The 115,343-nt window shown below is 69.3% G+C and carries 99 protein-coding genes, 3 rRNA genes and 1 pseudogene (2 of these 103 cut by a window edge); 35 read left to right on the top strand and 68 right to left on the bottom strand.

Annotation, left to right across the window (positions count from 1 at the left end):
• Window positions 1-426 carry the 3' portion of an SDR family NAD(P)-dependent oxidoreductase gene (locus ACQP2E_RS28310; RefSeq protein ID WP_433825994.1) on the top strand. Its footprint begins 249 nt before the window's first position, so the window shows 426 of its 675 coding nt (coding positions 250-675); the start codon falls outside the window, past its left edge; it ends in the stop codon at window positions 424-426.
• Window positions 427-477: 51 nt separating this feature from the next.
• Here ACQP2E_RS28310 and ACQP2E_RS28315 read toward each other — a convergent pair whose 3' ends face one another.
• Window positions 478-1,293, bottom strand: a complete 816-nt coding sequence (locus ACQP2E_RS28315) for a hypothetical protein (protein ID WP_433825995.1) — start codon at window positions 1,291-1,293, stop codon at window positions 478-480.
• Between the two features lie 259 nt (window positions 1,294-1,552).
• Between ACQP2E_RS28315 and ACQP2E_RS28320 the strand changes: the two genes are divergently transcribed.
• Window positions 1,553-1,966 (top strand): hypothetical protein, encoded by a 414-nt coding sequence (locus ACQP2E_RS28320; RefSeq protein WP_433825996.1) that lies wholly within the window; start codon window positions 1,553-1,555, stop codon window positions 1,964-1,966.
• A 45-nt stretch (window positions 1,967-2,011) separates the two neighbouring features.
• Here ACQP2E_RS28320 and ACQP2E_RS28325 read toward each other — a convergent pair whose 3' ends face one another.
• Window positions 2,012-2,194: a hypothetical protein gene (locus ACQP2E_RS28325; RefSeq protein ID WP_433825997.1), complete on the bottom strand. Its 183-nt coding sequence runs from the start codon at window positions 2,192-2,194 to the stop codon at window positions 2,012-2,014.
• A 109-nt stretch (window positions 2,195-2,303) separates the two neighbouring features.
• Between ACQP2E_RS28325 and ACQP2E_RS28330 the strand changes: the two genes are divergently transcribed.
• Window positions 2,304-3,488, top strand: coding sequence for a calcium-binding protein (locus ACQP2E_RS28330; RefSeq protein WP_433825998.1), 1,185 nt, complete (start codon window positions 2,304-2,306; stop codon window positions 3,486-3,488).
• A 5-nt stretch (window positions 3,489-3,493) separates the two neighbouring features.
• Window positions 3,494-4,633 carry a calcium-binding protein gene (locus tag ACQP2E_RS28335; protein WP_433825999.1) on the top strand — a complete coding sequence of 380 codons (1,140 nt, stop codon included), beginning with the start codon at window positions 3,494-3,496 and terminating at the stop codon, window positions 4,631-4,633.
• A gap of 39 nt (window positions 4,634-4,672) precedes the next feature.
• Here the strand turns inward: ACQP2E_RS28335 and ACQP2E_RS28340 are convergent, their stop codons facing one another.
• Window positions 4,673-5,509, bottom strand: coding sequence for an alpha/beta hydrolase (locus tag ACQP2E_RS28340; protein ID WP_433826000.1), 837 nt, complete (start codon window positions 5,507-5,509; stop codon window positions 4,673-4,675).
• 113 nt (window positions 5,510-5,622) lie between these two features.
• On the opposite strand from ACQP2E_RS28340, the gene ACQP2E_RS28345 reads away from it, so the two are divergent.
• Window positions 5,623-6,570: a helix-turn-helix domain-containing protein gene (locus tag ACQP2E_RS28345; protein WP_433826001.1), complete on the top strand. Its 948-nt coding sequence runs from the start codon at window positions 5,623-5,625 to the stop codon at window positions 6,568-6,570.
• A gap of 139 nt (window positions 6,571-6,709) precedes the next feature.
• Here the strand turns inward: ACQP2E_RS28345 and ACQP2E_RS28350 are convergent, their stop codons facing one another.
• Together ACQP2E_RS28350 and ACQP2E_RS28355 are read right to left on the bottom strand one after the other, a co-directional pair.
• A complete protein-coding gene (locus ACQP2E_RS28350; protein ID WP_433826002.1) occupies window positions 6,710-8,515 on the bottom strand; it encodes an AMP-dependent synthetase/ligase in 1,806 nt (601 codons plus the stop codon).
• Between the two features lie 100 nt (window positions 8,516-8,615).
• Entirely contained in the window at window positions 8,616-9,797 is a 1,182-nt protein-coding gene (locus ACQP2E_RS28355) for a TetR/AcrR family transcriptional regulator (RefSeq protein ID WP_433826003.1), read from the bottom strand.
• A gap of 113 nt (window positions 9,798-9,910) precedes the next feature.
• Here ACQP2E_RS28355 and ACQP2E_RS28360 point away from each other — a divergent pair, with 113 nt between their 5' ends.
• Both ACQP2E_RS28360 and ACQP2E_RS28365 read left to right on the top strand, forming a co-directional pair.
• A complete protein-coding gene (locus tag ACQP2E_RS28360; protein ID WP_433826004.1) occupies window positions 9,911-11,125 on the top strand; it encodes an acetyl-CoA C-acetyltransferase in 1,215 nt (404 codons plus the stop codon).
• 15 nt (window positions 11,126-11,140) lie between these two features.
• The gene (locus ACQP2E_RS28365; RefSeq protein ID WP_433826005.1) at window positions 11,141-13,285 is read left to right on the top strand and encodes a 3-hydroxyacyl-CoA dehydrogenase NAD-binding domain-containing protein; all 2,145 of its coding nucleotides are present in this window, start codon (window positions 11,141-11,143) and stop codon (window positions 13,283-13,285) included.
• Window positions 13,286-13,594: 309 nt separating this feature from the next.
• Here the strand turns inward: ACQP2E_RS28365 and ACQP2E_RS28370 are convergent, their stop codons facing one another.
• From ACQP2E_RS28370 to ACQP2E_RS28380, 3 genes are all read right to left on the bottom strand, one after another.
• Window positions 13,595-14,404, bottom strand: coding sequence for a PIG-L deacetylase family protein (locus ACQP2E_RS28370; protein WP_433826006.1), 810 nt, complete (start codon window positions 14,402-14,404; stop codon window positions 13,595-13,597).
• Between the two features lie 177 nt (window positions 14,405-14,581).
• On the bottom strand, window positions 14,582-15,244 hold the full coding sequence (locus ACQP2E_RS28375) for an aminoglycoside phosphotransferase family protein (protein ID WP_433826007.1): 663 nt from the start codon (window positions 15,242-15,244) through the stop codon (window positions 14,582-14,584).
• A 1,938-nt stretch (window positions 15,245-17,182) separates the two neighbouring features.
• The gene (locus ACQP2E_RS28380) at window positions 17,183-19,174 is read right to left on the bottom strand and encodes an ABC transporter ATP-binding protein (RefSeq protein ID WP_433826008.1); all 1,992 of its coding nucleotides are present in this window, start codon (window positions 19,172-19,174) and stop codon (window positions 17,183-17,185) included.
• A gap of 472 nt (window positions 19,175-19,646) precedes the next feature.
• On the opposite strand from ACQP2E_RS28380, the gene ACQP2E_RS28385 reads away from it, so the two are divergent.
• Both ACQP2E_RS28385 and ACQP2E_RS28390 read left to right on the top strand, forming a co-directional pair.
• Window positions 19,647-21,068 carry an AMP-binding protein gene (locus ACQP2E_RS28385; protein WP_433826009.1) on the top strand — a complete coding sequence of 474 codons (1,422 nt, stop codon included), beginning with the start codon at window positions 19,647-19,649 and terminating at the stop codon, window positions 21,066-21,068.
• Between the two features lie 36 nt (window positions 21,069-21,104).
• Window positions 21,105-23,333, top strand: a complete 2,229-nt coding sequence (locus tag ACQP2E_RS28390; protein WP_433826010.1) for a putative bifunctional diguanylate cyclase/phosphodiesterase — start codon at window positions 21,105-21,107, stop codon at window positions 23,331-23,333.
• A gap of 8 nt (window positions 23,334-23,341) precedes the next feature.
• Here ACQP2E_RS28390 and ACQP2E_RS28395 read toward each other — a convergent pair whose 3' ends face one another.
• On the bottom strand, window positions 23,342-24,505 hold the full coding sequence (locus ACQP2E_RS28395; protein ID WP_433826011.1) for a hypothetical protein: 1,164 nt from the start codon (window positions 24,503-24,505) through the stop codon (window positions 23,342-23,344).
• Between the two features lie 4 nt (window positions 24,506-24,509).
• Window positions 24,510-25,217: an endonuclease/exonuclease/phosphatase family protein gene (locus ACQP2E_RS28400; RefSeq protein ID WP_433826012.1), complete on the bottom strand. Its 708-nt coding sequence runs from the start codon at window positions 25,215-25,217 to the stop codon at window positions 24,510-24,512.
• Window positions 25,218-25,308: 91 nt separating this feature from the next.
• Here ACQP2E_RS28400 and ACQP2E_RS28405 point away from each other — a divergent pair, with 91 nt between their 5' ends.
• A complete protein-coding gene (locus ACQP2E_RS28405) occupies window positions 25,309-25,551 on the top strand; it encodes a hypothetical protein (RefSeq protein ID WP_433826013.1) in 243 nt (80 codons plus the stop codon).
• On the opposite strand, the gene ACQP2E_RS28410 is transcribed toward ACQP2E_RS28405, so the two are convergent.
• On the bottom strand, window positions 25,533-26,753 hold the full coding sequence (locus ACQP2E_RS28410; protein WP_433826014.1) for an MFS transporter: 1,221 nt from the start codon (window positions 26,751-26,753) through the stop codon (window positions 25,533-25,535). The genes ACQP2E_RS28405 and ACQP2E_RS28410 overlap by 19 nt on opposite strands.
• Before the next feature lie 82 nt (window positions 26,754-26,835).
• Between ACQP2E_RS28410 and ACQP2E_RS28415 the strand changes: the two genes are divergently transcribed.
• Both ACQP2E_RS28415 and ACQP2E_RS28420 read left to right on the top strand, forming a co-directional pair.
• Window positions 26,836-27,720, top strand: a complete 885-nt coding sequence (locus tag ACQP2E_RS28415) for a LysR family transcriptional regulator (RefSeq protein WP_433826015.1) — start codon at window positions 26,836-26,838, stop codon at window positions 27,718-27,720.
• Window positions 27,717-28,199 (top strand): flavoprotein, encoded by a 483-nt coding sequence (locus ACQP2E_RS28420; RefSeq protein WP_433826016.1) that lies wholly within the window; start codon window positions 27,717-27,719, stop codon window positions 28,197-28,199. Before ACQP2E_RS28415 ends, ACQP2E_RS28420 begins: the two co-directional genes overlap by 4 nt.
• Here ACQP2E_RS28420 and ACQP2E_RS28425 read toward each other — a convergent pair whose 3' ends face one another.
• The 3 genes from ACQP2E_RS28425 to ACQP2E_RS28435 are packed head-to-tail and all read right to left on the bottom strand — an operon-like array spanning window position 28,200 to window position 30,929.
• Window positions 28,200-28,955, bottom strand: a complete 756-nt coding sequence (locus tag ACQP2E_RS28425; protein WP_433826017.1) for a pseudouridine synthase — start codon at window positions 28,953-28,955, stop codon at window positions 28,200-28,202.
• Window positions 28,924-29,874 carry an SMC-Scp complex subunit ScpB gene (gene scpB, locus ACQP2E_RS28430; RefSeq protein ID WP_433826018.1) on the bottom strand — a complete coding sequence of 317 codons (951 nt, stop codon included), beginning with the start codon at window positions 29,872-29,874 and terminating at the stop codon, window positions 28,924-28,926. Before scpB ends, ACQP2E_RS28425 begins: the two co-directional genes overlap by 32 nt.
• Window positions 29,871-30,929 (bottom strand): segregation and condensation protein A, encoded by a 1,059-nt coding sequence (locus tag ACQP2E_RS28435; protein WP_433834072.1) that lies wholly within the window; start codon window positions 30,927-30,929, stop codon window positions 29,871-29,873. The genes scpB and ACQP2E_RS28435 overlap by 4 nt, the downstream gene beginning before the upstream one ends.
• Window positions 30,930-31,051: 122 nt before the next feature.
• Between ACQP2E_RS28435 and ACQP2E_RS28440 the strand changes: the two genes are divergently transcribed.
• Window positions 31,052-31,570 carry a GNAT family N-acetyltransferase gene (locus ACQP2E_RS28440; RefSeq protein ID WP_433826019.1) on the top strand — a complete coding sequence of 173 codons (519 nt, stop codon included), beginning with the start codon at window positions 31,052-31,054 and terminating at the stop codon, window positions 31,568-31,570.
• A 51-nt stretch (window positions 31,571-31,621) separates the two neighbouring features.
• Here the strand turns inward: ACQP2E_RS28440 and ACQP2E_RS28445 are convergent, their stop codons facing one another.
• The gene (locus ACQP2E_RS28445; protein ID WP_433826020.1) at window positions 31,622-31,921 is read right to left on the bottom strand and encodes a hypothetical protein; all 300 of its coding nucleotides are present in this window, start codon (window positions 31,919-31,921) and stop codon (window positions 31,622-31,624) included.
• A gap of 452 nt (window positions 31,922-32,373) precedes the next feature.
• Between ACQP2E_RS28445 and ACQP2E_RS28450 the strand changes: the two genes are divergently transcribed.
• Window positions 32,374-33,111: a class I SAM-dependent methyltransferase gene (locus ACQP2E_RS28450; RefSeq protein WP_433826021.1), complete on the top strand. Its 738-nt coding sequence runs from the start codon at window positions 32,374-32,376 to the stop codon at window positions 33,109-33,111.
• On the opposite strand, the gene ACQP2E_RS28455 is transcribed toward ACQP2E_RS28450, so the two are convergent.
• The 4 genes from ACQP2E_RS28455 to ald form a co-directional block, all read right to left on the bottom strand.
• Complete coding sequence (locus tag ACQP2E_RS28455; RefSeq protein ID WP_433826022.1) at window positions 33,108-33,785, bottom strand: hypothetical protein; 678 nt, start codon at window positions 33,783-33,785, stop codon at window positions 33,108-33,110. The two genes, ACQP2E_RS28450 and ACQP2E_RS28455, sit on opposite strands and share 4 nt — an antisense overlap.
• Window positions 33,786-33,796: 11 nt before the next feature.
• Window positions 33,797-34,729 (bottom strand): ParA family protein, encoded by a 933-nt coding sequence (locus ACQP2E_RS28460; RefSeq protein WP_014446189.1) that lies wholly within the window; start codon window positions 34,727-34,729, stop codon window positions 33,797-33,799.
• A gap of 102 nt (window positions 34,730-34,831) precedes the next feature.
• Entirely contained in the window at window positions 34,832-35,746 is a 915-nt protein-coding gene (gene xerD / locus ACQP2E_RS28465; RefSeq protein ID WP_433834074.1) for a site-specific tyrosine recombinase XerD, read from the bottom strand.
• Window positions 35,743-36,858 (bottom strand): alanine dehydrogenase, encoded by a 1,116-nt coding sequence (gene ald / locus ACQP2E_RS28470; protein ID WP_433826023.1) that lies wholly within the window; start codon window positions 36,856-36,858, stop codon window positions 35,743-35,745. The genes xerD and ald overlap by 4 nt, the downstream gene beginning before the upstream one ends.
• Window positions 36,859-36,986: 128 nt before the next feature.
• On the opposite strand from ald, the gene ACQP2E_RS28475 reads away from it, so the two are divergent.
• The gene (locus tag ACQP2E_RS28475) at window positions 36,987-38,135 is read left to right on the top strand and encodes a barstar family protein (RefSeq protein WP_433826024.1); all 1,149 of its coding nucleotides are present in this window, start codon (window positions 36,987-36,989) and stop codon (window positions 38,133-38,135) included.
• A 74-nt stretch (window positions 38,136-38,209) separates the two neighbouring features.
• On the opposite strand, the gene ACQP2E_RS28480 is transcribed toward ACQP2E_RS28475, so the two are convergent.
• Window positions 38,210-39,067 carry a hypothetical protein gene (locus ACQP2E_RS28480; RefSeq protein ID WP_433826025.1) on the bottom strand — a complete coding sequence of 286 codons (858 nt, stop codon included), beginning with the start codon at window positions 39,065-39,067 and terminating at the stop codon, window positions 38,210-38,212.
• A complete protein-coding gene (locus ACQP2E_RS28485) occupies window positions 39,060-40,313 on the bottom strand; it encodes an acyltransferase family protein (RefSeq protein WP_433826026.1) in 1,254 nt (417 codons plus the stop codon). Before ACQP2E_RS28485 ends, ACQP2E_RS28480 begins: the two co-directional genes overlap by 8 nt.
• A gap of 177 nt (window positions 40,314-40,490) precedes the next feature.
• Here ACQP2E_RS28485 and ACQP2E_RS28490 point away from each other — a divergent pair, with 177 nt between their 5' ends.
• A complete protein-coding gene (locus tag ACQP2E_RS28490) occupies window positions 40,491-43,949 on the top strand; it encodes an NB-ARC domain-containing protein (protein WP_433826027.1) in 3,459 nt (1,152 codons plus the stop codon).
• A 21-nt stretch (window positions 43,950-43,970) separates the two neighbouring features.
• Here the strand turns inward: ACQP2E_RS28490 and ACQP2E_RS28495 are convergent, their stop codons facing one another.
• From ACQP2E_RS28495 to ACQP2E_RS28565, 15 genes and pseudogenes are all read right to left on the bottom strand, one after another.
• Window positions 43,971-44,387, bottom strand: a complete 417-nt coding sequence (locus tag ACQP2E_RS28495) for a VOC family protein (RefSeq protein WP_433826028.1) — start codon at window positions 44,385-44,387, stop codon at window positions 43,971-43,973.
• Between the two features lie 11 nt (window positions 44,388-44,398).
• Window positions 44,399-46,735: a hypothetical protein gene (locus ACQP2E_RS28500; protein ID WP_433826029.1), complete on the bottom strand. Its 2,337-nt coding sequence runs from the start codon at window positions 46,733-46,735 to the stop codon at window positions 44,399-44,401.
• A 1,332-nt stretch (window positions 46,736-48,067) separates the two neighbouring features.
• Window positions 48,068-48,640, bottom strand: coding sequence for an NUDIX domain-containing protein (locus tag ACQP2E_RS28505; protein WP_433826030.1), 573 nt, complete (start codon window positions 48,638-48,640; stop codon window positions 48,068-48,070).
• Window positions 48,637-50,316, bottom strand: a complete 1,680-nt coding sequence (locus ACQP2E_RS28510; RefSeq protein ID WP_433826031.1) for a CTP synthase — start codon at window positions 50,314-50,316, stop codon at window positions 48,637-48,639. The genes ACQP2E_RS28505 and ACQP2E_RS28510 overlap by 4 nt, the downstream gene beginning before the upstream one ends.
• A gap of 146 nt (window positions 50,317-50,462) precedes the next feature.
• Window positions 50,463-52,643, bottom strand: coding sequence for a hypothetical protein (locus ACQP2E_RS28515; protein ID WP_433826032.1), 2,181 nt, complete (start codon window positions 52,641-52,643; stop codon window positions 50,463-50,465).
• On the bottom strand, window positions 52,640-53,752 hold the full coding sequence (locus ACQP2E_RS28520; protein ID WP_433826033.1) for a glycosyltransferase family 4 protein: 1,113 nt from the start codon (window positions 53,750-53,752) through the stop codon (window positions 52,640-52,642). The genes ACQP2E_RS28515 and ACQP2E_RS28520 overlap by 4 nt, the downstream gene beginning before the upstream one ends.
• Window positions 53,749-55,350 carry a murein biosynthesis integral membrane protein MurJ gene (murJ, locus tag ACQP2E_RS28525; protein ID WP_433826034.1) on the bottom strand — a complete coding sequence of 534 codons (1,602 nt, stop codon included), beginning with the start codon at window positions 55,348-55,350 and terminating at the stop codon, window positions 53,749-53,751. Before murJ ends, ACQP2E_RS28520 begins: the two co-directional genes overlap by 4 nt.
• On the bottom strand, window positions 55,347-56,180 hold the full coding sequence (locus ACQP2E_RS28530) for a hypothetical protein (RefSeq protein WP_433826035.1): 834 nt from the start codon (window positions 56,178-56,180) through the stop codon (window positions 55,347-55,349). The genes murJ and ACQP2E_RS28530 overlap by 4 nt, the downstream gene beginning before the upstream one ends.
• 24 nt (window positions 56,181-56,204) lie before the next feature.
• Entirely contained in the window at window positions 56,205-57,134 is a 930-nt protein-coding gene (locus tag ACQP2E_RS28535; protein WP_433826036.1) for a copper transporter, read from the bottom strand.
• Between the two features lie 7 nt (window positions 57,135-57,141).
• Window positions 57,142-58,320 (bottom strand): putative cytokinetic ring protein SteA, encoded by a 1,179-nt coding sequence (gene steA, locus ACQP2E_RS28540; RefSeq protein ID WP_433826037.1) that lies wholly within the window; start codon window positions 58,318-58,320, stop codon window positions 57,142-57,144.
• A gap of 73 nt (window positions 58,321-58,393) precedes the next feature.
• Entirely contained in the window at window positions 58,394-60,151 is a 1,758-nt protein-coding gene (recN, locus tag ACQP2E_RS28545) for a DNA repair protein RecN (protein WP_433826038.1), read from the bottom strand.
• Between the two features lie 51 nt (window positions 60,152-60,202).
• Window positions 60,203-61,090 (bottom strand): NAD kinase, encoded by an 888-nt coding sequence (locus ACQP2E_RS28550; protein WP_111655107.1) that lies wholly within the window; start codon window positions 61,088-61,090, stop codon window positions 60,203-60,205.
• Window positions 61,087-61,902, bottom strand: coding sequence for a TlyA family RNA methyltransferase (locus ACQP2E_RS28555; protein ID WP_433826039.1), 816 nt, complete (start codon window positions 61,900-61,902; stop codon window positions 61,087-61,089). The genes ACQP2E_RS28550 and ACQP2E_RS28555 overlap by 4 nt, the downstream gene beginning before the upstream one ends.
• A 31-nt stretch (window positions 61,903-61,933) precedes the next feature.
• Window positions 61,934-62,200, bottom strand: coding sequence for a hypothetical protein (locus tag ACQP2E_RS28560; protein WP_433826040.1), 267 nt, complete (start codon window positions 62,198-62,200; stop codon window positions 61,934-61,936).
• 271 nt (window positions 62,201-62,471) lie between these two features.
• Window positions 62,472-63,224: pseudogene (locus tag ACQP2E_RS28565) on the bottom strand (phasin family protein); the annotation flags it as partial.
• A 95-nt stretch (window positions 63,225-63,319) separates the two neighbouring features.
• Here ACQP2E_RS28565 and ACQP2E_RS28570 point away from each other — a divergent pair.
• Complete coding sequence (locus ACQP2E_RS28570) at window positions 63,320-63,655, top strand: SCP2 sterol-binding domain-containing protein (protein ID WP_433826041.1); 336 nt, start codon at window positions 63,320-63,322, stop codon at window positions 63,653-63,655.
• 73 nt (window positions 63,656-63,728) lie between these two features.
• Here the strand turns inward: ACQP2E_RS28570 and ACQP2E_RS28575 are convergent, their stop codons facing one another.
• The 6 genes from ACQP2E_RS28575 to tyrS form a co-directional block, all read right to left on the bottom strand.
• Window positions 63,729-64,802 carry an HAD-IIA family hydrolase gene (locus ACQP2E_RS28575; protein ID WP_433826042.1) on the bottom strand — a complete coding sequence of 358 codons (1,074 nt, stop codon included), beginning with the start codon at window positions 64,800-64,802 and terminating at the stop codon, window positions 63,729-63,731.
• Window positions 64,803-64,820: 18 nt separating this feature from the next.
• The gene (locus tag ACQP2E_RS28580; RefSeq protein WP_433826043.1) at window positions 64,821-67,553 is read right to left on the bottom strand and encodes a tetratricopeptide repeat protein; all 2,733 of its coding nucleotides are present in this window, start codon (window positions 67,551-67,553) and stop codon (window positions 64,821-64,823) included.
• A gap of 140 nt (window positions 67,554-67,693) precedes the next feature.
• Window positions 67,694-67,810, bottom strand: a 5S ribosomal RNA gene (rrf, locus tag ACQP2E_RS28585).
• A gap of 119 nt (window positions 67,811-67,929) precedes the next feature.
• A 23S ribosomal RNA gene (locus ACQP2E_RS28590) occupies window positions 67,930-71,044 on the bottom strand.
• Between the two features lie 351 nt (window positions 71,045-71,395).
• Window positions 71,396-72,910 (bottom strand): 16S ribosomal RNA (locus ACQP2E_RS28595).
• Together the 16S, 23S and 5S rRNA genes form the textbook arrangement of a ribosomal RNA operon.
• Before the next feature lie 398 nt (window positions 72,911-73,308).
• Window positions 73,309-74,565, bottom strand: coding sequence for a tyrosine--tRNA ligase (tyrS, locus tag ACQP2E_RS28600; protein ID WP_433826044.1), 1,257 nt, complete (start codon window positions 74,563-74,565; stop codon window positions 73,309-73,311).
• Between the two features lie 60 nt (window positions 74,566-74,625).
• On the opposite strand from tyrS, the gene ACQP2E_RS28605 reads away from it, so the two are divergent.
• Both ACQP2E_RS28605 and ACQP2E_RS28610 read left to right on the top strand, forming a co-directional pair.
• Window positions 74,626-75,408 (top strand): polyphosphate kinase 2 family protein, encoded by a 783-nt coding sequence (locus ACQP2E_RS28605; protein WP_433826045.1) that lies wholly within the window; start codon window positions 74,626-74,628, stop codon window positions 75,406-75,408.
• A gap of 52 nt (window positions 75,409-75,460) precedes the next feature.
• Window positions 75,461-76,051, top strand: a complete 591-nt coding sequence (locus tag ACQP2E_RS28610; protein WP_433826046.1) for a hypothetical protein — start codon at window positions 75,461-75,463, stop codon at window positions 76,049-76,051.
• 66 nt (window positions 76,052-76,117) lie between these two features.
• Here the strand turns inward: ACQP2E_RS28610 and ptsP are convergent, their stop codons facing one another.
• The 12 genes from ptsP to ACQP2E_RS28670 form a co-directional block, all read right to left on the bottom strand.
• Window positions 76,118-77,767, bottom strand: a complete 1,650-nt coding sequence (gene ptsP / locus ACQP2E_RS28615; RefSeq protein ID WP_433826047.1) for a phosphoenolpyruvate--protein phosphotransferase — start codon at window positions 77,765-77,767, stop codon at window positions 76,118-76,120.
• The gene (locus ACQP2E_RS28620; protein ID WP_433826048.1) at window positions 77,760-78,035 is read right to left on the bottom strand and encodes an HPr family phosphocarrier protein; all 276 of its coding nucleotides are present in this window, start codon (window positions 78,033-78,035) and stop codon (window positions 77,760-77,762) included. Before ACQP2E_RS28620 ends, ptsP begins: the two co-directional genes overlap by 8 nt.
• Window positions 78,036-78,044: 9 nt before the next feature.
• Window positions 78,045-79,085: a zinc-dependent dehydrogenase gene (locus ACQP2E_RS28625; protein ID WP_433826049.1), complete on the bottom strand. Its 1,041-nt coding sequence runs from the start codon at window positions 79,083-79,085 to the stop codon at window positions 78,045-78,047.
• Window positions 79,082-79,525 (bottom strand): PTS sugar transporter subunit IIA, encoded by a 444-nt coding sequence (locus ACQP2E_RS28630; protein WP_433826050.1) that lies wholly within the window; start codon window positions 79,523-79,525, stop codon window positions 79,082-79,084. The genes ACQP2E_RS28625 and ACQP2E_RS28630 overlap by 4 nt, the downstream gene beginning before the upstream one ends.
• Complete coding sequence (locus tag ACQP2E_RS28635; protein WP_181558222.1) at window positions 79,518-79,826, bottom strand: PTS lactose transporter subunit IIB; 309 nt, start codon at window positions 79,824-79,826, stop codon at window positions 79,518-79,520. Before ACQP2E_RS28635 ends, ACQP2E_RS28630 begins: the two co-directional genes overlap by 8 nt.
• Window positions 79,827-79,843: 17 nt before the next feature.
• A complete protein-coding gene (mtlA, locus tag ACQP2E_RS28640) occupies window positions 79,844-81,007 on the bottom strand; it encodes a mannitol-specific PTS transporter subunit IIC (RefSeq protein WP_433826051.1) in 1,164 nt (387 codons plus the stop codon).
• Between the two features lie 188 nt (window positions 81,008-81,195).
• Window positions 81,196-82,137, bottom strand: a complete 942-nt coding sequence (gene pfkB, locus ACQP2E_RS28645; RefSeq protein ID WP_433826052.1) for a 1-phosphofructokinase — start codon at window positions 82,135-82,137, stop codon at window positions 81,196-81,198.
• The gene (locus ACQP2E_RS28650; RefSeq protein ID WP_111654389.1) at window positions 82,134-82,895 is read right to left on the bottom strand and encodes a DeoR/GlpR family DNA-binding transcription regulator; all 762 of its coding nucleotides are present in this window, start codon (window positions 82,893-82,895) and stop codon (window positions 82,134-82,136) included. The genes pfkB and ACQP2E_RS28650 overlap by 4 nt, the downstream gene beginning before the upstream one ends.
• Window positions 82,896-83,814: 919 nt before the next feature.
• Window positions 83,815-84,393 (bottom strand): hypothetical protein, encoded by a 579-nt coding sequence (locus ACQP2E_RS28655; RefSeq protein ID WP_433826053.1) that lies wholly within the window; start codon window positions 84,391-84,393, stop codon window positions 83,815-83,817.
• Window positions 84,394-84,402: 9 nt separating this feature from the next.
• Window positions 84,403-85,050, bottom strand: coding sequence for an adenylate kinase family protein (locus tag ACQP2E_RS28660; protein ID WP_433826054.1), 648 nt, complete (start codon window positions 85,048-85,050; stop codon window positions 84,403-84,405).
• Window positions 85,043-85,618 carry a hypothetical protein gene (locus tag ACQP2E_RS28665; RefSeq protein WP_433826055.1) on the bottom strand — a complete coding sequence of 192 codons (576 nt, stop codon included), beginning with the start codon at window positions 85,616-85,618 and terminating at the stop codon, window positions 85,043-85,045. The genes ACQP2E_RS28660 and ACQP2E_RS28665 overlap by 8 nt, the downstream gene beginning before the upstream one ends.
• A 58-nt stretch (window positions 85,619-85,676) precedes the next feature.
• Window positions 85,677-86,201: a type II toxin-antitoxin system PemK/MazF family toxin gene (locus tag ACQP2E_RS28670; RefSeq protein ID WP_433834076.1), complete on the bottom strand. Its 525-nt coding sequence runs from the start codon at window positions 86,199-86,201 to the stop codon at window positions 85,677-85,679.
• Window positions 86,202-86,311: 110 nt separating this feature from the next.
• Here ACQP2E_RS28670 and speB point away from each other — a divergent pair, with 110 nt between their 5' ends.
• Window positions 86,312-87,361 (top strand): agmatinase, encoded by a 1,050-nt coding sequence (gene speB, locus ACQP2E_RS28675; protein WP_433826056.1) that lies wholly within the window; start codon window positions 86,312-86,314, stop codon window positions 87,359-87,361.
• On the opposite strand, the gene ACQP2E_RS28680 is transcribed toward speB, so the two are convergent.
• From ACQP2E_RS28680 to ACQP2E_RS28695, 4 genes are all read right to left on the bottom strand, one after another.
• Window positions 87,311-87,895, bottom strand: a complete 585-nt coding sequence (locus ACQP2E_RS28680; protein ID WP_433826057.1) for a TetR/AcrR family transcriptional regulator — start codon at window positions 87,893-87,895, stop codon at window positions 87,311-87,313. The genes speB and ACQP2E_RS28680 overlap by 51 nt on opposite strands.
• A gap of 25 nt (window positions 87,896-87,920) precedes the next feature.
• Window positions 87,921-88,697 carry a CAP domain-containing protein gene (locus tag ACQP2E_RS28685; RefSeq protein ID WP_433826058.1) on the bottom strand — a complete coding sequence of 259 codons (777 nt, stop codon included), beginning with the start codon at window positions 88,695-88,697 and terminating at the stop codon, window positions 87,921-87,923.
• 129 nt (window positions 88,698-88,826) lie between these two features.
• Window positions 88,827-89,036: a DUF397 domain-containing protein gene (locus tag ACQP2E_RS28690; RefSeq protein ID WP_433826059.1), complete on the bottom strand. Its 210-nt coding sequence runs from the start codon at window positions 89,034-89,036 to the stop codon at window positions 88,827-88,829.
• Window positions 89,037-89,050: 14 nt separating this feature from the next.
• Window positions 89,051-89,932 carry a helix-turn-helix domain-containing protein gene (locus ACQP2E_RS28695; RefSeq protein ID WP_433826060.1) on the bottom strand — a complete coding sequence of 294 codons (882 nt, stop codon included), beginning with the start codon at window positions 89,930-89,932 and terminating at the stop codon, window positions 89,051-89,053.
• A 280-nt stretch (window positions 89,933-90,212) separates the two neighbouring features.
• On the opposite strand from ACQP2E_RS28695, the gene ACQP2E_RS28700 reads away from it, so the two are divergent.
• Window positions 90,213-90,464 (top strand): hypothetical protein, encoded by a 252-nt coding sequence (locus ACQP2E_RS28700; RefSeq protein WP_433826061.1) that lies wholly within the window; start codon window positions 90,213-90,215, stop codon window positions 90,462-90,464.
• A gap of 45 nt (window positions 90,465-90,509) precedes the next feature.
• Here the strand turns inward: ACQP2E_RS28700 and ACQP2E_RS28705 are convergent, their stop codons facing one another.
• Window positions 90,510-90,884 (bottom strand): DoxX family protein, encoded by a 375-nt coding sequence (locus ACQP2E_RS28705; protein ID WP_433826062.1) that lies wholly within the window; start codon window positions 90,882-90,884, stop codon window positions 90,510-90,512.
• Window positions 90,885-90,968: 84 nt separating this feature from the next.
• Here ACQP2E_RS28705 and ACQP2E_RS28710 point away from each other — a divergent pair, with 84 nt between their 5' ends.
• The 3 genes from ACQP2E_RS28710 (at window position 90,969) to ACQP2E_RS28720 (ending at window position 93,340) form a co-directional block, all read left to right on the top strand.
• Window positions 90,969-91,448, top strand: a complete 480-nt coding sequence (locus tag ACQP2E_RS28710; protein WP_433826063.1) for a MarR family winged helix-turn-helix transcriptional regulator — start codon at window positions 90,969-90,971, stop codon at window positions 91,446-91,448.
• On the top strand, window positions 91,445-92,308 hold the full coding sequence (locus tag ACQP2E_RS28715; protein ID WP_433826064.1) for a dioxygenase family protein: 864 nt from the start codon (window positions 91,445-91,447) through the stop codon (window positions 92,306-92,308). Before ACQP2E_RS28710 ends, ACQP2E_RS28715 begins: the two co-directional genes overlap by 4 nt.
• 411 nt (window positions 92,309-92,719) lie before the next feature.
• A complete protein-coding gene (locus ACQP2E_RS28720) occupies window positions 92,720-93,340 on the top strand; it encodes a DNA-3-methyladenine glycosylase (protein WP_433826065.1) in 621 nt (206 codons plus the stop codon).
• Between the two features lie 193 nt (window positions 93,341-93,533).
• Here ACQP2E_RS28720 and ACQP2E_RS28725 read toward each other — a convergent pair whose 3' ends face one another.
• The 3 genes from ACQP2E_RS28725 to ACQP2E_RS28735 all read right to left on the bottom strand — a co-directional run bounded on the left by ACQP2E_RS28725 (window position 93,534) and on the right by ACQP2E_RS28735 (window position 97,081).
• Complete coding sequence (locus tag ACQP2E_RS28725) at window positions 93,534-94,763, bottom strand: vanadium-dependent haloperoxidase (protein ID WP_433826066.1); 1,230 nt, start codon at window positions 94,761-94,763, stop codon at window positions 93,534-93,536.
• Window positions 94,764-94,886: 123 nt separating this feature from the next.
• Window positions 94,887-95,837: an SIS domain-containing protein gene (locus ACQP2E_RS28730; protein ID WP_433826067.1), complete on the bottom strand. Its 951-nt coding sequence runs from the start codon at window positions 95,835-95,837 to the stop codon at window positions 94,887-94,889.
• Window positions 95,837-97,081: a hypothetical protein gene (locus ACQP2E_RS28735; RefSeq protein ID WP_433826068.1), complete on the bottom strand. Its 1,245-nt coding sequence runs from the start codon at window positions 97,079-97,081 to the stop codon at window positions 95,837-95,839. The genes ACQP2E_RS28730 and ACQP2E_RS28735 overlap by 1 nt, the downstream gene beginning before the upstream one ends.
• A gap of 206 nt (window positions 97,082-97,287) precedes the next feature.
• On the opposite strand from ACQP2E_RS28735, the gene ACQP2E_RS28740 reads away from it, so the two are divergent.
• The 4 genes from ACQP2E_RS28740 to ACQP2E_RS28755 are packed head-to-tail and all read left to right on the top strand — an operon-like array spanning window position 97,288 to window position 101,135.
• Window positions 97,288-98,409 (top strand): polyamine ABC transporter substrate-binding protein, encoded by a 1,122-nt coding sequence (locus ACQP2E_RS28740; protein ID WP_433826069.1) that lies wholly within the window; start codon window positions 97,288-97,290, stop codon window positions 98,407-98,409.
• A gap of 2 nt (window positions 98,410-98,411) precedes the next feature.
• Window positions 98,412-99,263: an ABC transporter permease gene (locus ACQP2E_RS28745; RefSeq protein WP_433826070.1), complete on the top strand. Its 852-nt coding sequence runs from the start codon at window positions 98,412-98,414 to the stop codon at window positions 99,261-99,263.
• Complete coding sequence (locus ACQP2E_RS28750; protein ID WP_433826071.1) at window positions 99,256-100,014, top strand: ABC transporter permease; 759 nt, start codon at window positions 99,256-99,258, stop codon at window positions 100,012-100,014. Before ACQP2E_RS28745 ends, ACQP2E_RS28750 begins: the two co-directional genes overlap by 8 nt.
• Window positions 100,011-101,135 carry an ABC transporter ATP-binding protein gene (locus ACQP2E_RS28755; RefSeq protein ID WP_433826072.1) on the top strand — a complete coding sequence of 375 codons (1,125 nt, stop codon included), beginning with the start codon at window positions 100,011-100,013 and terminating at the stop codon, window positions 101,133-101,135. Before ACQP2E_RS28750 ends, ACQP2E_RS28755 begins: the two co-directional genes overlap by 4 nt.
• Here ACQP2E_RS28755 and ACQP2E_RS28760 read toward each other — a convergent pair.
• Window positions 101,101-101,739, bottom strand: a complete 639-nt coding sequence (locus ACQP2E_RS28760) for a TetR/AcrR family transcriptional regulator (RefSeq protein WP_433826073.1) — start codon at window positions 101,737-101,739, stop codon at window positions 101,101-101,103. The two genes, ACQP2E_RS28755 and ACQP2E_RS28760, sit on opposite strands and share 35 nt — an antisense overlap.
• Before the next feature lie 145 nt (window positions 101,740-101,884).
• Between ACQP2E_RS28760 and ACQP2E_RS28765 the strand changes: the two genes are divergently transcribed.
• The 4 genes from ACQP2E_RS28765 to ACQP2E_RS28780 all read left to right on the top strand — a co-directional run bounded on the left by ACQP2E_RS28765 (window position 101,885) and on the right by ACQP2E_RS28780 (window position 106,648).
• Entirely contained in the window at window positions 101,885-103,138 is a 1,254-nt protein-coding gene (locus tag ACQP2E_RS28765) for a glycosyltransferase (protein ID WP_433826074.1), read from the top strand.
• Window positions 103,135-104,529, top strand: coding sequence for an NAD(P)/FAD-dependent oxidoreductase (locus ACQP2E_RS28770; protein ID WP_433826075.1), 1,395 nt, complete (start codon window positions 103,135-103,137; stop codon window positions 104,527-104,529). Before ACQP2E_RS28765 ends, ACQP2E_RS28770 begins: the two co-directional genes overlap by 4 nt.
• Window positions 104,530-104,573: 44 nt before the next feature.
• Window positions 104,574-105,995 (top strand): aldehyde dehydrogenase family protein, encoded by a 1,422-nt coding sequence (locus tag ACQP2E_RS28775; protein ID WP_433826076.1) that lies wholly within the window; start codon window positions 104,574-104,576, stop codon window positions 105,993-105,995.
• A gap of 137 nt (window positions 105,996-106,132) precedes the next feature.
• Window positions 106,133-106,648, top strand: a complete 516-nt coding sequence (locus ACQP2E_RS28780; protein ID WP_433826077.1) for a hypothetical protein — start codon at window positions 106,133-106,135, stop codon at window positions 106,646-106,648.
• An 828-nt stretch (window positions 106,649-107,476) separates the two neighbouring features.
• On the opposite strand, the gene ACQP2E_RS28785 is transcribed toward ACQP2E_RS28780, so the two are convergent.
• Genes ACQP2E_RS28785 through ACQP2E_RS28800 form a run of 4 tightly spaced genes read right to left on the bottom strand, consistent with a single transcriptional unit; the run spans window position 107,477 to window position 111,359 of the window.
• Window positions 107,477-108,292 carry an ABC transporter permease gene (locus ACQP2E_RS28785; protein ID WP_433826078.1) on the bottom strand — a complete coding sequence of 272 codons (816 nt, stop codon included), beginning with the start codon at window positions 108,290-108,292 and terminating at the stop codon, window positions 107,477-107,479.
• The gene (locus ACQP2E_RS28790; RefSeq protein WP_433826079.1) at window positions 108,289-109,134 is read right to left on the bottom strand and encodes an ABC transporter permease; all 846 of its coding nucleotides are present in this window, start codon (window positions 109,132-109,134) and stop codon (window positions 108,289-108,291) included. Before ACQP2E_RS28790 ends, ACQP2E_RS28785 begins: the two co-directional genes overlap by 4 nt.
• A 1-nt stretch (window position 109,135) precedes the next feature.
• Complete coding sequence (locus ACQP2E_RS28795; protein ID WP_433826080.1) at window positions 109,136-110,332, bottom strand: ABC transporter substrate-binding protein; 1,197 nt, start codon at window positions 110,330-110,332, stop codon at window positions 109,136-109,138.
• Window positions 110,322-111,359 (bottom strand): ABC transporter ATP-binding protein, encoded by a 1,038-nt coding sequence (locus ACQP2E_RS28800; protein ID WP_433826081.1) that lies wholly within the window; start codon window positions 111,357-111,359, stop codon window positions 110,322-110,324. Before ACQP2E_RS28800 ends, ACQP2E_RS28795 begins: the two co-directional genes overlap by 11 nt.
• Window positions 111,360-111,487: 128 nt before the next feature.
• Between ACQP2E_RS28800 and ACQP2E_RS28805 the strand changes: the two genes are divergently transcribed.
• Together ACQP2E_RS28805 and ACQP2E_RS28810 are read left to right on the top strand one after the other, a co-directional pair.
• Window positions 111,488-112,201: a FadR/GntR family transcriptional regulator gene (locus tag ACQP2E_RS28805; protein WP_433826082.1), complete on the top strand. Its 714-nt coding sequence runs from the start codon at window positions 111,488-111,490 to the stop codon at window positions 112,199-112,201.
• Between the two features lie 25 nt (window positions 112,202-112,226).
• A complete protein-coding gene (locus ACQP2E_RS28810; RefSeq protein ID WP_433826083.1) occupies window positions 112,227-112,949 on the top strand; it encodes a cache domain-containing protein in 723 nt (240 codons plus the stop codon).
• A 1,312-nt stretch (window positions 112,950-114,261) separates the two neighbouring features.
• Here the strand turns inward: ACQP2E_RS28810 and ACQP2E_RS28815 are convergent.
• Complete coding sequence (locus ACQP2E_RS28815; protein WP_433826084.1) at window positions 114,262-114,480, bottom strand: hypothetical protein; 219 nt, start codon at window positions 114,478-114,480, stop codon at window positions 114,262-114,264.
• Window positions 114,481-114,629: 149 nt separating this feature from the next.
• Between ACQP2E_RS28815 and ACQP2E_RS28820 the strand changes: the two genes are divergently transcribed.
• Window positions 114,630-115,343, top strand: partial view of a hypothetical protein gene (locus ACQP2E_RS28820; RefSeq protein ID WP_433826085.1) — the 5' portion only. It continues 327 nt past the right edge of the window; the window shows 714 of its 1,041 coding nt (coding positions 1-714); the start codon lies at window positions 114,630-114,632; its stop codon lies beyond the right edge, outside the window.

Consider the following 115,343-nt stretch of genomic DNA (forward strand, 5'->3'; position numbering starts at 1 on the left):
CCGCACGAATGGCGCACGGCCCTGGAGCTCAACCTCGGCGCTCCGATGGCGCTGACCCAGCTGTGCCTGCCGATCATGGCCGGGCTCGGCGGCGGCGCGGTGGTCAACATCGCGTCCGAGGCCGCTCTCGGCGGCGAGCCTTACGGCTCACCCGAATACGCCGCGGCGAAAGCTGGGTTGATCCGCTTCAGCACGTCGGTCGGCCAGACCCAGGGGGTACGCGTGAACTGCCTCGTCCCGGGCTGGATCGGCCTGGACCGGGCGCGCACCCGGGTCGCCGCTCTGACGCCGGCGGAACAAGCCGCGCTGCCGCCGCTGATCCCCCCGGAGGAGGTGGCTGACGCGGTGGTCGAGATGATCACCAACGATGCGCTGGCCGGACGGGTCACGGTTCTGGAGGGTGGCCGGCCGCGTCGCCTGCTGTGAAGCGAGATGCGGGGACCTCTGTGGTGTCCCCGCATCTCCCGCTCGCGTTACTTACTCCGTGGCCTCGGGGGCCGCGGACTCCTCGGCGGCACCTTCCTCGGCAGCGCCCTCTTCAGCAGCGCCCTCGTCGGCAGCGCCCTCGTCAGCAGCGCCCTCGTCAGCGGCGCCCTCGTCGGCAGCGCCGGCGCCGGCGACTACCTTGGCGTCGGCCAGGGCGAGGCAGGCCTGCAGCAGGGTGCGCTGGGCGGAGGCGACAGCGGCCGCAGCGGCGGCGACGTCCTCGGCAGCGCCGGCTTCCTCAGCGGCACCGGCTTCCTCGGCAGCGCCCTCTTCAGCAGCGCCCTCTTCAGCAGCACCTTCCTCGGCGGCGGCCTCTTCCTTCTCCTTGGCGGCGGCCTTCTTCAGGACCTTGGCCCACTTCTTCGCCTGAGCCTTGTTCTCGGCCTTCGCCGCGCCGGCTTCCTCAGCAGCGCCGGCTTCCTCAGCAGCGCCCGCTTCCTCGGCAGCGCCGGCTTCCTCGGCAGCGCCGGCCTCCGCTGCCGCCACGTCCGCGGCGAACGTGTCGCAGGCCGCCTCGAGCGCCACCGCCGAGTCGGCTGCCGCTTCCTCCGGCGCCTGCGCCTCGACCGGCGCCAGCTCCTCGCCGTCACAGATCACCGAACCGGCGTTGACCTGCAGTTCGGTGCACTGCGACACGTCGAACTGCTGGCCGTCGACACTCACCAGATCGGCGGCTTTCGTCTCGGTTCCGGCCGAGGCCAGCTGGACTCCGCCGATACCGGTGGCGCCCAGTACTCCGGCGACGATCACCGCTCCGATCGTCTTCCGCCGGTTACCGTCATTGCGTCGGTAAGCGCGAGACCTCATGATCACTCCTCGTCGTGGACGTCGATGTCACCCCGGTCGGGGGCACATACGGGCCACAACGGGCAAGCGGTTCAACCCAAAATCGCAGCCGTCTCTGAAGGCCGCACAAACGCCCAGGTCAGCGCCCTGCTTGGGAAACCCTGTGAATCTCACACGGCGGGTGGTTCCGGCAAGACCTCGTCAGTCCGGGGGGTCGAGGTTGCCCCCGTCTTGGTGAGATCGGCATTCGTCGCCCCGCGAATAAGGGCACACTGACCGCATGACGCAAACCCTCGCTCCGGCAGCTGCCGAGGTGGTCTGGAGCCGGGCTTACGCCGACCTCGGCGACGGCCCCGGCGATCGGCACCTCCGGGCGCTGCTGCTGGTCCACGGCATCGTCACCAACTGCGGCCCGGCGCACGCCGCCACCAGTTGCGAACCCGACGAGCTGACCGCCGCCGCGCTGGCCTGCCGATACTTCGGGCTGGACGGCCTCGACCTGATCGTCGGGGATCTGCAGGCCGCGACCGCGAGCGAGGACGCGGAGCGGCGCGTCGACGCCGCGTACTACGAGCTGGTGCCCGGCGATACCACGATCCGTCAGGCGTTCGAGGCCCGGTACGCGAGGTCGCCCGAGGACTTCGAGGTGATCACCGCACGGCGATTCCCGAGGTACCGGACCGCCGAGATCTGAGGTTTCAGCACCACTCCTTCGCCTGCGTCAGCCAGGGCGCCACGTTCACGGCGACCGGGACACTGCGGGCGTCACCGGCTTCGTCGGTGAGCCGTACCACGGCCTCCCCAGCCCGCCGAGTGCGGCGCCGGCACTCAGCAGAGCCACGGCGGCGAAGATCGTCCGGACACGCCCGGCCGGTGGTGTCCTCTCGGCGACAGGTTCCTCGTCCAGGTCGATCAGCGTCACCGGAACATCATGGACAGCCGTCGCAAGGGCTAGGAAGTGATTCCGCCGAATAGACGGGCTGATCTATGCTGCGCTCACCATTTCGACGCGTGTAACACGGGGGACTTTCATGGCGCGTTCATCGCATGCTGCCCGCATCGGCATCATTCTGCTCACCACGATCGGCGCTGGCGTTCTCGCCAGCCCGGCGCAGGCCGCCACGACCGGCGTGGTTTCGGTCGCCAAGACCACCCAGGTCAAGTACGTGGCCGGCTCCGGCAAGGCCAACAAGGTCGTCATCACCCGGTCCGGCAAGACCGTCACGATCGACGACAAATACAAGATCAAGGCCGGCAAGGGCTGCAAGGCCGTCAAGGGCGACAAGACCAAGGTCCGCTGCAAGCTGACCAAGAACCCGACCAAGGTCCTGGTCTACGCCGGCAGCAAGAACGACAAGGTCACCAACAAGACCGGCATCCCGTCCCTGGTCGAGGGCAGCACCGGCAACGACATCCTGGTCGGTGGCTCCGGCGCCGACATCCTCGGCGGCGGCTCGGGCGCCGACAAGATCTACGGTGGCAAGGGCAACGACTACCTGCCCGGCGGCACCGGCAACGACAAGATCTACGGCCAGGCCGGCAACGACGACCTGGACGGCAACGCGGGCGCCGACACGCTGTACGCCGGCAGCGGCAACGACCACCTCTACGGCGACTACGAGGTTCAGGGCACGCCGGGCAACGACAAGCTGTACGGCGAGTCCGGCAACGACTGGCTCGAGGGTGGGCTCGGCAACGACTACCTCTCTGGCGGCACCGGCAACGACCGCCTCGACGGTGACGTCAACCCGGAGGACTCGCACGGCGGGTTCGGCGCGGACGTGTTCTCCGGCGGCGCCGGCACCGACACGGTCAGCTACGGCGGCCGCAGCCGTGTGGTCGCCGACCTGAGCGGGTCGAAGGGCAACGACGGCCAGACCGGCGAAGGCGACACGATCGGCTCCGACGTGGAGAACCTGTCCGGCGGCGACAGTGACAACATCTTCACCGGCAACAACGCGGCGAACGTCCTCTCCGGCGGCGAGGGCGACGACGTCTTCCGTGGTGGTGGCGGCAACGACACCCTGTACGGCAGCTACGGCGCGAACGCCCTCTACGGCGACGCCGGAGACGACAAGATCTACAGCCGTTCCGCTGTCGACGTGCCGCACACGTCCAACGGCGACAAGGTCGACGGCGGCGCCAACACCGCGGCCGGCGACCTCTGCTATGTCAGCCCGGTCGACACCGTCACCGGCTGCGAGCGGCTTGGCTGACCATGATGACCTCGCGCATCGGCGTCATCCTGCTCACCACAGTCGGCGTCGGGGTGCTTGCCGCCCCGGCGCAGGCCGCGTCCACCGGCGTCGTATCGGTCACCACGTCGACCTGGGTCACGTACGTCGCCGGCTCCGGCAAGGCCAACAAGGTTGTCATCACCCGCTCCGGCAAGACCGTCACGATCGACGACAAGGTCAAGATCAAGGCCGGTAAGGGCTGCAAGGCCGTCAAGGGTGACAAGACCAAGGTCCGCTGCAAGCTCGCGAAGAACCCGACCCGGGTCCACGTCCAGGCCGGGAGCAAGAACGACTCGGTCGTGAACAAGACCGGGATCCGGGTGATGCTCGAGGGCGGCTCCGGCAACGACATCCTGGTCGGCGGGGCCAACCTGGACCGGTTGTCCGGTGGATCCGGCGCCGACCGGCTCTACGGCGGTGGCAACAACGACGTCCTGTACGGCGGCGCCGGCAACGACAAGCTGTACGGCCAGGACGGCGGCGGTGACTACCTGTACGGCGACGAGAACGACGACACCCTGTACGGCGGTGAGGGCGACGACAAGATCTTCGGCGGCGCCGGCAACGACAAGCTGTACGGCGAGCGGCATTACGACAAGCTCGAAGGCGGCGCCGGCAACGACTACCTCAACGGTGGCGCCGCTGAGGACATCCTCTGGGGCGACGTCAGGAACGCGCCCGGCGTGATCGGCGCCGACGTGATCCTCGGTGGCCCGGGCAGCGACTGGGTCCAATACCACCGCCCCCAGGCGACAGTCGACCTCGACGGCGCGAAAGGTGACGACGGCGCACCCGGCGAGCGCGACACCGTCGGCACCGACGTGGAGAACCTCGGCGGTGAGGGCGCCGGCGACTACGCCTTCACCGGCAACAACGCCGTCAACCTGCTGTGGGGCGCCGCGGGCGACGACGTCATCCGTGGTGGTGGTGGCGACGACGACATCCGCGGCAACGCCGGCGCGAACAAGCTCTACGGCGACGCCGGCGACGACAAGATCCACGGCAGCGACTTCTACCAGGACGCTGCCGACACGGTCGACGGCGGCGGCAACACCGAGCTGATCGGTGACCTGTGCTGGGTCAGCAAGCTCGACCTGGCCACCGCCTGCGAGCGGCTGCCGTAAATGAAGGAGAGGGCCGGGTCACCGGCCCTCTCCCAGAAATCAAGAGAACCGCTTCACGAACTCCAGCGCCGTGCCGGCGACCGCGTGCCATCCACTGTCGATGGTCAGCGAGTGCCCCCGCCCCGGGATCTCGACGATCTCGGTGACGCCCGGGTTGTCCTTCTGCTGCTTGTAGGACGCGTTCGCGATCGACCACGGCACGGTGTGGTCCTTCTCCCCCGAGATGATCAGCAGCGGGCCCCGCGACGGGTTGCCGGTGTCGACCTTCGCCTCGGTCCACGGGTTGAAGTTCGCGGTCGCCGCCTGGAACAGCGGCTCGCCCGAGGCCGGCACCGCGAACGTCGCGTACAGCTCACGGGCCTCCTCCTCGCTCACCGCGTTCGCGAACCCGTACCGGAACTGGTCGTAGGTCAGCGGAACCGCGCGGTGGTAGTTCGCCGGGTTGCCGATGACCGCGCTCGCCACCCGCAGCGCCGAGATCGGCAGCGGCAGCACGCCGCGAAACGGCGCCGGGTCGATCGCGACCGAGACGGCGGAGAGCCCCCGCCCGGCCGTGATCTGGGTGATCAGGCCGCCGAACGAGTGCCCGATCACCGCGGGCTTGCGGTCCAGCTTGGCGACGAGCGAGGCGAAGTGATCGGCCACCTGGCCGACGCTCTTTCCGGCGAACACCTCGGGGTGCGCGTTCGCCTCCTCGACGGTGTCCGGGTCGTCGGGCCAGCCGGGCAGCACCGGGGCGTACCCGGCGGCCGCGAACACCTCGGCCCAGCGCTGCCAGCTCGACGGCAGCAGCCACAGTCCGTGCACGAAGACGACCGGCGGTTTCCCGCTGGCGTTGGCCGCTTCGATCTGTTCCAGGTCGGATGCGATGGTCATGCCGGGAGCGTAGGCAGCACCGGGACCTGCGAAGTTGGCCCTGAGCGCACACGTGTCGTGCCTCCGCGAACGGTCACTGTCATAAAGCCAGCGTCCATGCGACCGTAACAGGCGTGCACCCGACGTTGACCACCACCGCGCTGGCTCCGCGGGACCGAGAGGAAGCCGTGCGCTCCCTCGTCTGGGACAGCGTCGTCCGCGTCGAGATCGAACACCACGTGTCCGAAACTGACATGTCGGTGTCGCTCGGTCTCGGTCAGTGCGGCGACCTCGGCGTCTGCCACACCAGGGCCACCCCCACGACGGTACGGCGTACGCCGCGCCTGGCCCGCGAGGACACCGAGCCGGCCGTCTTCCTCGGCCTGCAACGCTCCGGGAGCAGCATCGTCGTGCAGCATGGCCGGGAAGCGGTGCTGCAGCCCGGCGACTTCGCGATCTACGACACCGCCTCGCCGTACTCGCTGCTCTTCGCCGGCGGCATCGACGCGACGTTCTTCCGGATCCCGCGGGCCGCGCTGGCCCTGCCGGAGGCGCGGCTGCGGGAGGCGAGCGCGGTCCGGTTCGGCCGCGCCAACCGGGTCGCGGCGCTGACCTCGGACTATCTGACCCGGCTCGCCGACGAACCGGACCTGCTGGACTCGGCCGCCGTCCTCGCGACGCCGACCATCGAGCTGATCCGCGCCGCGGTCACCGTGCAGCTCGGTGACGACCGGCTGAGCCGGGCGCCGCTCGGCAACACCCTGGCGACCCGGATCCTCGCCGACATCCGCCAGCATCTGTCCGATCCTGATCTGTCACCGGTGGCGGTGGCGGCCCGTCAGCACATCTCCGTGCGCTACCTGCACCGCGTCCTGCAGGGCGAGGGCGTGCGGTTCGGCGACTGGGTCCGGCACCGGCGTCTGGAAGGCACGCGGCGCGATCTCGCCGACCCCGCGCTGCGCGCGGCGACTGTCGCTTCGATCGCCCGCCGGTGGGGGTTGCGCGACGCCGCCCACTTCAGCAAGGCCTTTCGTACGCGGTACGGCCTCACCCCTCGTGACTGGCGCGCCCTGCATCGGTGAAGCGCGCCTGCGCGTCTGGAGCGAGCCACCGATGAGCTGACGGCAGCGAAGCTGACGGCGCTCCGCAAGGGCCAGCCGGTGAGCGTGACCACCGACCCGGCCGCTGCGGAGCGCCTTTACGCGCTGCTGGACGGCCTGGTCACGAGGCATACATCTGGCTGATCTCACCGTCGTAGCGGTCGGTGATGATGCGGCGGCGCAACTTCAGCGTCGGGGTCAGCTCGCCGGTTTCCGGGGTCCAGCCGGCCGGGAGGATGCGGAACGTCTTGATCTGTTCGGGGCGGGCCAGTTTCGTGTTGGCGGCCTCGACCGCCGCGGTGATCTCGGCGAGCACGGCCGGGTCGGCGGCGAAATCGGCAAGGGAGCCGCCGGGCAGGCCGCGGGCTCTCGCCCAGATCGGCACCGATTCCTCGTCGAGGACGATCAGCGCGGTGACGTAGGGGCGGCGGTCACCGATCGCGACAGCCTGGGCGATCAGCGGGTGGGCGCGCAGCAGGTTCTCGATCTGGGCCGGCGAGATGTTCTTCCCGCTGGAGTTTATGATCAACTCCTTCTTGCGGTCGGTGATCGTGAGGTAGCCCTCGGCATCGAGGGTGCCGACGTCACCGGTGGCGAGCCAGCCGTCGGCGTCGGTGATCGGGTCGATGCCGCCGTCGGCGCGCAGGTACCCGGCGGCGACGAGCGGGCCGCGGACCAGGATCTCGCCGTCCTCGGCGAGCTTGAGTTCCATGCCGGCGTTGATCCGGCCGACCGTCCCGGTACGGAAGTGGTCCGGGGTGTTGATCGTGGCGGTGCCGGTGGTCTCGGTCATCCCCCAGACCTCGAGGACGTCGACGCCGAGGCTGGCCAGGTAGAGCAGCACCTCGACCGGGATCGGCGCGGCTCCGCTGCCGGCCCAGAGCATGTTGTCCAGGCCGAGTCTGGCGCGCAGCGGCTTGAGCACCTTCGCGTCGAGGGCCGCGTGCGTGGCGGCCAGCCCCGGCGGGATCTCCTGCTCGGCGCCACGCAGCTTGTAGACATCGAGTGCGACCTCGCGTGCCATGTCGACGGCTGCTTTCACCTGCGGCTCGGCGGCGGCCAGCTGTGCCTGCACGCCGGCCACCATCTTTTCCCAGATGCGCGGCACCCCGAAGAACGAGACCGGCCGGATCGCGACCAGGCCGGCGAGCAGCTGCGTGGGATCGGGGCAGATGGTGACGTGCCCGGTCCGGTAGATCGGGTTGTAAACGCCGAGCACGCGCTCGGCGATGTGCGCCAGTGGCAGATAGGCCAGCGAGGCGGCGTGGTTCGGCACGTCCGGCACCACCGCCTCCAGGACCACCGACTGGTAGATCACGTTGCTGTGGGTGAGCACCACACCTTTCGGGTCGCCGGTGGTGCCGGAGGTGTAGAGCAGGGTGACGCCCTGGTCGGGGCGGACCTCGCGCCACGCCTTCTCGAAGGCGCCCGGATCGGCCTGGTGGAGGGCCTCTCCGTTGCTGATGACGTCGCGCAGCGCGATGCCGCCCTCCCCGTCGACGACCACGACGTGCCGGAACGCGGGCAGGTGCGGCGCCCAGCGGGCGAGTTCCGCGGCGCCCTCGACCACGAGGATCTCGGCGCCGCTGTGCCGGGCCAGGTATCCCAGCTGGTCCGGCGACAGCGTGGAGTAGACAGTGGACGGAACCGCGCCGAGGTGCACGGCGGCCAGGTCGACCAGCCAGTGCTCGGGCCGGCTGGACACGGTGATCAGCAGACGGTCGCCAGATCTCAGGCCCAGGTCGGCGAGGCCCCGGGAGAGCACCGCGATCTCGTCGCGCAGCTCCCGCCAGGTGCGGGTGCGGCCGGAGCCGAGGAGGCTGAGCGCCGGCAGGTCGGCGAACTCGGTGGCGTTGCGGTGCAGCAGAGCAGGAATAGTCAGGCCGCGGGCGGTGTCGGCACAGTGCTGGACTAGGGAGGAATCCATGGCGGCACTGTAAAACTCGATTAACTTGTTGTGAAGAGGACGCAGGTAAAGCCATCACCAGTTGGCGAATTCCGGTTAACTTCAGGCTTTTAGAACGGTTTCACGCTTGGAGAATCGCGATTGCCAGCCGCACGAGGTGCTTGTCCATCCCGGTCCGCCGGTCGAACCGCACCCATCGGCTCAGATCGGTCACCACGTTCAGCGCGGCGTGCACCACGACCCGCGCCTCGGCGACGGGCAGCTCGGGCCGTAAGCGAACGAGAAGGCGTACCCACTCCTCCACGTGCAACCGCTGCACCTTGCGCAGCTCGTGCCGGTCGGCGTCCGGCAGATTGTTGTTCTCCGCGAGGTAGACCGAGACCAGGGCGCTGCGCTCGAACGTGAGGTCGACATAGGACTGAGCCATCCGGCGCAGCGCGTCCTCGTCGTTCTCCGCACCGGTCAGCGCCACCGCCGTGGCCTCGGCGACCCGCTCGGAGGCGCGATAGAACGCCGCGGCCAGCAGGTCCGACTTGCCGGGGAAGTATCGGTAGACGCTCGACGCGTTGATCCCCGCGGCCCGGCCGATCTCCTCGACACCGACAGCGTGGTACCCGTACCGATGGAAGAGCTTGATCGCCTCGGCCAGGAGGATCTCGCGGCGCGCGCCCACCCGCAGAGCCTGCTCCTCGATTTCCCCCGCAGGGACCGGAGCCGGCGTCGGCGGCTCCTCACGCAGCACCGCCCACGCCATCCGGTGCAGCGCGGCCTCACCGCGCCCTTTCGCGATCACCGCGCGATGCGTGCCGAGACTCCCGAACACACTGAGCACGGCCCGGACCAGCGCTTCCGCATCGTCTTTGGTCATCGACGGACGAAGATCAAGCAACGGTACGCCCAAACGGCGCACCAGAATCTCGAGATCGCCCCGGAACTCGTCGCGGTGCTCGGCATCGAGGTAACGCCACTCCCACTGATAGAGGCCGGCCACCCGCCTCCCTTGCACGGCCAGCCTCGACATTGTTGCGAGCAGGTCGTCGAGATCGGTCAGCTCGGTCGCGGCCAGGACGTTGTCGGTGAGCTGGCGGGTGGCGAAGACGAGCAAGGCGTACTTGTTCGGGAAGTGGCGGTAGATCGCCGGCCCGCTGATGCCGACAGCGGTGGCGATCTCGTCGAGGCTGACACCGTGGTAACCGCGGTCGCAGAACATCTCGGCGGCGGCCAGCGCGAGCTGCGCCTTACGATCCTTGGGGCGTTTGCGCACCTCGGGCGCAGGCTCCCCGGGTACCGCCGCGATCTGCACGCAATCAGCCTAGCCGTGATTTCCAGTTCGCGGCAGGTTCAGTCTCGTAGCCTTGACATCAAGCGGAAACATCGGCAAAAGTTAGCCGCAATTCGCATCCGAGGGAGCAGGCGATGACTACCGAGGCCTTCATCTACGACGCCGTGCGCACACCGCGCGGGCGCGGCAAGAAGACCGGTTCGCTGCACGGGGTGAAGCCCATCTCGCTGGTCGTCGGTCTCATCGACGAACTGCGCCGGCGCTTCCCCGACGTGGACCCGGCCGAGATCGACGACGTCGTGCTCGGCGTCGTTTCACCACTCGGCGACCAGGGTTCCGACATCGCCAAGACGGCGGCGATCGCGGCCGGCCTGCCGTTCACGACGGCCGGCGTCCAGCTCAACCGCTTCTGTGGTTCGGGGCTCGAAGCGGTGAACATCGCCGCACAGAAGATCCGCTCCGGCTGGGAGGACCTGGTCCTCGCCGGCGGCGTCGAGTCCATGTCACGGGTGCCGATGGGCTCCGACGGCGGCGCCTGGGCGCTCGACCCGGAGACCAGCCTGAACACCGACTTCATCCCGCAGGGCATCAGCGCCGACCTGATCGCGACACTCGACGGCTACCACCGTGAGGCCGTCGACGCGTACGCGGTGGGCTCGCAGCAGAAAGCCGCGAAGGCCTGGCAGAACGGGTACTTCGCCAAGTCGGTGGTGCCGGTCCACGACCGCAACGGCCTGCTGATTCTCGACCACGACGAGCACATCCGCGCCGATTCGACGGTCGAGAGCCTCGGCAAGCTGCCGGCGTCGTTCGCCGTGATCGGCGACCAGGGCGGCTTCGACGCGGTGGCGCTGCAGAAATACCACTGGGTCGAGAAGATCAACCACGTCCACTCGGCCGGCAACTCGTCGGGCATCGTCGACGGCGCCGCCCTCGTGATGGTCGGCTCGGAGTCCGCCGGGGTGCGCGCCGGTGTCACGCCCCGCGCCCGCATCGTCGCCGCCGCGCTCAGCGGCGCCGACCCGACGATCATGCTGACCGGTCCGGCCCCGGCCGCCCGCAAGGCTCTCGACAAGGCCGGCCTCACCGTCGACGACCTCGATCTCGTCGAGATCAACGAGGCGTTCGCGGCCGTGGTCCTGCACTTCATCGAGGATCTCAAACTCGACCCCGAGATCGTGAACGTCAACGGCGGCGCGATCGCCATGGGTCACCCGCTGGGCGCCACCGGCGCCATGATCCTCGGCACCCTCGTCGACGAGCTGGAGCGGCGAGGCGGCCGGTACGGCCTGGCCACCCTCTGCATCGGCGGCGGCATGGGCATCGCCACCATCGTCGAGCGACTCTGAGGGGCTTTCTTCATCATGACTGAGACCATCCGCTGGGACCGCGGTGATGACGGCATCGTCGTGCTCACCCTCGACGATCCGGCTCGCGGCGCCAACACCATGAACGACGCGTACGTCCGCAGCATGGCTTCGATTGTTGATCGGCTGGAAGCCGAGAAGGAATCGATCACCGGCGTGATCATCACCTCGGCGAAGAACTCCTGGTTCGCCGGCGGCGACCTGGACCAGCTCGGTTCGGTGCCGGCCGACCGCGGCGCCGACGTCTTCGAGCTCGGCACCCGGGTCAAGGCCCAGCTGCGCCGGCTGGAGACGCTCGGCAAGCCGGTCGTCGCCGCGCTCAACGGCTCCGCGCTCGGCGGCGGCCTCGAACTGGCGCTCGCCACCCACCGCCGGATCGCGCTGAACAACCCGCGTCTGGAGGTCGGCCTGCCCGAGGTCACCCTCGGTCTGTTGCCGGCCGGTGGTGGGGTCGTGCGTACCGTAAGGCTCCTCGGTCTGTTCGTCGCGCTGACGAAGGTGCTGCTCCAGGGCACCCGGCACCGCGCGGCGGCCGCCAAGGAACTGGGTCTGATCGACGAGCTGGTGGACACTCCTGAGGAGCTGCTCGCCTCCGCGCGTGCCTGGATCCTGGCGAACCCGGCCGCTGTTCAGCCGTGGGATGTGAAGGGCTACAAGATCCCGGGCGGCACGCCGTCCACGCCCGCGCTCGCCGCGCAGCTGCCGGCCTTCCCGGCGAACCTGCGCAAGCAGCTCAAGGGCGCGCCCTACCCTGCCCCGCGCAACATCCTGTCCGCCGCTGTCGAGGGCGCCCAGGTCGATGTGGACACCGCGTTCGTCATCGAGACGCGGTACTTCGTCGAGCTGGTCACCGGCCCGGTCGCCAAGAACATGATCAAGGCGTTCTTCTTCGACCTGAACGAGGTGAACGGCCGGTCGGTGGGCGACGTCCCGCCGATCAAGAAGATCGCGGTGCTGGGTGCCGGGATGATGGGCGCGGCGATCGCATATGTCGCCGCTAAATCCGGCGTGGACGTCGTGCTGCGCGACGTTGTTCTGGAGGGTGCGCAGCGCGGCAAGGGCTATTCGGAGAAGCTTGTCGCCAAGGACATCGGCCGCGGCCGCCTCACTCAGGAGAAGGGGCAGGCTCTTCTCGACCGGATCACCGCGACCGCCGACGTGGCCGACCTGGCCGGCGCCGATGTGGTGATCGAGGCGGTCTTCGAAGACCCGGCGCTCAAGCACAAGGTCTTCGCCGAGATCGAGGACATCGTGGCGCCGGACGCGCTGCTCTGCTCCAACACCTCGACGCTGCCGATCACCCTGCTCGCCGAGGGCGTCCGCCGGCAGGAGGACTTCATCGGCCTGCACTTCTTCTCGCCTGTCGACAAGATGCCGCTCGTCGAGATCATCAAGGGCTCGCAGACCGGCGATCTCGCCGTCCGCCGCGCGCTGGCCGTGGTGAAGATGTTCCGCAAGACCCCGATCGTGGTCAACGACAGCCGTGGCTTCTTCACCAGCCGCGTCATCGGCACGTTCACCAACGAGGGCCTTGCCCTGCTCGCCGAGGGCGCCCCGCCGTCCAGCATCGAGCAGGCCAGCAGCCAGGCCGGATATCCGGCGCCGGTCCTGCAGCTGATGGACGAGCTGACGCTGACCCTGCCGCGCAAGATCCGTCGCGAATATGCCGCCGCGGCATCAGCCGCAGGCGTTTCCTATGTCGCGCACCCCGCCGACGCCGTCATCGACCGGATGATCGACGAGTTCGAGCGTCCGGGCCGGTCCGGTGGCGCCGGTTTCTACTCCTATGCCGACGGCAAGCGAGCCGGTCTCTGGCCGGGCCTCTCCGCTTTCGCCACCCCGGCCGGACGCGACATTCCGTTCGAGGACATGAAGGAGCGGATGCTCTTCATCGAGGCGATCGAAACGGTCAAGTGCCTCGACGAAGGCGTCCTTCTGTCGGTCGCCGAAGCCAACATCGGCTCCATCTTCGGCATCGGATATCCGGGCTGGACCGGCGGCGTCCTGCAGTACATCAACCAGTACGCCGGTGGCCTTCCCGGTTTCATCACGCGCGCCGAGGAACTTGCGGCGCGTTATGGGGCGCGCTTCACCCCGCCGCCGCTTCTCCTCGCGAAAGCAGCTGCGGGCGAGACGTTCTGATTCACTCCGGGCCGGTCTTGGGTACGCCTTCGACCGGCCCGGAAGTTGTCTCCGTCAGTTCTGTGGCAGTGCCGATGACCCCTGTCCCGATTTCCGAATCCCCGAGTCAGGCATGCGTTTGAGCGTGCGGGCTCAAGCCTTTTTCAGGTCAACCCCGGCCGGTCTGACCTACGCACCCGGGTCTTCTCGGCTGGCTCTTCCCGGCTGGCCCGGCTGCTGTTTCGACGCGGCTGGTCCGGTTGGCGGTGGGTGGCTTGATTGGTCGGCGGTGGGTGGCTTGATTGGTCGGCGGTGGGTGGCTTGATTCGGTCAGCGGCGGGTGGCGCAGTGCCAGGATGCTGACTCGTGGTTCCACCAGCAGCGGTCGCAGGTTGCCGGGTCCGGTTCGGGCCACGCTTCGACGAAGGCCTCGTCGGCGACCCATGCCGCGTAGTCGTCGGCTCCCATCGCCCCGATCAGGCCAGCGGTCTGGGTTGCCTGGGCGGTGAGTGCTCGCACCTTCCGGTCCAGCGTCACCGGGTCGAGAACCAGGTGCAGAGCGAGGGACGACTCGGCGCGAGTCACCGGAAATCCCGGCATGAAGACGCCGAACCGCTGATTTGTCGGCCGCCATCGATGCGCCCAGTCGTTGGTGACAGCCGTTTGCAGCAGCCGCGTACCAGCCGGAGCGGCCCAGGAGACGGCGGCTGCCGCCCAGCGACCCACAGCCCGATGGTCGGGGTGCCCGGTGTTGCCGTCCGGGCCGAACGTCACCACCGTGTCCGGGCGTACCTCGTCGATCAGCTCACCGAGCCGCGCGATCGCCCCGCTCGGCGGAACCCGGTCACACCGCCCGTCGCGGTACCCGAGCCAGTGATGCTCGGTCACACCGAGAATGCCGAGGCAGTCCCGCAACTCCGCGGCTCGCCGGGCCGCCAGCGGGCCCGGCGGCCAACGATCGGGCTCGGCGGTGCCGAGTTCCCCACGGGTAGCGGTCACACAGACAACCCGGGACCCGGCTTCGCGGGCCAGAGCCATGAGCCCACCGGACAGGTACGCCTCGTCATCCGGGTGAGCCCAGATCCCGAGGATGGTGCCGAGAGCGCCGATCGATGTCTGACGAAGTGTCTGCTGGTTCATGAGACCACGGTGCGCTCCGGTCCTTGCTGACCCCTTGCCAGCGCCCTGCCCTGGAATCGCCGCCGCCAGCTGGCGGTCAGCGAGGGAAGGTGGCCGGCCGGTGGTCAGCTAGGGAAGGTGGCCGGCTGGTGGTCAGCGAGGGAAGGTGGTCAGCTAGGGAAGGTGGCCGGCTGGTGGTCAGCGAGGGAAGGTGGCCAGTTCCTTCACCGCGGCGGCCAGCTCCATGTCGTAACCCGCTTCGACGAGCTGCTGGCACCCCGGATCGCCCGCTGCCGCGAGCCGCCGGATGTCGTGAATGGACGCGCTGATCCGGTCCCGCGTCTCGCGTACCATCTCGGTGCTCTCGCCTCGCCACCCGTAAGCGTCAAGCATGAGCCGGAGCCTGCGCTGCCGATCGCCGAAGGCGATGAACCCCTCCGGTGTCGCCACCGCTCGCGCGCTGAGCGGGACCCACGCGAACACGGTGAACGCAAGATCCGCCTCGGCGGTGACCGGGCCGGCGAAGTCCCACCCGAAGAACCCGGTGATCCGCTCCCCCGACCAGACCGCGTTGCACGGCGCTGCGTCGTTGTGCCCGATGATCAGCCCCGGCTCCCAGGTGCCACCCTTGCGCCACTGCGCCCCGGCAGGCGGAACGAAGCCGGCGACAACCGCGTGATACTCCCGCAACCACTGCGCGACCTGCCACAACGTCTCGTCGCTGTGTGCCCACTCCGGATAGGGCCGGCCTTCACCGACCGTCTCGCCGGGAAGCAGGGTGAGGATCTCCCGCCTGTCGTCGTCAATGCCACGAGGCGCGGGCGCCCCGTCGAACCCGGCATCCTCGAGGTGCTGAAGCAAGGAATGAACCGCCGGGGTCCACGATCCGGCCGGCCGGCGCACGGTATCCCCGACGCGAACCGCACCCCCCGTCCGGCCGCCAGGTAACGCATGCTCCGCACTCATGATCAACTACGGTAACCCGCGCCTAGGTTTCCCGCAGTGCCCAGGTGTCGCGCAGCCCCTCCTCAGCAGTCCATCAGGCACCATCCAGGTGATCTCAAGGTGGTCACGAGAGCGTTTGTCCAGGTCAAGCCCGCCGGAAGCGAGCCAGTGTTCCGCTGATCACCTCCGGGATGCCGAGAGACCCATCCACCGAAGCCGGAGCCCGTCCAACGCCTGGCACTCAGCATGTCGCGCCGCGTCACAACACTCAACAGACCTGGGACTGAATTGAAGAATTGCGCCTCAGACCTGAGTCTGAGACGCAATATAGGTCCGAAGTCTGATAATTGAACGAAGAGCGCCGATGTTCGCAGCTGAGACGGCCTCATTTCGATCTTCATTGACATTCTGAACTGCAGGTATTGTGGCTTTCGCCCGTCCTCCAGATGGTGAATGGTTCGCTCGAATCGGCGTTGCAAAACACTTATCTGATCGAATCCGGGCCTGGAAAAATTGACGCATGAGGGGACAGCGGGGGTTATTCAGCAGAGCCGAATTGGCAGCGATGCGTGACCGGACGGCGGCGCGGAACTATTCGCCCGCAAAGGACGAGTTCCGCCGGCAGCACGAGCGCCATCGAGCGTGGGGCTTGACGCAGCGCCATGCCGAACGCCTGCGTCGCCTCGATGCCGCCCGCGCTGCTCACCCATCAGAAGCCCAGGCCTCCGGGGCGGGCACGGCCGAGAGCGATCCAGCGCCGAGTTGCTCGACAGGGGACGGCTCCACAGTCAGTAAGGCCCTCGATGACCGCACCACCGCAGGCACTGCAGGCACTGCAGGCACTGCAGGCACTGCAGGCACTGCAGGCACTGCAGGCACCGGCCCGCAGCAAGCGCCAGACCCGCAGCAAGCGCCGGCCCCGCGGCGGACTTCGGCCCCGCGGCGGGCATCGACGCCGCTCCAGGCAACGCGAGGGGACTCGACGTCACACCAGAACGTGCGGCAGGCAGCGAGGCGGACGACGCATTCGAGGGCTGTGTCCAGGCCGAGCGACATCCCGGGAGTTGGCAGCGGAGCAACCTCGACCAACGCGCCCACGAGCGGGACCGCGCCAGGAGACGATCTACCGCCAGCCTCTTGTCCAGCTGGGTGTCCTGCCGCTCACAAGACGCCGCCCGCACAACTGGCGCGAGACCGGCCGGTCATCAAGGAGGTGACAGCCTTCCCGAGCCTGGAGAGCGGGCCCATCAGAGAGAACGCGCTGCGTCGCCTTACGCCCAAGAGCCCTTTGCCGGCGGTGGACAGATGGAACGCCGGCCGCACCCCGTCAGGGCGCATATCTGTACGTTTGCCGCCCGGAGTCGGCACCGCAGACACCGGCGATCCCCGCGCAGTGCCGGGACTAGAGGCCGGCGCTCCAGTCACACTTCCACGACCAGCCCGTCCACCGCCGCGCCGTCCACCGCCGCGCTCGCCACAAACAGCCCGCGGCCAGGCAGTCCGGGTCGGGCCGATCCGGGCGAACGCGCGGCGCGGGAACACAGAGCGCGGGACACCGAGGCTCGGAGCGCGAGAGCGGGCCGGGGCAGAGCGGAGCGCAGGTGCAGAGCGGAGCGCAGGTGCAGAGCGGAGCGCAGGTGCAGAGCGGAGCGCAGGTGCAGAGCAGAGCGCAGGTGCAGAGCAGAGCGCAGGTGCAGAGCAGAGCGCAGGGGCAGAGCAGAGCGCAGGGGCGGATCGGGGCGGAACGAGGCGGAACGGGGCGGAGCGGGGCGGAACGCGGGGTGGGGACGGAGCGCGGGGCGGGGCGGAATGGGCAGCGCCTGATGTGGTTTTACTTGGCTCTGCTGCGGCGAGTTAGGACCAGATCGGGTGGTCCTTGGTGGCGAGGCGGTGGTAGTACGGGTTGGCCTGTAGCAGCTCGTTGTGGGTTCCCTCCGCCTGGACCAGGCCTCCGTCGATCACCAGGACTCGGTCTGCTGCTCGGACCGTGGAGAAGCGGTGGGCGATCACTACCAGGGCGCATACCGCTGCTACTTCTTGGAGGGTCACGGCCAGGGCTTGTTCGCTGTCGGGGTCGAGGTGGGCTGTCGGTTCGTCGAGGAGGATCAGGCGTGGGCGGGCCAGCAGGCATCGGGCGATCGCCACCCGTTGGCGCTGGCCTCCGGACAGCTGCCGGCCTCGGTCGCCCACGGGGGTGTCCAGGCCTCGTGGCAGGGCTGCCACGACGGCAGTCAAGCCGGTCATCTCCAATACCTTCGCCAGCTCCTCATCGGACACCGGCGAGCGCGGCCCAGGCGTGGAGGCCAGCCCGAACGCAGAGGTCGATCCGGAGGCAGAAGCCAGGTCAGACGCGAAGTCCGACCCGGAAGCGGTGGCCGGCCTGGATGCATTGGTCGGCCCAGCCGTCACCGGCCCAGGCGTTGCCAGCCCCGCCGTCACTGCCCCAGACGCTGCCGGCCCAGACGCTGCCAGCCCCGACGTTGCCGGCTCTGCCGTCGGGGCCTGCGCCTGCAACGAGGCCCTGGCCGGGGAAACCGTGCCGTACAGGAGGTTCTCTCGTAACGTTCCGGCCAGCAACGGGCAGTCCTGTTCTACCAGGCCCACGGCGGTGCGATGCCTTGCGTACGGAGTGAACCGCACGTCTCGCCCGTGCACCAGAATCACCCCCCGATCCGGCTCGTAGAAGCGCTCGGCCAGCGCGAAGATTGTTGACTTGCCTGCTCCGGACGGGCCTACCAAGGCCACGTGGCCTCGTTCCGGGACGGTGAAGCTGATGCCTTTCAGCACCGGCCTGGCCGGGTCGTAACCGAACCAGACGTCTCGGAACTCCAGCACCGGGGAAGGGCGGCGCTGCACCGGGACCACCGCTACCGGTTGATCGCGTTCGGTCGGCAGGGCCAGGACCTCGTTGATCCGGTGCAGTGCGCCGGAGCCCTGCTGGACTGCGCTCACCGCTTGGAAGATCTCGTAGATGGGGGCAGCCAGATAGGTCATCGCGAGGGTGAACGCGACCAGTCGTCCCAGGCTGGTCTCGCCGGCGGCTACCCGGGTGGAGCCGACCAGCAGCACCGCCAGGAAGGATCCGCTCACGGCCAGGTCGTTTGTCGGGCCGCTCAACGCGACCAGGCCGGCCATCCGCAGATTGGAGAAGTAGGCACGGCCGGCGGCCCGGTCGATACGGGCTGATTCGACGGGTTCGGCGCGGTTGGCGCGTACTGTTCGCACGCCGCCCAAGGCTCGTTCCAGGTCGGCAGAGAGGGTGCCTTCGGCGTTCTGCGCGGCTCGCGATGCGACCCGCAGCCGGCTGACCACCGCCAGGAGGCTGCCGACGGCGACGCTGAAGAGCAGCGCGACGATCCCGAGCAGCCATCGGTCCAGTACGCCGAGCAGGATGACGGTGGCGAGCAGGCCGATCACGCCGGCTACGCCGGTGCCGAGGCTCTGCGCCACGAGGGTTTTGACGATCGTGGTGTCGCCGCAGGCCCGGGCGATCACGTCGCCGGTGCGAATCCGATCAAGAACGGACAGGCGGACGCGCAACACGTGGCTGGTGACGGTACGGCGGAGATCGCGGGTCATGGTCTCGCCGGTGTACGCCTGCACCCAGCGGGCCAAGGCCAGAGCGGCTGCCTGTGCGGTGAACAGCCCGGTCAGAGCGGCGATCACCGGCCAGGGGACGTCCCCGCCGGCGGCCGCGTCGATCGCCCGGCCGGCGAGCAGTGGCTGAGCCAGGGCGAGCGCGGATCCGAGCAAGCTGAGCCCGGCGGCCAGGGCGATCCACCGGCGATATCCCCGGGTGAGTTGTCGCAGATCCCGCCAGCGGGCCCTGTCGGCGGAATCCGGCATTGGGCAGCTCCTCGGGAAATATCCCAGCAAAGTCCAGCAGAAGGGCGAAAAGACGAAGACCTACCTGAACGCTAGGCACGCACCGTGACGGCCAGCAACCAGCCGATCACTCTCGACAGCCCGGGATCGCCAAGGAATTCCCCCGCCCGAGGGCGGCCCCGATTACCGCGCCCTTGGCGAGCCGCGCCTTCGTCCCACCAAGACTTGCCAAGATCCGCGAAGCGGGCGGCGCGAGCAGAGGGCCAGCAACGGGCGCGAGCGGACGGCGAGCAACGGGCGCAAGCAGCGGGCGCAAGCAGCGGGCGGCGCGAGCGGAGGGCCAGCAACGGGCGCGAGCGGACGGCAAGCAACGGGCGCGAGCAGCAGGCGAGCAGCAGGCGGGGACGGGCAGCACGAGCCAGCACGAGCCCGCGCGCGGACGGCGGGTGGCGCGCCGGCGGTCAGGGGCGCGTACCGGTGACAGAATCCGGGCATGACACTGCTCGCCGCACTCACCGGCGGAGACGACCTGCCCGGAGCCATCTCCGCCGGGGAGCACACCCTCTCCCGGCACGAGCTCCTCGGCTGGGCCTGCGCCATCGCCGAGATCGTAAACGGACAGAAAACCGTCGCCGTCGATGCGCAGCCCGGTCTTCCCACGATCGCGGCGATCACCGGTGCGCTTCTAGCTGGCGTCCCTGTTGTCCCGGTTCCTCCGGATGCCGGCGAGTTTGAACGCGCACACATCCTGCGCGACTCCCAGGCCGGCCTGATCCTGACGGACAACCCCGACGGTGCCGGCGCCTCACCCGTACCCACGCTGTCGATCAGTGACCAGAAACGGCCAGGAGCCATGCCGCCGAAGGAGCCGGAAGCGCAGCGACCGGCTCTTGTTCTTTACACGAGCGGGACCACGGGGCCTCCGAAAGGCGTCGTCATCTCGCGGAAAGCGCTGGCAGCAGGCCTGGACGCGCTCGCCGAGGCCTGGCAGTGGACGCCTGAGGACACGCTCGTGCACGGGCTTCCGCTCTATCACGTGCATGGGCTCGCGCTGGGCGTTCTCGGACCGCTGCGGATCGGTGGGTGGTTACGCCACACGATCAAACCCACACCCCATGTGTACGCCCAAACCACCGGAACCATGTACTTCGGCGTCCCCACCGTGTGGTCCCGGGTGGCGAACACCCCGGACGCGGCCCGCGCGCTCAAGCCGGCCCGCCTGCTCGTGTCCGGAAGCGCCCCACTACCCGCCCCGGTGTTCGAAACGATCAAAGAGTTAGCAGGTCAGGCCCCGGTCGAGCGATACGGCATGACCGAAACACTGATCACCGTGAGCGCCCGTTCCGACGGCGAGAGACGCGCCGGCCACGTCGGCACCCCGCTGACCGGTATCAGCACCCGTCTGGTGGACGAAAACGGTCAGCCCTTGCCCGCCGACGGCACCACCATCGGTCACCTCCAGGTGACCGGGCCGACGCTGCTCGACGGATATCTGCGCGGCGACACCATCGAGCCACCCACCCTGGACGACGGCTGGTTCCCGACCGGCGACGTCGCGACGATCGGCGCCGACGGCTGGCATCGGATCGTGGGCCGGGCCTCCACCGATCTGATCAAAACCGGCGGTTACCGGGTCGGTGCCGGCGAGGTCGAGGACGCGCTGCTGCTGCACCCGGCGGTACGCGAAGCCGCCGTGATCGGCACCCCGCACGCCGACCTGGGCGAACAGATCACGGCGTTCGTCGTGACCGACGACGCAGCCTGGGAGAGAGTGAACGGCCGCGAGGAGGAGCTGATCAGTTTCGTCGCGCAGCGCCTGGCCGCGCACAAACGGCCCCGCGTCGTCCGGCTTGTCGGTGAACTGCCGCGCAACGGTATGGGCAAGGTGCAGAAAAAGCTGCTCACCTCCCTGTGACCTGCCGATAGGCCGGTCATGAGGAGACCAGCAGCCGTGCGCGTGCTCATTCTGGCTGCCGTCTGGTTCCTGATCAGCTCGGTGCTGGGTATCCTCGGCCGGCGAATCGGGTCGCCGCCCTGGCTGCTCTGGCCCTCGACCATCGGCGCCGCCGGCACCGCGCTGCTGGCCTGCACCCTCGCGACACGCACCGCGCGGGGGCCGGCCCGTGACTTCTGGCGACGGCTCGCCTGGGCCGCCGGCTGGCTGACCGCCGCGACCGCAGGCCAGGCGTACGACACCCTCAGCTCCGGCCTGCCTGTCACGATGAGCACGCCCACCGCGGCCGGTTATCTGATCGCGGTCTGTTCCGCGGTGCTCGCCCTGGTCCGGTTGCCGAGGCCGAGCCGGTCCTGGCGGGCGAGCGTGGCGATGTTCCTGGACGTGGCGATCGTCGGCGTCGCCGCCAGCATGGGCGTCACCCATTTCCTCTGGACCACCTCGATCCCGGCGGGGAACGGCCAGCCGGCGGCGGCGCTGATCGGCATCGTGCTCTTCGTGTCCTGCGCCGCGGTCGTGGCCGTCGTCAAGGTCGGCATCGCCCGCAGCCGGGCCGTGAACCGCGGCGCCCTCTGGACCCTCGCCCCGATCGGGCTGATCGCTCCGCTCTCCTGGACGGTGGCGCCGTTGTTCGACGGCCGGCCGTTCCTCAACCCGACAGTGGTGACCCTCCCCACCTGTGCCGTGTTCTTCGCGGCCGCGGCGCTCATGCAGATCCGCGCCGACGCCGGGCCGGCGGACCGGCAGGCACCTGTCGACCAGCCCGGTCACCTGGGGATCTGGCGGCACATCAGCGTCGTGCCGTACACGGCCGTCGCGGTCACCGTCACCATGCTCGTCGTGCTCACGCTGCGCCACGGACAGCTGTCAGCAGGCATGGCCGGTGGCTCGGTGGTACTGACGCTGCTCGTGATGATCCGCCAGTACGCCGCTCTCTCCGACAACAACCTGCTGCTCGACCGGCTCGACGAGCAGGCCAACCACGACGACCTGACCGGCCTGCCGAACCGGCGGTTCTTCACTGCCGCTCTCGGCGCGCGTACCGGCGCCACCACGGTCGCGGTCTGCGACCTGGACGGGTTCGCCGCCCTCAACGACCGGCTCGGCGACGAGGCCGGCGACGCCCTGCTGCGGACCGCGGCCGAGCGGGTCCGCATCGCCGCCGGACCGGACGCGGTGGCAGCCCGGCTGCTGGGCGACGAGTTCGGGATTCTGCTGCCGGATCACACGCCCGATGCCGCGGAGTCGATCCTGCAGGCTTTCCGCAGCCCGCTGCGGGTGGACGGCCACGACCTGATGGTGACCGTGACGGTCGGTCACGCCTCCGGCAGCGGCGCCGAGGTCCCGGACCTGCTGCGCCGCGCCGAACTCGCCCTGCAGGCCGCGAAACTGGCCGGCGCGAACCGGTCCCGCGAGCACTGCACCGAGCTGGACGCCACCGCGGAACACCACGCCGAACTGGCCGCCGCACTGCGCCGGGGCCTGGATCGCGGTGAATTCCGGCTGCTCTACCAGCCCATCGTCGAACTGCCGGCCGGCACCATCGTCGGCGTCGAGGCCCTGGTCCGCTGGCACCCGCCGGACGGCCCGATGGTCTCGCCCGTCGAATTCATCCCGGTCGCCGAGCACAGCGGCCTGATCATCGACCTGGGCGCCTGGATCATCGATCAGGCCTGCGCCGACGCCGCCGGCTGGCAGGACCGGCACGGCGACGCCGGCCCGCGTGTCAACATCAACGTCTCGGCCCGCCAGCTCCTCGACCCGGACCTGCCCGGCCTGGTCGCCGACGCCCTCTCCCGGCACGGGCTCGCGCCCGAGCAGATCACCATCGAGATCACCGAGACCGCCGTCTTCGCCGGCGGCGTTGCCCTGGGCACGGTGCGTGAGCTGCGCGAGCTCGGCGTCGGCATAGCTCTCGACGACTTCGGTACGGGACACAGCTCGCTGACGTTGCTGCGTACCTGCCCGGTCACCACGCTGAAGGTCGACAAGTCGTTCATCGACGACCTCAACGGCACGGCGGAGCAGGAGGCGATCGCCACGTCGCTGAGCACCATCGCCGCGACGCTGGGCCTGCGCGCCGTGGCCGAGGGCGTGGAGACCCGCGAGCAGGCGGACCGGCTGGTCGAGCTGGGTTACCGGTACGCCCAGGGCTACTACTTCGCCCGCCCCGCCCCGGCCACCGACATCGACGCCGCCCTGACCGCCCCGGCACTGGTCGCCTGAGACCGCATCTAGTCGAGGTCCTGCTCAGGGACGTCCTCCGGCTCGCTCACCCACCCCGAAAAAACCGGAACACCATGCCACGGTCCCTCCGGCTGCTCGGTCACGGCGACGACAGCGTACGCGTGACCGAACCTCAGTTCCGCGTACCGGACGGCGGTCTCCGGGGGCATCGACGTCGGGTACATGTACGCGCTGACGGCCGCCGCCTCGAACCCGAACCGGCTGTACCGTGCCACCGCCGTCTGCTTCGCGTCGAACCGGCCGGCCGGGGCGTTCATGAGCCGTCCGAGCACCCGGGTCACGGCCGGGAAACCCAGGCCCGGGTCGGCGGCCAGGTCATGATCACTCTGCGCCGACCAGGCCGGCAGCAGCGCCGTCAGGAACTCGGTCCGCCGCTCGTGCCGGCGCTCCTCCCGGATCGTCCAGAGTGGCGTCTCGCCGAGCGGCAGGTCGAACAGCGACGTGCGGTCCGGCCGCGGGGCGAGCGCGATCGTGTACGCCGCCGCCATGACCCGCTCGGGCGTGACGTCGGGGGCCGCGGCCACCGAGACCACGGACAGCCCACCGGCCGGCGCCACGTGCACGATCACGTCGCCGGCCTCGGCGGTGCTCGTGATGAACGCCTGATGGCCGTGCTCCGGGGTACGCAACACCGTGGTGAGCCGCTCGGACCAGGCCCCGCCCAGCTCCGCGGCGGGCGCCGGCGTGAACGGCTCGGTCCACGAGACCCTGGTCGCCAGGGCGCTGGCCAGCAGCAGCAACAGGTCCGGCGCCGGCTCGCCGGGGAACGTCTCGATCAGCCCGTAGGTGTGCTCCCGTGCCCACGCGTCGAGCTCGGCCTTGCTGGGCAGCGGCCCGGCCGTGGTCGGCTCCGGCAGCGCCCAGCCCGCCAGCCCGTCTGCCCCGGCGGCGTGCCACACGGCGGTGGCCGCGGCGACGAGCGGGTGCGGCTCGGCGAGCAGGGCGGCGGCCACGTCGGCGGCCTGCTTCGGCGAGACACCGAGAGCGTCGGCGAAATCATCGGTCTCGTCAGAGGAAGCGGGTGCGGCCGACGCGGCCAGCGCCAGCAGCAACCACGCGCCGAGCGGCGACGCGATGTGGTGCCGGCCCTCAGCCGTGGCGTGCAGCCGGGCCGCGTACCGGGACAGTGCGGTGGTCCAGTTGTCGGACATCGCCTCATCCTTCCCGAACGAGGAGGTCGGCGACCACTCCGAAGTGGCCGGTGGCCCAGTCCGCGTCGACGGCCGGGCGGCAGTCCGCCACGCCCAGGGTGCCGGCGCGGACCATCACGTACTCGACGCGACGGCCGGTGTCGCCGGGGTGCGCCGTCTCCCAGGTGTCCTGATAGGTGACCGAGAAACCCTGTGCCGTCTGCCGGCCGGTCCAGAAACGGACACTCGCCGAGTCCGGCGTGTCGCCGAAATCTCCGGCCAGGATCGTGTGCGGGCGCCGCCCGGCGAACCGCTCCTCGACGATCCGCGCGCAGAGCACGGCCTGCGCCGCTCGTTCGGCCTCCTGCCCGCGCCGCTGCGCCGGCCGGTGGTGGACGAAGAAGAGCGGCCCGGCCGGCACGTCCACCTCGGCCACCACGGCGGCCGGCCACGGCAACTCGACCCGGCCGGAGACGTGCAGGTCGATCTCGGACACCGCACCGAGCGGCCACCGGCTCGCCAGCACGGCGCCAACGCCGTCGTCGGTACGCCGGGAGTGCCGGGCCAGGTGATAACCGGGTCCGAGAAGGTCAGCTGCCTGGTCGTACCCTCGTCCCCAGATTGTCTCCTGTAGCGCGACCAGGTCCGGGCGCAAGGCCGCAAGGCCGTCGCGCAGCACTGGCCGGCGCCGCTCCCAGTCGGCGTGCGCGGGCGAGAGCAGATTGAGGGTCATGATTCTCAGAGGGGTCGGCGGCATATCGCTCGGGTTACCTCAGGCGGCCGGCTCAAACCCGCGGCCGCCGGGCGCGAGTACCGTTTCTCCCATGATCCCTTCCTGCCCCGAATGCGGTACGCCCGGCGTGCCGCTGCTCTTCGGCCTCCCCGTCCCGGAAGCGATCGACGCGGCCGACGACGGTGACCTGGCCCTCGGCGGCTGCGTGATGCGCGACCCTGCCCCGAACTGGCAGTGCCCCCAGGGCCACCAATGGCGCGACGCCGACGAGCAGGCGTACGACCACCACCTGCTCACCGTCCTGAGCGCCCACGGTTACCGCACCGAGAGCTGAAGAGCCGGGGCCGGGGTCTGGCCTCGCCTGCTCAGCAGGGCCACCGCTCCCAGCAGAGTCAGCAGCGCCGCTGCGAACCACATCATCACCGTCACCGCCGGCAACGACTGGGTCGCCACGCCCAGGCCGATCGCCGGGACGCCCAGGCCGAGGTACGCGACCAGGAACAACCCCGCCAGCGCCTCGCCGCGCTCCGCCGGAGACGCCGATGCCGCGACCGCGCCGACGGCGGCCTTGAAGAGGACGCCCGCGCCGATGCCGGCCGCGACGCCGCCGATCAGGAAGGCGGGCAGGCTCGCCGTGTGCATGCCGGTCACCAGGGTGACGATGCCGCCGGCCTGGGCCAGCAAGCCGAGGCGGGTCTTTGCCGGGCCACTGAGCCGGCCGGTCAGGGCCTGTGCCGCTGCGGCCGCTCCGAACACGGCGAAGACGATCGCTCCGGCCAGTGCCCGCGACGAGTGGTGCAGGGTTCCGGCGACGAAGCCAGGCGCCAACGAGGTGAAGACGCCGAAGACCGCGAACGAGGCGAGCGCCGACGTGGCGGCGGCCAGATAGACCGTCCGGTCACCGTGGGCGCCGATGCGCTGCGGGCGGTAGTGGTATTTACCGGCCGGCCGGGTCACCGTCTCCGGGGTCAGTGCCACGGCCACGATGCTCACGACGAGCAGGCCGATGAACACGAGGTACGGCGTACGCAATGGGGCGTACCCAAATTGGGCAAGGAGTCCCGCGATGAGCGTGCCCAATCCCAGGCCGCCGCTGTTGGCGGCGGTCGAGACCACCTCGAAACGCTGGCGTGCGGCACCAGGCCGGTGTGCCGCGTGCAGTTCGGAGAGGTGTGCCGTGGCAGTCGCGGTGATCATGCCGACGCCGAGGCCGGTGACGAACCGGGCGGCGAGCAGGACCGGCAGCGAGGTGCTGGTCAGGAACAGGACCGCGGCGAGCAGCTCCAGGGCGAGCGCCGGGATCAGGATCGTCTTGCGGCCGAGCCGGTCGGAGACGTGCCCGGCGAGCAGCAGGCTGATCACGACGCCGACCGCGTACACGGCGAAGACGATCGTGACGGTGAACGTGTCGAAGCCGTCCTGCTTCATGTAGAGCGGGTACAGCGGCGTGGGCACCGTCGAGAAGGCCATCGCGGTCAGGAACGCGAGGGCGATCGACCAGAAGCCGAGGTGGAGCCGTGCGGGCGAAGCGGTCATGACATCACTGTCGCTCGCGCCAGCTATCAAGAACAACGAAAGAAATAGCTTGAACGCATCACCATCGTTGATACTTGGATGCGTGGAACTGCGTCAGCTGGAGTACTTCGTCGCGGTCGCCGAGGAACAGAGCTTCACCCGGGCCGCCACCAGGCTGTTCGTCGTCCAGTCAGCGGTCTCCGCGGCGGTCAAGGCCCTGGAGCGCGACCTCGGCGCCGCCCTGCTGGACCGCAACTCGAAACGGGTGCTGCTCACCGACGCCGGCGCCGCGCTGCTCCCCCGCGCCCGCTTCGCCCTGGACGCGGCCCGCGACGCCCGGGACGCGGTCGCCGAGGTGCGCGGCGGCCTCAGCGGCACCCTGCGCATCGGTACGCTCACCTCGATCCGGATCATCGACCTGCCGGCCGTTCTCGGCGAGTTCCACCGCAGGCATCCGGGTGTGCTGCTGCGGACCATGGCCGCGCCGTCCGGCTCGATCGGGCTGATCGAGGCGCTCACCGACCACCGTCTCGATCTGGCGTTCGTGTCCCTGCCCGGTGTCCGGCCGCCGGGTGTCCGACTGATCGAGCTGACCCGCTCGGTCCTCGACCTGGTCGTTCCCGAGGGTCATCCGCTGGCGCATCACCACGGCATCGACATCACCGATCTGGCCGGGCTCGACTTCATCGACTCCCCTGTCGGGTACGGCAACAGGTCGGTCACCGACCGGGCCTTCGCCGCCGCCGGGGTGCCTCGCCGGGTCACCATCGAGATCGCCGACATCGGCACCGGGGTGGCCCACGTCCGTCACGGGCTCGGCATCACGCTGCTGCCCCGGTTCGTGGTGGCCGGCGAGCCCGGCATCTCGGTGATTCCGGTGACCGGCGCCGATCTGGAGTGGCCACTGTCCCTGGCGATCAGCGACGACCGCACCCCGGGCGCCGCCACCCGAGCCCTGATCACCCTGCTGACGGAGACAACCACATGACCCTGTACGTCATCGTCTGCGCCACCGGCCCCGCGCCCGGCGTCGGCGACCTCGTCAGCCAGGCCCTGCGCCTCGGCTGGGAGGTCCAGGTCGTCGCCACCCCGCTCGCGCTCGGCTTCGTCGACGTCCCGGCCCTCGAGAAACTGACCGGCCGTCCGGTGCGCAGCCGTTACCGCCGGCCCGACGAGCCGAAACCGCCCCGGCCGGCCGCCATCGTGGTCGCGCCGGCCAGCTTCAACACCGTCAACAAGTTCGCGCTGGGCATCGCCGACACGTACGCGCTGGGCCTGCTCGCCGAGGCGCCCGGCCTGGGCATCCCGGTGGTGGTGCTCCCGTCGCTCGGCGAGGCCCTGGCACAGCGGCTGCCGTACCAGCGCAGCGTCGCCCAGTTACGCGCCGAGGGGGTACGGGTCCTCGACCCCCCGATCGTCACCGACCCGTTCCCCTGGCACCTGGCCCTGGAGCACCTCAGCCGGTGATCAGTCCCCGACGGCCTTGAACAGGGCGGCCACCTCGGCCGGCGACAGGTGCCGGAAGTGGCCCGGCCGCAGGTCGCCCAGGCGGATCGGGCCCACGGCGGTACGGATCAGCCGGGTGACCGGGTGGCCGACCGCGTCCATCATCCGCCGGACGATGTGCTTGCGGCCCTCGTGCAGGACGATCTCCACCTGCGCGGTCTTGCCGATCGCGTCGACGAGGCGGAAGTTGTCCACCCTCGCCGGGCCGTCCTCCAGCTCGACGCCGCCCTGCAGGCTGCGGCCGACGCTGCGCGGCAGCGGGCCGACGACCTCGGCCAGGTAGGTCTTGGAGATCTCGTACGACGGGTGCATCAGCTTGTGCGCGAGCCCGCCGTCGTTGGTGAGCAGCAGCAGGCCCTCGGACTCGGCGTCGAGCCGGCCCACGTGGAACAGCCGCTGCTCGAAGTTGGCGCCGAGGAAGTCGGCCAGCTCGGTGCGGCCCTTCTCGTCGTCGAGGCTGGAGACGACGCCACGCGGCTTGTTCAGCGCGACGTAGACCAGCTTGGTGTTGGTGATCACCCGCTGCCCGTCGACGTGGATCTCCGCCGTGGCGGGGTCGACCTTGTCGCCGAGTTTGGCGACCCGGCCGTTGACGGTGACGCGCCGCCGGAAGATCAGGTCTTCGCAGGCGCGCCGGGATCCAACACCGGCCGCCGCCAGGACTTTCTGGAGGCGTTCGGCGGTGTCAGCCTGAGGCATCAAGTACTTCTTCCACATCGTCGGGCAGGAACGGGGCGAGCGGGGGCAGCTGGTCGACCGTGTTCAGGCCGAGCTTCTCCAGGAACAGCACGGTGGTCCGGTACAGGTATGCCCCGGTTTCCGGCTCCGTGCCGCACTCCTCGATGAGGCCGCGAGTGACCAGCGTACGCATGACACCGTCACAGTTCACACCGCGGATGGCGGAGATGCGCGAACGAGTCACCGGCTGTTTGTAGGCCACCACCGAGAGTGTCTCCAGCGCGGCCTGCGTGAGCCGCACCGACTGCCCGTCCAGCACGAAACGCTCGACGTACGGCGCGTACTCCGGCCGGGTGTAGAGACGCCAGCCACCCGCGACCCTGCGCAGGTCGATCCCGTTCCCGGCGGCCGTGTACCGCGCCGAGACGTCCTCCAGCGTGCGCGCGATCCGCTCGACCGGCTGCTCCATCACCTGCGCCAGCTGCAACTCGCCTACCGGCTCGTCAACCACCAGCATGATCGATTCGAGCGCCGCCGCCAGCTCCGCGTCGTCAAGATCAGGGAGGGTACGGACGTCAGGCTCGTCAAGCGCATCAACGTCCACCCGTGGCCCGCGGGCCTGCGACGGCACCGTGACGGTCGGAGGCGCGGCGATCTCGGCCACCGGCGCAGCCTCGACCGGGGCGTCCACCGGAACGTGCTCGCCGTCCTCGGGATCGTCCTCTTCAGCGGCCTCCTCGATCGAATCGGGTAGCGGCAGCTCCGGGCCGGGCTCGACATCGATCGGATCCGGCTCGTCGTCGAAGTCGTCGCCCTCGTCCTCCGGGAACTCCCGAGGAGCGTCCACCGCCTCGGCGGCGTCCTGGTAATCCCGGTCCGGCTCCCGCCGGCGCTCCCACGGCGGAACCCATGCCGCCGCCTGCGCGGCCAGGGATTCTTCTTGCTCCTCGCTGCTCACGATCTCTCCTCCACGCCGTCGCCCTCGACAAGATCACCATTGGCGGGGCGCTCGTCAAGCTCAGCGACGCCGAGTTCGTCCGAATCGGTGTCCTCTTCAACATCATCGGACGCCTCCGCGTCCGGCTGGGCGGGATTCTCGTCCTCGGGGGCCGGCTTCGTCCCCTCGTAGTCGTCGATGTCGAGCTCGGCGTCGGCGGCGTCCTCACCACCGATCCAGCGCACCGTCATCTCCTCCAGCGACACCGGCTGCTCGAAGTCGATCAGCCCCTCGCGGTAGAGCTCCAGCAGCGCCAGGAACCGGGCCACCACCTCAAGGGTGTTCTCGCAGTCCGCGATGAGCAGGCTGAACGTGGCTGCTCCGGCGCGACGGATCCGGTCACGCAGCAGCGCCGCGTGCTCCCGGACACTCACCCGCACCTGGTGGATGTGGGCGATCGAAACCTGCGGCGGACCCGGTTTCGGCAGGAACTGCTTCAGCGCCAGTTTCAGGAGTCGTTCCGGTCCTACTCCGAGGACCAGTTCCGGTAGCGCTTCCGCGTACCGTGGCTCCAGGGTGACCAATCGCGGCCAGCGACGCGCGCCGCTCAGCTCGAGTTCCGCGATGTGCGCGGCCGCTTCCTTGTACGCCTTGTACTGCAGCAGTCGCGCGAAGAGCAGGTCGCGCGCTTCCAGAAGGGCGAGGTCTTCCTCGTCCTCGACCTCGGCGGCCGGCAGCAGGCGAGCCGCCTTGAGGTCCAGCAACGTCGCCGCGACCAGCAGGAACTCACTCGTCTCGCCGAGATCCCAGGCGTCACCCATCGCCCGGATGTACGCGATGAAGTCGTCGGTGACCTGGTGCAGGGCGATCTCGGTGACGTCCAGCTTGTGCTTGCCGATCAGCTGGAGCAGCAGGTCGAACGGGCCGGTGAAGTTGGCCAGCCGCACCGTGAACCTGCCGGAATCGGTCTCGGCGAGAGTCTCGGCGGGAATCTCGGCGGGAATCTCGGCGGCGTCCTCGACGATGTCGGTCGGTGGCTGGGCAGGCTCGTGCGGCACGTGCCGACCGTAGACCATGTCTGTGACGAGCTGATCCGGGCTCACGCTGTCATTTCCTCCGCCTTGATCGCCGGACAGCTTCCGCACGTTCCAACGTCGCAAAGCGTGACCGGTTGCTGCTCTCCGGTTACGCTGCCGCGATGAGGTCACTGATCTCCCCGCGCCTCCTGCTTCGCGAGTGGGAGGAGAAGGACGCCGGCTTCGTCCTCGACATGTACTCGCGCTGGGACGTCATGCGCTATCTCGGCGCCGATCCGCAGGTGCTCACCGACCTGGACGGCGCGCTCGCCCGGCTCGCGCTCTGGCGTGATCGGCAGGACGACGTGCACACCGTCTGGGCGATTCAGAACCGGCAGAGCGGGCGGCTGCTCGGTACCGCGTTCCTGGTCAGGCTGCTTGCCTCCGGCACGCCGCTCACCCCTGCGGTGGAGACCGAGATCGGATGGCACCTGCACCCGGACGCCTGGGGGCAGGGGTACGCGACCGAGGCGGCCAATGCCGTGATGGCGTACGCGGCCCGATCCGACATCTCCCCGGTGCTGGCCGTCACGAACCCCGCGAACACGGCGTCCCAGGCGGTCTGCCGCCGCCTGGGCATGCGGCACGTGGGGCAGACCGATCGGTACTACAACATGACCTGCGAACTGTTCAGCACGTGACGCACGGGCCGCCCCGCTTCTGCGCATTTCGCAGCGGGACGGCCCGGTCGATCACTTCTTCTTGGCCTTGACGACCTTCGCGGTCTTCACGGTCTTCGGGGCCTTCTCGACCTTGACGACCTTCGGGGCCTTGACGACCTTCGGGGCCTTCTCGGTCTTGACGACCTTCGCCGGCTTCTCGGCCTTGACGACCTTGGGGGCCTTCGCCGCCTTCGGGGCCTTCGCCGCCTTGGGGGCCTTGGGGGCCTTGGCCTCGTCCGTGACCGCGGCCTTCGCCTTCACAGCCTTGGCCTTGACCTCGTCCTTGGCCTTCACGGCGGCAGCCTTGACGTCCTTGACCTTCGTCGCCACAGCAGCCTCCTCTCCGTCGTCGATATCGCGAGACCGGGGCGGCCCGCGTGCGAGAAACTGTAGATGCCAATGCGAAATGTGTCGTTAGCCATCCCGTATCAAGATGTTCACCATTGCCTTTCGCACCGATATGCCCCGCAGCCGCTTCCCCATCAGCGCCGGGCGCGCGCGTCGACGCACCCCCGCCGCGTGTTGACTTAGGGTCCAATCCGCACCCAATTTCTACACGCACGCCACGAAATGGCTGGTCGTGGCGACGCCAGGTTTGAATCGCACCCCAAATCAACACGCAGCGGCGGGGCTGTGGCGGAGCCGCCCCGCCGAGCGCGCAGGCTCGCGGGAGCGCCGGCCTGTTCGCCGGCGGGGTCAGCGCTGACGGCCGGCCGGGCGGCGCGATCTGGTTGTCGGCGTTGTCTCGGTTCTCGGCGTGCCGGCTCGGGTAGCAACAGGGCATGTCTATTTTGGATGATCCGGGGCTGTTCGGGCGCCAGTGGGCCGCCCGTTACGACTCTCCGGGCAACCCTGACCCCACCAAGGCAGTCGCGTTCCTGGCCGGGCTCGCCGGTGCCGGGCCCGCGCTTGAGCTGGCCATCGGCAGCGGCCGGGTCGCCGTACCGCTGGCCGCCACCGGGATTCCGGTCGAAGGGATCGAGGCCTCGCCGGAAATGGTCGCGCTGATGCGCGGAAAGGCCGGCGGCGAGGACATTCCGGTGGTCATCGGCGACATGGCCGATGTCGGCGTGGAGGGGGAGTTCCCGCTGGTCTTCCTGGTCTTCAACACGCTCTTCAACCTGACCGTGCCGGGCCGCCAGGAGGACTGCTTCGGCAACGTCGCCCGGGTTCTCGCCCCGGGCGGGCGGTTCGTGATCGAAGCGTTCGTGCCGGACGAGAAAAAGTTCGACCAGGAGGAACGCGAGGTTCAGGTCTGGGAGGTGGCCGAGGACGCGGTCAAGGTCCGCATGCATCGGTACGACCGGACGGCCCAGACGTTCCTCCGGCAGACGCTGACGTTCACCGACGGCAGCGTACGCCTGGAGCCGTTCGGGATGCGCTATCAGTGGCCGGAGCAGATCGACGCGATGGCCGGGGCGGCCGGGCTGCACCTGGAGGCACGGTTCGCCGACTGGGAACGGACGCCGTTCGGGGCCGGCAGCACCGACCACATCTCGGTGTACCGGAAAGGTGGTTAGGCCCAGACGCGCAGGAAGAGGACGCCCAGGAAGTCCAGCACCATGTTGAGCAGGGGGTAACCGGTCGGGAAGAAGGCGAAGACCAGCAGGATCAGGACGCCGATGTTCTTGTCCTCGAACCAGAGGCGCATCCAGGCCATGCCCGCGCCGGGGCGGCGCAGGGCGTTCCACATGATGCCGAAACCGTCGAGCGGCGGGATCGGGATCAGCGCCAGCAGGCCGAACGCGAGCAGGCCCACGCCGAAGGACAGCAGGAACTCCTGCGCGGCGGGCAGCGAGACGCCGCGCAGGATGTCGCCGAGACCCGCCTCGGCGAGGACGAACGCGGCGGTTTCCGGGAAGACGAGTGCGTAGATCGCGATCAGCAGCTCACCGGCGAGGATGCAGGCGACCGGGCCGGCGATGAAGACGGCGGCGGCGCGGCCACGGCCCCGGTACCGCGGCACCTCGTCGACAGTGAGCTGCTTTCCCCAGCCCATGCCACCGACGGCCGCGGCGACCGCGCCGAACGGGTCGATGTCCTCGCGGGGGCTCAGACGCAGCGATATGCGGCGTTCGGCCAGGCCGACGGTGCGTGCGGTGAAGCGAATGGCGATGGCTCGAAGCGCCAGGCCGAACAGGAAGGCGAGCAGCAGGGCGACGAACGCGACCGGCTCGCCGAGGGCGAACAGCACGGGTGTGGAACCTAGCCTCGTTCTGCCTTTGCGGCGATGACCTCGCGAGCGAGCTGACGGTAGTTCCGGGCACCGGACGACGCCGGGTCGAGCGAGGTGATCGGCGCGCCCGCCACTGTCGACTCGGGGAACTTGACGGTCTTGGTGATGACCGTCTGGTACACCTTGTCGCCGAACGCCTCGACCACACGCTGCAGCACCTGGCGGCAGTGCGTGGTGCGGGAGTCGTACATCGTCGCGAGGATGCCCTCGAGCTCCAGGTCGAAGTTGAGCCGCTCGCGCACCTTGTCGATCGTGTCGAGCAGCAGCGCCACACCGCGAAGCGAGAAGAACTCGCACTCGAGCGGGATGAGCACGCCGTGCGCGATGGTGAGCGCGTTGATCGCCAGCAGGCCCAGCGAAGGCTGGCAGTCGATCAGGATGAAGTCGTATTCCTTGCGGACCGACCGCAGCGCGCGGGCCAGGGCCATTTCCCGGGCGACCTCGTTGACCAACTGGATCTCGGCCGCGGAGAGGTCGATGTTCGCCGGGAGCAGGTGCAGGCCCGCCACGTCGGTCTTGATGATGACGTCCTCGGTGGCGACGTCGTCCTGCATGAGCAGGTTGTAGACGCTGAGGTCGAGGTTGTGCGGGTTCACCCCGAGGCCGACCGAGCAGGCGCCCTGCGGGTCGAAGTCGACCAGGAGGACCTTCCGCCCGTACTCCGCCAGGGCGGCGCCCAGGTTGATGGTGGTCGTCGTCTTGCCGACGCCACCTTTCTGGTTCGCCAGGGCGATGATTCGCGCCGGGCCGTGCCGATCGGTCGGCATCGGCTCGGGGATCGGGCGGCGCATCGTGTACGCCGTGGGGTCCGCCGGACCCAGGTCAGCACCGAGGTCGAGGGAGTTCTGCTGCTCGCGGAGCGTCGATGTCCAGGCCTCCGCACGTTCGCCGTTACCCGACATGACCTCGCCCCCCTCCCGACTGCTGATGCCCGACTGTACGCCACGCGTGCCGCCCCTTTGGGGTCAGCCGTTCGGCGTGTCGCACCTGTGGGTACGCATCCATCAACGAGCGCGCGGGTGAGAAGTGGCGTACACCTCGCGGAGTCGCTCGACGGTCACCAGCGTATACACCTGCGTCGTGGTTACCGAGGCATGTCCCAACAGTTCCTGAACGACCCGTACATCAGCACCTCCGTCGAGCAGATGCGTGGCGTAGGAGTGACGCAAGGTGTGCGGCGAAACGGCGTAGGGCCCCTCGGTCTGCAGACCCGCCTCGGTCGCGCAGCGGTGCAGGACGGTCCAGGCGCTCTGCCGGGAGAGCCGGCCGCCACGGGCGTTCAGGAAGACGGCCGGGGTGCCGCGGCCGTTCTCGCTGAGGATCGGCCGGGCCCGGGTGCGGTACGCGTCGAGGGCGGTGCGCGCGTAGCCGCCGATCGGGACCAGCCGGCTTTTCCCGCCCTTTCCCCTCAGGATCACCGCGTCGTCGTCCTGGAGAGAGAGGTCGTCGATGTCCGCGCCGACCGCCTCGGAGATCCGCGCCCCGGTGCCGTAGAGGAACTCCAGCAGCGCCCGGTCGCGCAGGCCCAGCGGCGAATGCGTGTCCGGCACCGCGAGCAGCCGGTTCACCTCCTCCACGGCCAGGGCTTTGGGCAGACGTTTCGGTGGCGCCGGTGGGCGTACCTCAGCTGTCACGTCGTGGGCCACCAAGCGCTCGCGGACCGCGAAGCGATGCAGCCCGCGCACCGCGCTGATGGCCCGCGCCGCCGAGGACGACGCGAGGCCGCTCTCGCGCAGCCGGGTCAGATGGCCGGTGACGTCGGCGAAACGCACCCCGGCCAGGTCGGTGATACCCGACTCGGCCAGCTCACCGGCGTAACGCTCCAGGTCACGCCGGTAAGAGGCGAGCGTGTTGCGGGACAGGCCCCGCTCCACGCCCAGGTGGTCGAGGTACGTGTCGATCGCCTGCTGAACACTCAGCGGAGCACCTCCGTCAGCGGTATCGAACGCATGCCGTGCGCGTCGGCGACCGGGCCGTAGACGACCTGCCCGTCGAACGTGTTGAGACCGCCGGCCAGTGCCGGGTCGGTCCGCAGCGCGTCGCGCCAGCCGCGATTGGCCAATTCCAGAGCGTACGGGAGAGTGACGTTCGTCAGCGCGTACGTGCTCGTGTGCGGCACCGCGCCGGGCATGTTCGCGACGCAGTAGAACATCGACTCGTGCACCCGGTACGTCGGATCGTCGTGCGTCGTCGGCCGCGAGTCCTCGAAACAGCCGCCCTGGTCGATCGAGATGTCGACCAAGACACTGCCCGGCTTCATCCGGGCGACCAGGTCGTTGGAGATCAGCGTCGGGGCCTTCGCACCGGGCACCAGCACCGCCCCGATCACCAGATCGGCGTCGAGGACGGCCTTCTCCACCTCGTACGCGTTCGAGGCGATCGTCTGGATGTGCCCGCGATAGTCGGCGTCGACAGCGCGCAGCCGGGCCACGTTCTTGTCCAGCAGCAGCACCTCGGCCTGCATGCCGAGCGCGATCGCGGCCGCGTTGAGCCCGGAGACGCCGGCGCCGATCACCACGACCTTCGCGGCGTAGACCCCGGGCACGCCACCCATCAGCACGCCGCGCCCGCCGCCCTGCCGCATCAGGTGGTACGCGCCGACCTGCGGGGCGAGCCGGCCGGCCACCTCGGACATCGGCGCCAGCAGTGGCAGCGAGCGGTCCGGCAGCTCGACGGTCTCGTACGCGATCCCGGTGACCTTGCGGTCCAGCAGCGCGTCGGTGCACTGCTTCGAGGCGGCCAGGTGCAGGTAGGTGAAGAGAACCTGACCGGGCCGCATCCGGTGGTACTCGTCCGGGACCGGCTCCTTGACCTTCAGGATCAGGTCGCCGGTCGCCCAGACGTCGTCGGCGCTGGGCAGGATCTCCGCTCCGGCCGCGACATAATCACTGTCCGTGATCGAAGAACCCAGGCCGGCGCCCGCCTGGATATAGACCTGATGGCCCGCGCGGGCCAGTTCGTAAACTCCTGCCGGGGTGATGGCCACCCGGAACTCGTTGTTCTTGACCTCTTGGGGAATGCCGACCCTCATCAGCCGACACCGTCCTCTCTCAACGCTGAGCTGGTCCTCTTTGCGCGGAGAGTACCCCCGTGTGCCGGTAGTTTCGTCGCTTCAATCCCGGGATACCCCTCTTGACGGCGAGAGGGTACGGTCGCCCGATGATCGGCCTTCCGTGGCTTCTGGTCGACGAGACCATCGATGACGGTGACAACGTCGTCGCGGCGTGTGCCGACATCGACGGGTTGTTCGTTCCGGTGACCGAACCACCCCTGGAGCGTTACTCACTGCTCGACTGCCGGCCCACCGGCCGGCTCCGCGCGGCCTGCGACGGAACGGGTCCTCTATGGCTGGGCAATATCGGTCTGGAGGCCCTGGGGTCCCCGGATCTGGATCAGGAGCTGCTGGACGTGACGGTGGTGTCCGCCCACCGGGAGTCGAGGCACGGACCGCTCGATGTGACGCTGTCCGGACGGATGCGAGCGGGCACCCGCGTCCGCCTGGACGAAGCCGGATATAAGCTGGCCGGGGTCGGTTTCGACGAAGATTTCGGGTTGTGTGGCGACATTGACGGCGTCTGCCGGCAGCTACCCGCACCTCTCCCCCGCCCGGCAACCCTGTTCGGCTGCCGGCCCGGCACCCGGTTGCAACGTGCCATCGACGCCCTGGAACGCGGTGCCGCCTCCCGGCACCGCCGCTGGGTGCACGCCTCGGTCTTCAGCGTCGCCCACGACGGCACCGCCACCCGCCTGCTCGACGCCGGCCTCGGCGCCGAGGTGTCCGCGGTCCGGCCATCGTCGTTCGGTGAGGGTCTGGTCGACGTGGAGTTCCAGCCGACCTACGCGGACGCGATCGGCCCCCCGCGCCCGCCGGGCGGCCGCGAGGTGTGGGAACGCTGGCGGGACGGCAGGCCGGTATCACCGGGCAGCTGGGCCTCCTACGATCGCGAGCTGCGCCAGGAGTGGGCCGGGGCGGCCCTCGCCCACCATCGGCACGGTGCCGACGTTGCGGAGGGCGCCTTCGATCTCGACGGACGGCACGTCACCGACGAGGAAGGCTTCTACTGCGCGATCGGCGAGGCGGTGAACGGCCCCGGCGGATATTTCGGGTGGAATCTCGGCGCGCTGCTCGACTGTCTGCAGGGCGGCTGGGGCGCCGCACCCGGATTCCAGCTGATCTGGCACGACTCGGCGATCGCCAGGGCGTCGCTGAAGCCGGGGTACGACCGGCGGTGGTGGGCGCCGGCGCTGACCATGGACCAGCTCGTCGGGCTGCTCACCACCGCCGGCGTGGACGTCGATCTACGGTAGAGTCACCCACTCGCCCAGGAGTGTGCATGCATTCCTTACGGACAACGTCTCAGGATCACGAAAGCCCGCCCCGCTCACGCGGATGAACTCCGAGCCTTCCGCACCAGCCAGACCAGAGCGAGCCCTGCCGGAGCTGTCAGGAAAACCAGGAAGAACGACAGGTCGGCGTCGAAGCTCGCCAGCGTCGCCGCCACCAGCGCGGGCCACAGCAGCGCCAGCGCCATTCCGATTTTGATGGATCGCGTGAAACCGTGACGCGACGAGTCACCCATCGCCGCACCTGCGGCGGCACTGCTCCATCGGTCCGGCAGGCCTCTCCCGGCGGCCTCCAGCCGGCCGAGCTCAGCCTTCGTCCCGATGCCGGGCCGATGCTCGGGCCGCTCGGCGTACTGCCGGATCACCCAGTCCAGGAACTCCGGGTTCACGCCGGTGAGCGACACCGCCCGCCGGCTGTCGACCGTGTCCGGGCCGGCCGAGTCCCACGGCACCAGCCTCGACCCGAAGACCCGGGCCTGCTGGACCCCGTTCACCCGAAGCCGCACCGGACCTCCGACGTGCAGAACCCCGTACCAGGCCACCAGCACGACCGCCGCCAGCCCCGCGGACAGCGGCAAGAATTCCCCGTCGCCGTTCCGCAGGTCGCGAATGTCCTCGGAGAGCTGCAGACCTGTTGTCACGGTCAGGATGCCGAGGATCAGAATCGGGTACGGATTGATCGGTGTCTCGAAGGCCGGCACGGCGGGCCGCAGGACCAGCCTCCGGGGCCGGTATCGGGATCCCGACAACGCCGCGAGCACGACGAGCGTCACCACCAGGACCAGCATCGGCCAGAGAGGACCGTCGAAGACCTGCAGCGCAACGCTCAGCAGAGACGTCGCCAGCAGCACAGCGGCGAAGAACCCGTAACGCCAGCGGTTCACCACGTCAGCCACCGGCCGGTGGGGTGTACGTCGCGCTGCGATAGATTCCGGCCGCCGGGCCGGCGGTCGCGAGCTCGGTGGGACGGGCCTCCTCCTCGGCTGCGGCAGGCTCGGGGAACGGCCGGGGCGGGGCGTTCGCGGTCCAGCGCCGGGTGATGCGTGTCAGCCACCGGCGGGCGGGCTCCTCGATGTACTGATGGGCGCCCTCGGCGACCAGGAGCAGCAGCAGCACGTCCAGCAGCAGTGCGACGTACGGGACCCAGCCCTGACCGGTATAGATGTACTTCGTGGTGGGCAGCTGGTACAGCAACCAGCGGTGGGTGATGTACAGGGCATAGCTGGCCAGGCCCAGGCGGACCATCACCGGGGTGGACAGGCCGCGGGCCAGCCAGCCCCGGCCGGAGGCGAGGCTGATCATCGCCAGCACGAACGGGACGAGGAAGAACAGGCCGTAGGCCGCGGCGTTCCAGCCGGCGCCGGCGCCGCGGAAGACCGCCAGGCCGAACACGTAGCAGACGACGACAGTCTGCAGGAGGTGGTGACGCGCGGTGCTCCAGCGAGCGGTGTACGGGATCAGAAAAGCGCTCGCCATACCGCAGACGAACATCGGAAGGTGGCAGAGCGGGTTGCGGTAGAGCCAGCGGTGCGCCGAGGCGGGGTCTCGTCCACTCAACTCGGCGAGGCCGGTGAAGTAGAAAACCGCCCAGAGGGTGAGCGACACCAGGGCCATCCCCGCGATCAGCATGATCAGGCCGCGTGCGCCGTACCGGCGGGCCAGCCAGGCGACGGCCGGGATGAGGAACGGGAACAGCAGGTAGAAGAACATCTCCACGCCGATGGACCACCCGGGGGCGTTGTAGTAGCCCTGGGCCACCTTGAGGTCCCCGCTCCACGTCTGCACGGCGAACAGGTTCTGCACGAAGGCCCACCCGTGCAGGTCACGACCGGTGACCCAGTCGTGCGTGGCCCAGAAGATCAGGACCGCCCAGTAGAGGGGCATGACCCGGGCGATCCGGGCGATGTAGAACCGGACGGCAGGCCGGCCCTCCCACCCTTTGAGCTGCGGGTAGTTGTAGGCGAGCACCACGCCCGAGAGCATGAAGAACAACGGGACCCCGATGTGGCCCCAGCCGACGATCTTCTGCAAGGGCTCGGGCGTGCTCTCCGGCACGCCCGCGTGCGAGAGGACGACACCCATCGCCGCGATCACCCGCAGGCCGGTGAGGGCCGTGAGGACGGGCCTCTTCTGTTCTGGCACTTACCTGGTTCCCCCGTTTGCGCGAATCCGATTCGGCATTGCAGCAGCACACGGCGAACGCAAAGTGTCCAGACAGAAAATGCACAGGGAAAAGGAGGATCGGGGCGTCAGCCGCACCCGCCCGGACGCCGGCACCTCGCGCCGTCCGTCCGATTCGGATTGGATAGGACCGTGCGGATGCTCACCATCGTCCTCGCCGGCCTGCTGCTCGCCGCCGCCACCGCGCTCTCCGCGGTGGCGATCAACGTCGCGACCGGCGGCGATGCCCCCTGGTTCCCGACCATGGAAGATCATCCGCTGCGCTGGACCACGATCTCGGTGCCTTCACTCGCGCTCGGCGCGTGGTTGCTCTGGTGGGCACAGCGAGGGTACGAGTCCTCGCGCGCGACCCTGCTCCCCGCGGTGCAGCCACCCGAGCCGTGGATGGTGGACCGCCCCCGCGAGCTGACCGCGATCGTCCGCGCCCTGTGCCACCGCCGGGGAGCGACCGTCGGCATCACCACGGCCGTGCACGGCGCCGGCGGGTTCGGCAAGACGACGATCGCCCGGATGGTGCGCGCCGACGCCCGGGTGTCACGACATTTCGGACGGCGGGTGTATTGGGTGACGCTCGGCCGTGACGCACGCCGGGGCGCGCTCGTCGAAAAGATCAACGACCTGGTCAAGCAGATCGATCCGGCGCGAGCCCAACCCTTCACCGACGTACGCCAGGCAGCGGACCACCTCGCAGCCGTGCTGGCGGCCGGACCACGCCGGTTGATCATCCTGGACGACGTCTGGAACGACGAACAACTGGCGGCGTTCCCGGTCGCGGGACGATCCGCACGACTGGTCACCACCCGGGTGGCGACGCTGGTCGCGGGCAGCGCCATCCCGGTGAGGGTGGACCGGATGTCGCCCGAACAATCCCGGCAGGTACTGACCGCCGATCTGCCGCAACCTCTGCCGGCCGACGTGATCGAAGGGTTGCTCGTCGAGACCGGCAACTGGCCGCTGCTGCTCCGCCTCGTCAACAAGGTCCTGGTCGAGCAGGTCCGGGCGCGTACCGACACGGCGGTTGTGGGCCCGGAGCTGCTGCACCGGCTCCGCCGGGAGGGCCCGTTGGCGGTGGACCGGCTCACCGGCGCGGACGTGCGGGAGCTGGACGTCAGCGATCCTGGACAGCGGGACCAGGCCGTCCGGGCAACGATCGAGGCCGGAACCGGCCTGCTGCAGCCAGTGGAACGGACCCTGTTCAACCAGTTGGCGATCTTCGTCGAGGACGAGGTCGTACCGGTCCCGCTGATCGCCGCGCTGTGGCAGGTCAACGAGGTCGAGGCCCGCAGGATCTGCGGCCGGCTCGCCGGTCTCGCGCTGGTCTCGCTGACCGGTGACGATCAGGGCGGCACGGTCGGGCTGCACGATGTCGTCCGTGACTTTCTGGCCGCCGGCCTCGGCCCGGGCGAGGTGACCCGGCTGCACGGCGTACTGCTGGACGCCTGCAGACTCGCCAACTGGTGGGAGCTGCCCGAGCACGAACGCTACCTGCGGGATCACCTGATCGAGCACCTGCTCGCGGCCGGACGGGCCGAGGAGGCCGCCGCGGTCGCCACCGATCTGCGATGGGCCGCGAGCAGACTGGAGGACAACGGCCCGGCCGCTCCCGCTGCCGACCTGGCTCTGATCGACAGCACGCTCGCCCGGCGGCTGGCGCGCCTGCTGGCTCAGACCGCGCACCTGCTGGCACCGGCCGAACCCGCCCGGGCCCGCCGCGAAATCCTCTACGACCGAGTCCGGCACGACGAACACTGGGGAGAACCGGCCACCGAACTCACGAGGTCGTCCATTCTGACCAGCTCCTGGGACCTGCCCGATCTGCCGGAGCCGGCGCTGCGGCGCGGCTTCTACGGCCACACTGCCAGCATCGCGGTCCTGGCGATCTCCGCGGACGGCACGTGGATCTCCAGCGGCGGCTACGACGGCGTGATCCGGATCTGGGACCCCGAATCCGGTCAGGAGATGCGCGAGCTCGCGCGGCAGCGCCTCACGCCGACCGCACTGCAGATCGCACCCGACGGCACCTGGATAGCCGGCGGTGGCGCCGACGGGACGATCCGCGTCTGGGCGGTGGACACCGGCCGTCCCCTGTGCCGGATCCGTGCTCACCGATCCGGTGTGGCGAGGCTCGCCACACCGGCCGATGGGTCGTGGCTGGCCTCCGGTGGGCAGGACGGATCGGTTTCGGTGTGGAACCCCCGGACCGGCCAGAACATCCTTCGGCTCGTCGCGGCGCAGGACGGCCGGCGGTTCCGCAGACCCACGCACGTTCCCTGGGGACGACCGGCGCGGCTCGAGTCGCTGGTCGCCAGCGCGGACGGAGACTGGCTGTCCATCGGCACCCTCGCCGGGCCTCTGCGCCGATTCAACGTCCGGACCGGCGAGCCCAGCGACTCACTGCCCACCGGGTGGACCGGTGGACTCGTCGCGACCCGCAACGGAGGATCCGTCTACGTCGAGGATCCGAGGACTGGAAAAGGCTCCCATGTCGGCCACTCCGCGACCGCTCTTGCCCGGGCCGCGATCACCGCTGACGGAAACCTCGTCGTCGGCGTCTCCACCGACGGCATCGTCGGCGTGTGGGATGTCCGGACCGGCCAGGTCGTCAGCCGGTTCACCGGGCATACCGGATTGATTCGCGCCCTCGCCGTCGCACCCGACAGCTCCTGGGCCGCCACCGCCGGATCCGACGGCGCGATGCGTACCTGGCATCTGGATCGCCGTGCGGAGGCGCGGCCGGGCCCGGAACCGCAGAGCCGGGCGACGACGATTGCCATCCGCCCGGAGAACGCGCTGATCGCGGACATCGACTCGTTCGGGTACGGCCCGGTCCGGCTCCGCGGGCCGGACGGCGGAACACCAATCCTGCTCGGCGCTGATGCCAAACATTTCAACGCCCTTGCCTTCTCGTCCCGATGGGGCGTCATCGCGGGAACCAACGGCGGTCTTCATCAGTGGGATCTGGGCGAGCCGCTGGAGTCCAGCGTCTACCTCAACCGGTTGGGCCCCATCCGGCACCTGGTCGTTGCCCCGGACGACAGCTGGCACGCCGTCGCGACCGCGGACGGCAGCATCCGCATCTGGGACCCGGTCGCCAGACGCCAGCTGCTCCAGTTGCCCGGCCACACCGGCGGCGCGAGCGCGCTCCGCGCCGGCCCATCCCGGGACTGGCTGGTCAGCACCGGTTCTGAGGACCAGCGGATCTGCGTCTGGGACACCCACTCCGGCGCGCTGCTGGCCACCCTGACCGGCCACCACGGCTCGATCAGAGGCCTCGCCGTCAGCCGCAACGGCGCCCATCTGGTCAGCGGCGGCGCGGACGGCACCGTCCGTCTCTGGGACATCGTCGCGAAAAAGGAGATCACCCGCGTCTCTGACCAGGCCGGCACCATCACCGGTCTCGACCTGACCCGAAACAACGCATATCTGGCCGCCACCAGCTCGGACGGCGCGGTCCGCGTCTGGGACCTGCGCTCCGCAACGCCGGTCGCCATGACCCGCGTCGAAGCGACAGCCTTCTGCTGTGCCTGGCACCCGGACGGCCGGCGGCTCTACATCGGCGGTATCCGGGGCGTCTACTGCTTCAGCTTCCGGCTGTGACGCCACGCGCCGGCCCCGACGTCAGCCGACGAAGACGCAGAACGTGTGACCGTCCGGGTCGGCGTACACACGTAGTGGCTCTTCGGGGTCGTCGCTTCGATCGAAGCGCAACGTTCCCCCCAAGCTCAGCACGCGCTCGTGCTGGCGGTCGAGTTCGGCTTTCGAGTCGACCGCCGTGTCCAGATGCATCTGCTGCGGCACCGCGTCGTCCGGCCAGGTCGTCGGCGTGATGCCGTCGGTCTGCTGGAAGGCCAGCTGCCACGACCCGTCATCGGCGAGCAGGACCAGCCAGTCGTGCTCCTTCTCGTCGAAGAGGCCCGGCGCCGGCGGCTCGTCGCCCGGCCGGTATTCGAGGCCGAGCAGATGGCGGTAGAACTCGGCGAGCCGCCGCGCGTCGGTGGTGTCCAGGACGAAGGACCTCAGCTTAGGAACGCTCACAGCAAGCGTTTCTACCCCGGAATCTGGAAGACAACCGCGTCCCCGGCCCGGAATCGCTCGATGGCGAGGGTCCCGAGAAGTGGCGAGACAGCGCTGGCTCGACTGTCAGCATAAAGCCACTTAGCCTCGTATTTATCCCGCAATTCGGTCAAAATCTCGGCCGTGGGCGCACTGAACGCCGCGTCGTTGATCCGCTGCCGCTCCGGGTCCGGCGAGGCCGCCTTGTAGTACGGGATGCCGTTGTCGCCGTGCGCGGCCTGCGTGGCCGGCTGGTACGCCCACCCTTCGAGCACCACCGCGTGCTCGGTCAGCGCGGACACCCAGAACGACCGGTTGATGCAATCCGCGTCGGTCTTCACCATCTCGCAGTGCACGTTCGTGGCGACATAGTCCTCAGCCGGCGCGTTCGCCGCGAGCCAGGCCGCGGCACGCATCTCGTTCTGGGTGACCCAGAAGTCGCCCTTCTTGCCCGCCGACGGCGTCTTGCCGTCCACGGCATCCTGGACCTGGCTGCCGAGCTGCCGCCAGGTGGTGTCCCAGCCGAGCCCGATGCCCGCCGCGATCAGCACGGCCAGCCCGCCGCCGACCAGCGCCGGCCAGCGACGCCGGTGCAGCCACCACAGCGCCGAGCCGATCGCGATGACCGCGAGCAGGACGAGGATCGGGCGGGACAGGTTGTACCGCCAGAAATTCTCCCACGGGCCGGAGATGCCCGGGCCGAACCGGTGCAGCATGGCCCCGGTAACAGCGCCGGCGATCAGGCCACCGACGACCGGCACGAACGCCCGCTTCGGGGCGACCGCGGTGAGCAGCCACGCGGTGAGCGCGGCCTGCGCCGGGATCGCCGAGTAGATGAAGTACAGCTCGCCGTTGGCGGTGTGGTTGATCAGCAGGGCGCCCGCCCAGCCGGCGATGCCGATGCCGGCCAGCACCCAGGCCGCCGCGTCGGAACGGAAGTCCTTGCGCAACAGCGCGGTGAACCCGAGAACCCGGCCGATCTGGCTGAGCACGAAACAGACCAGCAGCGCCGGCAGGATCAGCTTGAGACCCCACGGCACGTGCATGATCTGCTCCGGCAGCAGACCGCCGGTACCGGGAATGCCGTCCCGGCCGACCACCCAGATGAACTGGCCCTTGAAGCTGAACGCGGCGCCGAACTGGATGCCCGCGCCGGACCCGCCACCGGCCAGGAACGGCGCGGTCACGGCGAGCACGAGCGCGGCGGCGCCCAGCGTGGTCAGCATGGCCTTCGGTGGTTTGCGGTTGAGGATCCAGAGCGCCAGCGCGCCCAGGCACATGCCGCCCAGCAGAGTCGGCAGCGAACTCGACTTGCTCGCGGTCGCGACCACCAGCAGCAGACCGAACAGCGTCCAGCCACCACGGCCCAGCTTCTCACCACGGGCGATGCCGACGAGCATCGTCGCCACCACTGTCACGAACGGGATGGAGAACGTGAGCGTCGGGCTGTACCAGGGCTCGATCCCCACCGGCCAGCTCGTGAACTGCGGCCAGATCGAGGTGATCGGCAGCGCCACCGCGATGAACGCGGCTACCGGCCCGCCCCACCACACCCGGCTCGCCTGCCGGGCCAGAGCGGCGATCACCAGCACCGAGGTGATCACCACGGGACCGGCCCAGAGGCGCAGCATCACGGTCGCCAGGTCGGCGCCACTGATCAGGGTGGCCGAGGCCCGGAACGCGTCGGAGAACCAGTGATACTTCAGCGGCTCCCCGGCCATCTGCGGCTGTGTGGGGAGGATCGTGTGGCTGAGCTGGGCGGCATTCGCCCAGTGGTAGTAGACGTCGCCGAAAAGTGAGTGCGTCACCGGCGGCAGCGGATTGCTGGCCCACTCGCCGAGCCCGAGGATCGCCACGGCCAGCACCATCACCGCGGCGATCAGCCACGACCAGGCCAGCGGCAGCGGCTGCGGATCCTCGATCCGCCAGTGCCTGCGCAGTTTCGGCACACCGGCGAAGACGGCCAGCACCAGCAGCGGCCAGATCCAGAGCACGCTTTCCAGCCCGGCGCCGACGAAGATCGCCCAGCCGACGAGCTGCACCGCGATGCCGGCGGTCGCGCCGAACCCGATGTCCTCCGGCAGGTTGCCCCGGCTGCCGCGCAGCGCCCGGAAGACGAGCACGCCGGGCACCAGCACACCGAGTGTCCAGTAGATCGCGTACCGCAGTGTCTCCACGCCCGGCGTGTTCGACCAGGTCAGCAACCCGATCAGCACTGCCACGACGACCAGCCAGGGCAGTGCCCGCAACAGGTCCGTCGTCCGCTCGGCCTTGACCTCGGCCGGCGCCGGCGCGGACACCCGCTCGATGACCGCCGTTGATTCGCTCACTTGTCCCCCATGACTCCGATCGGCAGCACGCTAACGGATCGTCGTTGCGTCGCTCCCCCGGCCGTTCATGGCAAAACCACAGGTCAGAGGGGGTATTCCATGACCCGTTCAACATCGGGCCAACTGCTGTGCGCCAAGAAATCACCACCCGATCAGCAACGAGACCAGCGCCGGCGAGATCAGCGGCGGCGGGATCAGCCGCAGAACCACCCAGGCCCCGCCCAGCCTGATCACCATCGTCGCAATCGGACAAATCGCCAACCCGCCGAGCAACAGCCCCGCCGCCTTCACCCCCTGCCCAGCATCAATCCATCATGGATACGCGCAACCGTGGCCTGACAACCGCAAGCCCGCCGTACCCAAGAGTCCAGCACCTGACGCCCCTCCCGCCGGCGCGCTCCGCCGCCGGCCCCGGCGCCCCCTCCAGCACCCGAGGCAGCCGGCCGACATCGGCCGGCTTGCGCTCGTGGTAGCTCCAAAGCCCAATACGCGACCCCAACCACAAGCCACCCCCCGTTGCGACCGCCAGCTGCACATGACAGCCGCCAGCTGCACACCACGGCCGCCAGCTGCACATGACAGCCGCCAGCCGCACACCACGGCCGCCAGCTGCACATGACAGCCGCCAGCCGCACACCACGGCCGCCAGCTGCACATGACAGCCGCCAGCTGCACACCACGGCCGCCAGCTGCACGTGACGGCCGCCGTGACGTGCAGCCGGCCGCCGTGAGCGACAGCCAACCCCGACCGGCTGTCACACACGGCCGCCGCCACGTACAGCCGGCAGCCGCCACGTACAGCCGCCACGTACAGCCGGCCGGGTTCGAGCCAAGCGGGGCGAATCGGAGCGAGTCAGAGCGGAAAGGCGCAGCGGCCACGATGCGGCGGGCTGTCTCTAGCGGCCGCCGGCTGCACACCACGACCGCCAGCTGCACACCACGGCCGCCAGCTGCACGTGACGGCCGCCCTGACGTACAGCCAGCAGCCGCCACGTGCAGCCGGCCGCCGTGAGCGACAGCCAACCCCGACCGGCTGTCACACACGGCCGCCGCCACGTACAGCCGGGAGCTGGCACGTACAGCCGGGAGCTGCTGGCTACAGGCTGCCCCCGGTCGGCTGGTGCGCAGGGGCGTCGGGAGGCGCGGCTGGGTGCTGGGATGTGTGGGTGAGGGGATGCCGGGGCCGGCGGCGGGGGGGGCGCCGGCGGGAGGGGCCGCAGGTGGCGGGGGCCACTGGAGGTGGTTGATGCGGTTGTCGGAGGCCGGTGGGCGTATCAAATGCAGGACGGCGCCGGGCCGAAGACGGCCCGGCGCCGGATCACGGGCGAGGGGTCAGCGGAGGGTTTTCCAGGCTGTGTCGCGGGCGCGGGCGGCCGCGAGGAGGCCCGCTACCGCTGCCGCGTTGGTGATCTCGCCGGCCAGGGCCATCGAGACCGCCTTGTCCAACGGGACCCGGTGCACCTCGATGTCGGCTTCCTCGGCGGTGCGTGCGTGGCGGTCCGCGGCAGGCACCTCGGCGAGGTCGCGGGCCAGGTAGACCAGTACGAACTCGTCGCTGAAGCCGGGTGAGGTGTGCAGGTCGACGAGGCGGTCGAAGCGGCCGGCCGTCAGGTCTGCCTCCTCGGCCAGCTCGCGGGCCGCGGTCAGCGCCGGGTCCTCGCCCTCGACGTCGCGCAGACCGGCCGGCAGCTCCCACAGGTGGGATCGAACCGGGTGCCGGTACTGCTTGATCAGGACGACCTGGTCCTGGTCGTCGAGGGCTACGACGACCACCGCGCCGCGATTCTCCACCACGTCGCGCGGCGCGGAGGAGCCGTCGGACATGGTGATCTCGTCGGTGTAGACCGAGAAGATCGCGCCGTGGAACCGATCGGTGCGGGAGAGCCGCTCGTGGGCGAAGGTCATTCCGGTGCGACCGGCAGCTCGTCCGCGGCCGCGTAGGCGATCGCGGCCTTGACCAGGCCGTCGAAGAGCGGGTGCGGCCGGGTCGGCCGGCTCTTCAGCTCCGGGTGAGCCTGTGTCGCCACGAAGTACGGGTGGACGTCGCGGTCCAGCTCGATGAACTCGACGAGCCGCCCGTCCGGCGACGTGCCGGAGAAGACCAGGCCGGACTGCGACAGCTTGTCGCGGTAGTCGTTGTTCACCTCGTAGCGGTGCCGGTGCCGCTCGGAGATCTCCGTGGCGCCATACACCTCGGCGACGATGGAGCCCTCCTTGAGAGCAGCCGGGTACGCGCCAAGGCGCATGGTGCCACCCAGGTCGCCCTTGCCCGCGACGATGTCCTCCTGGTCGGCCATCGTCGAGATGACCGGATAGGTGGCCCGCTCGTCGAACTCCAGCGAGTTCGCACCGGTGAGACCGGCCATGTTGCGGGCCGCGTCGATCGTCATGCACTGCAGGCCGAGGCAGAGGCCGAGGATCGGGACCTGGTTCTCCCGCGCGTACCGGGAGGTGTTGACCTTGCCCTCGATGCCGCGGACGCCGAAGCCGCCCGGGATGACGATGCCGTCGGCGCCCTTGAGCGCGGCGGCGGCGCCGGCCGGGGTGACGCACTCGTCGCTCGGCACCCAGCGCAGCTTGATCTTGACGGTGTTGCCGAAGCCGGCCGCCCGGATCGCCTCGGAGACCGACAGGTACGCGTCCGGCAGATCGACGTACTTGCCGACCAGCGCGATCGTGATGGTGCGCTTCGGGTGGTGAACCCGCTCCAGCAGGTCGTTCCAGGTCTTCCAGTTGACGTCCCGGAACGACAGGCCGAGACGGCGCACGACGTAGGCGTCCAGGCCCTCGTCGTGCAGGACCTTCGGGATGTCGTAGATGCTGGGCGCGTCCGGGCAGGCGATGACGGCCTCACGGTCGACGTCGCAGTAGAGCGCCAGCTTGTGCTTCATCTTGTCCGGGATCTCCCGGTCGCTGCGGCAGATCAACGCGTCCGGCTGGATACCGATGTTGCGCAGCGCCGCCACCGAGTGCTGGGTCGGCTTCGTCTTCAGCTCGCCGGACGGCGCCAGGTAGGGCACCAGCGAGACGTGCAGGTAGAAGACGTGGTCCCGGCCGACCTCGTGGCGCACCTGACGGATCGCCTCGAGGAACGGCAGCGACTCCATGTCGCCGACCGTGCCGCCCACCTCGGTGATGACGACGTCCGGGACGAGACCATTCTCGTCCGGGTCGCCCATCGCGAAGATGCGGCTCTTGATCTCGTTGGTGATGTGCGGGATGACCTGCACGGTGTCGCCCAGGTACTCGCCGCGCCGCTCCCGGGCGATGACGGCCGAGTAGACCTGGCCGGTGGTGACGTTCGCCTTGCCGGAGAGATCCCGGTCGAGGAAGCGCTCGTAGTGGCCGACGTCGAGGTCCGTCTCGGCGCCGTCCTCCGTCACGAAGACCTCGCCGTGCTGGAACGGGTTCATCGTTCCTGGGTCGACGTTCAGATAAGGGTCCAGCTTCTGCATCACGACGCGGAGACCGCGGGCGGTGAGCAGATTGCCGAGGCTGGAGGCGGTGAGGCCCTTGCCCAGCGAGGAGGCGACGCCCCCGGTGACGAAGATGTGCCGCGTGTCGCGCACTGATGAGGCCAAGGCCCGCTCCCGTGGTCGCCTGTCTGTCGGAACTGCGGCGGGGGCTGGTCAAAGCCCCATCCACGGGAATTCACCGTAACACTGTTTGCCGGAGCCGCCACGTCTGGGCTGCTCGGCACGCGTGTCAGCGGGCCGCCAGCCGGCCGTCAGCCGGCTCTTTCACCCGCCTGAACTGGATCATCGTCGGTTTTGCGCAGCAGCGGCCCGCCCGGTCCGTCCGTTTCGCCCGGCGAGGAGCTGCGGTCGGCGGCGTGAAGGAGAACACGTAATGCCGTGAGCACCGCCACCGGAACGGCAAGCGCCGCCGCCGTTCCGGACACGCCCAGGGCCGTACCGCCGAACAGTCCGGCGATCAGGGTCGCCACCGTCGTGCCGGCGATGCCCGCCCGGACCGCCGGGTGCAGCCCGTAGACCCGGTTGAGGCCACCCCACGGGGAGAACTGGCAGAAGGCCAGCATCAGGGCACCGAAGAGTGCGAGAAGCGTGAGAGGGCTGTCCACCAGTGCCTGACCGCTCGCCGCCGCGGCCCGCTGCATGGCCGGACCGGCCGTGCCGCCCGCGAGCGAGGTCAGGAACCGGCCGAGGGTGCCCTGTTCCAGCTCGGGCCGGCTCAGGTCGAACACCGCGAACCCGATGGTGACCACCAGGCCGGCCAGCGCCGCCCAGGCGAACCTCGGGAACGTCAGCCAGCCGCCGGTGCTGATCGCTGCCGCGACGCACACCCCGGCGGTCACCGCGATCGCGCCGGTCGGGTCGGCGCCGAGGTACGGGCTGCCGACCATGACGACGCCCAGCCCACCGAAGATCACCATGATCAGCGGGCGCCACTGCCGGGTGACCCGCTGGGCCACGCATCCGGCCAGCAGCATCAGACCGGCCACGAAGACGCCGAGCCCCACGCTGCCGACGCCGGCGTAGCGGATCCCGTACACCGCCGAGTAGCCGGCCACCCCGTTGAGCTGCAGCCGGGCACCGGTGAGCAGGTCCAGCGCGACCACCACGACGGCGACCGCGGAGACCACGCCCATCGGCCACAGCGTGCGCGGGTACCGCGGCGACAGCCGGATCACCAGGGTGCCGAGCACCATCAGCGCGGCCGTGGCCGAGCCGAACGCCCAGGCCGGATGCTCGCTGCTCCACCACGGCACCAGGTCGGCGACGAGCGCCGCCGGGATCGCCAGCCCGGCCGCGATCAGGGCGGCCTCCACGATGGCCACGAGGCGGCGCGGTGGCAGCGGCGGCCCGGCCGGTCCGGCGTGCCGCCGTGCCCGGATCAGCACCGGGATCGTCGCGGCGAACAGCAGCAGCTGGACGATCGCCAGCACCGCGAAGAAGATCTCGGTGACGCCACGCTGGGCGATCGCCCGCCGGTCGGCGTCGTGTTCGCCCTGCATCGCCTCGGCCGGGTCGGCCGGGCGGCCTTCGGCGACGGTGGCCGCGTACCCGGAGAACAGCTTCTCCGGTGCTGGGCGGCCGAGCGCCGACAGCACGGTCGGCGCCAGATCGACGAGTTGCAGGTATCCGTCGCGGCCGGTGCCGGCCGAGGTGAGCCAGCCGCCCTCCCAGCCCGGTCCCTCGGCGATCGCGACGTGCAGCCGCGAGCTGGGGTCGGTGTCGGAGATCCCGGCGATCAGCATGAGCGAGCGTTCCGGGCGGGAGCTGAGGACCCGGGCCAGGATCGCGTCGGCGGCCGCGACGGCGGCCTGGCGTTCGGCGCCGCTGCCGTTGATGGTGCCGAGGTCGACGACGCTGAGCACACAGTCGCTGAGCAGGGTGGACGGGTCCTGGGGCAGCTTCGGGACGTACTTGTCGACGCGGCCGAACGGACGGGCCGCCGCGATCGCCGCGCCCGGGCCGACGGCCACCGTGCAGCGCACCGATTCGGCGAGGGCGCCCGGCGTGGTCCCGTACGGCATCCGGTCCTGGTTGTTGCGGACCACGGTGCGCTGGTCGACGACGTTCGCGCCGATGCCGTCCGGGCGGGTCAGCTGGGGCTCGGCGGCCGGGCAGCGGCCGGACACCTCCCGGGAGTCCCAGGCCGCGTAGTTGCCGGCGCCCAGCGTCAGGAAGCCGTCGGCCGGGCAGGTCACCTCGTGTGCGGATCGTACGGTCAGCCAGCCGACCGAGCCCGCCTTCGCCTCCTGCCACAGCGCCGGGGTGCGCTGCGGGTCCAGGTCCTCCCAGCGCAGTCCGGGCGCGGCCGCCACCACCACGTAGTCGGCGGCGCCGCGCTGGGCCTGCTCGTCCGGGCGGATCGTCAGCCCGGCCAGGCTGGTCACCGCGACCAGCGCCAGCAGGACATAGGGCGTGAGGAGCTTCCGGATCACCGGCGGACCGCCGTGACCTCGGCGTACGCGGAGCAGACGTCGGTTACCACGTCGGGCTCGGTCGGCCAGGTCGCCGCCTGCCGGGGTCCTCGGGCCGCGTAATCGGCGCGCAGCTCGGGGTCGGCCAGCATCCGGCGGACCGCCTCGTCGAGCGCGTCCAGGTCACCCGGGGGGATCACCACGGCGGCGTCACCGACCAGCCCGGGCAGCCCGCCGACCGCCGTCACGATCAGCGGCACACCGGCGTGCAGGGCTTCCTGGGTGAACAGCTGCCGCGCCTCCCAGTCGCTGGTGACCACGGCCAGGTCCGCGCCGAGCAGCAGGTCGGGCACGTCGCCGCGGTGCCCGAGCAGGTGGAACGGGGCGTGCAGCTGCGACGCCCGCTGTGCCAGAGGCATGTAGCTCGGCCCGGAGCCGGCCACCGCCACCACCGGCGCGGGCGTCAGGTCACGCCACCGGGCGGCGGCGTCGACGAGCAGGTCGTAGCGTTTCTGCGGGTGCAGCCGGCCGACCGACAGGATCAGCGGGGTCGCGGCCTTGAGCCGGAACTCGGCGCGCACCGCCGACCGGGTGCGCCGCGGCGGATCCAGCCGGGGTGAGGCCACCGGTCCGAGCCGGGCGTGTTTCGCGCCCATCGTGACGGCCCGGTCCACCAGGTCCTGCGAGGCGCCCAGGGTGAGCGCGGCGTTGCGCGCCACGATCCGCTCCAGCAGCGCTCCGGCCTGGCCTTTCAGGCCACGCGCGAGCACGGCGTTGTGCCAGGTCACCACCAGGGGCACTCCGGTACGCGCGAGCGACACCACAAATCCGGCCCGCAACCCGTGAGCGTGGATCACTTCGGCGTCCCGGCCGGTGATGGCCTTGCGCAGCTGCCGGATCGCGCCGGAGTCCTGCGGCCCGGGGTCGGCCGGTATCTCCACCGGCGCGAACTCGACACCGGACGTGCTGAACCCGAAGTGCGCGTCGGTCGCGGCCGGGCCGCAGACCAGCACCCGGCAACCGGCCTCGACCAGTCCACGGGCCAGCGAGGCGACGTGCTGGCCGATCCCGCCGGTGCTGGACGCGAGGACCAGCACAACCGAGCCACGCCACGTGTCGTCGCTGCTCACGACCGGGGTTCCTCCTTCAGAAGCTTGCGCCGCAGGGTGATGACCAGCGGTTGCATGTCACGCCGGTCCAGCGCGTACGCCACCGCCACGAACACCACCGCGACGGCGGCACCGCCCAGCATGCCTTCCGCGAGGGCGGCGGGCACTCCCGGGGTGGGCCAGAACGCCCGTTCCAGCCCGGTCACCGCGGCCCACCCGGCCACGCCGGCGGCGAGGGCGGCTGCCACGGCCGCGGCGCCGGCCCGGCCGAATCCGGCGAGCGCCGCCGGGCCGGCGTGCCGGCGTACCGCGCGGACCAGCAGCAGCCCGGTCACGGTCATCCCGGCCGCGTTGGCCAGGCCCAGCCCGAGCAGCTCGGCCCGGCCGCCGGCGCTCGTGGTGACCGCCACGACCACGATCCCGGCGCAGAGCCAGCCGATGCCGGACGCGGCGGCGGCCGCCCTCGATGCGCCCCGGGCGTAGAGGGCACGGGACAGCAGGGCGAACATCGCGTACCCCAGCAGGCCGGGCGCGAAGCCGACGATGCCGGGCACCGCGCCGGGCGCGTTCATCAGATACGCCGCCGGGACGGCCAGACCGGCCAGCGCCGCGGCTCCCAGGCCGGCGAGCAGGATCACCGACTTGGCGGTGCCGGACAGCGCCGAGGCGTACGCGTCCTCGTCACCGCGCGCCGCGGCGTCCGACAGGCGCGGGTAGACCGCGGTGGCCAGCGGCACCGCGAGAACCGCCCAGGGCAGCAGGAAGACGGTCTGCGCGCCGTTGTAGCGGGCCAGCTGCGCGGCGCCGAGCGTCACGACGAGGGCCACCACGATCTGCTGCGCGCCGACGGTCACCGCGCCGGCCCAGCCGAGCCGGACCGCCTGGTGCCCCTCGTCCCCCGGGAACCGCAGCGAGGGCCGCAGACGCAGCCGCAGCCGGGCCAGCGGCACGAACAGGCAGAGCGTCAGCACCACCACGCCCGCTGTGGTGCCGATCGACAGGGTCAGCTCACCGGCGGTGCTCAGCCCGGCGAAACCGGTCCGGGCACCGTCGATCCCGGCGTAGGTGAGGTATGCCGTCATCACCGTGACACTGGACAGCAGCGGCGCGATCACCGGCCAGGCGAACCGGTGATGCGCCTGGAGCACCCCGGCCAGCACGATGCCGATCCCGTACAGCGGCAGCTGCGGCGCGAAGATCCGCAGCATCCGGGCGGCGACCTCCTGGTGCGCCGGGTCGACACCCTGCAACAGTCCGGTGATCGGGCCGGCCGCGAGGGCCACCAGCACGGCGAGCGGCACGGTCAGCGCCAGCATCCAGGTCAGCAGCGCGGAGGTGACAGCGCCGACGCGCTGCCGGTCGCCCTCGGCCGCCGCTTTCGCCACCAGCGGCACCACGAGGCTCGCCAGGGCACCACCGGCCACCAGCTCGAAGACGATGTTCGGCACGGTGTTGGCGGCGAAGTAGATGTCGGCGAGACCGCCGTCGCCGCCCTCACCGACCGTGTAGAAGAAGACCAGGGTACGGCCGAACCCGGCGAGCCGGGCGACCACCGTCAGCACGGTGATCAGGGCCGCTGCCCCGGCGATCTTCGCAGCGGTCTTCGACGTATCGGTCACGCTTCGGGTGGCCGGCGGCCGAGCTCGTCGACGGCGCGCAGCCACGGCGTGTCCTGGATGACCTTGGTAAAGCTGATCTGCTCGCTCGCGGCGGTCAGCGTCGCGAGCACCGCCAGCGCCGCCACCCGGCTCGCCGTGCCGGCCCGGGCCGTGAAGGCCACCCCGAGCAGCGCGCCGAGCGCGTTCGCCCCGGAGTCGCCGAGCATGATCTCCTCGTTGAGATCGGCCGGCAGCAGGGCCGCGCCGGCGCCGAGCATGCCGGCGGTCATCGCGCCGCCACGGCCGATCGCCAGCGGCGCCCCGAGGATGGCGCCGGCCTTGAGCGCGCGGCCGGGGCGCAGGTCGAGAAGGTTCAGCAGGTTCGCCGTTCCGGCGATCACCCCGGCGCCGAGCAGCACGTCGGCGCCCCGGCCGATGCCGCTGCGCCGGTCGCTGCCGATCAGGCTCGAAGCGACCAGACCGGCCGCGCCCACCCCGGCAATCTTGACAAGGCCACTGGTGACCCGGCCCTCGCGCAGCGCGCCCAGGTGACCCGCGAAACCTTTCGCCGTCTTCTGCTCCGGCCGGTTGCCGACGATGTCGTCGTAGAGCCCGACCGCGCCGCTGACCGCTCCGGCGGCGACCGCGGCGGCCGCCAGCCGGGGCGTCGCGGCACCGGAGGCGGCTCCGGCGGTGGCGCCCAGCGCGAGCGCGGGCCCGCCGGCGAGCGTCACCGTGCGGCCGTGGAAGTTGGTCCGGCGCAGGTCACCCGCGTTCGGGTCGCGTCGCACCCAGGCGAGAGCGGACCGCGCGACCAGGGCGCCGATGCCGAAGGAACGGAGGTAGGCCATGGCCCGAAAGTCTAGTCAGGGGTGTTACGGCGCCGCTGACGGCACCATCGAGGAAGAACCGGTGCCGAGGCCGTACTGACCGATTTTGTTCTGCACGAGGCGCTCGGTGGTCGTCATGGCGGTCGCCACCTGCCCCTGCACGGTGCTCACGTTGTCCACCGTGGAGATCTTCTTCACCAGGCTCGGGTCGCTGCGCACCCCGGCCACCAGGGTGCCTTCGCCGGCGCCGTCGCCGGCCACGATCAAGGGCCGGTTCATGCTGAACTGGGCCGCCACGGTGACCGCGAACGCGCTCTTCTTGGTGGCTTCCTTGTCGGTGGCGGGCTCGCCGGCGACCAGCACGATCGCCTCGGCGCCACCGGCCGCGTTGTCCTCGACACCGAGGTAACCGGCCTGGGACAGCCCGGTCAGCACCGCGGTCACGTCGTCAGGCGTCGGCGACGTGGTGCCCTGCAGCAGGGTCAGCGCGATCAGCGCGCTCGCCGTCTCGACGCCGTCACTGTTCCGCGGCAGCGAGGTCACCGGGATGCTCACCTGCGACGACTGGTCGGCCAGGTCGAGCAGCTCGTTCGAGTAGTTCGGGTCGAGGAACTTCTCCTCCACCCGGACCCGCGCGGTCACCGTCGCGTTCGCCACGTTCAGCATCTTGGTCACCGCGTCGGCGGTGTCCTCGGCGCCGGGCAGCGACACCACGGCGATCTTGCGGGTGGCCAGCTTGCCGGCGAGCACCACCGGCGCCAGCTCGGTCGCGAAGTCCTGGTTGCGGTTCAACTCGTCGCGGGCCTGGTTCACCTGGTCGCGGCGTACGTCGTTGTCCTTCTTCAGCGCCTCGAGGTTGGCACGCAGGTTCTCGGAGACCGGGCCGTTGAGCGCGGCGGTGCCGACCACCAGGCCGATCGCGAGCGCGAGGAAGACCGCGGTGAGAGACACCACGTGGTACCGGAAGTTGATCACGACGCCCTCAGAAGAAATTGTCGAGCTGGAACACCAAATTGTTCCACCACTCGGACACGACGGTGAGGTACGCCTTCCCCACCGTGGAGACGGCCACCGCGGACGCCATCGCCGCGAGGGCGGACAGCACCAGGAGCAGCAGCGCGGAACCGGAGATGTTCTGCCGGTAGAGCCGGCTCACACCTTTCGCGTCGACAAGCTTGCCGCCGACCTTGAGCCGGGTCAGGAACGTCGACGCCATGCCGCCGCGGCCCTTGTCGAGGAACTCGACCAGGTTCGCGTGGGTGCCGACCGCCACGATCAGCGACGCGCCCTTCTCGTCGGCGAGCAGCATCGCCAGGTCCTCGCTGGTGGCCGCGGCCGGGAAGGTGATCGCATCCACCCCGACACCCCGAACCCGCTCCAGACCGGGCGCGCGCCCGTCCGGGTACGCGTGCACGATCACCTCGGCGCCGCACCGCAGCACGTCATCGGTGACCGAGTCCATGTCGCCGATGATCAGGTCGGGGGTGTAACCGTTCTCCACCAGGGCGTCGGCGCCGCCGTCCACCCCGATCAGGACCGGTTTGTACTCCCGAATGTAGGGCCGGAGGACGTCGAGGTCCTCCTTGTAGTCGTACCCACGCACCACGATCAGCACGTGCCGGCCGGCGATGCGGGTCCGCACGTCCGGCACACCGACGCCGTCGAGCAGCAGCTCACGCTCCTGCTTCATGTAGTCCAGCGTGTTCTGCGCGAACGCCTCCAGCTGCACCGACAGGCCTTCGCGGGCGTCGGCCATCGCCTGGGCGACACTTTCGGTGTCCTGCCGCACGCCGGTGGCGACGGGCTCGCCGCCGAGCAGCACGGTGCCGCCGTCGATGCTCACCGTCTGCCCCTCGCGCAGCCCCTTGAAGATGTCCTCACCGAGGCCGTCGACGAGCAGCACGCCACCCTTGATCAGCACTTCCGGACCCAGGTTCGGGTAACGGCCGGAGATCGAGGGCTTCGCGTTGAGCACCGCGGTCACGCCGGAGGCGACGAGCGAGTCGGCCGCCACCCGGTCCAGATCGAGGTGGTCGATCACGGCGATGTCGCCGGGACGCAGCCTGCCGGTCAGTCGCTTGGTGCGCCGATCGAGCCGGGCCACCCCGGAGACGGGGCCGGGCTCGGTGGAACGCGTGCGGCGCAAGGTGGGAAGTCGCATCCCGGCCATCCTGACACGGCGTCGCACCCCATCCCCCCGCGACATGCGCCAGCTCACCGACAATCGGGACTTATCACGCACGTTTTTCCCGGGCGGCTACGGAGAGCAACTCCTCGGCATGCGCGATGCCCAGGTCCGAATCCGGCAGACCAGCCAGCATCCGCGACAACTCCCGGGCCCGCTCGGTCTCCTCCACGATCCGCACACCACTCGTAGTGATCGCCCCACCGGTGTCCTTCGCGACCACCAGATGGCGATCCGCGAATGCCGCGACCTGCGGCAGGTGCGTCACGACCAACACCTGATGGGTACGCGCAAGGCGCGCCAGCCGCCGGCCGATCTCCACCGCGGCCGTGCCACCGACACCCGAGTCCACCTCGTCGAAGACCAGCGTCGGCGGGCCACCGGCGCCCGCGAACACCACCTCGATCGCCAGCATCACCCGGGACAGCTCACCACCCGAGGCGCCTTTCTGCAGCGGCAGCGACGGCGCGCCCGGGTGGGCCAGCAGCCGCAGCTCCACCTCGTCGGCGCCGTCCGGACCGGCCGCGAACTCCTCGCCGTCGACCGTCACGGCCGGCTCGTCCCGCGTCGGCGTGCGGGTCAGCACCACGATCTCGACCCGCGCGTGCGGCATCGCCAGACCGGCCAGCTCCACACTGACCGCCTCGGAGAACCGCCCGGCCGCCTCCCGCCGCGCCGCCGTGAGCCGGCCCGCCAGCTCGCCCACGGTCGCGGCGAGCCGCTGCCGTTCCTTGTCCAGCTCCTCGAGCAGCTCGTCGGAGTTGTCCAGATCGCTCAGCTTGGTCCGGGCGTTCTCCGCCCAGACGATCACGCCGTCGATGTCGTCCGCGTATTTCCGGGTCAAGGCGCGCAGCGCGGCCCGCCGCTCGTAGATCGCCTCCAGCCGGGCCGGGTCCGCGTCCAGCTCACCGAGGTACGCCGAGAGCTCCGACGAGACGTCACCCACCAGGGTCGCCGCCTCCTCGATCCGCAAAGCCAGCTCGCCCAGCCGCGGGTCGACACCGGCCTGACCCTCCAGGGTGCGCCGGGCGGTGCCGAGCAGCTGGGTCGCGTCCGGGGTGTCGTCGGTCGCCTCCACACCGCCGGCCAGGGCCTGCCCGGCGATGGCCGCGGCCACCCGCAGCCCCTCGGCGTGCTCCAGCCGCTGCAGTTCGGCGCGCAGATCGTCGTCCTCACCGGGCTGCGGGTCGACCCGGGTTATCTCGTCGAGGCCGAGCTTGAGCAGGTCGGCCTCCTGCGAGCGCTGCCGCGCGTTGCGCCGGCGGTCGGTCAGGTCCTCGACCACCTTGCGCCAGCGGGTGAACGCCTCGCGGTAGGAATCCAGAAGTTTCTCGTGCTCCGGGCCGGCGAACCGGTCCAGCGCGGAACGCTGCTCGGACGGTCGCAGCAGCCGCAGCTGATCGGACTGGCCGTGCACGGCCAGGATCTGCTCGCCGAGCTCGCTGAGCGTCGACACCGGCATGCTGCGGCCGCCGACGTGCGCCCGGGACCGGCCCTCGGCCGTCACCGTGCGGCTCAGCAGGATCGAGCCGTCGTCGTCAGCCTCGCCGCCGGCGTCGGTGACCCGGGTGCGCACCGCGTCACCCAGGCTGCCGCGCAGTTTCAGCCGGCCCTCCACGACGGCACGGCCGGGGTCGGCTCGCACCCGGCCGGCGTCGGCCCGGCCGCCGAACAGAAGTCCGAGACCGGTCACCACCATCGTCTTGCCAGCACCGGTCTCGCCGGTGATCACATTCATTCCCGACGTGAGCCGCAGCGTGGTGTCGTCGATGACGCCGAGACCGGTGATGCGCAGTTCCTCCAGCACAGGCGAACAGTAACGGTGCCCACCGACAATCGCCCAACGCGGGTTTTGTGATCAGCGTCGATTCCCGCGCCAGCCGACCACCGGCAGTTCGAACTTCGCCACGAGCGTGTCAGTGAACGGCCTGGGCGCCAGACGGACCACCCGGACGGGCAGCTGACCCCGTTCGACAGTCACCCGTGAGCCGGGCGGCAGGTCCCAGGTGCGCCGACCGTCACAGCAGAGCACCGCAAAGGACGTATACGGGTCGACCGTCAGGACGAACGTCGACGTCGGAGCGGTCACCAGCGGCTTGCTGAACAGCGCGTGCGCACTGATCGGCACGAGCAGCAGCGCCTCCACCTCGGGCCAGACCACCGGTCCGCCGGCCGAGAACGCGTACGCCGTCGACCCGGTGGGTGTGGCGCAAACCACACCGTCGCAGCCGTACCGCGAGAGCGGCCGGCCGTCCACGTCGACGAGGAGCTCGAGCATCTGCGCCCGCTGGCCCTTCTCCACCGACACCTCGTTGAGCGCCCACGACTCGGCGATCAGGCGTCCGTCGTACTCGGCCCGCACGTCCAGGGTCAGCCGCTCGTCGACCGTGTAATCGCCGGCCACCACGCTGGCGACCGCCTCGTCGATGTGCTCGATCTCCGCCTCGGCGAGGAAACCGACCTTGCCCAGGTTGATCCCGAGCAGCGGCGCCTTCACCGGCCGGGCCAGGTCGGCGGCGCGCAGGAACGTACCGTCGCCACCGAGCGCCAGCACGATCTCCACACCCTCGGTCGCGGCCGGTCCCTCGACCGGCTTCACCTCCGGTGGCAGATCGATGTCGGCGACCTCCTCGGCGATGACCCGGACCTCGAAACCGGCAGCGATCAGATCCAGGGCCACCGCACGGGCGTGCTGTGTGCTCTGCCTGCGCCCGGTGTGCGTCACCAGCAGGGCCGAGCGGGTCATGTCGCCTCCAAGTCAGCAGCCACTGGTCCCGCCTCGACCACACTCTCGATCCGCTCCTGCTCGGCGGGTGGCGCGTCCCGCCGGAACCACACGAAGAACTCCACGTTGCCGCTCGGTCCGGGCAGCGGGCTCGCCGCCACGTCCCGCACACCCAGGCCCAGCTCCTGCGCGGCCGCCGCCACGTCCATCACGGCCTCGGCACGCAGCCGCCAGTCCCGGACCACACCGCCGGTACCGACTCGTTCCTTGCCCACCTCGAACTGCGGTTTCACCATCAGCGCCAGATCACCGTCGGTGCACGCCGCGAGCGCCGGCAGCACCAGCCGCAGCGAGATGAACGACAGGTCGGCCACGGTCAGGTCGACAGTCCCGCCGATCACGTCCGGGGTCAGGGTGCGCACGTTCGTGCGCTCCATCACCACGACCCGCTCGTTGGTCCGGATCGGCCACGCCAGCTGCCCGTAACCGACGTCGACCGCCACCACCTGCCGGGCGCCGGCGCGCAGCAGCACGTCGGTGAACCCGCCGGTGGACGCGCCCGCGTCCAGGCACCTTCTCCCCTCGACGCCCAGCCCCTTGAAGGCGGCGAGCGCTCCGGCGAGTTTGTGCCCGCCCCGGGACACGTACTCGGTCTGCGGGTCCTCCCCGGTCACCAGCACCGGGTCGGCCGGATCGACCATCGCCGCCACCTTGTGGGCGACGACGCCCCGGACCTGCACACGGCCGTCCGCGACGAGCGCGGCGGCCTGTTCCCGGGAACGAGCGAGCTTGCGGCGGACGAGCTCAGCGTCCAGCCGCACACGGCGGGCCATTTAAGATCAAAACCCTTTTCTTGTACGCGTCTCAGCGGTCGATGCTCGCCAGGGTTTCCTGGAGCACCTGGTGCGCGGCCTCGTACTCGGCGATCTGCTCCGCCGGCGCCAGCCGCGCGGCGTTGGCGAGCGACCGTAGCACCGCGTCCACCGCCGGGTGCCCGGTGTCCTCCCCGTTCCCGCCGCCCGGCGCCTGGGCGACCGCCTGCGGGGCGACCACCTGTGGCGCGGCGAGCGGCGGGGCGGCGAGCGGCGGGGCCGGCCGGGGGCCGGGCTGTGCGAAGTTCGGGAACGTCACGGGCTCACGCCTCCGTGGTCTCGGCCGAGGTCGCCTGGTTCGGCACTGTCTTCTTCGCAGCCGCCCTCCGGAGAGCCGCCTTCTTCGCCGGGGCCGGCCCGGCAACCTTGACCGGGGCCGGCCCGGCAACCTTGACCGGGGCCGGTTCAGCGGCCTTGACCGGGGCCGGCTCGGCGGCCTTGCGGGGGGCACGCTTCCGAGGCGCTGTCGTGGTGACCGGCGGCAGCTCGGTTGCCGCCGCCGCCTCGACCACGGCGCTCACCGGCGACGCGGAGGTACCCGCCGGAACCGGCACACCCGTAGCGGGTGTCGCCTGCGACGGCACCGCCGCCTTCTTGGCGGGCGCGCGCTTGGCGACCGCCTTCTTGGCAGGGGGCGCCGGGGCCTTCTTCGCGACGACCTTCTTGGCCGCCACCTTCTTCACCGGCTCGCCCTTCACCGGTGGGCTGGGTGCCGGCTCACTGGGTGCCGGCTCACTCGGGGCTGGCCCACTCAGGGCCGGCTCGCTCGGGGCAGGCTCGCTCAGGGCCGGCTCACTCAGGGCAGGCTCGGTGGGCGCGGGGGCCACATTGGCCGGTGCGGCCGCCCGGCCAGTTCCGGCCGCCGGCATCGCGTTCGGCTTGGCTTTCACCGCTTTTTTAGTCACGGCCTTTTTCGCCGGCGGCCCGACCGGCCCGACCGGCCCGACCGGCGCGGCCGGTGGAGCGACGGTGCCGGGTTTCGATTCCGCCTCCCGCAGCTGTCGCTCCAGATCGTGCACCCGCGTCGTCAGATCCGAGACCTCGTCGGCGGTGGCAAGTCCCACCCGCCCGAGGGCACGGTCCACCTCGTAGCGGACGATGTTCGTCAGCGCCTCACGGTTCGCCACTCCGGCCGAGAGCAGATCCTCCACCAGGCCCTGAAGCTGTACCGCCGTCGTGCCACCCCGGGAGAGCACCTCCCCGGCGACCTGCTGAGCTTTTTTCCTGGGGGCTTCCGTGAGCCCGAGCGCCAGGTCCAGATATGCCCGCCATGCATCCGCCATGGTCCCGTCTCCTCTCGCCGCGTCGGGTGCCACGCTACCGGGCACCCCGGACATCTTCCTGAGGTACCGTGCTGGTGTCGCGAGGGAGGGTGCGGATGGTCACCGTGGACGAGTGCCGGCAAGCGTTGCACGACCTGGCCGCGAAGCTGGCCGCCAATGCCGAAGCCCAGGGCCATCTCGACCTCGATCGCACGCTCGCCTGCCGGGTGACCGACCTCGGCACCGCGTTCCACGGCCGGATCACCGGCGGCCGGCTGATCGACATCGCGGACGGCGACGATCCGAAAGCGAAGATCGCGCTGATCTCCTCAGGCGCCGACCTGATCGCCCTGATCGAGGGCAGGCTCGACATCACCCGCGCGATCGCGTCCCGGCAGGTCACCATCAAGGCGAACCCGTTCGACCTGCTCAAACTCCGTAAGCTCCTCTGAGAGCACCAGCAGCGCTTCCAGATACGGCCCGGTGACCGAAAACGTTCAAGAACCGGAACGGGCCGCGCGGGGGTCAGATGCCCCAGGCGTGCAGGAGCTCGCCGGCTTCGGGTGAACCTGCCTCGATCGCGGAGAGCGGGACGCCGTCCCAGGTCACGCCGCAGAGCAGGCGCAGCGCGTCGACCGGGTCGCCGGAGCCGTCCAGCACAGCGCGGTCACCGTCACGGGTGACCCGCCATCCGCTCGCCCCGGTGCCGCTCTCGCCGCTCGTCCCGGTGCTCGTGTCGCCGCTCGCCTTGCCGCTCGTCCCGGTGCTCGTGTCGCCGGGTGCCGGGATTCGGGCGTCGGCGGCCGGGCGGAACAGGGCCGACAGGTCGGCTGCCACGAACGTGGGGCGCCGGTGCGGCGGTGCGGCCAGCAGGTCGGCCGGGCCGCTCACGCCGGTGAGCACCAGCAGGCTGTCCAGGCCGGCGCCGACCGCGCCCTCGATGTCGGTGTCCAGGCGGTCGCCGATCGCCAGTGGACGCTTCGCCTCGGACTGCTTCGCGGCCGTGGTGAACAGGGCGGGCTCCGGCTTGCCGACGACCACGTCCGGATCACGGTCCAGAGCGGTACGCAGGACCGCCACCAGCGAGCCGTTGCCCGGCAGCGGGCCACGAGGGCTGGGCAGGGTCTTGTCGGTGTTGGTGGCGAACCAGGTCGCGCCGGCCCGCACCGCCAGAGCGGCTTCGGCCAGGATCTTCCAGCCGACCTCTGGTCCGTACCCCTGAATGACCGCGACCGGTCCGTCCTCGGCCGAGCCGACGGGGTTGAGGCCCGCGTCGCGGACCTCGGCGCGCAGGGCGTCAGCACCCACCACCAGGACCGGCGCGCCGGCCGGGAACCGCTCGGCCAGAAGCACGGCGGCCGCGCCGGCCGAGGTCAGAACCTCAGCCGGCGCGGCCTTCACACCCATGCCGGTCAGCAGCGCGGCCACATCAGCGGCTCGCCGCGAGGCGTTGTTCGTCGCGTACGCGATCGAGGTCCCGCCGGAGCGCAGCCGCTCGACCGCCTCGGCCGCGCCCTGAATCGGTTTGTCGATCAGGTAGATGACGCCGTCCAGGTCGAAGATGACCAGGTCGTAGCCCGCGGCGAGGTGGTCGCTCATGTTTACTTCTGCTCGTCTTTACTTCTGCTCGTCGTCCGACTTCGTGACGAACTCGTCCGCCTGCTTCTTCTCGTCGTCGGACTTGACCGCGTCGGTGTTCACGTCGGTCTCGGACACCGGGGCCGACTCCTCGTCGTCCTCGTCCTCGTCCTCGTCGTCCTCGAACTCGTCGTCCTCGGCGTCGACAGCGACCGGCGCGTCGTCCTCTTCGTCGTCGTCCTCGAAGTCGTCGTCGTCCTCGGCCACCGGGCCCTCGGAAGCGTCGTCGTCCTCGGAACGGGTCTCCGGGCCGGCCTCGCCGAGCGCTGCCTCGGTCTCGTCGTCCTCGTCCTCGTCGTCGCCCTCGATGGAGACGCCGTCGAGTTCGAGAAGCCGCTCGGCCGCGTCGGTCAGCTGCTCCTCGTCGGCGGCAGCGGCACGGGCGAACCACTCCCGGGCCTCGTCACGGCGGCCAGCCGCGAGCAGGGCATCGGCGTACGCGTACCGCAGGCGGGCCGCCCAGTCGGCGTCCTCCTCCGCGGTCAGTTCCTTGACCTGGAGCATCGCCACGGCCGCGTCGTGCTGGCCGAGGTCGGTCCGGGCACCGGCCGCCACGATCAGCAGCTCGATCGCGCCGCTCTTCTCGAGCTTCGCGATGTCGGCGCCGCGGTACAGGTCGATCGCCCGCTCCGGCCGGCCCAGGGCCCGCTCGCAGTCGGCCAGCTCAGCGAGGTGCGTCTGCCGGCCGGTCATCCGGTGGTAGGTGCGCAGCTCGGCGATGGCCGTCGTCCAGTCCCCGGCAGCGTAGGCGGCGAGACCGACGGCCTCACGCACCACGGCGATCCGGGACGCGAGCCGGCGAGCCGCGATCGCGTGCTGCAGCGCCAGCTCGGAGTCCTCGTCGATGATCTGACCGGCCGCGACGAGGTGCCGCGCGACCTTGTCCGCCATCTCACGAGCGAGGGAGTTCAGTTCGGCGCGGACCTCCTGGTCGAGGTCGGTCGCGACGATGTCCTCGGGAATGTCCGGGGCCTGGAAGGTCGGCTGACCGTCCTGCTCGTCCTGCGGACGGTTGTCGCGCTCCTGGTAGCCGCCACGGTCACGGTCGCTGCGGAAGCCGCCGCGGTCGCTGCCACGGTCACCCTGGGGACGGTCGCCACCACGGTATCCGCCGCGGTCGCCGCCACCCTGGTAACCACCGCGGTCACCCTGCGGGCGGTCGCTGCGGAAGCCGCCACGGTCGCCACGGTCGCCACCCGGACGGTCACCCTGGGGACGGTCGCCCCGGTAGCCGGACGGACGGTCGCTGCTGGGACGGTCGCCCCGGTAGCCGCCACCCTGCGGGCGTTCGCCACCGGAGAAGCTCTCACGGGGGCCGCTCGAACGGTCGCGGTTGAAGCCACCACGGTCGCCGCCACCCTGGTAACCACCACGGTCACGGTCACCGCCACGGAAACCACCGCGGTCGCCACCGCCCTGGTAGCCGCCACTCTGCGGACGGTCGCCGCCACGGTATCCACCGCGGTCGCCGCCACCCTGGTAACCACCGCGGTCACCCTGCGGGCGGTCGCTGCGGAAGCCGCCACGGTCGCCACGGTCGCCCCCCGGACGGTCACCGCTGGGACGGTCGCCCCGGTAGCCGCCACCCTGCGGACGGTCGCCGCCACGGTTGAAGCCGCCACGGTCGCCGCCACCCTGGTAACCACCACGGTCACGGTCGCCACCGCGGAAACCACCCCGGTCGCCGCCACCCTGGTAACCACCACGGTCACCCTGCGGACGGTCACCGCCGCGGAAACCACCGCTCTGCGGACGGTCGCCGCCGCGGAAGCCACCACTCTGGGGACGGTCACCGCCACGGTATCCACCGCGGTCGCCGCCACCCTGGTAACCACCACGGTCACCCTGCGGGCGGTCGCTGCGGAAGCCGCCACGGTCGCCACGGTCGCCCCCCGGACGGTCACCGCTGGGACGGTCGCCCCGGTAGCCGCCACCCTGCGGACGGTCGCCGCCACGGTTGAAGCCGCCACGGTCGCCACCACCCTGGTAGCCGCCGCTCTGCGGACGGTCGCCGCCACGGAAGCCACCACTCTGGGGACGGTCGCCACCACGGTATCCACCGCGGTCGCCGCCACCCTGGTAACCACCACGGTCACCCTGCGGACGGTCACCGCCACGGAAGCCACCCTGGCCGGCGCCACGGTCGCGGTCTCCTCCACGGAAACCACCCCGGTCGCCACCGCCCTGGTAGCCGCCGCTCTGCGGACGGTCGCCGCCACGGAAACCGCCACGGTCGCCACCGCCCACCGAGCGCTGTCCGCCCTGGTAGCCGCCACGGTCGCGGTCTCCGCCACGGAATCCACCGCGGTCGCCGCCACCCTGGTAGCCGCCACGGTCGCCCTGGGGACGGTCGCCACCGCGGAATCCACCGCGGTCGCCGCCACCCTGGTAACCACCACGGTCACCCTGCGGACGGTCGCCACCGCGGTAGCCGCCGCCCGACGAACGCTGTCCGCCCTGGTAGCCGCCACGGTCACGGTCGCCGCCACGGAAGCCTCCGCGGTCGCCACCCGGACGGTCGCCGCCACGGTTGAAGCCGCCGCGGTCGCCGCCACCCTGGTAGCCGCCACGGGATCCGCCCCGCTCACCGCCGCCCTGGGAGGAGCCACCGCGGTCACTCCGGCGCTCGTCGCCAGCTCCGTCGCGACTGCGGCCGGGACGGCTCTCGCCGTCTCGGTTGCTGGAGCCGCCGTCTTGCGGTCCTGTAGTCACGGATCATTCCTTCCAATACGGCGGCTGGCCCTCGGAACGGGCGGCGCCAAGCGTCAACACTCAAAGCTACTAGGGGACTTGCTCATAAACGCAGTCAAGGGCCGACCCCGAGCGGGGGCGGCCCTCGACCATCACGTTGAGTCCGGCGGCGTCCTACTCTCCCACACCCTCCCGAGTGCAGTACCATCGGCGCTGGAGGGCTTAGCTACCGGGTTCGGAATGTAACCGGGCGTTTCCCCTCCGCTATGACCACCGAAACACCTTTCAGCGCAGCGAAGAACCAGCAACCCGATATGCCAGCCGAAAAGGCCGGCAAACGAGGTGGTTGTTCGTTTGCTGTGAATCACACAGTGGACGCGTAAGCATAAAATTTAGGGTGGTTAAGCCCTCGGCCTATTAGTACCGGTCAACTCAACACGTTACCGTGCTTACATTTCCGGCCTATCAACCCAGTAGTCTACTGGGAGCCTTACCCACTCAAGGTGGTGGGATACCTCATCTCGAAGCAGGCTTCCCGCTTAGATGCTTTCAGCGGTTATCCCTTCCGAACGTAGCCAACCAGCCATGCTCCTGGCGGAACAACTGGCACACCAGAGGTTCGTCCGTCCCGGTCCTCTCGTACTAGGGACAGCCCTTCTCAAGTATCCAACGCGCACGGCGGATAGGGACCGAACTGTCTCACGACGTTCTAAACCCAGCTCGCGTACCGCTTTAATGGGCGAACAGCCCAACCCTTGGGACCTGCTACAGCCCCAGGATGCGACGAGCCGACATCGAGGTGCCAAACCATCCCGTCGATATGGACTCTTGGGGAAGATCAGCCTGTTATCCCCGGGGTACCTTTTATCCGTTGAGCGACACCGCTTCCACACGCAAGTGCCGGATCACTAGTCCCGACTTTCGTCCCTGCTCGACCCGTCAGTCTCACAGTCAAGCTCCCTTATGCACTTACACTCAACACCTGATTGCCAACCAGGCTGAGGGAACCTTTGGGCGCCTCCGTTACCCTTTAGGAGGCAACCGCCCCAGTTAAACTACCCACCAGACACTGTCCCTCGACCCGATCAGGGCCGCAAGTTAGATACCCAAACCCAACAGAGTGGTATTTCAACAATGCCTCCACCCGAACTGGCGTCCGAGCTTCACCGGCTCCCACCTATCCTACACAATTAAATTCGGATACCAATGTCAAGCTATAGTAAAGGTCCCGGGGTCTTTCCGTCCTGCCGCGCGTAACGAGCATCTTTACTCGTACTGCAATTTCGCCGGGCCTGTGGTTGAGACAGTGGGGAAGTCGTTACGCCATTCGTGCAGGTCGGAACTTACCCGACAAGGAATTTCGCTACCTTAGGATGGTTATAGTTACCACCGCCGTTTACTGGCGCTTAAGTTCTCCGCCTCGCGAATACTCGCTAACAGGTCCCCTTAACGTTCCAGCACCGGGCAGGCGTCAGTCCATATACATCGTCTTACGACTTCGCATGGACCTGTGTTTTTAGTAAACAGTCGCTTCCCCCTGCTCTCTGCGGCCATACCACGCTCCACCCGCAAGGGGCTTCACGCGTCCGGCCCCCCTTCTCCCTAAGTTACGGGGGCAATTTGCCGAGTTCCTTAACCACAGTTCACCCGTCGCCTCGGTATTCTCTACCTGACCACCTGTGTCGGTTTAGGGTACGGGCCGCTCGAAGCTCGCTAGAGGCTTTTCTCGGCAGCATAGGATCAATGACTTCACCAGAACGGCTCGGCATCACGTCTCAGCCTCATATGCACCGCGGATTTGCCTACGGTACGGCCTACACGCTTACCCCGGCACAACCACCGGCCGGGATCATCTACCTTCCTGCGTCACCCCATCGCTAAACTACTACCACCCGAGGTCACAGACTCCACACCATAAGTCCGAAGACCGCCGGCGCTTCATGTGCTTAGTACAGATGGGTTCGTCTTGGGCGCTTCTACGCGGGTACGGGAATATCAACCCGTTATCCATCGACTACGCCTCTCGGCCTCGCCTTAGGCCCCGACTCACCCAGGGCGGATTAGCCTGCCCCTGGAACCCTTGGTCATCCGGCGGAAGGGGTTCTCACCCTTCATTCGCTACTCATGCCTGCATTCTCACTCGTATGGCGTCCACGGCTGGATCACTCCGCCGCTTCACCCGCCATACGACGCTCCCCTACCCATCCACACACCTGAACAAGATCCTCAAGGGACCAAGCTAAGTTAATATGTGAATGCCACAGCTTCGGCGGTGTGCTTGAGCCCCGCTACATTGTCGGCGCGGAACCACTTGACCAGTGAGCTATTACGCACTCTTTAAAGGGTGGCTGCTTCTAAGCCAACCTCCTGGTTGTCAATGCGATCCCACATCCTTTTCCACTTAGCACACGCTTAGGGGCCTTAGCTGGCGATCTGGGCTGTTTCCCTCTCGACTACGAAGCTTATCCCCCGCAGTCTCACTGCCGCGCTCTCACTTACCGGCATTCGGAGTTTGGCTGATTTCAGTAAGCTTGTGGGCCCCCTAGACCATCCAGTGCTCTACCTCCGGCAAGAAACACGCGACGCTGCACCTAAATGCATTTCGGGGAGAACCAGCTATCACGGAGTTTGATTGGCCTTTCACCCCTAACCACAGGTCATCCCCCAACTTTTCAACGTTGGTGGGTTCGGTCCTCCACGTAGTCTTACCCACGCTTCAACCTGCCCATGGCTAGATCACTCCGCTTCGGGTCTAGAACATGCGACTAAAGAGCGCCCTCTTCAGACTCGCTTTCGCTACGGCTACCCCACACGGGTTAACCTCGCCACATGCCACTAACTCGCAGGCTCATTCTTCAAAAGGCACGCCATCACCACTGCTACGGTGGCTCTGACGGATTGTAGGCGAACGGTTTCAGGTACTATTTCACTCCCCTCCCGGGGTACTTTTCACCATTCCCTCACGGTACTTGTCCGCTATCGGTCACCAGGAAGTATTCAGCCTTACCAGGTGGTCCTGGCAGATTCACAGCAGATTCTAGGAGTCCGCTGCTACTCGGGAACACCACAAAGAGGTCACACACTTTCGTCTACCGGGCTCTCACCGTCTACGGCCGACTTTCCCACGTCGTTCGACTAGCATGAAACTTTGTAACTCTTCGACTGTCTGTCAGAACAATCAAGTGGGTCCCACAACCCCGAATACGCAACCCCTGACAGGTATCACACGTATCTGGTTTAGGCTAGATCCGCTTTCGCTCGCCACTACTCACGGAATCACGGTTGTTTTCTCTTCCTACGGGTACTGAGATGTTTCACTTCCCCGCGTTCCCCTCACATGCCCTATGAATTCAGGCACGGATAACACGACATGACTCGTGCTAGGTTTCCCCATTCGGACACCCTGGGATCACAGCTAGGTTGGCAGCTCCCCCAGGCCTATCGCGGCCTCCCACGTCCTTCATCGGCTCCTGGTGCCAAGGCATCCACCGTTCGCCCTTGACAACTTAACCACAAAAAACAAGATGCTCGCGTCCACTGTGCAATTCTCAACCAACGACCAACCCGCGATTCGATCCACAACCCACCAAACCCCGGAAAACCGAACGGTATGAGCTGCCGAATCACGCCTGGCATTGAAGACCAACCACAAAGGTTGTTCTTTCAGATACCCAACAGGATGCTTGTTTTTCGCCAGGAATCCAGCCGCACCAGCTTGCTTTCCACACTCCCCGGAGGAAGCGGTACTAACGTCGCCGGCCGTTGCCGGTCCTGACTGGCCAGTGTCTCCGCCTTTGAGCACCCCACCACCACATTCGGGCGGTGCGGGCTACTGTCCGCTTTCGCGGAAAGTTGCTCCTTAGAAAGGAGGTGATCCAGCCGCACCTTCCGGTACGGCTACCTTGTTACGACTTCGTCCCAATCGCCAGCCCCACCTTCGACGGCTCCCTCCCACAAGGGGTTAGGCCACCGGCTTCGGGTGTTGCCGACTTTCGTGACGTGACGGGCGGTGTGTACAAGGCCCGGGAACGTATTCACCGCAGCGTTGCTGATCTGCGATTACTAGCGACTCCGACTTCACGGGGTCGAGTTGCAGACCCCGATCCGAACTGAGACCGGCTTTTTGGGATTCGCTCCACCTCACGGTATCGCAGCCCTTTGTACCGGCCATTGTAGCATGCGTGAAGCCCTGGACATAAGGGGCATGATGACTTGACGTCATCCCCACCTTCCTCCGAGTTGACCCCGGCAGTCTCCCATGAGTCCCCAACTAAATGCTGGCAACATGGGACGAGGGTTGCGCTCGTTGCGGGACTTAACCCAACATCTCACGACACGAGCTGACGACAGCCATGCACCACCTGTCACCGGCCCCGAAGGACCCCGTATCTCTACGAGTTTTCCGGCGATGTCAAACCCAGGTAAGGTTCTTCGCGTTGCATCGAATTAATCCGCATGCTCCGCCGCTTGTGCGGGCCCCCGTCAATTCCTTTGAGTTTTAGCCTTGCGGCCGTACTCCCCAGGCGGGGCGCTTAATGCGTTAGCTGCGGCGCAGAAAACCGGAGAGGTCCCCCACACCTAGCGCCCAACGTTTACAGCGTGGACTACCAGGGTATCTAATCCTGTTCGCTCCCCACGCTTTCGCTCCTCAGCGTCAGTATCGGCCCAGAGACCTGCCTTCGCCATCGGTGTTCCTCCTGATATCTGCGCATTTCACCGCTACACCAGGAATTCCAGTCTCCCCTACCGAACTCTAGCCTGCCCGTATCGAATGCAAGCTCGGAGTTGAGCCCCGAGTTTTCACATTCGACGCGACAAGCCGCCTACGAGCTCTTTACGCCCAATAAATCCGGACAACGCTCGCGCCCTACGTCTTACCGCGGCTGCTGGCACGTAGTTGGCCGGCGCTTCTTCTGCAGGTACCGTCACTTGCGCTTCGTCCCTGCTGAAAGAGGTTTACAACCCGAAGGCCGTCATCCCTCACGCGGCGTCGCTGCATCAGGCTTCCGCCCATTGTGCAATATTCCCCACTGCTGCCTCCCGTAGGAGTCTGGGCCGTGTCTCAGTCCCAGTGTGGCCGGTCGCCCTCTCAGGCCGGCTACCCGTCCTCGCCTTGGTGAGCCATTACCTCACCAACAAGCTGATAGGCCGCGAGTCCATCCCAAACCGAAAAACTTTCCACCAAGCACCATGCGATGCAAAGTAATATCCGGTATTAGCCCCCGTTTCCGAGGGTTATCCCAAAGTCTGGGGCAGGTTACTCACGTGTTACTCACCCGTTCGCCGCTCGAGTACCCCGAAGGGCCTTTCCGCTCGACTTGCATGTGTTAAGCACGCCGCCAGCGTTCGTCCTGAGCCAGGATCAAACTCTCCAACAAAATCTTTGGAAAAGCGTCCCGGCAACAAACAAATGTTGCCAAAGGAATCTCCCACCCATCCCCGGTAAGAGATGGGTCGGGGTAATGCCATTATTGGCACTGGCTTATCAAGCACCCTGTTGAGTTCTCAAAGAACAACCGCACACCGATTCACCACCGCTTTCGCGGCAAGAAGCCGGGGCTTTGTTCGACCCGCAGAACGTTACACGATGAAGCACCGTGATCATTTCTTGGGGTGTCCTCCAGGCCGGCCGCGCCGGGCCTCTTTCGAGTCCCGCTCGCTCGCCCGTTTCCCTGGCGGCTTGGAAAACATTACAGGCACATGTCCGCGTTGCCAAATCGGCCCGCCGCGACCTGGGTCACAACGGGCCGATCTCGAAAAACCTCAGGTCAGAGCACTATTTGACGATCTCCACGCCGGCGAATGTGCGCTTGCCACGGCGCAGCACCAGGAAACGACCATGCAGCAATGCCGACTCCGGAACCACGGCCTCACCGTCGGTGATGCGCTCGTTGTTCAAGTAGGCGCCACCCTCCCCGATCGTGCGGCGTGCCTCGTTCGCGCTCGCCACGAGACCCGCGTCCTTCAGCAGGGCACCCACGGTGGGGAGATCCCCGCGTACCTCAAGAAGTCCCGCCTCGCCCAGGGCGGCGCGCAACGTGTCCGCGGAGAGTTCGTCCAGGGATCCGCGCCCGAAGAGCGCCTGGCTCGCCGCGACCGCCTGGTTCGCCTCCTCCTCGCCGTGCACCAGCGCGGTGACCTCGAAAGCCAGGGCTCGCTGCGCGAGCCTGGCCTGCGGCCGCTCCGCGGTCGCCTTCTCCAGCTCCTCCAGCTCTTCGCGGGACTTGAAGCTGAAGTACCGCAGGTACTTGCTCACGTCCCGGTCGTCGCTGTTGATCCAGAACTGGTAGAAGGAGTACGGGCTGGTCATGGTCGGGTCGAGCCAGACCGCGCCGCCTTCGGTCTTGCCGAACTTGGTGCCGTCAGCCTTGAGGACCAGCGGAGTGACGAACGCGTTCACCGGGCCGGCGCCGCGGCGGCGCACGAAGTCCACGCCGGCGGTGATGTTGCCCCACTGGTCGGAGCCACCGAATTGCAGCAGGCAGCCGTGCTGGACGTGCAGCTGGTAGAAGTCGTTGGACTGCAGCAGCTGGTAGCTGAACTCGGTGAAGCTGATCCCGCTCTCCAGCCGGTTGCGCACCACGTCACGGGCCAGCATCTTGTTGACCGGGAAGTGCTTGCCGACGTCACGCAGGAACTCGATCACCGAGGTCGGGCCGGTCCAGTCCAGGTTGTTGACGAGCGTGGCACCCTGCGGGCCCTCGTAGGTCACGAACGGGGCGAGCTGGGTCCGGATGCGCTCCACGTAGCCTTCCACGACCTCCGGCGCGTTGAGGCTGCGCTCGCTGGACTCCCGCGGGTCACCGATCTGGCCGGTGGCGCCGCCGACGAGCAGCAGCGGCCGGTGACCGCCCTGCTGGAGGCGGCGGGCGGTGAGCACCTGCATGAGGTGGCCGACGTGCAGCGAGGCGGCGGTCGGGTCGAAGCCCACATAGAACGTGATCGAGCCGCCGTCGAGTGCTTTGCGCAGCTCGTCGGGGTCGGTCGAGTCCTGGATCAGTCCGCGCCACAGCAGGTCGTCTACAAGAGTCACGCACGGATTGTCCCGCACTCCCTGCTGCGGATCACAGCGGGTTTGGCGGATGCTAGGCGCATGGGTCACCTGGGAAGCGCGAAAGCACCGATCGACATCTCGAAGAAGAAGGCCGAGGAGCGGCTGGAAGCCGCGCAGCAACGTCTTCTCCGGTTGCGCCTGCTGGTCGGCGGGCAGATCGGCGAGCAGAGGATCGGGCCGCCGCTCTGCGTGCTCTTCGAGGGCTGGGACGCCTCCGGCAAGGGTGGCGCCATCAAGCGGCTGGTCACCATGATCGATCCCAGGCACGTGCGTGTCTCCCAGTTCGCCGCACCCACGTACGACGAGAAGCGCCATCACTTCCTCCAGCGGTTCTGGCAGGTGCTGCCCGGCAACGGCGGGATGACCGTGCTGGACCGGTCCTGGTACGGCCGGGTCCTGGTCGAACGGGTCGAGAACTTCGCGACGACCGAGCAGTGGAAACGGGCGTACGACGAGATCTCCGAGTTCGAGCGCACCCTGACCGCCGAGGGCATGATCCTGATCAAGTTCTGGATGCACGTCTCCGAGGAGGAGCAGCTGCGCCGCTTCGAGGACCGGGCGAACGACCCGCTGCGCTCCTGGAAGCTGACCGACGAGGACTGGCGCAACCGGAAGAAGCGCCCGGAATACGAAGCCGCCGTCGAGGCCATGCTGGAGAAGACCGACAAGCCCCGCGCCCGCTGGAAGGTCATCCCCGGCGACAGTAAGCCGTACGCGCGTCTCGCGGTGGTCGAGCACGTCTGCCACGTGCTGGAGAACAAGCTGGCGAAGCGGGGCTACGACCTCGGCGCGGCGGATCAGACCGGCAACCCACACGTCTGACTTTTGGGCGTTTTGCCCGAAAGAGACCAAATTAGAGGCTATCGTCGGCGCCATGAGCAGGTTCTCCCTACGCATGGCCGCCCTGTCGCTCGGACTCGCCGGCGTCGCCCTGACGACCGGCCAGGCCTTCGCGGCACCGGTCGCGGAGCCGCCGCCGGCAAGCACCGCGGTGGCGGCAAGCCCCGCGGTGGCAGCAAGCCCCGCGGTGGCAGCAAGCCCCGCGGTGGCAGCGCCACCAGCAAAACCGGTAGCGGCAAAACCGGCAGCAGCGAAACCGCCGAAGAAGCCCGCCGGTCCCGCCGAGTCCGTCTCGGTGATCCGGACCGGTGGCATCGGCGGCGGCACCTCGATCAACACCCTGGTCAGCACCGGGGGCGGCAAGGACCAGAACGCCCAGGTCATCCGGCTCGCGTCGAGCCCGGAGTTCCGCGCGCTGCGTTCCCGGTACGTCCCGAAGAACAGCTGCTGCGACCGCTTCGAATACATGGTCAAGGTCGGTTACCGCAACGGCGTGACGAAGACCATCACCGTGCTGCAGGGCACCCCGGGCACGCCGAAGGTGCTGCTCGACGTCATCCACCTGATGGAGACGATGCCGAAGCCCAAGCCGATCGTGTTCCCCAGCGGCTTCCCGTTCAACTGATCGAACCAGGAACGAAGCTGACTCCGCTGGATCGGCCAGCGGAGTCAGCAGCCTCATGAGAAACCCTCAGAGCACCAGCTTCCGGGCCTCCACCGCGTCCGGCGCCGCCACCGCGAGCCGCGCCAGCCGCCGGCATTCCTGTTCGCTCACCCCGGCGAGGGCCGCCCGCACCGCGGGCAGCGCCCGTGGTGACATCGACAGGCTTGTCACACCGAGCCCGACCAGGACCGGCGCGAGCCCCGGATCGGCGGCCGCCTCACCGCACACCCCGACCGGCTTGTCCACCGCACGGCCGGCGTCGCCGCAGATCCCGATCAGCTGGAGCAGTGCCGGCTGCCACGGGTCCAGAAGGTCGGCGAGCGCCCCGCACATCCGGTCGGCCGCGAACGTGTACTGACTCAGGTCGTTCGTGCCGATGCTCAGGAAGTCGACCACCTGGAGCAGGTCGGCGGCGCGCAGGGCGGCGGCCGGCACCTCGATCATCACGCCGGCCTTGGGCAGGCCGGCGTCGCGTACCGCGGCCGCGAACGTGGTGGCCTCGGCCAGGGTGGAGACCATCGGCGCCATCACCCAGACGTCGGCTCCGGTCTGCGACCGGGCCTCGGCGATCGCCGCGAGCTGGGTGGCGAGCACCTCCGGGCGCTGCCGGGCGATCCGCAGTCCGCGTACGCCCAGCGCCGGGTTGGGCTCGCCCTGCTGGTTCAGGAACGGCAGCGGCTTGTCGGCGCCGGCGTCGAGCGTCCGGATGACGACCCGGCGACCGGACATCGCGGTGAACACGTCGCGGTACGCCGCGATCTGCTCGTCGAGCCCGGGTTCCTGGGTGCGGTCGAGGAACAGCAGTTCGGTACGGAACAGGCCGACCCCTTCGGCGTGCACCTCGTCGGCGGCCGGCACGTTCTTGGCGGATCCCACGTTGGCGAGGAGCTTGATCCCGTACCCGTCGGAGGTCTGCCCGGGGCCGGTGAGAGAGGAAGCCGCGGCAGCGACCTCGGCCGCGTCCCGGGTCGCGGCCTCGGCGACGGCCTCGTCGATGCCCGCGTCGACACGCCCCGCCGCGCCGTCCACCAACACCAGCGTCCCGTCCGCGATGCCGAGTACGCCGGGGCAGGCCACCACGGCGGGCAGTCCGAGCGCCCGGGCCAGGATCGCGGTGTGACTGGTCGGCCCGCCCACCTCGGTGACCAGCGCTTTGACGAAAGCGGGGTCGAGGTCGGCGGTGTCGGCCGGCGCGAGGTCGCGGGCCGCGAGCACAAACGGGTGCCCGGGATGCGGCACGCCCGGCATCGGCAGACCCAGCAGCACCGCGACCGCCCGGTTGCGCAGGTCGTCGAGGTCGGCGACCCGTTCGGCGAGGTAGCCACCGGCGTCGAGGAACATCTCCCGGTAGGCGCCGAACGCCCGGTCGATGGCGTGCACCGCGTCGGCGCCGTCCGCGACGTGCTCGCGGACGGCGTCCCGCAACGCCTCGTCGCCGGCCATCATCGCCTCGGCCCGCAGCACCTCGGCGACCGTGGCGTCGGCGGCCCGATCCGCGCGGCGGCCGAGGTCGTGGACCACCTCGGTGAGCGCCGCGTCAGCCCGCGCGACCTCCGAGGCCGGATCCGCGAAAGCTGTTGGAGGTGGCAAGTCGGGCACATCCGCGATCCGCAGCAGCGGACCCGCGGCGATCCCGGCGCAGACCCCGATGCCGGAGAGGCTGACCACCTCAGGCATCGGAGGCGTCCAGGTCACGGGCGAGCAGGTCGGCGAGACCGTCCAGGGCCTCCTCGGCGCCGTCGCCGTCGGCTTCGAGGATCACCTCGGTACCCTGCTTGGCGCCGAGGGCGAGCACCCCGAGCATGCTCTTGGCCGGTACCGGTTTGCGGTCACCGACCCGGATGGTGACCTTGACCGGCGCCGCGGCGGCGGCCTCGACGAACAGCTTGGCCGGCCGGGCGTGCAAGCCGCTGGCGGAGCCGACGGCAACGGTGCGCGTGGGCATGGAACCCTCCTAAGGCTCGATGGTGACCTTGATGGCTTCGCCGCGGGCGACGATCCCGAAAGCGTCGATCGCCTGGTCCAGCGGCAGGCGGTGGGTGATCAGGTCGGCGACCGGCACCGCGCCGGTGGCGACCAGCTGGAGCGCCTCGGCGTTGTGCGCCGGGCTGGACCCGTTGGCGCCGATGATCATCAGCTCCCGGTAGTGCACCAGGTTCGAGTCGCAGGTGATCGTCGGGTTGTCCTTGGGCAGGCCGCCGAAGAAGCTGATCCGGCCCTGCCTGGCGGCCATCTCGATGGCCTGTTCCTGCGCCTTGCCGGACGCGGCCGCTGTGATGATCACGTCGGCACCCCGGCCGTCGGTGAGCTTGCGGATCTCCTCGATCGGGTCTGCCTCGGCCGCGCAGATGGCGGCGTCCGGCTTGACCAGGTTCGCCGCCATGTCCAGGCGTTCCCGGTTCAGCTCGACCAGGAACACCCGGGCCGCGCCGCGTGCCCGGGCCAGCCGGACGTGCAGGCAGCCGATCGGGCCGGAGCCGATCACCACGACGTCGTCGCCGTCACCGACGCGGGCCAGGTTCTGCGCGTTGAGGGCGCAGGCCAGCGGCTCGGCCACCGACGCCTCGGCGAACGAGACGCCGTCCGGGATCCGGTTCAGCCCGTCGACGGCGAGGACCTCTTTCGGTACGACCATGAACTGCGCGAAGCCGCCCTCGAAGTGGTAACCCATGGAGACCTGGTTCGGGCAGACCGTCATCCGGCCGCGGGTGCACTCGGCGCACACTCCACACGGGATCGCGGCGATGACCTGGACCCGGTCGCCCGCCGCCCAGCCCTCGACGCCGTCGCCCACCGTGACGATCTCGCCGGCGATCTCGTGGCCCATCACCCGGGGCGGGTGGATGTGGTGGTGGCCGAACTTGGAGATCTTCACATCGGTGCCGCAGGTGGAGCAGTTCCGGACGCGGATCTTCACCTCGCCCGGGCCGGCCTCGGGTTCCGGCACGTCCTCGAAACGGACGTCACCGGGGGCGTGGAATCGGACGACCTTCATGCGGTGCCTTCCTGAATTTTTCCCAATAAGCGGATCACGGTGTCGGCGTCCGTCGCGGAGCGCAACGCAAGCGCCTGGTCCTCGTCGAGCAGGATCTCCGCGAGTGCCGAGAGCAGCTCGATGTGCCCGTCCCCGGCGGCGGCGATGGCGACGCAGACGGTCACCTGTTCGCCGTCCCAGTCGACGCCGGCCGGGAAGCGGAGCACCGCCAGGGCGTCCCGCTTCACCAGGGCCTTGCCGTCGAGGGTGCCGTGCGGAATGGCGACACCCTCGCCGACGTAGGTGGAGATCGACTTTTCCCGGTCCAGCATCGTGCCGACGTAACCCGGCTCGGCGGCGCCGATCTCCACCAGCGCCGCACCGCACTGCCGGACGGCGTCCTCCTTGTCCGCCGCGGCCTGATCGAGCAGGATCGCCCGGCGGTCCAGCAGGTCAGACATTGATGTCGGTCCCCTGCTGAATCGCCTTCACGACCTTCGTGACGGCCGGGTCGCCGAGGAAGACCTGGAACGGCACGATCGGCTTGGTCGGCGCGACCGAGCGGGCCCGGGCGGCGAGTCCACTGTGGCAGACCACCAGGTCGGCGTCGGCGGGGATCGAGTTCACCGGGCTGTGCTCCACGGTGACACCACTCTTGCCGAGCTGCTTGCGCAGCGTGCTGGCGAGCATCACGCTGCTGCCCATGCCGGCGTCGCAGGCGACGACCAGCTTGTGAATGTCCTTGCCGTTGATGGTTGCCATGGCGAACTCTCCTTGATCTAGGCGTTCTCTTTGTGGCCGGTGTCGGTGGTCGCGTTCTCCTCCGCTGCGCGCTGGTGCGGGATCTCCGCCTCGGTTGCCACCTCTTCCTCGGCCGCGTCCAGCTCCTGATCGGACTTCAGCCTGCCGAAACCGAGCAGCAGGGACGCCACACCGAAGGTGACCAGGGCGGCGATGACGACGCCGAGGATCATCCCGACGTAACCGTCCTTCGCGGTGACCGCGGCGAAGGCGAAGATGCTGCCCGGCGCCGGGGACGCGACAGTGCCGGTCCCGGTGACCATGAACGTGGCGACACCGGCCATGCCACCGGCGATCATGGCGAGGATCAGGCGCGGCTTCATCAGCACGTACGGGAAGTAGATCTCGTGGATGCCACCGAGGAAGTGGATGATCATCGCGGCCGGAGCGGACGGGCGCAGCGACTTCGGGCCGAAGAGCAGGTAGGCGGTGAGCAGGCCCAGACCGGGGCCGGGGTTCGACTCGATCATGAACAGGATCGATTTGCCCTGCTCCTGCACCTGCTGCACACCGAGCGGGCTGAACACGCCGTGGTTGATGGCGTTGTTCATGAACAGCACCTTGGCCGGTTCGACGAGCACCGACACCAGCGGCATCAGGCTGTGGTCGAGCAGCCAGTCGACGCCGTTACCGGCGGCTTTGGTGAGTCCCTCGACGATCGGGCCGATCGCCAGCTTGCCGACGATGGCGAACGCGCCGCCGACGATACCGGCCGAGAAGTTGTCGATCAGCATCTCGAAACCGGGGCGGACCTTGCCCTCGATCGCGGTGTCGAACAGCTTGATCACATAGGCGGCCGCCGGGCCGATGATCATCGCGCCGAGGAACATCGGCACGTCGGCGCCGACGATGACGCCGAAGGTGGCGACCGCGCCGACCACCGCGCCACGCTGGCCGTGAACCATCCGGCCACCGGTGTAACCGATCAGCACCGGTAGCAGGTACTTGATCATGGGGTCGACCAGCTGGGCGAGATTCTCGTTCGGAATCCAGCCGACCGGGATGAACAAAGCGGTGATCAGACCCCACGCGATGAGCGCGCCGATGTTCGGCATGACCATGCCGGCGAGGTAGCCGCCGATCTTCTGGACCCGGGCCTTGAAACCGGTCCCGGAAACCTCAGGTGTGTATGTAGAAGCCATGACGATCTCCATTCGTCGCCAGGGAGGCGGCTCGCTTACGCTTGCCACAAAACCCACTTTGTACGGTTAAATGGGTACAGTTTTGGAGTAGGAGGGTGAGTGGGGCCCACTATGGAATGGCATTGCGAAATACCGTGACAATCCGGCGGAACAGTCGCGCCGTCCCGGCGCGCGGTCGCAGGTGCGCCTCAGTCGCGGCGGAGCGGCCGGCCCGGGTCGGGGAACAGATCGATGCGAATACTCGTACGGTCGAGGTCTTGTGGGCCTGGCATCCGGCTGCCGGGAAGGCTGACCGCGGCCGCGCCCCATGCCAGACCTTCCACCAGTGCGGCCTCGCCGCGCGCGCCGGCAGCGAGGAACCCGGCCAGCAGGGCGTCGCCGGCACCGACGGTGCTGCGCGGCACGCTGACCGGCGAGGCACCGGCGAGCACACCGGCGTCGTCGACAAGCACCGCGCCGGCCGCACCCAGGCTGGCCAGAACCGTGCCCGCACCGGCCTCACGCAGCCGCTGACAGGCGCGGATCACGTCGCCTAGCGTCGCCAGCTCGGTGCCGGCGGCTTCGGCGAGTTCTTCCCGGTTCGGCTTGATCAGCGCGGCGCCGGCCGCGACACCGGCCAGCAGCGCCGGACCGCTGCTGTCCACCGCGAGGCGGGAACCGGACTTGACCAGACGCTCGCACAGATCGGTGAAGGCGGCGATCGTCGGGCCCGGAGGAAGGCTTCCGCAGATCACCACCCAGTCGGCACTGCCGGCTGCGGCCAGCACCGCGTCGCTGACCTGGGCGAACTCGGCGTCGGACAGGGTCGGCCCGGCCTCGTTGACCTTCGTGACGGTGCCGTTGGGCTCGGCCAGGGTGATGTTGGAACGTGTCCGTCCGGCGATCGGCACGGCCAGCATGTCGACGCCCTCACCTTTGAGGAGGTCAACGAGCTGGTCGCCCTCGGCGCCACCGGCCGGCACCACCGCGGTCGAGCTGACACCGTTGGCGAGCAGCGCCCGGGAGACGTTGACGCCCTTGCCACCCGGGTCGATGTGCGAGTCGGCGGCGCGGATGACCTCGCCGCGGATGAGGGCGTCGACGTCGAGGGCCCGGTCGACGCTGGGGTTGAGGGTGACGGTGAGGATCATGCCTGCACCACCCGGACGCCCGCGGTCTCGACCTCGGCGGCGAGCTCGTCGTCCAGGCCGTTGTCGGTGATCAGCAGGTCCAGCTCGGCGAGCCCGCCGAAACGGGCCAGGTAATCGTTGCCGATCTTGGTGTGATCAGCGAGCAGCACCACCCGGCGGGCCGCGGCGATCATCGCCCGCTTGACCGCCGCCTCGGCCGGGTCCGGAGTGGTCATGCCCCGCTCGACGGAGCATCCGTTGGTGCCCATGAAGGCGACGTCGACATACATGTCGGCGAGCGGCCGCAGCGCCCAGTCGTCCACTGTGGCAAGCGTCTTCCCCCGGACGCGACCACCGAGCAGCAGGACGGTGAGGTTGGGTTTGAGGCCGAGCGTCGAGGCCAGAACCGGCGAGTTGACCACGACGGTCAGCTCGCGGTCGGCCGGCAACAGCTGAGCGAGACGGGCCGTCGTGGTCCCCGCGTCCAGGATGATCGCGCCATCCTCGGGGACCTCGGCGAGCGCCGCCTTGGCGATCCGCTCCTTCTCACTGATCAGCACCGCGTCCCGGGTGGCGAGCGCCGGCTCGAACCCGAGCCGCTCCACCGGGATGGCGCCGCCGTGCACCCGGCGCAGCACACCGGCCCGCTCGAGAACGGTCAGATCCCGGCGGATCGTCTCCGCGGTCACGCCGAAGGTGTCGGCCAGCGTGACCACGTCGACCCGGCCCTCGGCGCGGGCTCGCTGGACGATCTCCTGCTGACGTTCCTCCGCGTACATCCACTCACCGCCCGGCTCGTTTTGGCTTTGTCTTTGTTTACGCCCGCTTGTGTCCGAACGCAATATGTCAAAGAGATTTCGGTCTCCTTACACGCCAAAATCTTCACGCCGAGGCGACCAAAGTGGCAGGTAGTGAGGTATTCGGACGCACCCGGCGTAACGGATAGAAGCTTACGAATTACCGCGCCGTGTCCGTTCGTGTGGACCCGGCGGCGCAAGCGAGCGGGCGCGGGGTGCGAGGCGCGGGCGCGGGGTGCGAGGCGCGGGGTGCGAGGCGCGGGGTGCGAGGCGCAGGCGCGGGGTGCGAGGCGCAGGCGCGGGGTGCGAGGCGCAGGCGCGGGGTGCGAGGCGCAGGCGCGGGGTGCGAGGTGCAGGCGCAGGGCGAGCGGGCGCAGAGCGAGCGGGCGCAGAGCGAGCGGGCGCAGGGGGCCGGGCGCGGGGGGCCGGGCGCGGGGGCCGGGCGCGGGGGGCCGGCCTCGATGGAGTCGCACACAGTGGCCCCGCCGCCGTGATGAAGTCGCACACTGCGGCGGCATCGCCGTGATGAAGTCGCACAGAACGCCAACGTGCGGCCTGATCCCTGCCAGGGCCGTGATGACGGCACACAAACCGCTTACGTGTGCTCCTGTACCCGCCCGGAATCGCTTGCGTGTGCTTCCGCCTATGCCCGGGCCGTTATGTGTGCCCTTGGCGCGGCGGCCGGCGCGGCGGAACCTCAGCCGCGCCGCCAGCCGACATCAGGTCGCACCGTGCGACCACAGCCAGCCTGGACGGAGACACACCGTGCGACCACAGCCAGCCTGGACGGAGGCACACCGTGGGACCGCAGCCAGACTGGGACCGTGAGGCCCCACGGTGGGCGGGGGAAGCACAGGTACGCTCGCCGGCTGTGGCTGGGAAGGCGTCTGGACGGGGCGGATCAGCCCTTGGCGCGGGCCCTCATGATGGCGAGCATGCCGAGGTCGGACCCGACAGCGCCGTCCTGGGCCAGGGCCAGGAAGTCCGGCTCCACCTCGGTGAGGGGCAGCGTGCCGGCCAGGACCGCGTGGTAGCGGATCAGGGACCAGACGAAGACGTCGAGGTTGTCGAAGCGGGTGTTCGCCTCGATCACTTCCTCCTCGTGGAACCAGACGGCGACCTGGCCGTTGGTCAGCACCACGTAGTAGTTGCCGCCGCCGTCCGCGCCGATCGAGTAGAGGTCGTCGTCGGTCAGCGCCGTCTCGTAGTCCGAGTCGAGGATCCCGCAGTCGTTGCCGGCGAAGTCGAAACCGTAGGACCAGTCGGAGATGTCGAGATCCTCGGGGATGCGCTTCGTGCGTACCCGGAGGTCGAAAGCCGCAAGGGCGGCAGCGGCCGGCGGCGGCAGACGGTCGAGGAAGGGAGCGACCGGCTTGGCCTCCCCGACGTCGGCGGGATCCGCGCCGGGGAACCAGCGGGCGAGGTCGGCGTCGAGGTCGCGCTCGACATAACCGGTCAGCTCAGCAACAGTGATGGTCACCGGCGGATGTTAGCCCTTGTACGCAGGCAGGCCCAGCGTGGTCCGGATGGCCTGCTGCACGTCTCCCAGCGGCGGGCGACCGTCCACATCGTGCACGACCTCCTTGCGCCGGAACAGCTCCAGCACCGGCCGGGTCTTCTCGTGGTAATCGCGCAGCCTGGCCTCCAGGGCCTCGGGCGTGTCGTCCGCACGGGTGACCAGCTCGTGGCCGCAGATGTCGCAGCGGCCCTCCTGCTCGGGGCGGTCGGCGATCAGGTTGTAGTCCATGCCGCAGTTCGGGCAGAGCCGGCGGCTCAGCACCCGGCGCCGCACCTCGTCGTCGGGCAGTTCGAGGTGGATGACGGCGTCGATGTCGTAGCTCTCCATGAAGAACTCGGCCTGCCGCCCGTTGCGCGGGAAGCCGTCGATGACGAAGCCGTAGTTCCAGTCGTGGTCGTCGAGGCGCCGCCGGACCACCGACTCGACCAGGTCGTCGTCGACCAGCTCGCCGGCCGCCATGATCCGGCGGACCTGCGCGCCCAGCTTGGTGTGGTTGCGCACGTGCCAGCGGAAGATGTCGCCGACGCTGATGTGCACGAGGTCGAACTCCTCGCACAGCAGCTGGCTCTGAGTGCCCTTGCCGCTGCCCTGGACTCCCATGATCACGTACTTACGCATCCAGCGCTCCCAGTCTCAGGGGTCCGGGGGCCACCCCGGTCAACGTGGTCGGGTCGATGCTCCACGCCGCCGCCACCGTGAACACGTCGCGTTCCGCGACCAGCACTGTGGTTTCCTCGTCGAGCTCGCCGGGCAGGCCGGCATCACGTTCGGCCGGGTCCGGGTCGCCGAACCACGACGTCACCTCACCGGTCTGTCCTACGTATCCGAAGGATCTGACCAGATCACCATCGGCGGCGCGCTGCCACCTGTGCAACTCGGTGACCCGATGGGTGGCGAAGAGCTGCACTTCGGTGCCGAGCGCGGCGGAGATGCCGGGCAGGTCGAGCGTGGGCTTCAGCAGGCCGCGGCCGACCGCGAGCACCCAGGAGATGCCGCGGGCGCCGGGCAGCGGCGGGGTGATCGCTATCCGGTCGTCGGTGAGATGCGCCAGGTCGAGCCCGTCGCGCCAGGAGACCGTGCCGAGGTCGCGGAGTTCGAGTGCGGCCAGGACCGCGTCCGGCTCGCCGCCGGCGACGGCGAGCCAAGCCTGTTTTCCGCCGAAACCGGTCATGACGTCCACATCCATGATGGCAACGCTATCCGGACAACGCGGCGACTGTCCGGTTACGTCGGTTACACAAGGCTCAGGGCCAGCCGTACGTGCGCCGCAGAATGGCCGCGACCCGGTCGAAACGGGTGCGGTCCAGGATCGCGCCCTCACGCCGGATGCCGTCCTCGTCGACCTCGACGACCCGGTCCAGGCGTACCCAGCTCGGCCGCGACTCGCGGTCCCACTCGCCGGGGCCGAGCGCGAGCCAGTGCCGCTGCCCGTCGCGCTCGCTCTGGCTGGACAGCATCAGGCCGAGCAGGGTGCCCGCGTCCCGCCCGACCACCAGCACCGGCCGGTCCTTGCCCTGGGCCGGGTCCTCCTCGTACGGCACCCAGGTCCAGACGATCTCGCCCGGGTCGGCGTCGCCGTCGAGGTTGGGGGCGTAGGCGAGGTGCCGCCCGGCGGGCTTGGGAACCACGCGCGTTCTCGCCGCGGCTTCCGGCCTGGGGGCCGAGGGCTTCGGCCCGGGCTTAGGCGCGGGCTTCTGCGGCGTTGCGCGCGGCTTCGTGGGTACGGGTTCCGGGGATCCCAGCAGCCGCTTCAGGAACGACTTCAACATTTCCAGCACCGCGCCACCCTACGGGCGCCCGATCATGTTCGCTTCTGTACGGCCGTACAGTATGAAGATACAGTCCACCCCGGTGGCGATCCCCGGGAAGGATGACCTGCATGACCCGTTACGGACCCATGTTCGGGCCGGACTACACGTTCCTCGGTGTGCCCGCCTGCGACTGGCAGACACCCGCTACCTACGCCGACGCCGACGTGGTGATCGTCGGCGCACCCTTCGACGGCGGCACCTCGCACCGGCCGGGCGCACGCTTCGGACCCCAGGTGATCCGCGGGACCGATTACCTGCCGCACGACGGCTCCCGCCCGCACATGGCTATGCGGGTCGACGCCCTCACCGGTGACCTGACCGTGAAGGACGCCGGCGACCTCGAAGTGTTCAGCGGCGAGATCCAGCGCAGCTGCACGGTGATCGAGGACGCCGTCGCGTTCATCTCCGCCAACGGCGCGATCCCGCTGATCCTCGGCGGCGACCACACGATCACCTGGCCGGACGCCACCGGGGTGTCGCGTACGCACGGCAAGGGCCGGATCGCGCTCATCCACTTCGACGCGCACGCCGACACCGGGGACATCGAGTTCGGTTCGCTCTACGGCCACGGCCAGCCGATGCGCCGCCTGATCGAGTCCGGCGCGGTACGCGGTGACCGGTTCCTGCAGCTCGGCCTGCGCGGGTACTGGCCCGGGCCGGAGACCCTCGACTGGATGGCCGACCAGCGGATGAACTCGTTCCACATGAGCGAGATCGTCGAGCGCGGCCTGGACGCGGTGCTGGACAGCGCGTTCGAGATCGCGATGGACGACTGCGACGGCGTCTTCCTCTCGGTCGACATCGACGTCTGCGACCCGGGCCACGCGCCCGGCACCGGAACGCCCGAGCCGGGTGGTCTCACCGCGCGTCAGCTGCTCGACGCGGTCTCCCGGATCTGCCAGGAGCTGCCGGTGGTCGGCATGGACATCGTCGAGGTGTCGCCGCCGTTCGACCACGCCGAGATCACCGCGATGCTCGGCAACCGGGTCGTGCTCGAAGCACTCTCCGGGATCGCCCGGCGGCGCAAGGACGGCGACGGGCCGCGCTGGAAGCGATCCACTCCCCTGCTAGAGGGCCGGGGGACGGCTCAGCAGCCGGGACAGGCCGTCGGCGAGTAACTCGTGTGCGGCGGCCCGGGACAGGCCCGGGTCGCCGAGCACCACCGGCAGCGCCAGGCCGTCGACCAGCGCCAGGATCAGCCGGGCCGTCCCCATCGGGTCGCCGTGACCACCCGCCGCCACCTCAGCGGCGATCAGCTCGTGCCATCTGCCGTAATCAGCGAGGACGTCCGACCGTACCGCTGGATCTCGGGACGCCCACCGCCAGCTCTCCACCCACAGCCGCCAGCTGGTGTCGCTGCCCACCGCGCCGGTCAGATGCGCGGCCACCGCGAGCAGGCGCTCCCCGGGGCCGGCCAGTGCCGCGAGGCGCTCAGCGACAGCGTCGAAGTCGCGCTGCGCGGCGTGCCGGAACACCGCGATGAGCATGTCCTCGCGGGTGCCGAAGTAGTACTGGAGGGTGGAGACGCCGACGCCTGTCGCCTCGGTGACGTCACTGAACCGGGTGGCGTCCGCGCCGCGGGCCGCGACCACCTCACCGGCGGCCACGAGCACTTCGGTACGCCTGCTCGCGGACCTGCGGCGATCGCTCACCGGGGTGATTTTGCCAGGTGCCGGGTTATCCCACGAAATCCTGGGTCATCCAGGTGATGCCGTCGGCGTCGCGGACCACGCTCAGGCCGATCCGGGTGAAGCTGCCGTTCAGCAGGTTCTTGCGGTGGCCGTCGTTCGGCGGCACCTCGGCCAGCATCGAGTCGGTCAGGCCGTTGGCGGCCTTCACCTTCGCGGCGTCGCTGCTGCCGCTGGAGCCGTACCCGATGTTCTCGCCCGCGGAACTCCACTTCACGTCCTGGGCGGAGAAGCGGTCGCCGAGACCGGCTTCGTCCGGGCACTGATGCGACAGGCCGCAGCCGTCGATCATCAGCTGGGTGTGGATGGCGGCGGCCTTGGAGAGGTTCTCGTCCAGGGTCAGCGCCGTGAGGCCCTCAGCGACGCGCGCGTCGTTGATGTGCGCGAGAACCTGTTCGAGGACGCTGCCGCTTGTCGACGCGGCGGTCACGGTCTTCTCCGCGGTCGGGGCCGGGGTCGCGGTCTTCGTCTTGCTGGGGCTCGGCTTCGCACTGGGCGACTTGCTCGGCTTTTTCGTAGCTTTAGCCGATTTGGAGGGAGACGGGGTGGCGGATGCGCTGGTGGCCTCCGGCGCGGGGGTTTCGTCCACGCCCTCGCCGCCGCCGGGGGACGCGGCGACGGCGAGCGGGACGTCCACCGAGGTGGGGGATGGGGTCTCGATGGGACCTCGCGTCAGGCCCGCGACCGTGAAGGCAGTACCGATCACGACTGCTGTCGTGCCCGCCACCAGCGTGTAACGGAATTTGGCAGCAGCGGTTAACGGCACAGGGGGATCCATCTCAGTGAGGCGGGCAGGGGCAACGCCCGATCACTATGCGCGAGGGTTACGCCGGGATCGCTCCCGCAAAGGATTCCTTAAGGTTGCACTCAACGAGTTCTAAGCCTCGTCATGATTTCAGGGCTTGATGTCGAACTCGCCGTCGCGGACGCCGGCCAGGAAGGCTTTCCACTCCGCGTGGGTGAAGACCAGGGTCGCGCCGTCCGGGTCCTTGGTGTCGCGGATCGCCACGATGCCCGGGAGATTGCCGGCGACCTCGACGCAGTCGCCCCCGTTGCCGCCGCTCCGCGTGCTCTTGTGCCAGACGGCACCGGTCAGGTCAACCACGGTTACCCCTCTTTCTAGAGGTCACTGTCGCTGGTCTTGATGATCTCGCCGATCAGATCGTCCGAGTCGGCCTGGCTCAGCGCAGCCGCTTCGAGTTCGGCCCAGACCGACTCGTACGTCTCCACCTCTGCGAGCTTATCCAGGTAGAGCGCACCGGTGAGGTTCTCGCAGTAGATGGTTGTCGGCTCCGGCGAGGTGGTGCCGACAGCCGGGAACTCCAGGATCGTGAACTGGCCGGAGCTTGCCGCCTTGTGCGGTCCGGCCCCGAACGGGATGACCCGGACACCGATGTTCGGCCGGGTCGAGGCGTTCACCAGATGGGCGAGCTGCTTCTGCATGCCGAGAGTGTCCGGAGTGGCCCGCCGGAGCACGCCCTCGTCGATGATCACTTCCAGTCGCGGGGCCACCGGGCGACGCCTGTTCAGCAGGGACTGCCGCTCCAGCCGCACGGCCACCGCGTTCTCCACGGCGGCCTCGTCCTCGCCGTGCCAGCCGCGGAAGACGCATTCCGCGTACTCCCGGATCTGGAGCAGGCCGGGGATCACGCTCGGCGCGTACGAGCGGAGGTGGCTCGCGGCCTGCTCCATGCCGACGTAGAGCTCGAACCAGGCGGGGACCACGTCGCCGTACGCATGCCACCAGCCCTTTGCCTTCGACTCGGCGGCCAGGCCGATCAGCACCTCGGTCATCTGGCCGGGGGCGGAATAGACCGAGCACATGGCGATCACGTCGTGCTTGCGGACCGGGACCTCGCCGTTCTCGATCCGGTACATCCTGGCGCGGGAGAACTCCAGCTCCTGTGCCGCCGCCATCAGCGAGATGCCGGCCTGCTCACGCAGCTCGCGCAGCAGCCGGCCGACCTGCCGCCTCGGCACGGTCGACCCGATCTCGGTCATCGTTCTCCTCGTCCCAGCCCGGCCGGTGTCCCGACGGGCCTCAGCCTGACCGATGTCCCGACGGGCCTCCGCCCGGCGGATGTGTCGGACCGGCCTCAGCCCGGCGGATGTGTCGGACCGGCCTCAGCCCGGCGGGTGTCTCGAACGAGACGATCCGATCGCTCCGCGCGAGACGCCGAGAATCCATTTCCGGGATTCTCGCCAACTGCGCTTGAGCCCGAGCCTAAGGCAAGCGAGGCTCCATTGTGTAGTCGGTGAATCGCTCATGGTGAGGATTGGCATGCTGGTTCCGCGGACCGAACACGTCGGAGATCGCCCGTCGTGGGACTGCCGGGTCTGCGGCAAACCATGGCCGTGCGCCACCGCGAAGGTCGAGCTCTTCGAGCAGTATCAGAACTTCCCGCACGGCCTGGCCGTCTATCTCGGATCCTGCATGCTCGAAGCGATCGACGACTGGGCCGCCGGATCGGGCGGCCCGCCGGCGGACCTTTACGAGCGGTTTCTGGGGTGGAGCGGCAGCAGCCTCAACTGAGGTGTTTCAGGCTGGGCTTCGTGCGTACCCAAGAAGGTTTTTGACTCAGAAGGCGTGCGGGCCGAAGCGTCCCCACGCGACGAAAGCGGACAGCAGGAGCAGGACGATGTTGGGCACGAGTGCCTGGTTCTCCTTGCGGCGTGCGTGCACGACGATCGCGCCGACCATGATGATCACGAGGCCGAGAGCGGCCAGCGGGACCAGGATCGGGACGATGTCCAGCGCGGCCGGCAGAATCAGGCCGATCGCGGCGAGGATCTCCACCGCGCCGATCGCCTTGACCGCGCCGGCGCTGTAGTTCTCGGTCCAGCCGAGACCGGAAGCGATCAGCTTCTCCTTGGGCTGCAGCAGCTTCATCGCACCGGCCGCGAGGAAGGCGAGAGCGAGCAGACCGGCGACGACCCACAGGGCGACGTTCATATCGGTTCCTTCGAGATTTGACTTCAACAGTTGAGCAAAACGTAGAGTACGTTGACTTAAACATGCAAGCGTTAGGATGGGGTGATGGAGACGACCGAGCCGCGCTGGCTCAACGACGAGGAGCGGGCCGCGTGGATGGCGCTGACCAGCGTTTTCATGCGCCTTCCGACAGCGCTGGACGCCCAGTTGCAGCGCGACGCCGGCATCAGCCACTTCGAGTACGGCATCCTCGCCGGCCTCTCCGAGTCACCCGGCCGCCAGCTGCGGATGAGTGTGCTCGCCGCATTCGCCGAGGGCTCGCTCGCGCGGCTCTCGCAGGCTGTCGGCCGGCTGGAGAAACGCGGCTGGGTGCGCCGGTTCCCGGACCCGGCCGACGGGCGTTACACGCTCGCCGAGTTGACCGATTCCGGCTGGGACAAGGTGGTCGCCTCCGCGCCCGGACACGTCGAGGCGGCCCGCACGCTGGTCTTCGATCAGCTGACAAAGAGTCAAGTACGTCAATTGCGAGAGATCGGCCGGCGCATCATGAGCGCCGTCGACCCGGACGGAGCATGCCCCTCATGAGTTCGGTCCTGAACCCCGCGGTGCCCGCGGGTGCGTACGATCAATTTCTGCTCGAAGCCCTGCCCCGCGCCCGCGCGCAGCGGGCCTGGGAGCCGGCCGACGGACCGCTGCCGGCGCTCTATCTCAGTCACGGAGCGCCACCGCTGTTCGACGACGGTCCGTGGTTGCGGCAGCTCTTCGACTGGGCGCTGACGATGCCAAAACCGCGCAGCATCCTGATCGTCTCCGCGCACTGGGAGAGCGCGCCGCTCTCCCTGTCCGCCGACGGGCCGCTGGTCTACGACTTCGGTGGCTTCCACCAGCGGTACTACTCGATGCGGTACGACACCCCGGACGCATCCACATTGGCCCGTCAGGTGTCGTCGTTGCTGCCGGTGCACCAGCACGCGTCCCGCGGCCTCGATCACGGAGCGTGGGTGCCGCTGATGGCGATGTACCCGCTGGCCGACGTGCCGGTCCGGCAGCTCAGCATGCCCACGCAGGACCCGGGCCGGCTGATGGAGATCGGTGCTCGGCTGCGCGAGCTGCGCGCCGAGGGGGTGCTGGTGATCGGGTCCGGTTTCATGGTGCACGGGCTGCCGTTCGTAACCCGCGACATGGTGGTCAACGGGGCCGTTCCGACGTGGTCGTCGGAGTTCGACGCGTGGGCGGCTGAGGCGCTGGGGCGCGGCGATGTTGACGAGTTGGCGGCTTATCAGAATCGGGCACCGGGCATGCCGTTCGCCCACCCGACGCCGGACCATTTCACGCCGCTGTTTGTGACGCTGGGTGCGGCGGACCGGGCGGATGCGGGGGTGCGGACGACCATCGAGGGGTACATGATCGGGTTTTCGAAGCGGTCGTTCCAGACGTTGCCTTGATGGCGGGGCGGTGGGGGTTCGTGGGGTTCGGCGGCGGTTGCCGGCTGCCACCTGTGCGACCGGCTGTCGTTTACGGCTGCCAGCTGTCACGTGTGGCGACCAGCTGTCGTCTACGGCTGCCAGCTGTCACGTGTGGCGACCACACCGTTAAGCCAGTCCAAAGCGGCTGAACACCACGGTCGCCGTGGGTGACAGCCGGCAGCCGTGGGCGACAGCCGAGCCGCCCTCCCGACGGACGAACGGGCCGACGGGCCGACGGGCCGACGGGCCGACGGGCCGACGGGCCAACGGCCAACGGCCAACGCGCCGACGCGCCGACGCGCCAACGACGGGGCCTACGGGCGGAACCATGCGGGTGGGCACGGCACCCCCCGGTGCCCGGGATCAGGGCGGGCGTGGTTGGGTGGCGGGGTGAGTTCGTGGCTGGATCTGCCCGCCGATCAAGTGGACGAAGCGGCAAAACTGCTGCTCAACTGGCGGCTCACCGCTAACGGGGTGACCGTGCGGATCACCGAGGTCGAGGCGTACAGCGGACTCGGTGAGGATCCCGCGAGCCACGCGCACCGCGGGATGACGAACCGCAATGCGGTGATGTTCGGGCCCGCTGGGCGGCTGTACGTCTATCAGATCTACGGAATGCACTTCTGCGCGAACGTCGTCTGCGGAGAGACCGGCCGGGCCGCCGCTGTGCTGCTCCGCGCCGGCGAGGTGGTCGACGGCTTGGAGCTTGCGAGGCAGCGTCGTCCGGCTGCCCGCCGCGACACCGACCTGGCCGGCGGGCCGGGGAAACTCATGCAAGTCCTGGCACTGAACACCGCCGCCAACGACTCACCGCTGATGGACGGCTCCGGTCCGGCCACTCTGCACCCGCCCACCGAGCCGGACAAGACCGAACAGATCGAGTCCGGCCCACGGGTAGGTGTGAGCTCCGCCCACGATGTGCCGTGGCGTTTCTGGGTCAGCGGCGACCCGACAGTGAGCACGTACCGCCGGCACACACCCCGCCGCCGGCCTCCCCTCGCCAGCAGGTGACCGATCTTGTGAGCTTCGGCCATCGGCGGCACCCGAAACTCACAAGATCTACGCGGGCCGACGTGCAAAACCGTTCAAACGTCGGACGACACACCCGAAACCCCCGCATACGCCGGCCGATACCCCGAACCCCGCATACGCCGGCCGGCACACCCCGAACCCCACGAACGCCGGCCGGCACACCCCGGAACCCCTACGAACGCCGGAACTCGTGCGTGAACACATACGTGCTCGCCGAGACCCCGATCCTCGCCCCCTGAAGGTCGGCACTGCGGAAGTGGATCCCACCCCACACCCGTGCGTTGATCAGCTCAGTCAGCGCCTGCGAGAACGCCGCAAACCGCCGCGTACTCCCGGTATCCGCGCTGGTAGCACTGAACCCGATCCGATCCCGCCCGAAGAACAACAGCAGCGCCGTCATCGACGCACCGGTCGCACACGCGTGCCCCGACGTGTAATCCGGACTGCCCGGCGTCACAAGAAGCGGCGTCCACTCAGGATCAGCGACGGTGGCCGCGTTCCCATCGGTGTCCGCGAGCCGCACCGCCGTGACCGGCCGCCAGAAACCCCAGTGCCGCTTCTCGTTGAAGCAGGCCGACGTCGCGTCGGTGACGGCCATGTTCACCAGAGCCAGCAACCGGGCGGCCTGCACCCCACCGAGCCGCTGCGAGACGATCAGCTGCCGGTTGATCTCCCACTGGGTCATCCGCCTGTCGTGCCACCAGCGGGCGGCGTCGCTCTGATCGGCGGTACGCACCGTGCTGTTCACGCCTCCGACCTCTTTGACCTCGTTCAGGTCACGGGCGTACGCGACGCCGTCCAGTGCCGGCGGCCCGGCGGTGCGGTAGACCGACGTGCTGGGAATCGAGAACGGCTTGAGGTCGGCGGTCCACGCGCCGAGGTTCGCGAATGTCGGCGGCGTCGGACGCCACTGGCCGGGGAGCGTCCCGACCGGGAACGCCTCGACCCCGAACGCGCCGTCGCCCTGCCGCTCGGTGAGCATGGCCGCCGCGGTTCGTTCGCCGATCGCGATGCCGCCCCGCTCGGCCGCGCCGTCCGGGATCCCGTCCAGGAATGTGTCGTACTGCGCGCGGATCCGGTCGTGCTGCTCCGGGAAGATCCCGGTCAGAACCTGGTACGCGGCAGCGGCAACCGCCGCACCGGCCGACTCCCGCCCGGTCGCCGGCACAGCGGTCAGATACGGCCGGTACGGCGTACCCGCGATCGCGTTGACCGCGTCGTAGACCGCGCCCTGCACCATCGAGAAGCTGCGCCCCTGCACCCACGGGTTCTGCCGGGCGACGGTCCAGATCGCTTCCTCGGCGTGCAGGTTCCAGGTGATCACGGCGTCCGCCGGGATCGCCCGCCCGGACGCCTCCACCGGTGCGGGTGTCAGGACCAGCGCCGCGGTAAGAACGGGCACAAACAAAGATCGAGCCATCATTTCCCCCTGTGTAGACGGTCGTCAGGCTCATCGAACCGGACACCGGCACCACAGGAACATCGATAGCTATAACTTGTCGCGGCTTTCGGGGAACCACACGTTTCAGGCCGCCCACCACGTAGCGGCCACCAGCTCCGCCACCAGCGTCTCGGTCAGCAGCCGGACGTCCGCGTCGTCGTCGTGCGGATAACGGATCACTCCGGCCGCGCCCTCCACCGGCGCACCCACCGACAGCACCGTCGAACCCCGCTGCCGGACCCAGTCCATCGCCTGGTCGTCGTACCGAGACCCGGGGAACAACAGCGCCCGGTAGTCCAGCGTCTTGGTCAGATAGACGTCCACATGCGCCCAGTCACCGGTTTCGGTCGCGTCAGCCCGGCGACGCGGGCCCTCCCGCACCATCAGCGCGGACTGCTCCGCCGACGAGATCCGCTCCACCGGCGCGATCGTGTAGAGATCGCCGTCGAGCAACTCCAACGCCATCGGCAACCAGTCATGACGCTTGTCGAGCAGATGCGCGGTCGCCTCAGCGACACGCCGCAACAGCCCCGGACCATCGAACGCAACGCCGGTGAGCTGCGCGTTCATCGCCAGCAGCAGCGCCAGCGTGTGCTGAAAACTGCGGCACGCCACCCCTCCGCGTTCCGGTCCGGCCAGCATCGGCACGGTCAGCAGCGCGTCCTCGGCGATCGGCGCCGGATCAACGCTGTTGGTCAGCGCCACGATCGGCGATCTGCCCCGATATCGCGCGACCGCGTCAACCGTCTCGCGACTGCCGCCGGTCGCGGAGATCGCCACCACGAGCGTCTCCGGCGTGGCGGGCAGCGAGGCCTCCGCCGAGGCGTACTCCGCGATCGCATCGATGCCGGCGGCGCGCAGCCGCAGCGCGCCCACCCTCGCCGCATAGCGCGAGCTGCCCATTCCCAAGATCAAAACCCTTCTTGGGTACGCGGAAAGCCCTGCGAACGGATCAGCGTCCACCAACGAGCCGGCGAGCCGGTCCAGCGCCTCCGGTTTCTCTTCGAGGTCACGCAGGAACAGGGCGGCGTCCATCAAAGCTCCTCGGTGAAGCGCGAGTGTGTGCGGTATCGGTGGTGCAGAACTTCCATCGGCGCATAACGCCACCGGGGCAGGAACCGGGCCGCGTAGATCAGCTCCCGGCACAACTGCGCGGCCTCGAAACCGGCCAGCAGATCCTCGTCGAACAGCCCTCCGGCGACCGGCCGATAGGTGCCGAGCAGCGCGTCGCGTTCCCGATCGACCCACGCCGCGACCCGCGCGGCGTGCGCATGGCCGGTGCGCTTGTTGGCGATCGCGCCGACGTTGCCCAGACTGACCAGCAGCTGGGCGACGTCCCGGGCAGGCGGCTCGGCGGAGTCCTGCGGCGCGGCCGGGTTCCCGTCGAAGTCGACCACGGCATACCCGCCCTCCCACCGCAGAATTTGCCCGACGTGCAGGTCACCGTGCAGCCGCTGCACCGGCGTCCCGGCCCACCCAGGAAGCGCAAGATCACCCCGAGTCGAGGGCAGCGCGAGATCGGCCCGGATCGCCGGTGCCACCGAGGCCAGCCACTCCCCGTCGGCACCGTCGGTCAGCTGGAGCGCCTCGTCGAGTGCGTCGAGCCCCTGCCCCGTCCAGCCGGCGACGTCAGCCGGGGCGGCCGCTCCGACGGGGTCCGGCAGCACGGACGAGGGCGTGGCCAGGGCGACGTGCAGCTCGGCGGCCAGCTCACCGAGCAGCCCGCCGATCACCGCCAGGGCGCCACCGCCCAGCTCGGCGAGCAGATCGTCGACAGCCCACTCCCACCCGTCCACCGCACCGGGCAGAAACGCGACAATCAGCGCAACAAGCTCAGCCGAAGCCCCACCGTGTGCCGCCGTCCCGGAAGACGAAAGCACACCGTGCGCCGCCACCCCGGAAGACGAAAGCACACCGTGTGCCGCCGCCCCAGAAGAGGAAAGCACACCGTGGGCCGTCGTCGTGGGTGAAATGTCCCGCCGATACAGGGCCGCATACGGCTGCGGCGTCCGCCCAAAACCCACCTCTGCCAGGTGCGCCAGCAGTTCAGGGGTGCGCTGTGGCGCGGGCAGCGGGGGCTGGAGCCACTTCACGACCACGCTCTCGCCGACCACGACCGAGCGGTGCGTCTGGTCGACGGTGATCGGGCGCTCGACCGCCGAACCCAGCACCGGCGGCGGACCAGGGAAGCGATGCAACCGCCCCGGCGACAACGCGTCACCGCCGGACGCGATCAGTCGTACCAACGCGACCGAAGCGCCCGTTTCGTCGGCTTCCATGAGCTCCCTCCCCCGTACCAATCGGATCTTGGAATAACACCCTGCCAGGTGGATCATCACCCTCGCAGGTCAGGCCATGTTTCTGAATCGCGATTCAAAGTAAAAAGGAAATTACCAGGTCAGCAGCCTGGTTTTTAGTCTTGTTTCCGCTGACGCGTGCTGCAACACTCGGCGGCCAGGCCGGAACTCCACCTGGAGGAAACCACGTGTCACGCATCCCCCCGATCCGCCGAGCCCTCGCCGGCGCGGCGGCCGCCGCCCTCGTTCTGGCGGCAGCCGCCTGCGGTGGCGGCGAGTCCGGCGCGACCGCGCAGGCGACGCCCGACGCGCTGAACCCGAGCGCTGACCTCACCAAACAGACACTCACCGTCTCGAACTGGGACGCTTACATGCCCGAGGACCTGCCGGCCACCTTCGAGAAGGCGGTCGGATCCAAGGTCACCGTCACGAAGCACGCCACCAACGAAGAGATCATGGCCAAGCTGACGGCCGGCGGGGACAGCGGCATCGACGTCGCGTTCGTCTCCGGCCCGTTCGCTCAGGCGCTCGCCGAGCAGGGCCTCGTCGAGCCGATCCACGCCGACCTGATCCCGAACCTCGCGAACCTCTACCCGGAGGCGACGAATCTCGCCTACGACCCGGGCAACAAGTTCTCGGTGCCCTACACCTGGGGAACCACCGGGCTCTGCTACCGCAGCGACCTCACCGGGTACGAACCGACCAGTTGGAACGACCTGCTCAGCCCGAAACCCGAGCTGGCCAAGAAGATCACGATGCTGCAGACCGACCGGTGGCTGATGCTGCCGGCGCAGAAGTCCCTCGGTTATTCGGCGAACACCACCGACCCCGCCGAGCTGGCGAAGGTCAAGGAGAAGCTGACCGCCGCGAAGCAGTCGCTGCTCGCGTTCGACGACACCACGTTCTACTCCCGGCTGGTCTCCGGCGAGGCGGCGCTGGTCGAGGCGTGGGACGGCTGGTGCAACTACGGCATCACCGACAACGACAAGATCAAGTTCACGGTGCCGACGGAGGGCAGCGACCTCTGGGTGGACACCATGGTCGTGCTGAAGACCTCCAAGAACAAGGAGGCCGCGCACGCCTTCATCAACTACATCCTGGACCCCAAAATCCACTCCTGGGCCGTGCAGAACATCCTGTACAAGGTGCCGAACAAGGCCGCCATGGAGTCGATCGACCCGGCCCTGATCAAGCAGTACCCGAACCTCGCCACCACACCGGCTGACCTGCTCAAGGGCGAGACCCTGGTCGACCTCGGCGAGGGCGCGACGGACTACAGCCGGATCGTCACCGAAGTGGCGGCCAGCTAAAGATGAAACGGTCGCTGGAGCGGCTCACGCTGCTCGGCCCCGGGCTGGGATACCTGACGGTGCTCATGGTCGTGCCGCTGGCCCTGGTCCTGAGCTACACCATCTTCCAGCGGGGCCGCTTCGGCGGGCTGGTCTACGAGCCGACAACGGAGAACTTCCTCCGGGCCGTCGACCCGCTGTACCTGGACGTGCTGGTCACCTCGGTGGAGATCGCCGGGGTGACCACCCTGCTCGCGCTGCTGCTCGGCTTCCCCACGGCGTACGTGATCGCCCGCCTCCCCGGCAAATGGAAGACGATCGCCCTGATCGCGCTGGTCCTGCCGTTCTGGACCAACTTCCTGATCCGCACGTACGCGTGGATCGTCCTGCTCAGCCCGGCCGGGTTGATCAACGACGCGCTGACCGGATGGGGCCTGATCGACGAGCCCCTCCAACTGCTCTACACGAAGCCGGCAATCGTGGCCGGCCTGCTGTACGCGTACCTGCCGCTCATGGTCCTGCCGCTCTTCGCCGCGCTGGAGAAGCAGGACGACCAGCTCCTGGAGGCGGCGGCGAACCTGGGCGCCCGCCCGGCGAAAGCGTTCCTGACCGTCACCCTGCCGCTGACCCTGCCCGCCGTGATCACCGGGTGTGTCTTCGTCTTCGTGCCCAGCATCGGCAACTTCGTGGTGCCGGAACTGCTCGGCGGCGGACAGACCGCGATGGTCGGGAACCTGGTCCGCGACCAGTTCCTCAAGGCCCGCGACTGGCCGTTCGGCGCCACTCTCGCGCTGATCCTGGTGGCGATGCTGATGCTCCTGCTGATGCTGCAGGCGTGGAGCGCCCGCCGGCTGACGGGAGACAAGAATGCTTAAGAAGATCCCGTTCTGGATCACGTACGTCTTCCTGTACGTGCCGATCGTCGTGGTCGTCGCGATGTCGTTCAACGCGGGCGACTCGCCGTACAGCTGGAGCGGTTTCAGCCTGAGCTGGTACGCCGAGCTGGCGAAGGACGAGCAGATCCGCATCGGGCTGGGCAACACGCTGCTCGTGGCGACCGGCTCGACAGTGATCGCCACCGTGCTCGGCACGCTGCTCGCGGTCGGCCTGGCCCGGCACACCCGCTCGAAGGTCCTGGACGCGATCGCCACGTTGCCGGTGATCCTGCCGGACATCGTGCTCGCCATCGGCCTGCTGGCGTTCTACTCGCTGATCCAGCTCACCCTCGGGCTGTACTCGGTGCTGCTGGCGCATGCGGTCTTCGGCACGGCCGCGGTCGCCGCCGTGGTCCGTACCCGCCTGAACGGCACCGATCCGTCGCTCGAAGAGGCCTCGCGGGACCTGGGCGCGAACGGTTTCAGCACGTTCCTGCGGATCACCCTGCCGACGCTGGCACCGGGCATCGTGGCCGGAGCGCTGCTGGCGTTCACGCTGTCGGTCGACGAGTTCGTGATCGCGTTCTTCACGGCCGGGCCGCAGTCGCCGACCCTGCCGATCGTCATCTACTCGATGGTGCGTTTCGGCGTCACCCCCGAGATCAACGCCCTCGCCACGGTGCTGCTCGCGGTCACGTTCACCGCGATCATCGCCGCCGCCCGATTGACACGACTGACGGAGCGCCGATGACCGCCTTCCTCTCCCTCGACGGCGTGCGCCGCAGCTTCGGCGACGTGACCGCCCTGGACGGCGTCAGCCTCGACGTCGCCGAGGGCGAGTTCTTCGCGCTGCTCGGACCGAGCGGCTGCGGCAAGACCACGCTGCTGCGCATCCTGGCCGGATTCGAGACACCGGACAGCGGCACTGTCACCCTGGCCGGCGAGGACCTCACCCGGGTGCCGGCGCACCAGCGCCCGGTGAACCTGATGTTCCAGTCCTACGCGCTCTTCCCGCACCTCAGCGTCGAGAAGAACATCGCGTACGGCCTGCACCGCGAAGGCCTGCCCAAGGCCGAGATCACCCAGCGGGTCGGCGAGGTCCTCGAACGCGTGGGCCTCGCCCCGGCGGCCAAGCGCCGCCCGCATCAGCTCTCCGGCGGCCAGCGGCAGCGGGTGGCGCTGGCCCGGGCCATCGTGAAACGACCCCGGCTGCTCCTGCTCGACGAGCCGCTCTCCGCCCTCGATCGCAAGGTCCGCGCCGAGATGCAGCTCTGGCTCAAGCAGCTGCAGCACGAGGTCGGCATCACCTTCGTCGTCGTCACCCACGACCAGGAGGAGGCGATGTCGATGGCGGATCGGATCGCGGTGCTCAACCACGGCGCGGTGGAACAGGTGGATTCGCCGGTCGCGCTCTACGGTGCGCCCCGCACCTGGTTCGTCGCCGACTTCATCGGCGGCAACAACTTCTTCTCCGGTACGGCGACCGAGGCCGGCCTGTCCTCCGAGGCGCTGGGCCAGCTCCCCGGCACGACAAGCGACCAGAGTGCGGTCAGCGTGGGCGAGCCGGCGGTGCTGGCAGTGCGCCCGGAACAGATCACGCTGAACGAGGGCGGCTCCGTGCTGAGCGGCGGGGTGCTGAGCGGCGGGGTGCTGAGCGGCGGGGTGCTGAGCGGCACCGTGCTCGACGTCAGCTTCTACGGCGGCACATCAAGGATCGCGGTCGAGGTGGCCGGGCACCCGGCGCCGGTTCTGGTTCATCGGCACGGGGCCCCTGTGGTCGTACCCCAGCAAGCAGTTGATCTGAGCTGGGGGACGGCAGATGCGGTGCTGGTGCCGCCTAGCTCCGCGACCGCGGCTTCCGCCGCGGCGTGACGGGCAGCGGATGTCCGGTCATTCCCCGCGCGTAGCTGAGGATCAGCTCCTCGGCCTCGGCGACGCCGATCGTCGGGTGACGCGCCACGATGCGGTAACCGTAAGCGTCCTCGAGCGCGACCAGGTTGCGGCCGATCGTGGTCGCGCTGTCGGCAAGGGTGAAGACGCCCTGTGTCGCGCCGGACTCGAGAATCCCCTGGTACATCGAGACCTGGCGGTCGTAGAGCGTGGTGAGCAGGGCGGCGTAGACCCGGTTGCGGCCGGCGGCGCCGCCGAGTTCGCAGAGCAGGCGCACGTCGACGTCGTCGGAACCGGCAGGCAGGCCGGAACGGACAGTGACGACGAGGCGCGCTGCCGGATCGTCGACCGCGTCGATCTCGCGGACCCGGTGCTCGTAAAAGCGCTCCATCCCCGCGTGGTGCGCGTCGAGCAGCAGGTCCTGCAGGTCGGAGTAGTGGTACAGCACCGCGCCGGAAGTGAGGCCCGCCTCGGCGGCGACCTGCTTGAGGTGCACGCCGTCGGTGCCGTGCAAAACCATCGCCCGCTGAGCGGCCTCGATCAGGTCCTGCTGCCGGTCGGCGCGGCGCTTGCGGGGAGTCGTCACTGATGTTCGTCCTGCCTGAAGAAAAGTTGACCTCAGTTAGCCTACCGGCCGCCCTTGACGGCCGGAGCACACGATATTTGAATTGCAATTCAAATCCGAGTCAGGACGGTGTCGCATGTCGGAACGCAAGCTGACCATACTCTTCATGCCCGAAAGCGCCTACGGACCGACCAACAACTGCATCGGGATTGGAGACATCCTGCGGCAGCGTGGACACCGCGTGGTGTTCGCCGCGGAGGCCTCCTGGAAAGGCAAACTGACCGCCCTCGGCTTCGAGGAGGATCTGGTCAACCTCGCGCCGCCGCCCGAGAATCCGGACGAGCAGGACGCCGGCCAGTTCTGGAAGGATTTCATCCGCGACACCGCGCCGGAGTTCCGCAAGCCGACCATCGAGCAACTCGACACCTGGGTGAAACCGGTCTGGGAAGAGCTGATCGTCGGCGCGAAGTACTGCCAGCCGCAGCTCCTGGAGATCATCGAGCGGGTGAAACCGGACGTCATCGTCGAGGACAACGTGGTGGCGTTCCCGGCGCTCAACACGGCCGGCGTCCCGTTCGTACGCATCGTCTCGTGCAACCCCCTTGAGGTTCGCGGCGACGGCATCGCGCCGGTCTTCTCCGGGTACGCGCAGGACGAAACCTCCGGCTGGCCGGCTTTCCGCGAGGAATACGACCGTACCCATCGGCAGCTCTGGACCGACTTCAACGCGTGGGTCGTCGAGCAGGGCGCGCAGCCGCTGCCCGACCTCGATTTCATCCACCCGGGTGACCTGAACCTCTATGTCTTCCCGGAGGCCGCTGACTACACGTCGTCCCGGCCGCTGGACTCCTCGTGGCACCGGCTCGACTCGTCGGTACGCGAGACGGACGCGGTGTTCTCGCTGCCGGCCGAGATCGCGGAGCTGCCCGGGAAACTGATCTATTTCAGCCTCGGCTCCCTCGGCTCGGCCGACGTCGAGCTGATGCGCCGGGTGATCGCCGTCCTTGCGAAGACCCCGCACCGATACATCGTCTCCAAGGGCCCGCTGCACGCCGAGATCGAACTCGCCGACAACATGTACGGCGCCGAGTTCCTTCCGCAGACCTCGATCCTCCCCCAGGTCGACCTGGTGATCACCCACGGCGGCAACAACACGGTCACCGAGGCCCTGCACTTCGGCAAGCCGATGGTGCTGCTCCCGCTCTTCTGGGATCAGTACGACAACGCCCAGCGAGTGCACGAACTCGGCCTCGGCGTGCGGCTGGACACCTACGGGTTCACCGACGAGGAGCTTTCCGCTTCCGTGGAGAAGCTGCTCGGTGACGCCGATCTGCACGCACGCCTGGCCGCGATCAGCGCCGACATCCGCAGCCGCGACGGTCTGCGTAAGGCCGCCGACCTCATCGAGAAGCTTCCGTGACCGATATCGATCGTGCCCTGGCTGATGCGGCTCCAGCCGTCTTCTGGACCGATCGGCCGGGCGCACCCGATCGTCGACCGCCCGTACCGGACGGCGCGAGCGCGGATCTGGTGATCGTCGGCGGCGGGTTCACCGGCCTGTGGGCCGCCGTGCAGGCAAAACACGACAACCCGGACGCCGACGTGCTGCTCCTGGAGGGGCAGCACGTCGGTTACGGGGCGAGTGGCCGCAACGGCGGGTTCGTCAGCGAATCGCTCACCCACGGACTCTCCCACGGCCAGGCCCGCTGGCCGGGCGAGTTCGAGCAGCTCACCGAGTTGGGCCGGCGCAACCTCGCGGAAATCGCCAAGACCGTCGCGGAACACTCCATCGACGCCGACCTACGCCTGGTCGGCAAGACGACGCACGCCACCGCGCCGCACCACCTCGGCGAGCTGGCCTCCGCCGCCGCCGTCCACTCCGCCATCGGCGACCGGGTCACGCTGCTCGACGCGTCGGCCGCGCAGGCCGACGTGCACTCCCCCACATACCTCGGTGGCCTGCGCATTCACGACTCCGGCGGCCTGGTCGACCCGGCCGCGCTCACCTGGGGCCTGGCCCGCCTCGCCGACTCGCTCGGCGTCCGCCGCCACGACGAATCCCCGGTGGCCACTCTCCGGCGTTCCGCCGGCGGCATCTCCGTGGGTACGCCCAACGGCACGGTACGGGCCGGCAAAGTACTGATCGCCACGAATGCCTACCCGTCTCCCCTGCGTCGAGTCCGGCCGTGGGTGCTGCCCGTTTACGATCACGTGCTCGTCACCGAGCCGCTGAGCGACGCGCAGTGGGAGTCGATCGGCTGGGCGTCACGGCAGGGTTTGACGGACAACGGCAACCAGTTCCACTACTACCGGCCGACCGCGGACGGGCGCATCCTCTGGGGCGGCTACGACGCGATCTACCACTTCGGTGGGAAGGTGGCTGCCGCGTACGAACAGCGGCCGGCGACTCATCAGCTTCTCGCCCGGCACTTCTTCGAGACGTTCCCCCAGCTCGACGGGTTGCGATTCACCCACCGGTGGGGCGGGGTGATCGACTCGACCAGTCGTTTCACGCCGATCTTCGGTACGGCGCACGGCGGGCGGGTGGCTTACGCGGTGGGGTACACCGGCCTCGGCGTGGCGTCGTCGCGGTTCGGTGCGCGGGTCGCACTCGACCTGCTCGCCGGGGAGCCGTCGCCGCTCACCGAGCTGGCGATGGTGCGCCGGCGCGGCATGCCGTTCCCGCCGGAGCCGGTGCGTTATCCGGTGGTGGCACTCACCCGTCATCAGATGGTGAAGGCTGACCTGGACGGCCGCCGAGGCGCCTGGCTGCGTCTGCTCGACCACTTCGGAGTCGGCTTCAACAGCTGACGACCGATCACACTCGTACGCGTACCCCTGAAAGGGCTGCAACCATGTCGCCTCGCGTGATCATCAATCCGGCCGATGGCGGCGTAGCCGCCGAGGTCGCCGACACCGACCCGGCGGATGTCGCTGCGGCGGTGGCCCGTGCCCGAGCCGCATACCTGACCTGGCGTGATGTGACGCCGGGCGAGCGGGCGCGGGTGTTGCTGCGCCTCGCCGACCTGGTCGAGGCGTCCACCGACGAGTTCACCCGGCTTGAGGTGGCCGAGACCGGTAAGCCGATTCCGGTGTTCGCCGAGGGTGAGTTGCCGTTCGCTGTCGACAACCTGCGGTTCTTCGCGGGCGGAGCGCGTTCGCTGGACGGCACCGGCGCCGGAGTGCTTTCCTCCGGGTACACGTCACTGATGGTTCGCCGCCCGATCGGCGTCATCGGTGCGATCGCGCCGTGGAACTTCCCGCTGATCATGGCGATCTGGAAGATCGGGCCGGCCATCGCGGCCGGCAACGCCGTCGTGATCAAGCCGGCCCCGCAGACACCGAGCAGTACGATCCTGCTCGCCTCGTTGATCGAGAAGGCAGGCGCACCGGCCGGGCTTGTCACCGTCGTCACCGGCGGCGGCGATGTCGGCGAGGCCCTGGTCACCGACCCGGGCGTCGACATGGTCAGCCTCACCGGATCGTCGGAGACCGGCCGCCGGGTGATGTCCGGCGCGGTCACCGGCCTCAAGCGGCTTCACCTCGAACTCGGCGGAAAGGCGCCGGCGCTGGTCTTCCCGGACGCCGACCTGACCGCGATGGCGACCGGGGTGGCGATGGGCGCGACCTACAACACGGGGCAGGACTGCACCGCGGCCACCCGCGTCTACCTGGAACGCGGCATCTTCGACCAGGGCGTCGAGGCGCTGCGGTCGGTGCTCGCCACGATCAAGGTCGGCGACCCGTCGGCGGACGGTACCGACATCGGGCCGATGATCTCCGCTGCGCAGCGCGACCGGACCCACGGCTTCGTCTCTCGCGCGCAGGCCGCCGGCGCCACCGTGGTGACCGGCGGCGTGGTGACCGGCGGGCCGGGCTTCTACTACCCGCCGACGCTTGTCGTCGACGCCGACCAGGCCAGCGAGATCGTGCAGCGGGAAGTGTTCGGTCCGGTGCTGGTGGCCGTTCCGTTCTCCTCGTCCTCTCCCGAAGATGAGGCAGTGCGGCTCGCCAACGACACGCCGTACGGTCTTGCCTCGTCGATCTGGACGCAGGACGTGTCGCGGGCGCTGCGTGTGGCGCACCGGCTGGACTTCGGCGTGACCTGGATCAACGACCACCTGCCGATCGCGTCCGAAGCCCCGCACGGCGGCGTGAAGGGCAGCGGTTTCGGCAAGGACATGAGCCAGGAGGCGATCGGCGAGTACTCGGTCACCCGCCACCTGATGATCAAGCACGCCGCACCGGAGCCGCACACGTCGTTCCGCCCCGCCTGACGCGCGACGGTTGCCGGCGCGGTCTCGTCGTCCACCCGGCTGCGCGAGCGTGACCGGCCACCCAGCTGCGGTTCTTGGGGCGACCAGCGCGGCGAAAAGGCCACCGTGGGATCCGCGGAACACTAGCGTTTCCCTTGATGATCTCGCGTCGGGGACTCTTGCTGCTCAGTGTGATGTGTGGGGCCGGCGTGCTCTGGTCGGCCGGCCTCATCATCGCGCTGGCCGCCGGCGCGCGCCCGTTCGACGCGGCCATCGCGGTCGGTGTGGCCGCGTTCCTCACCGTGCCCGGTTTTGCGGCCGGGATCCTCAGCAACCGGCGCGGGTACCGCACCCAGCAGCCCCGGCGTGCGTGGCGGCTCGCTTCCTGGGTGCCGCCGCACGTACCGCACTGGGCGGCGATCGCTGCCGGCGTCGTCGTGTTCGGGTTCTGGCTGACCGTAGTGCTGGCGTTCGCCTCGCTGGACGGCAACCCGTCCATGCGGGACGGGCGGTACGTCCTTGAGGATCATGACCGGGTGATCGAGGTCAACCAGGTCACGTATGAGCGGCAGACCGATCATCAGCAGCAGATCTCACTCGGGGTGCTGGGCGCGTTCGCGGTCGGAGGGGCGTTCCTGTGCACCGCCCGCGCAACAGATCACGAGCACCACTAGAGGGCCAAGCACCGGGAACCGAGCACTGGGCAGCGGGCGCCGGGCGCCGGGCAGATCTTGGGAGTTTGCGGTCACTCGACTTTCACCATTTGCGTTCCCGCCCGCGCCGCCCCGCGCCGCCCCGCGTCGCCCCTTGCCGCCCTGCGTCGCCCCGCGTCGCCCCGCACCGCGTCGCCCCGCACCGCGTCGCCCCGCCCCGCGTCGCCCCGCCCCGCGTCGCCCCGCACCGCCCCGCGTCGCCCCGCACCGCCCCGCGTCGCCCCGCGTCGCCCCGCGTCGCCCCCCCCCACGCCGCCCGCGCCGCCCCGGGCCGCCCCGCCCCACGCCGCCCGCGCCACCCCGCGCCGCGCCGCGCCGCGCCGGCTGGATCTTGTGGACTTCCGCGCAGACGTCCCGCACAACTCCACAAGATCGAACAGGCCCAGCCGATCTTGCGGGGTTACCCGCAAACGGTTCGCCGAACTCCACAAGATCGGCGAAGCACCCGCTCACCACCTCAGAACCGCGAAGCACCGCGTCACCACGCCGAAACCGCGAAGCACCGCGTCACCACGCCGAACCGTGCAGCACCACGTCGTGCACTAGTGGTCGACCAGCCTGCCAAACCGCACAAGATCTCCGAGCGATACCTCGTACCAAGAAACCGCCACACCGCCACACCGCCACACCGCTACTCCGCCCTACCCCACCCCGAACCCGCTACCGCCCACCAATGGCGATCAGCGCGGCGGCGCAAGCTCACCAGAACGGCCCGACTCTCCCCGCCCCGGAACAGCCACGGCTCGCACCCCGGCTCAACACACACGACGGAAACGCCGGAAACGCCGGTCAGGTTCGGCTGGCGCCTGCTGCTGGGCCGGCCAGGCGCTGGGCCAGCCAGACCGGCAGCACTGACAGGACGATCAAAACCGCCGCCACCACGTTCACCACCGGCGCCTGATTCGGCCGGAAGAGATTGTTGAAGATCCAGATCGGCAGCGTCGTCACCCCGGGACCCGCCGTGAACGTCGTGACGATGATTTCGTCGAAGGACAGCGCGAACGCCAGCAACCCGCCTGCCAGCAGCGCCGACCGGATCAGCGGGAATGTCACGTACCGGAAAGTCTGAAAGGGTGACGCGCCCAGGTCCGCCGAGGCGTCCTCAAGGTTCGTGCCGGTGCGGCGCAGCCGCGCCAGCACGTTGTTGTAGACAGTGACCACGCAGAACGTGGCGTGGCCGACAACCACCGAGAACAGGCCCTTGCTGACGCCGAGATCGCCCATCACCGAGCGCCACGCGCTGTCCAGCGCGATGCCGGTGACGATGCCGGGCAGCGCGATCGGCAGGATGATCAGCAACGAGACGGTGTCGCGGCCGAAGAAGGCGAAGCGCTGTACGGCGAACGCCACCATCGTGCCGAGCACCAAGGCTATGCCGGTGGCGGCGAGGCCGGCCTGCACCGAGGTGAACAGGGCGGCGCGGGCGCCCTCGTTCGCCCACGCGGCGGACCACCAGCGGGTGGTCCAGTCGTGCGGCGGCCAGGCGAAGGTGCGGTCGCCGTTGAACGAGTTGACCAGTACCAGCATCAGCGGGACGTAGATGAACAGCAGGCCGAGGCCCATGAACAGGCGCAGCGCCCAGCGTGCCGGCAGGGACAGCGTCACAGCTCCTCCAGAGCGCCCGAGCGGCGGACCGCGACCAGGTAGATGACCATGATCAGGACCGGGATGGTGGCGATCGCGGCGGCAAACGGCAGGTTGTTGGCGGCGCCGATGTTCGCGTACACAAGGTTGCCGATCATCTGGGTCTTGCCGCCGACGATCTGGACGGTGATGTAGTCGCCCAGCGAGAGCGAGAACGTGAAGATCGATCCGGCGATCACCGAGGGGATCAGGATCGGCAGGACCACGGCACGGAAGGTGCGGCCGGCGCGAGCGCCGAGGTCGGCCGAGGCCTCCAGCATCGAGTCCGGCAGGCGTTCCAGACCGGCGTAGATCGGCAGGATCATGTACGGCAGCCAGAGGTACGACAGCACGATGACCGTCGCGACCAACCCGTACCCGGGACCGTTGCCGGGGCCGCCGAGCAGCGTGTCGATCGGGCCGCCGTTGGCGAGCAGGATCCGCCAGGCATATGCCTTGACCAGGTACGAAGCCCACAATGGGGTGAGAATCGCGATCACCAGCCAGTTGCGATACCGAGACGAAGCGACCTTCGCCATGAAGAACGCCATCGGGGTGGCGATCACCACGCAGATCGCGGTCACGGAAAAGGCGACGCCGAGGCTGCGCAACGTCACGGCACGGTAGACCTCTTCGGTGAGAAGGGTCCGGAAGTTCTGCAGCGAGAACTCCCGGACCACCTCTCCGGTGAAGCCGTTCACAGTCCAGAACGCCGACACCAGCAGCACCGCGAGAGCGCCAAGGTACGCGACGACCAGCCAGAGCAAGGGCGCCGAGAGCAGAGCGGCCAGCCGCACTCGCGGGTGCCGGTATAAGAAGGACACGTTATCCCTTGATCGTCGTCCAGGCCTGGGTCCAGGCCGCGTAGTCCTTGCAGGTCACGTCGGTCCGGCCGTCGACGCACTGCGCCAGCGGGGTGGTCCAGTACCAGATCTGGTCGAAGTAGGCCTCGTCCTCGGCGTGGAATGTGGCGCAGTGGTTCTTGTCCGCGGTCAGCGCGCAGGACAGCTTGTTCGACGGCGCCTCACCGAACCACTCGGCGACTCCCGCGTTGGCCTGCGGGCTGATGATGTGGTTCATCCAGAGATACGCGCAGTTCGGGTGCTGAGAAGACGCCGACACCATCCAGGTGTCCGACCAGCCGGTCGCGCCCTCGGTCGGCAGGATCGCCTCGACCGGCGCGCCGTCGGCCTTGGTCAGGTTCGTGATGACCTGCCAGGTGGTGCCGAGCACCGAGTTGCCGGCCTTGAACGCCTGCACCTCCTTGGTGTAATCCGACCAGTACTCGCCGATCAGCTCGCTCTGCGCCTTGAGCAGGTCGACTGCCGCCTGGAACTGGGTGTCGTCCAGCGCGTACGGATTCTTGATGTTCAGTTCCGGCTTGGTCTTCATGAGATAGAGGGCCGCGTCGGCGATGTAGATCGGCGAGTCGTACGCGGTGATCTTTCCCTTGTACGGCGAGCTGGCGTCGAAGACCGCGCTCCACGAGGTGGGCGCCGGGGTGACCGAGTCGGTGCGGTACATCAGCAGGTTGGCGCCACGGCCGTGCGGCACTCCGTAGGCGACGCCGTCCACCGAGTTCCACTGCTTGTTCTTCAGGCCGTCGAAGACGTCTTTGTAATTCGCGATCAGGTCGGTGTTGACCGGGGCCACGTCACCGCCGTAGATCAGCCGCAGCGACGCGTCGCCGGAGGCCGAGACCACGTCGTACTCGCCGGTCTTCATGAGCGCGACCATCTCGTCCGAGGTGCCCGCGATCTTGTTGTTGACCTGGCAACCGGTCTCCTTCTCAAAGCCGGTCACCCAGTCGACCGTCTTGTCGGTGGAGCCGTCCTCGACGTACCCCGCCCAGGACACGATGTTGACCTCGCCCTCGCCGGCGCCGAGCGCCGCGAGCTTGTCGATCTTCGGAACCTCAAGGCCGCCGGGCCCCGCGTTGGAAGAGGAGTCGCCGCCACCGCCACACGCCGCGAGCGTCAGCACGCCCGCCGCCAGCACTGCCGTGAGCCATCTATTCCGCATGCGCGTTCTCCTTCGATTCGGGGATTTCGATCACGTGCTCGTCAAGCCAGTCGAGCCACACCCGCTGACCGCGCAGCTCAGCGAGCGCAGCGGTCCCGGTGCGCCGGTTCTGCTCCACCACGACCACCCGGGCCCCCGCGTCCAGATCCACGACGTACCTGGTCACCGGACCTGCGTAGATCACCTCCGCGACAACCCCGTTTGTCTCTTGCGCTTTGCGCAAATTGATCTTTTCCGGGCGTACGGAATAAGCACCTTCACGTTTGAAGAGCGACACCGCCACGTCGCCGGTGAACACGTTGGACGTGCCGACGAAGCCCGCGACGAACGCGGTGGCCGGTTTCTCGTAGACGTCCTCGGGCGTACCGACCTGGACGATGCGTCCGGCGTCGAAGACGGCGACCCGGTCGCTCATGGTCAGCGCCTCGTCCTGGTCATGGGTGACGAAGACGAAGGTGATGCCGACCTCGCGCTGAATCTCCTTGAGCTCGACCTGCATCTGCTCGCGCAGCTTGAGGTCGAGCGCGCCGAGCGGCTCGTCGAGCAGCAGCACCTTGGGCCGGTTCACCAGCGCGCGGGCCAGCGCGACCCGCTGGCGCTGGCCGCCGGACATCGCGGCCGGTTTGCGATCGCCGAAGCCCCCCAGCTGCACGCTGTCGAGGGCCTGCTCGGCACGTTCGCGGCGCTCCTTCTTCGCGACTTTGCGGACCTTGAGGCCGTACTCGACGTTCTCCCGGACGGTGAGGTGCGGGAAGAGCGCGTAGTCCTGGAAGACCGTGTTGACGTCGCGCTCGAACGGCGCGAGCCGGGTGACGTCCTTACCGCCGAGCTCCACGGTGCCGGCCGTGGGCAGCTCGAAACCGGCGATCATCCGTAGCACTGTGGTCTTGCCGGAACCGGACGGGCCGAGCATCGAGAAGAACTCGCCGTCGGCGATCTCCAGGTCGACGCCGGCCACCGCATCGACGGGGCCAAATGACTTGCGGAGTCCGGTGAGACGGATCGCCGGGGTGGATGACTCGGTCACGTGTTGTCCCTGCCAGGTCGTCGTCGCTCAGTCGAGAGCGAGGTGACGAAAAGGTATGGCGTTATACTTTAAAGGTCAAGGCTCCCCGGTAACCGCTTCGTTAACAGCCGTAAGGAACAATCAAGGCCATGGGGACGGACCGAGCGAGCGCGCGATCCGTGGTTTTCGCGCCACTCGACCCGCACAGTCGCGCCGAGACGGTGGTCCGCCGGCTCAGCGACGCCATCACGTTCGGGCTGCTAGCCGACGCCGAGCAGTTACCGAGCGAGTCGGACCTGGCGGCCCAGTTCGGCGTCTCCCGGGTGACCGTCCGGGAAGCTCTCGTCTCGCTGCGCCACAAGAACCTGCTGGAGACCCGGCGCGGGCGCGGCGGCGGCAGTTTTGTGCGCGCGCCCGCCGACTCCTCCCTGCGCGCCCGGCTCTCCGAGCTGAGCCTGCCCAGCCTGCGCGACTCCACCGACCACTACGTGGCGATCGCCGGAGCGGCGGCCCGGCTCGCCGCGCTGCGGGCCACCCCGGAAGACGTCAAGCGCATCGAGGACGCGGCCAGCGGGCCGCTGCACCGGGTCGAGCGCACGTTTCATCTTGACGTCGCCGCGGCCGCGCAGTCTGCCCGGCTGGCCCGCGAAGAAGTACGATTCGGGGCGGAGCTGGGGACGCTGTTGTGGTCACCGGTGATCCAGCCCGATCCCGCCACGTGCGATCCACGCGACGAGCATCGGGCCATCACCGCCGCGATCGCCGACGGCGACGGGGACCTGGCCCGGCGGCTCACCGAGGAGCACATCGAGCGAGCCGCCGAGCGACTGGTAAACCTGCATCTGACGTTGGTCGAGCCCTAGCGCATAGGTGGGTCCCGTGGGACAGATGACTACCCGCACCGAGGCGCCGGCCGGCAGTGCCCTGGCCGATCACCTCACCACCCTGGCCGAGGAGACGCTCGGCCAGGCCGACCGTCTGCGCCGCCGGGTGGAGAGCCTGCTCGGCCCGCGTGCCGTCTCCGCCGACCTGGCCGCGGTACGCCCCGAGGTCACCGCCACCCTCGGCGGCCTGATCACCGGCGCCGGCGTGATCACCACACCGCTCGCCGACGGGCTGCACGGTCTGGAGTGGTGGATGGGCAGCGGCCCGGCGCCGACCCGGCTCGACCTCGACCTCGACCCGGACGGCGACGACTTCTCCGACATCGGCCGCCAGCAGTGGTTCACCGTCCCGCGCGACACCGGCCGCCGCCACGTCACCGGCCCGTACGTCGACTACGTCTGCGCCGAGCAGTACACACTGACCTTCACCGTCCCGATCGTCCGCGACGGCGCCTTCGCCGGAGTCGCCGGCGCCGACGTCTTCGTCGGCGACATCGAACGCATCCTGCGCCCGGCCATGCGCGCGGTCGGCGCCCCGGTCGCCGTGGTCAACAAACAGGGCCGCATCGTCGCCGGCAACACGGCCCACCACATCACCGGCTCCCTGATCCGCGAACCACACATCCGCGCCGCCCTGCTGGCCGGCGTCGCACAGGCCCTGCCCGAGGGCGTAACCCTGTCCCCGTGCGGCGGCGACCTCCCCCTGGCCGTCCTCACCTGGACCTGAGCCGCGCCGTCCCGCCCCGCGGTCCTGCCATCGGCGACGGGGGCACCGTTGCGCGCGCTTCCTTCACGGTTTCGCCCGGCGAGGGGTCGCCGGGGTCATACGCTACGAGCCACGGCGTGGACGGGGCCATACGCTACGAGCCACGGCGTGGACAGCGTCACACACTACGAGCCACCGCGTAGACGGAGTCACACGCTAGGAACCACGGCGTGGACAGCGTCACACGCTACGAGCCGCCGCGTAGACGGCGTCACACGTTTACGGTCCGTGCGGCTTCACCTAGGCCAGGGCGTGGACGGGGGCACACGCTGGCGTTGTGTGCGACCTGACCCACCCCCAGCCGGTCCGGCCAACCGCCACGAGGCCCCCGCCCGCGCCGCCCCGCGCCGCCCCGCGCCGCCCCGCCCGCGCCGCCCCGCCCGCGCCGCGCCGTCCCGCGCCGCACCGTGCCGCGCCGCGCCGTGCCATGCCATGCCATGCCATGCCGCCCGATCTTGGCTAGTTCTGCCCCACGGAGTGACCGCCGTCGACACGATCTCGCAGACCAGCGCTGACCAGCGCTGACCAGCGCTGACCAATGCTGATTTATCCGATCTGACGGGCGGGCCGGCCGACCATGAGTGGCTTCTCGCCGGCTAAGGGCGGGAACCATTGCCCAAGGCCGCGCCGACACGAGCCGAGTGTGTCGATTTAGGGTGCGCTCCGCGCCCAATGTCGACACGCAGGCCGTAAATCGGCTGCCCGTGTCGGCGCTCGGTGCGAGTCACGCCCAATGTCGACACGCCCGCCGTGACTCGGCTGTTCGTGGCGACTTGAGGTTCGTATCGAGCCCAAAATCAACACGCTTCGGGGGGTTCACTCGCGGGGCGGTCGCTCTGCGTGTCGGCCCGGGTGGGTCGGCGGAATCGTGGCCGATCTTGGTGACTGGCGGAGCCTGGAGGCGGAGCCTGGAGGCGGAGCCTGGAGGCGGAGCCTGGAGGCAGACCCTGGAGGCGGAGCCTGGCGGCACAACGAGACTCCACACATCGGCGACCAACCGGCATCGCCATGACAGCGGGTAACGCTCCCGGCCAGACGTCACCCGGATAGCGGAGTGGCCCCGCTGCGTGCCACCCCGCGGAGCGATGTTCGCAGCCGCGCCAACTCGACACGGACGGCGCTTTCTCGGGGCGCGTGTTGAGTTGGGGTGCGGATCGCGCCCTTACTCAACACACAAGCGTGCGGGCCGAGCGAGGACGGGCGCGGGCAGGCGCGGCACGGGCAGGCGCGGGACGGGCAGGCGCGGGACGGGCAGGCGCGGGGTGGGCGGGGGTCAGTCGGGGCGGATCCAGCCGAGCATGCGGGAGTAGAGGTCGTCGGGGCAGAGGCCGTCGTGAACCGCGTCGGTCAGGACCGCGCCCAGGTAGATCGCGAGGCTGATCCGTTCCGGGCGGTACTGCGCGATCAGCTCGTCGCGCGCCGGGGCGCAGGGCCACGGCTCGCCGCAGCCCTGGCAGGACCAGGACGGGCGCAGGTAGAAGTGCTCGCCCACCGGCATCACATCCCCCGGAGATTCACTCCGTGCACATGCGTGAGGACTCTGAGTAATTAGCATGCACCCGAATCGGCAATAGCGCGCATGTCGCGTACCGGACAGATCGCCCTGGTCTCCGGTGATCATCAATGTCATACCGTGGGCGGATGGAGATCCGCCTCTGGTCCGTCGTCGCCGAGCCGGTCGCGCTCGCCGCCGCCGGTCGTGGTGCGGAGGAGGCCGGCGGCACCGGCGCGTGGTTCGCCGTGGGGCCGGACGCTGTCGTCGTGATCGTCGCGGCCGGTGTGCGTACCGCTGAGGATCTGACCGTGCCCGGACCGCTGCCGCGCCTGGTGGAACGGCGTCTCGCGCAATCACCGCAACCGTTGATCCTGGCTTTCGCCCGGCTTCCGGAAGGGTGCCTCGCGCTCGGCGCGGCCCAGGTGACCCGGCTCGGCCGCCGCCGCGGCGCACTGCACGACCTCGGCCTCTGCCTGGACGCGCCACTGCCTTACGAACTGCTTGATCGGGTACGCCCTACCGGCCCACCCGGGCCGCAACCGCCCATCGACTGGGTGAACCTCCTACCGGGTGACCCCGGCACGGCGCTGCGGCAGTTCGTCGACGGCTGGTACGCGGACATCCCACCCGTCGCCGAGGAGAGCATCCCGGCCGCCACCGGGCCGGAGCCGTTGCGGGCGTTCCAGCGGGCCGCGGCCGGCCGGCCGGCGGTGCACGGCCGCAGCCTGCAGATCTTCGGCGAGGCGGTGGCGACCAGCGAGCCCGGGACGATCGCGTTCGGCCAGGATGACGACGGCATCTTCACGCTGCTCACCGAGGCTGCCGGCGACGATCCGCCGGTCTGGTACCACGGGCTCAGC

The organism is Actinoplanes sp. CA-015351 (assembly GCF_050955685.1).
GTDB lineage: Bacteria > Actinomycetota > Actinomycetes > Mycobacteriales > Micromonosporaceae > Actinoplanes.

Coding starts and splice junctions, on each gene's coding strand:
- ACQP2E_RS28805 (WP_433826082.1), top strand. CDS start 111,488: ATGGGGACGGACCGAGCGAGCGCGCGATCCGTGGTTTTCGCGCCACTC.
- ACQP2E_RS28575 (WP_433826042.1), bottom strand. CDS start 64,802: ATGAGCGACCACCTCGCCGCGGGCTACGACCTGGTCATCTTCGACCTG.
- ACQP2E_RS28705 (WP_433826062.1), bottom strand. CDS start 90,884: ATGAACGTCGCCCTGTGGGTCGTCGCCGGTCTGCTCGCTCTCGCCTTC.
- ACQP2E_RS28695 (WP_433826060.1), bottom strand. CDS start 89,932: ATGACCGAGATCGGGTCGACCGTGCCGAGGCGGCAGGTCGGCCGGCTG.
- ACQP2E_RS28715 (WP_433826064.1), top strand. CDS start 91,445: ATGAGTTCGGTCCTGAACCCCGCGGTGCCCGCGGGTGCGTACGATCAA.
- ACQP2E_RS28745 (WP_433826070.1), top strand. CDS start 98,412: ATGAAACGGTCGCTGGAGCGGCTCACGCTGCTCGGCCCCGGGCTGGGA.
- ACQP2E_RS28635 (WP_181558222.1), bottom strand. CDS start 79,826: ATGGCAACCATCAACGGCAAGGACATTCACAAGCTGGTCGTCGCCTGC.
- ACQP2E_RS28340 (WP_433826000.1), bottom strand. CDS start 5,509: ATGACCATCGCATCCGACCTGGAACAGATCGAAGCGGCCAACGCCAGC.
- ACQP2E_RS28400 (WP_433826012.1), bottom strand. CDS start 25,217: ATGACCCTCAATCTGCTCTCGCCCGCGCACGCCGACTGGGAGCGGCGC.
- ptsP (WP_433826047.1), bottom strand. CDS start 77,767: ATGCCTGAGGTGGTCAGCCTCTCCGGCATCGGGGTCTGCGCCGGGATC.
- ACQP2E_RS28620 (WP_433826048.1), bottom strand. CDS start 78,035: ATGCCCACGCGCACCGTTGCCGTCGGCTCCGCCAGCGGCTTGCACGCC.
- ACQP2E_RS28460 (WP_014446189.1), bottom strand. CDS start 34,729: ATGTCGGGTAACGGCGAACGTGCGGAGGCCTGGACATCGACGCTCCGC.
- ACQP2E_RS28380 (WP_433826008.1), bottom strand. CDS start 19,174: ATGCCGGATTCCGCCGACAGGGCCCGCTGGCGGGATCTGCGACAACTC.
- ald (WP_433826023.1), bottom strand. CDS start 36,858: ATGAGGGTCGGCATTCCCCAAGAGGTCAAGAACAACGAGTTCCGGGTG.
- ACQP2E_RS28710 (WP_433826063.1), top strand. CDS start 90,969: ATGGAGACGACCGAGCCGCGCTGGCTCAACGACGAGGAGCGGGCCGCG.
- ACQP2E_RS28405 (WP_433826013.1), top strand. CDS start 25,309: ATGATCCCTTCCTGCCCCGAATGCGGTACGCCCGGCGTGCCGCTGCTC.
- ACQP2E_RS28425 (WP_433826017.1), bottom strand. CDS start 28,955: ATGTGGAAGAAGTACTTGATGCCTCAGGCTGACACCGCCGAACGCCTC.
- ACQP2E_RS28410 (WP_433826014.1), bottom strand. CDS start 26,753: ATGACCGCTTCGCCCGCACGGCTCCACCTCGGCTTCTGGTCGATCGCC.
- ACQP2E_RS28750 (WP_433826071.1), top strand. CDS start 99,256: ATGCTTAAGAAGATCCCGTTCTGGATCACGTACGTCTTCCTGTACGTG.
- ACQP2E_RS28610 (WP_433826046.1), top strand. CDS start 75,461: ATGAGCAGGTTCTCCCTACGCATGGCCGCCCTGTCGCTCGGACTCGCC.
- ACQP2E_RS28315 (WP_433825995.1), bottom strand. CDS start 1,293: ATGAGGTCTCGCGCTTACCGACGCAATGACGGTAACCGGCGGAAGACG.
- ACQP2E_RS28350 (WP_433826002.1), bottom strand. CDS start 8,515: ATGGATTCCTCCCTAGTCCAGCACTGTGCCGACACCGCCCGCGGCCTG.
- ACQP2E_RS28765 (WP_433826074.1), top strand. CDS start 101,885: ATGCCCGAAAGCGCCTACGGACCGACCAACAACTGCATCGGGATTGGA.
- ACQP2E_RS28780 (WP_433826077.1), top strand. CDS start 106,133: ATGATCTCGCGTCGGGGACTCTTGCTGCTCAGTGTGATGTGTGGGGCC.
- ACQP2E_RS28670 (WP_433834076.1), bottom strand. CDS start 86,201: ATGTTGAAGTCGTTCCTGAAGCGGCTGCTGGGATCCCCGGAACCCGTA.
- ACQP2E_RS28700 (WP_433826061.1), top strand. CDS start 90,213: ATGCTGGTTCCGCGGACCGAACACGTCGGAGATCGCCCGTCGTGGGAC.
- speB (WP_433826056.1), top strand. CDS start 86,312: ATGACCCGTTACGGACCCATGTTCGGGCCGGACTACACGTTCCTCGGT.
- ACQP2E_RS28420 (WP_433826016.1), top strand. CDS start 27,717: ATGACCCTGTACGTCATCGTCTGCGCCACCGGCCCCGCGCCCGGCGTC.
- ACQP2E_RS28650 (WP_111654389.1), bottom strand. CDS start 82,895: ATGTACGCGGAGGAACGTCAGCAGGAGATCGTCCAGCGAGCCCGCGCC.
- ACQP2E_RS28450 (WP_433826021.1), top strand. CDS start 32,374: ATGTCTATTTTGGATGATCCGGGGCTGTTCGGGCGCCAGTGGGCCGCC.
- ACQP2E_RS28490 (WP_433826027.1), top strand. CDS start 40,491: ATGCTCACCATCGTCCTCGCCGGCCTGCTGCTCGCCGCCGCCACCGCG.
- ACQP2E_RS28550 (WP_111655107.1), bottom strand. CDS start 61,090: ATGACCCGCTCGGCCCTGCTGGTGACGCACACCGGGCGCAGGCAGAGC.
- ACQP2E_RS28320 (WP_433825996.1), top strand. CDS start 1,553: ATGACGCAAACCCTCGCTCCGGCAGCTGCCGAGGTGGTCTGGAGCCGG.
- ACQP2E_RS28660 (WP_433826054.1), bottom strand. CDS start 85,050: ATGCGTAAGTACGTGATCATGGGAGTCCAGGGCAGCGGCAAGGGCACT.
- ACQP2E_RS28775 (WP_433826076.1), top strand. CDS start 104,574: ATGTCGCCTCGCGTGATCATCAATCCGGCCGATGGCGGCGTAGCCGCC.
- ACQP2E_RS28440 (WP_433826019.1), top strand. CDS start 31,052: ATGAGGTCACTGATCTCCCCGCGCCTCCTGCTTCGCGAGTGGGAGGAG.
- ACQP2E_RS28505 (WP_433826030.1), bottom strand. CDS start 48,640: ATGACCTTCGCCCACGAGCGGCTCTCCCGCACCGATCGGTTCCACGGC.
- steA (WP_433826037.1), bottom strand. CDS start 58,320: ATGCGACTTCCCACCTTGCGCCGCACGCGTTCCACCGAGCCCGGCCCC.
- ACQP2E_RS28730 (WP_433826067.1), bottom strand. CDS start 95,837: ATGGACGCCGCCCTGTTCCTGCGTGACCTCGAAGAGAAACCGGAGGCG.
- ACQP2E_RS28435 (WP_433834072.1), bottom strand. CDS start 30,929: ATGGTCTACGGTCGGCACGTGCCGCACGAGCCTGCCCAGCCACCGACC.
- ACQP2E_RS28555 (WP_433826039.1), bottom strand. CDS start 61,902: ATGGCCCGCCGTGTGCGGCTGGACGCTGAGCTCGTCCGCCGCAAGCTC.
- ACQP2E_RS28570 (WP_433826041.1), top strand. CDS start 63,320: ATGGTCACCGTGGACGAGTGCCGGCAAGCGTTGCACGACCTGGCCGCG.
- ACQP2E_RS28360 (WP_433826004.1), top strand. CDS start 9,911: ATGACTACCGAGGCCTTCATCTACGACGCCGTGCGCACACCGCGCGGG.
- ACQP2E_RS28330 (WP_433825998.1), top strand. CDS start 2,304: ATGGCGCGTTCATCGCATGCTGCCCGCATCGGCATCATTCTGCTCACC.
- ACQP2E_RS28385 (WP_433826009.1), top strand. CDS start 19,647: ATGACACTGCTCGCCGCACTCACCGGCGGAGACGACCTGCCCGGAGCC.
- ACQP2E_RS28810 (WP_433826083.1), top strand. CDS start 112,227: ATGACTACCCGCACCGAGGCGCCGGCCGGCAGTGCCCTGGCCGATCAC.
- ACQP2E_RS28630 (WP_433826050.1), bottom strand. CDS start 79,525: ATGTCTGACCTGCTGGACCGCCGGGCGATCCTGCTCGATCAGGCCGCG.
- ACQP2E_RS28365 (WP_433826005.1), top strand. CDS start 11,141: ATGACTGAGACCATCCGCTGGGACCGCGGTGATGACGGCATCGTCGTG.
- ACQP2E_RS28335 (WP_433825999.1), top strand. CDS start 3,494: ATGACCTCGCGCATCGGCGTCATCCTGCTCACCACAGTCGGCGTCGGG.
- ACQP2E_RS28370 (WP_433826006.1), bottom strand. CDS start 14,404: ATGAACCAGCAGACACTTCGTCAGACATCGATCGGCGCTCTCGGCACC.
- ACQP2E_RS28755 (WP_433826072.1), top strand. CDS start 100,011: ATGACCGCCTTCCTCTCCCTCGACGGCGTGCGCCGCAGCTTCGGCGAC.
- ACQP2E_RS28395 (WP_433826011.1), bottom strand. CDS start 24,505: ATGTCCGACAACTGGACCACCGCACTGTCCCGGTACGCGGCCCGGCTG.
- ACQP2E_RS28735 (WP_433826068.1), bottom strand. CDS start 97,081: ATGGAAGCCGACGAAACGGGCGCTTCGGTCGCGTTGGTACGACTGATC.
- pfkB (WP_433826052.1), bottom strand. CDS start 82,137: ATGATCCTCACCGTCACCCTCAACCCCAGCGTCGACCGGGCCCTCGAC.
- mtlA (WP_433826051.1), bottom strand. CDS start 81,007: ATGGCTTCTACATACACACCTGAGGTTTCCGGGACCGGTTTCAAGGCC.
- ACQP2E_RS28665 (WP_433826055.1), bottom strand. CDS start 85,618: ATGGATGTGGACGTCATGACCGGTTTCGGCGGAAAACAGGCTTGGCTC.
- ACQP2E_RS28795 (WP_433826080.1), bottom strand. CDS start 110,332: ATGCGGAATAGATGGCTCACGGCAGTGCTGGCGGCGGGCGTGCTGACG.
- ACQP2E_RS28475 (WP_433826024.1), top strand. CDS start 36,987: ATGATCGGCCTTCCGTGGCTTCTGGTCGACGAGACCATCGATGACGGT.
- ACQP2E_RS28625 (WP_433826049.1), bottom strand. CDS start 79,085: ATGAAGGTCGTCCGATTCCACGCCCCCGGTGACGTCCGTTTCGAGGAC.
- ACQP2E_RS28605 (WP_433826045.1), top strand. CDS start 74,626: ATGGGTCACCTGGGAAGCGCGAAAGCACCGATCGACATCTCGAAGAAG.
- ACQP2E_RS28530 (WP_433826035.1), bottom strand. CDS start 56,180: ATGGCCTACCTCCGTTCCTTCGGCATCGGCGCCCTGGTCGCGCGGTCC.